This window comes from Bacillus sp. 179-C3.3 HS (genome assembly GCF_047229225.1).
Classification (GTDB): Bacteria; Bacillota; Bacilli; order Bacillales; family Bacillaceae; genus Bacillus.
Window position 1 is genome coordinate 1 of the sequence record NZ_JBFEFT010000010.1, and the last position, 101,767, is coordinate 101,767.

Consider the following 101,767-nt stretch of genomic DNA (forward strand, 5'->3'; position numbering starts at 1 on the left):
CCGGTAGTTCAGTTGGTTAGAATGCCTGCCTGTCACGCAGGAGGTCGCGGGTTCGAGTCCCGTCCGGACCGCCATTTTATTACATGCAAACGAAAACGTATAGTTTCGTTTTTTTTTATGTCTTTTTCTTTCAACAAATATGAAAATTTGGCGAAAAGGAAAAGAAAAAGAACGTTTAAAACAGCCTGGTTTGTTCATACCAGGCTTTCTTTATATCATTTTTAGTTGGAACTGAAGCTCGTATTCGCTAAACTAATAGTAACTGTGTCTTGAACAACATCAAGCTTACTCAATAGATTGAATGAAGGAGCTGTGTGTTATGGATGAATTTGATCTCATTCACCGAATTACACCAAAAGAATCTTATCAGCGTTCTTTGGTCAAGGGGATTGGTGATGATGCAAGTGTTTATCAACCTCATTCACATTGTGAAGAGGTCGTTTGTGTTGATACAATGGTAGAGCACGTTCATTTTCGTTTCGATTTTTCAACACCTTATGAGGTTGGTTTTAAAGCATTGGCAGTCAATATGAGTGATATTGCAGCAATGGGTGCAACGCCAAAGTATTATCTTGTGTCAATTGCTATTCCGCCTCATGGTGATGAGGATATAGTGACCGCCCTTTATCAGGGGATGAAAGATTTGGCTGATACATATCATGTAGACCTCATTGGTGGAGATACGGTTGCCACACGTAGTGACTTTGTGATTACAGTCACGGTTATTGGCGAGGTCCCAAGGGGAACGGCTTGTTATCGTGATAGTGCACAGGCTGGAGATATCGTTTTTGTCACAGGAGAGCTCGGCTCATCGGCTGCAGGGCTATCACTCTTGATGGAAGAGGCAGACCTTGTAAATCATATTGATACTGATTACTTCCTAAAGCGTCACAAAATGCCGCAGCCTCACATCACTGCCGGTCAAATTTGTTCAAGCTTTCCTAGGGTAACATTGAATGATGTAAGTGATGGGTTAGCTAGTGAGCTTAACGAGATTGCAGAAGCCAGTCAAGTGACGATACAGATTGAGGCTGACAAGCTTCCAATCCATCCTGATTTGCCGCTATTACGCAAAGAGTGGCTAGAATGGGTACTTTATGGTGGAGAGGACTTTGTGTTGACCGGTACAATTCCAAACGCAGATTGGGATCGTTTTGAGTCACAATGCAAGGAAAAGGCTATTCACATCACACGTATTGGAGAGGTACAGCACGATCAGGCAACCGGAGTGATGTTAAAAAAGGATGATCAGCATACAAGGTTAATGAAAAAAGGATATAATCATTTTAAGAAATGAGGTGACCATCATCTTGAAATTGTCTTGGACGACTAAAGGAGCAGATGAGACAAAACGGATTGCAGCTGCTCTAGCTAAACTTGTATTACCAGGGGATGTCTTGACATTAGAAGGCGATTTAGGCGCAGGGAAAACCACTTTTTCAAAAGGTTTTGCAGAAGGCTTAGGGATTACCCGTATCGTCAATAGCCCTACTTTTACGATTATTAAAGAGTATACCGATGGCAGACTGCCACTTTACCATATGGATGTGTATCGCATGGAAGATGCGGATGAAGATATTGGACTTGAGGAATATTTTGAGGGTGAAGGTGTATGCTTAGTTGAATGGGCACATCTGATTGAACCACAATTGCCTTCAGCTTATTTAAAAATTGAAATGCATAGGACAGAACGTGAAGAAGAACGTCATCTCACGTTTTATGCAAAAGGGGATCGCTACGACACCCTGTGTAAGGAGATGAAGGAATTTGACCATACTAGCCATTGATACCTCTAACCACACATTAGGCATTGCGATTGTCAGAGATGAGACAGTGATTGGGGAAAGTATAACTTATTTAAAAAAGAATCATTCCGTCCGAGCGATGCCGACTGTTGAAGCTTTAATGAACGAGTGTGGTGTGACGCCGAGCGATTTAAGCAAAATCGTCGTGGCAAAAGGACCAGGTTCTTATACTGGGGTTAGGATCGGGGTCACCATCGCAAAGACACTTGCGTGGACACTTTCCATTCCAATCACATCGATCTCTAGCTTAGAGACACTGGCAGCGAATGCACATTATTTTGATGGATGGATCTCACCATTATTTGATGCGCGAAGAGGACAAGTTTATACAGGATTGTATCAGTTTGAAGGCGGAAAGATCAAAGAAGTGAAGCCTGATCAAAATGTACCGATGACGGATTGGCTCCATGATCTAAAGACGGCAGAAAAGCCCGTATTATTTCTTGGTCATGATGTCCATCTTCATCAAGACAATATTCGCTCAATATTAGGAGAAACAGCTGTTTTGGCAGAGGGATCATTACATAATCCTAGACCTTCCATGTTGGCTTTTCTAGGAGCAGATCGGCCTGTTGAAGAAGTACATCAGCTTGTCCCTAACTATATTCGTTTGGCAGAAGCGGAAGTGAAATGGCTTGAAGGACAAAACTAATGTCAACACAGTAGACATCAGAAAAATGACGGTAGAGGATATTCCTGAGGTGTATACGATTGAAGTGCATTCGTTTACCGTTCCTTGGAAAAAGGAATCCTTTGTGTATGAGATTCTTCACAATCAATATAGCCATTATTTTCTCATTGAGGAAGAAAAGAAGCCTGTTGGCTATTGTGGTGTCTGGATTGTCATGGATGATGCACAGATTACCAACATTGCGATTCTACCTGAGCATAGAGGAAAGGGCTATGGTGAAGCATTGCTTCGGCATGTCATTGATTTTTGTAAAGAAAAAAAGACAGATCATCTTTCATTAGAAGTGCGGGTGTCCAATACACCAGCACAATCCCTTTATGAAAAGCTTGGTTTTAGACTTGCTTCTGTGAGAAAAAATTATTATACAGATAACGGGGAAGATGCATACGTCATGTGGGTGAATTTAAATGAGTGAACAAAAAGATCGATTCATATTAGGAATAGAAACGAGCTGTGACGAAACGGCTGCATCCATTGTGAAAAATGGAAAGGAAATCATTGCGAACGTTGTTGCCTCACAAATTGAAAGCCATAAACGATTTGGTGGTGTTGTGCCAGAGATTGCTTCCAGACATCATGTGGAACAAGTCACGATCGTATTAGAAGAAGTCATGGCACAGGCCAAGATGAGCTTTAAAGATTTAGATGCGATTGCTGTCACAGAAGGTCCAGGTTTAGTCGGTGCGCTTCTCATTGGTGTCAATGCAGCGAAAGCGTTAAGCTTTGCACATCAACTTCCGCTTGTCGGTGTTCATCATATTGCTGGGCATATTTATGCAAACCAGCTAGTCGGTGAATTGACATTTCCTTGTTTAGCCCTTGTGGTTTCTGGAGGACATACTGAGCTTGTGTACATGAGAGAGCATGGTTCTTTTGAAGTCATTGGAGAAACATTGGATGATGCAGCTGGAGAGGCTTATGACAAAGTAGCACGTACAATGGGTCTCTCATATCCGGGTGGACCTCATATTGACCGATTGGCACATGAAGGAAAGCCAACGATCAAGCTCCCTCGTGCATGGCTTGAAGAAGGATCTTATCATTTTAGCTTCAGTGGATTAAAATCAGCTGTGATCAACACGTTACACAATGCGGCGCAAAAGGGTGAAACGATTGCACGCGAGGATTTAGCAGCAAGCTTCCAAGAAAGTGTCATAGAGGTACTTGTAGGAAAGACGTTAAAAGCAGCTGAAGCCTACAACGTCAAACAGGTTGTTCTAGCTGGAGGGGTGGCAGCAAATAAAGGGCTGAGAGAAGCTTTAACCTCAGCATTTGCCGATCAACCCGATGTGAATCTAACCATACCTCCGCTTGCCCTATGTACAGATAATGCAGCAATGATTGCTGCTGCGGGCACGGTCGCTTTTGAGAAAGGAATTCGGGGAGATATGGCCATGAATGGTCAACCTGGATTACCACTTGTATCATATGAATGAGGCTCCTGTGGATATACAGGAGTTTTTTTATTGATTAAAATAAGATTATTCACAAAAAACCGTAATATATCCACAATTATTTGAAAATTTCACTTTCATTTGAAGAGGTTGTGTATAAAAACCTGTTTTCTTGTGGATATGTGATTAAAATACTGTGGATAAAGTGGATAAGTCTAATGTGGTTAAGAAACATAAAGAAAATTTTGTGGATATGTCTGTGGGTAAAATGTTTTCAAAAGAAAAAGAGCACCCATGTGGGTACTCTTTATGATTCCGATAGTTCTTCCCATTCGGCAAAAAGTGATTCAAGCTCTTGATTGAGTGAATCATTTTCAGTCTGGATGGCTTGGACCTTCTCGTGATCTTGAAAGATTTCAGGATCACATAACAATTGTTCATTGTCCGCAAGCTTTTCCTCCATCACCGCAATTCGCTCTTCGATGTCTTCAATTCTTCTTTGTTTTTGTCTTTCTTTCTTTTTTAATTCTTTTTCCTCTGCATAAGAAAGCTTAGTGGCTTCAGTGGGTGCTGCTGATTGTTTCTTTTGTACTTCGTGGTTTTGTAGTGCTTCAAGTTCTAATTGTTCGTTTTTCTTTTCAAGGTAATAGTCGTAGTCACCGAGGTATTCTTTCGTCTCGTTTGGCGATAGTTCAAGAACTTTTGTTGCCAATCGGTTAATAAAATATCGGTCATGCGAGACAAATAAAATCGTCCCAGGATAATCGATGAGAGCATTCTCTAAAATTTCCTTACTATCTAAGTCAAGATGGTTGGTTGGTTCATCGAGAATGAGAAAATTGGCTTTTTGTAGCATAAGCTTAGCCAAAGCAAGACGAGCTTTTTCTCCACCGCTCAAAGCGTGAACAGGCTTCAAGACGTCATCACCGGAGAATAAGAAATTTCCTAAGCAAGTACGAATTTCCTTTTCGGTCATATGCGGATAATCATCCCAAAGCTCATTTAAGACCTTTTTGGAGGATGTGAGTTTCGCTTGTTCTTGGTCATAATAACCGATGGTGACATGGGAGCCAAAGGTGATGTCTCCTTTTACTGGCTTTAATGTATCCGTTAAGGTCTTTAAGAGTGTTGATTTTCCGATACCGTTAGGACCAATCAGTGCCACGCTGTCTTCTCGCATGATATGGAACGAAAGGGAAGAAAGAAGCGGTGTCTTTTCATCATAACTAATCTTTAGATCATGTACCTTCAATACATCATTGCCACTTTGTCTTGTGATATCAAAACGAAAACTTGCCGATTTTTCATCACCTAATGGTTTATCTAAACGATCCATTCGTTCCAATTGTTTGCGCCGGCTCTGAGCTCTCTTTGTAGTGGATGCTCTTGCTAGGTTGCGATCGACGAAATCTTGGAGCTTGGCGATTTCCTCTTGCTGTTTTTCATATTGCTTCACTTCTCGTTCTAACTGCTCAGCCTTCAGTTCAAGGTACTTGCTATAGTTACCGGTAAACTTCTTCATCGCTGTTCTTGAGACTTCGTAGACATGGTTTACGACTTTGTCTAAGAAATAGCGGTCATGGGAGACGATGAGAATCGCACCTGTATAATTTTGCAAATATTGCTCAAGCCATGATAAAGTATCAATATCTAAATGGTTGGTAGGCTCGTCCAGAATTAACAGCTCTGGTTTCATTAATAAAAGCTTTCCGAGCGCTAGACGTGTTTTCTGACCACCACTTAAGGATTGAACGGTTGTGTCGTCTTCAAAATGACTAAAGCCAAGTCCATGAAGAATGGAGCGCACATCTGCTTCATATTGATAGCCACCTTGATCTTTAAAATCTTGTTGCAGCCTGTCATAGGTTTTCATAAGGGAATCAAGCGCCGCACCTGTGGAAGAAGCCATTTTTTCCTCAATGGTTCTCATCTCTTGTTCCATTTCTTTTAAATGATCAAAGACCGATAATAACTCATCTTTTAACGTACGGGTAGACGTCACATCGGTATGCTGTGCCAAATATCCAATTGTGAGGTCTTTTGGTCTGATAATGTCGCCTTGTTCATATGACATTTGTCCAGCAATGATTTTTAAAAGTGTGGATTTGCCTGCCCCGTTTCGACCTACAATGGCAATGCGATCCTTTGCTTTGACTTCTAATTTTATATTCGTTAAAACGGTATCAGCGCCAAACGATTTTGACAGCTGATTCACTTGTAGAATCATCATGTAACTTCACCTCTGCTATAATATGTTTAGTGTAGCTTATCAGCAGAGAACCGGCAAATCTTACATACGATCACGGTTGTCAAATGAAAGACAGATAGGAAAAAATAGTGTATGATTTGGATAAGGAGCGTTTAACATGAGTCAATTTAGCCATTTTAACGAACAAGGAAGAGCAAAGATGGTGGATATTAGCGATAAATCATCTACGGTCAGAACCGCAGTTGCTGCTTCAAGCGTTCGAATGATAGAAGAAGTATTTCAAAAAATACAACAACGTGAAATTGGAAAAGGGGATGTGCTCTCTGTCGCACAAGTTGCTGGTATTATGGCAGCAAAGCAAACATCTCAGATCATTCCTATGTGTCATCCGCTTGCACTAAAAGGTGTGGATATCTCCTTTGATTGGGAGGAAGACGGAAATGCGTACATTCTAAACATACGCGCAAAGGTCAAAACAAAAGGAAGTACGGGTGTGGAGATGGAAGCGCTCACTTCCGCTTCAGTATGTGCACTGACCGTCTACGATATGTGCAAAGCCATTGATAAGGGCATGATCATCGGTCCGACCTATTTAGTTGAAAAAACAGGCGGGAAAAATGGTGATTTTCACAGAGAACTTGATATTTAAGTTGGAGGATCTTATATGAATATAGACCAGTCAAAAATTCCACAAGCAACAGCCAAACGTTTGCCGCTTTATTACCGTTTTTTAAAAAATCTGCATGCCTCAGGAAAACAAAGGGTATCTTCTGCAGAGCTTAGTGATGCAGTCAAAGTGGATTCTGCAACGATTCGTCGAGATTTCTCATACTTTGGTGCACTTGGGAAGAAGGGGTACGGGTACAATGTTGATTACCTGCTTACTTTCTTCAGAAAAACCCTTGATCAAGATGAGATGACGAATGTCATGCTTATCGGGGTGGGGAACTTAGGGACTGCTTTTTTACACTATAATTTCATCAAGAATAATAACACAAAAATTTCAATGGCTTTTGACGTGAATGAGAGTAAAATAGGAAGTGAGATAGGCGGTGTGCCTGTCTATGATTTGGATAAGCTTGAAGAGCATGTTCAAGAGGTGGGAGATATTCCTGTTGCGATTTTAACAGTACCTGCCGTAGCAGCTCAGTCCATTACAGATCGTTTGATTGCCCTAGGCATCAAAGGAATCCTTAACTTTACGCCGGCTCGCTTGAATGTGCCGGAACACATTCGAATTCATCATATAGATTTGGCGGTTGAACTTCAGTCTCTTGTGTATTTCTTAAAGCACTATTCTGTTACACAGGAGGACTGACGAAAAGGGGTAAAGGGGGTGGAGCAAATGGGTCCAATCGGTCCTGGAAGTTTGATTCTGATTGCGATTGTTGCGCTCATTATTTTTGGGCCGAAAAAGCTTCCTGAATTAGGAAGAGCAGCAGGAGATACATTACGTGAATTTAAAAATGCCACAAAAGGTTTAGCTGATGATCAAGAAGAAAAAAAGAAAAAAGAAGATCAGTAGAATAGGATGAGCTTCATGAATGTCAAAGATATGCCGCTTATGGAGCATATTGTGGAACTGCGAAAACGTCTCGTGATCATTGCGATGTTTTTTATCATGTTTATGGTGGTGGGTTTTTTTCTCGCCAAGCCGGTAATTGTCTATTTGCAAAATACCGATGAAGCGGCATCGCTCACATTGAATGCGTTTAAACTCACTGATCCACTGTACGTGTTTATGCAGTTCGCATTCGTCATTGCGTTGATTTTGACGTGTCCCCTTATTTTATATCAGCTTTGGGCATTTGTGAGTCCAGGCTTGTATGAAAAAGAAAGAAAAGTGACACTTGCGTACATTCCAATTGCACTGCTTTTATTTTTGAGCGGTGTGGCTTTCTCTTATTTTATTTTGTTCCCATTTGTCGTTGATTTTATGACAAGCATGTCGAATGACTTACATGTGGAGCAAGTGATCGGGATTCATGAGTATTTTACATTTCTGATGCAGCTAACACTTCCATTTGGTTTTTTGTTTCAAATGCCGGTTGTGCTGATGTTTCTCACGAGACTTGGAATCATTACACCGATGTTTTTATCGAAAATTCGCAAGTATGCCTATTTTGTCCTCCTTGTCATTGCCGCACTCATTACACCGCCAGAGCTTGTTTCTCACCTCATGGTTACCTTGCCAATGCTTGTCTTATATGAAGTGAGTATTGTCATTTCTAGGGTGACCTACCGCAAAATGCAGCAAACAGATGAGAAGGAAGAAAATCATTATGTGTCATAAAAAAAGCATCGTGATCGAATGTGACCACGATGCTTTTTCTATTGAGAGAGGATTTGGTCGATAGCGTGGAAGAGTTTTTGGTAATAAGCGGCCTCATGTGGCACGACATCGTGCAGACCGATCCATCTCATTTGCTCATGTCGTTCTCCGGTTGCATCGATCTCAAAGCCTTCGATCTGAATACGATCGCAGTGACCCGTTAAAAGTCGATATGCATCTTGTACCTTTGTTCTGTAAAGACCAGCCACTTCTTCCTTCTGTAAATGAACGTTCAGGTGTGTTTCTTGACTGACATAAAGATACACGTGACAAAACTCACGATCGATCAGCTGAGGCGTGTGGATTTCATCCTGTATGATACCGGCAAAGGAAAGATCTTGAAAAGGGATTGAGAAACCGAGTTCTTCCTCGATTTCTCTTACCCCGTCAGAAGGCTTTTCATCTGAGAGAAGATGACCTGCTGCTGTGATATCAAACATAGAAGGGAAATCCTTTTTTGAGTGGCTTCTTAGCTGGAAATAGAGATACATGGTGTTTTGTTCTTTTTTGAGTAGCCAAAAATGAAACGTTTCATGCCATAGCCCCTGAGCATGGACATCTGATCGTGCGGCAACCCCGATGAGTTCTTGTTGCTTGTTTAAGATGTTGATTTTTTCATCTTCCATCAAGGATCTCCCCCATAAAAAAACCATTCTCCAAGCGGCGGAAAATGGTTTTTGATTTATTTTTGTTGTTGTTTTTTTAGTTTGACAGAAAAAGCGAACATTTTAAATGCGATGTTGATATTATAAGCCGCAAACACCATCAGCAGAATGCTGTAAAATGACCACATATTACCTGGGTTTTGAATGGCCATATAGGTAAAAGCCACACCAACGGCAAAGTAAATAACGCCCCATACAACAGGGTTTCTCATGAGAAAAAGCCTCCAATAATCATTTGCATTGTTTGAGATTGTTCTTCAATCATTTTTTTCACTGGCTCAATCTGTACAAGAACGACGAGCGAGTTCATCAGCATATGAGCACCAATCGGAACAATGATCCGTTTTGTTTTCACATATAAGAATGCGAAGGTAAAGCCCATCGCTGTATATAACAAGATGTGAGAGAAATCATTGTGCACAACAGCAAAAGTCACTGAACTGACAAGTGCGCCAATGAAGAAATTGGTCTTTTCATAAATCACACCAAAAATAATTTTTCGGAAGATGATTTCCTCTAATATAGGTCCAATGATTGCAATAACGATCACAAGCAACGGAATAGCTTCCATGATGGATAGTATAGCTTTTGTATTTTCTGATTCCCTGCCAATACCAAATGCATATTGCTCAATCAATCCTGCAAACGTCTGTGCAAAGATGGACAGAAAGAAACCGCCAATGATCCAGGCAATAGCAGAGCCGGTCGATACTGGTGCCTCATTCCGAAGTGTAGCTTTTGGTACTGTCCGAAGAATGAGCAAAATAATAATCAATCCAATACAGAAACTAATGATGGTCCAAGTACCTGACAGTTGTGATAGCTCCTCTTGAGTTATCGGTTTTTGAATGAACCCCAACCATTTCATGACAAACGCATATGGAATCACAGAAAACTGGACCAATATATAAGTTAAGATTATGTACCAATATTGTTTTTTCAAGTAACGAAAACCCCTTTACTAAAAGAACTAGATTTATTGTAACACAAGTCTTCTTCTTCGTTGAAAAGGAAAGAATTCTTTGATCCAAAAAGATCGTGAAAGCGTCAAAAAAATTTAAAGGTTTTTACTTGAAATTGCAGAAGACATTCTTTATTATAATAAATGTGTTAGCACTCGTTGATGATGAGTGCTAAAAAAGACTACATATGAAAATTGAGGAGGTTGTTTCTTATGTTAAAGCCATTAGGCGATCGCGTAATCATTGAACTCGTTGAATCTGAGGAAAAAACCGCTAGCGGTATTGTCTTACCGGATTCTGCAAAAGAAAAACCGCAAGAAGGTAAAATTGTGGCAGCAGGTTCAGGTCGTGTACTTGAAAATGGAGAGCGCGTTGCGTTAGAAGTCAATACAGGCGACCGCATTATCTTCTCAAAATATGCAGGTACTGAAGTGAAATATGAAGGAAAAGAATATCTAATCCTTCGTGAAAGCGACATTTTAGCTGTTATCGGTTAATCACATAAAAACTATTTCTAAAAAAACTGAGGAGGTTTCGTTATTATGGCAAAAGATATTAAGTTCAGTGAAGAAGCACGTCGTGCGATGTTACGTGGTGTAGATGCACTTGCAGATGCTGTAAAAGTAACTTTAGGACCTAAAGGACGTAACGTGGTTCTTGAGAAAAAGTTCGGTTCACCGCTCATCACAAATGATGGTGTAACGATTGCAAGAGAAATCGAATTAGAAGATGCATTTGAAAACATGGGTGCAAAACTTGTGGCTGAAGTCGCAAGCAAAACAAACGATGTAGCGGGTGACGGTACAACAACTGCTACGGTTCTAGCTCAAGCGATGATCCGTGAAGGCTTGAAAAACGTAACAGCTGGTGCAAACCCTGTTGGCGTACGTAAAGGGATTGAAGAAGCAGTCAAAGTAGCACTTGAAGGCCTACATGACATTTCAAAACCGATTGAAGGAAAAGAATCAATTGCACAAGTTGCTTCTATTTCTTCTGCAGATGAAGAAGTCGGTAGTCTTATCGCTGAAGCAATGGAGCGTGTAGGAAACGACGGTGTCATTACGATTGAAGAATCAAAAGGATTCACTACTGAGCTTGAAGTGGTTGAAGGAATGCAATTTGACCGCGGATATGCTTCACCATACATGGTGACTGACTCTGATAAGATGGAAGCTGTTCTTGAAAATCCTTACATCTTAATCACAGACAAGAAGATCACGAACATTCAAGAAATCCTTCCAGTACTTGAGCAAGTCGTACAACAAGGAAAACCATTATTGCTTATTGCTGAAGATGTAGAAGGCGAAGCACTTGCAACACTTGTTGTGAACAAACTTCGTGGAACATTCAACGCAGTGGCAGTGAAAGCACCTGGCTTCGGTGACCGTCGTAAAGCAATGCTTGAAGACATCTCTATCCTTACTGGCGGAGAATTAATCACGGAAGACTTAGGACTTGACCTTAAATCTACTGAAATCGGTCAACTTGGCCGCGCGTCTAAAGTTGTGGTCACAAAAGAAAACACAACAATCGTAGAAGGTTCAGGAGACTCTGCTCAAATCTCAGCACGTGTGAACCAAATCCGTGCACAAGTAGAAGAAACGACTTCTGAATTTGATAAAGAAAAATTACAAGAACGTCTTGCAAAACTAGCTGGCGGCGTCGCTGTCATCAAAGTTGGTGCTGCAACTGAAACAGAACTGAAAGAGCGTAAACTACGCATCGAGGACGCACTGAACTCAACTCGTGCAGCAGTTGAAGAAGGCATCGTATCCGGTGGTGGTACAGCACTTGTGAATGTATACAACAAAGTTGCTTCTATTAAAGCAGAAGGTGACGTTCAAACAGGTGTGAACATCGTTCTTCGTTCACTAGAAGAGCCAATCCGTCAAATCGCTCACAACGCAGGCCTTGAAGGATCTGTCATCGTTGAGCGCTTGAAAAACGAAGAAATTGGCGTAGGCTTCAACGCAGCAACAAACGAATGGGTAAACATGATCGAAAAAGGAATCGTTGACCCGACAAAAGTAACTCGCTCTGCACTTCAAAACGCAGCTTCTGTTGCAGCAATGCTTCTTACAACTGAAGCAGTCGTTGCTGACAAACCAGAAGAAGGCGGCTCAGGCGGCGGAATGCCAGACATGGGCGGCATGGGTGGAATGGGCGGCATGATGTAATTAAGGTTTTAAGACCTTGTGATATCTACGTTCTGTGATGTTTTATTAATTTCTTGTGTGCAGGTTTGTGTGCATCAACCCGAAATTTAATAAACCTAGACAAAAAAGAAGAGTCCATTATAGGAGAAGGTCTTTCATCAGTTTACTGAACTGTTGGGAGGCCTTTTCTTCCATATTTGCTGTCATATGAGCATAGATATTCATGGTTGTATTTATATCTGTATGTCCCGATCGCTGTTGTATCTCTTTAATACCTACCCCTGCTTCAATCAATAAAGATGTGTGAGTGTGTCGGAATGAATGGGGAGTAATATTTTTTTCTAGTTTAGCTTTTTTTAATAAGCGTTTAAGCCTAGTATCCACTACTTTTCTTAGTTGTGGATGCCCATCTTCACGGGCAAAAATAAATTCGTTATCTTGATAAGTAAGTCTGTTTTTTAATTTAATCTCATTCTGTTTAAGTCGATGCTTCTTTAACATATTAGTTATCATGTCATCAATCTTGATTGTACGGACAGAGCCCTTTGTCTTTGGAGTTAAAAGCTGATATTTTTTAAAATGATTGGTAGGATGGTAAAGTACCTAATGCTACTAAAAATAATGCAATAAAATTATATTTTGAAAAATACCCAACCTTGCCTGTTTACTTTACAACAAAAGATGATAAAAAAATAATGAAAGTTGGTCAAGCTAAAATTGAAATAGCAGTAGATGACGATACAATATATAATTACTTTATTGCAGAAAATGATAGAAAAATTGGAGAAATGGTAAATAAGGTTGCTGACAGAAATAATTATCAACTTTTTACTAAGCAAGAAATAAAGAACGGGTTAGATACTATTGTACTTGACCCTAATGATTTAAAACAAGAAATTGATGTATCATTAGTAGAAAAATATGAAATAGAAATGAAAAAGGCTTTCATTAAAATTGCCTTTGAGTTGGGTTATTATTGGATTGGCAAGGACTATTTAAAAGACCCAATTGCCAAATTAATCAGTGGAATTTTAGAAAATCCTATAAAGGCAAATAATGAAGAGCAAGTCAGTTGTCAAATAAATAATCTTTATCAAAAAGAAAGTTACTTTGAAGATACTTATGAAAATTACTATCATTTAGGAGCTTTGTTTAAGGATGATTATAATAATATTAGATGCATTATAAGAATTTTTGATTTATTTGACGCGAATATTGTTATTTGCAAACAGGCTACTAAATATAACATATCTAATAAGTTCTTGTCAGTAAATTCTATTACAGGTAAAGTAGAAGAAAAAGATTTCTAATCAACATTATTATTTAACATAGCGTAAATAATACAAACATAATTAAAAATTCGACCATAGGACGTTCTTCCTTGATAGGAAGGCGTCTTTTTTTTACATTCATTCAGCTTCTGAAGTAAGACACAATTTAAGGATGGTGTCATATAAAGATGTAGAAGCGATTGTGAAGGATTCTACTTTAATTTTGAATAGCGTTGATCCAAGAAGGATTAACTTAACGCTATTCTTGTTGAACTTATTCTAACGGAACAGACTGGTTTAAAAAAGAACAATTATTCCCTTTATTTATATTAGGGTTTACGAACTTTAGTTCCTATGGTATTATACTTTAATAGAAATATATTCTGCATATATAGAATTTTATTCTATTTTGACAGAAAGGGGAATTGTATGTCATTCTCGTATGATAAATTGTGGAAGTTGGCTTTAGATAAGAAGATAAATAAAACTACACTTAGAGACAAAGCAGGAATAACATCATCTTCTCTAGCTAGATTGAGCAAAAATAAGAACGTTAGTATGGATGTTCTTGATAGAATATGTAACTGTTTAGAATGCAATATTGAAGATATTGTTGAACATGTTCCGAAAAAGGAGAGCATCAAAATATGACATTATCTCAAACCAAAGCTGCTTTATTAGATAAGCATATGGATACTGAATCAAGAGTTGAACCAAGGGAACAACAATTGGCATTTCATTTTGATACTAATTTTCATGCTAATATTACTGCTAATGAAACCACTCAAAATTTAAGTACAACACTAAATACAATCTCTTTATTTAGTGGTGCAGGTGGATTAGATTTAGGTCTAATAAAAGCAGGATTCAATGTAGTCTGGGCAAATGATATTCTTAAACCTGCTATAGAAAATTATCGGCATAATATCGGTGAAATATATGAAGGAGATATTACTCAAGTTGATGCTAATGAATTACCAGAAGCAGATGTAGTTGTTGGTGGATTTCCTTGTCAACCATTTTCTAATGCGGGTAATCGTTTAGGTACAGTTGATGATCGTGGTAATTTATATTTAGAATGTATACGTATTATTGAAGCTAAACATCCGAAAATAGTGATTTTTGAAAATGTTCGTGGTTTACTTTCAATAAAAAACAAAGATGGGTCAAAATTAATTGACACTATAGTTGACTATCTTGAAAATGCAGGTCAAGGATATCGAGTTAACTATCAATTACTAAGAGCTAGCGATTATGGAGTACCACAAAATCGTTACCGTGTGGTAATTGTAGGAATAAGAAATGATTTAAATATCAATTATAGATTTCCTGATCCTATTAATGTTAATCCAGAGGCATTAACCGTAGGCTATGCTATTAGTAATATTCCTGAAGAAACCCCAAATCAAGATGAGGTATGGAGATTATCTCCACAAAGTCAAAGTTTGATTAAGTACATTCCAGAAGGTGGATCATGGAAAAGTATACCTTACGAGTTTTTGCCTGAACGTATGAAACGTATCCGTGATAATATGAAACGTTATCATTCACCTAATTTCTATCGCCGTTTTGCTCGTAATGAAATTAATGGAACAATTACGGCTGCAGCAACACCTGAAAATAGTGGGATCCTCCATCCTATTGAAAATAGAAGATATAGTGTGCGTGAAATTGCAAGAATTCAAAGCTTCCCAGATGATTATGAGTTTGTTGGAGAATCAATTTCATCTAAATATAAAATTATTGGCAACGCAGTTCCACCAAAGCTTGGTGAGGTAATTGGTCGTTCAATAATAGAACAACTAGTTCAAGTAGGATATAAAATAATTTAAGACAGCTCAATGAGCTGTCTATTTTCTTATAAACAATAAAAACGTGTTTATATTTAGTTTTTGTTATGTGATAATAGATTTAGTAATTATTAGCAATTGCTTATTATTGAATTATTATATTTGGAGGAACAAAATGACAGCTTATTATGTTTCAAAAGATGATGTATTACAGTCGATAGAATATTTCAAAAGCCTAGATATCGATAACGATGCTATGTTACCAGCATATTTATTAGCAAAGCACCTTGGTATATCTTTACGAAGACCAGTCAAATTCACCAATGTTACTCCTGAACAAAAAGAAGAAATATTAAGGGTAATATGGCAACTAGGTGGTTTACAAGGAAAAAATGAAACTGGAAAAAAGAAATCAGTTTTGTTTCCTAATGCATTTAAATTTGATGAAATTTCTTCAAGTGATTTCTACCAAGCAGGTACTGATTTTACTGGATTAGTTGGACGAGTTAAGGATACAGTTGAAAAGAAAAATATCAATGTATCGCTTTTTGTAGACAATAATAAACAATTGACACTATCAAGAAAGTACAAGGAGATTATCAATGAACATTATCTCAAAGATGAAAAAATTTCTTTAAAACATTTTGCATGCTGGGTTTTTCGCTTTGTTGATTTTGATTTCCAAAACACTCCTAATGAAAATGAATTTACTCGTGTTATAAGCAAAGCTATAAAAAATTTGTTTAAAATAAGTAGAAATGACTTCCTTTGGCTATTTGAAGATGACATTTTAAATGGTTCTATTACTCCGTCTTCAACAGTTATCCCAGCATCAGATATAAGAAGTACATTTACATTTAAAGCTGGTAATGAGCCTGAAATTGAACCTGCTCACACTGTTAATGCAATTCAAGCCATATCAGTAGATAAAGATCAAGTTGAAAAATATATCCAACTTACTGGAGATAATCCAACTGATGAACAAATATACAACACTTTGTTACAAACGAAACAAATTGTTTTAACTGGTGTGCCTGGAATTGGAAAATCGAGATTTTTAAATAAATTAAAAGAGAAATTTCATTGTTCAGAAATGATTCAGTTCCATGCAAACTATTCATATGAAGACTTTATTGGTGGAGATACGGTTGAGTCATCTTCGATTACATCTAAAAGAGGGAAATTCTTAGATTTTGTAGAAAAGGCTAAGTCAGATAAAATCAATGATTATCTATTTATTATTGATGAGTTAAACCGTGGCAATATCGCACAAATCTTTGGTGAAACTATACTGACTCTAGATCGTGGTTATACTGTTGACTTACCAAAAGAAATTGATGGGATTAAAGAAATTACAATACCTAACAATGTATATATCGCTTGTTCAATGAATTCGAGTGATAGAAACATCGCATTTCTTGATTTAGCAATTAGAAGGCGTTTTGCTTTTATAGAATTGCAAACAAATTATGAATTATTATCTTCTATAACCGAATATGGCGCTTTTGATTTAGGTGATACATTAAAAACCATAAATACTCGGGTATTGAATGCACTGGGAAAAGAAGAATTATTACTTGGACATTCATATTTTTTATCGGATTATGTGAATACAAACGGTAAATATGTATGGACAGATGAAACTTTTCATCGACAATTTAACTTTGTGATACTTCCAACATTAAGAGAATATACATTTTCAAATCAAAATGCCTTAATTACAATCTTAGGTGAACCATTAAGCAGTGGATTGATTGAATTAGAGGATTTCGTGGAAGCGTTTGGAGAGGAATTCGGAAAGAACTAAAGGGTTGATTATATGGAAGAAATTATTAATGCTGAAGGACAAAACTTAATTAATGTATTTCCAGACGAAATAGAATTTTTCACTAAATTTCTTGAAAAGAAAGGGATTACGTGGAGACAAGAGCAAAAAGAAGCCTCAGTCATTGCTTTAAGTAAATCTCTTACTGGTTACATAAAAACTCCAAGAAGAATAATTAATATAGAACCAAAATATAGAGAAATCAATATAGCTCATATTTTGAGATTGTATAATTATGTATATAGTTATCGAGATGTTCAAGATGATGAATTGTTAGATATAAACAAGAGCAATCAAAGTCAAAACATAGTTAATTCTTTTTTGAAAAAACTACAAGAAAACATATCGATAGGAATTTTACAAGATTATTTTCCATTTGAACAAAATACTAAATATCTTAAAGGTAACGTTGATTATGTATCAACGTATAAAAACATTATGAAATTGAGAAGATATCCTGTAAAAACTGAAGTATACACCTTATCACCAAATGTAGATATAAATCGATTAATAGTAGGAGCACTACAAATAATCTCAAAGTCAGGGCAAAATAGTTCCGAAGCGATAGAATTACTTGATTATTTTAATAACGTAGTACCTATTTCTGAAAATGCAAGTGAATTTCTTCAAAGTATTCACTTTAATTCTAAAAATATCAGATATAAAAAAGTTGCATCGGATGCTGCAATGATTATTGATTCTTTATATTATGATGGAGTAAGAGGAAATGTTGGAGGGGAGAGTTTTCTTATTAACTTCGACATCCTCTTTGAAAAATTCGTTAGAAAAATTCTCCTTGAAGAAACAAACGAAAGAAATTTTTCAGTCTGGAAAGAACCAAAGTTATTTGGTAAAGAATATCTCAATGGTTTAGTTTTGAGTAGTAGATTTTATCAACCAGATATATTATACAAATTTAATCCAGAAGATGAAGAAAGAGATTATAAACCTACTGCAGAAGCAGTGTTGGATGTTAAGAATAAGGCAAATGGTGTATTTAAGAATGCAGATATTTATCAAGTTATGTTATATAATCAACTGTTGTATGCGAAAAAGAGCATCTTAATTTATCCATCCTTCTTTTACAAGCCATCAACTATATTTATGATTGAAAATGATAGCTTACCTGTTCCAGAAATACATTCTGTATTTATTGATATTGCTAGCCCCGATGCTGAAACATTTAAGGGATCAATTAGTAATCTTATTGAAAATATTTATGAAATACTTGAGAATTGACTGGTGCTAGTAAAGAAACGTTCCGATAAAATATTTAAAGAAGTTTTTATGAAGAAATGATGGTGTACAAATTTTATAAACTGTTAAAAGCTTGGAGAGTATTTCCCCAAGCTTTTATAGTCATATTGTGGTTACGGAATATACATAACGATTTAATATTTCATTTTACTTTTTGATTATAAAAAACGACTAAACATAATATTATTAGAATTGTTTTATACCATGTTTCTTCATATTATATGTAACTAAAAATACGATCTTAATCGTGCTAGCACCTCAATACAAAAACATTAATTATTAACGTTTTCAGGCTTTCAACTAATCTGGTTGGAGGACTTTTTTATGCCTAAAAAATTTTCACCACGAAAAATAATTATTGACTGTGAACAAATATCTTCAGAGAGATGAGTGACTATTCTTCAAAAAAATGTATAAATACATTATTTTTTGAAAAAAACGTATGTTTAGGAGAGTCGATCTTTTTCTTTAGGATAACCATACTAATATATCGTATTGTATAATAGTGGTAAATATTTGTTTGGTTGAAGATGTAAGTTAAGGTGTGGGGATATAGTTATTTTTACTGAATATAGGATATTATCTCTATCATATAAAATATAAAATGGATTGGGAGAAGAGGGATATATAATTGAGTACATACTTTTGGAAGATGAAAAGCCTGCAGATATATTACCAGTACTATATACGTTTACCAGTACCTATTTGGTAGTACAACCTTTTTTGCACAGTAAGATTTATGAATTTCATCATGTAGGTAAAGTATTATTTTACCATGGTTCTGCAAATTTGACGGATGGTGGGATATCCCAAAATTCTGAATTCATGTCAAAAACTATTCATGAGAAGTCCCCTATTCCTGATTTTTGGGAGCACCTTGGAGAAAACTCCATAGCAGTCACAAAAGTTGTTATCTCCCTTTTTGAAACATATCAGAAAACTTTATTTCCGAGAATAAAAAAGAAAAATGAAACAATAAAAGTGAAACTTGAAAAGTTAAAACAAAATCAGTAAAAAATTATAGATTATCCAGATTTAACAGGATTTTATTTTGATGTTGAAGATTATATTACTGTATCAAAAGAATGGAACAGAGTTTCAAGCTCTGAAGCAACTAAAAGAAGAAAAATAATACAAGGTAAATTGTTAGCCCTTCATAAAGAAATTGAGCCAAAAGTAAAACAATGGGATTTGCACACCCCCATTATAATAAAGATTATATATCAAGTGGGATTACCCCTTCTGTCTTTAATCATGGGCGTGTGGGAGCAAAACTGGGGAATTGAAAAGGAACGATTTGCATGAAGAGAAATGGACTTATACCATTTGATTGAGTGAATTTTTAACGATCCTCTCGTTAAAAAAGCAATTGAAAGAACACTTTCCTAGATGAAGGTGTTTTTTGTTGTAATTACAATAAATATAAAATATAATGTTGTAAATGCAACAAAAGGGGTCGTGGTATGAGAGAGATTCTACGAGAAATCGGTGTGATTGCTAGGGCACTCGATTCCATTAGTAATATTGAATTTAAAGAGTACGATTTAACGAAGGGACAGTACTTGTATCTTGTGCGTATTTGTGAAGAGCCTGGCATCATTCAGGAAAAGCTAGCTGAAATGATTAAAGTTGACCGGACGACGGCTGCCAGAGCGATTCAGAAACTAGAGCTGAACGATTTTATTGAAAAGAAAAATGATACTGAGAATAAAAAAATCAAAAAGCTGTTTCCTACTGAGAAGGGCAAGGCGGTTTATCCGTTGATCAAACGAGAACATGATTATTCAAATCAAGTCGCATTGGATGGATTTTCTGAAGAGGAAGCAGAACAAATCTATGCGCTTCTTCTAAGAGTAAGGAAGAACATCGAATCAGATTGGGAATATGTGAAAAAGGGAAATAAGAGACATTACTAAATGATCAGGAGTGATGAATCAATGAACGTCACGTTTATTCCATGTGAAGAACAGCATGTAAGTGAGTTGCGAAGAATTGGGATCGATACGTTTAAAGACACCTTTCTGAAGCAAAACAAAGCTGAACTTATTGAAGATTACGTGGAGACAGCTTTTCATCCGGACCAGCTCCTGAAGGAATTGAACCATCCATCCTCACAGTTCTACTTTGTTTATGTGAATGATGAATTGGCTGGTTATTTGAAGGTGAATATGAACGATGCACAGTCAGAAGATATGGGAGATGATTCATTAGAAATTGAGAGGATTTATCTGAAGCAATCCTTTCAAAAGCAAGGGTTAGGTCGTTATGTAATGAACCAAGCATTTGATATAGCGAGGAAACATCAGAAGCGTGACGTTTGGCTTGGGGTGTGGGAACACAATAGTGGGGCTATCGCATTTTATCAAAGCCTTGGGTTTGTTCGAACGGGCGTTCATGCTTTCCATTTGGGGGATGAAGAGCAGATGGATTATGTGATGACCAAGTCGCTTAGCTAAGGAAAAATGACATCGCGCTGATGGATGAAAAAAGCACTCTTGTAAACAAGAGTGCTTTTTGTGTTTATCCTTTTACATTTAAATACTCTTCAAGGGTTTTTCCACTTTTCTTTACCTTTTGGATAGCGGATGATAAAGCCGAATTCATGGGCATGTTTGGCGAGCCATTTGGCTTCTTTTGTTTTGGCGAAGGAGTTCTTGGCCCAATGCTTCGAGTTGGCTCCACCAATATCAAAGGCGAGTCCTGTTTGGTGTTCGGAATGGCCTGGTCTTGCACTAAAGCGATCTGCTTGTTTTTTGCCGTGAGATGCGACGTAATTGTTGTATAAGACACGCTGACGATCATATGAACGGAAGGTGCTAAAAGCAGTGAGGCGAACATGATCTTTCTTGGCTTTTTTGATCATGGCATTGACAGCTTTTCTCGCTTGTTTATGTTCACCAGGGTTGTATGTAGCCGGTAACTTGTGCTTCTTGTTTACGACCAAGATCCCTTTTACATATGTACCTGGCGTTTTAGTAGATGGTGCAGCATATGTAGTTGGTGATGGTTTTTTGGCTTTTTTGAGATAGCGAGAACTGATGTAGCCTGTTTTCCCTTTATACTTTGTTTGAACCCACTTCCCTTGTTTTTTGAGATAGGGCACGTTTTTTCCTTTTGGAATGGTGAAGATCACCCGATGTTTTGTTCCAGGTCCTTTCCGTAGGTTGACATTGGCTGTTGTGATATATGTCGGTGCGGCAGCTTCTACGACGGACTTCTTATGTGGCACTTGTAAAAGTGGCAACTCTACTGAAAACATGCCAAGTCCAAGTACGAATATGATACTAACCATCTTGATTTTCAACCAAGGCCGTTTCATGTTCATTTCACTCTCCCTTTCGATCTATTAATATACATATATTGAGATAGTTTAAAAGAAAGTGCAATGTTTTTTTATCTGAAATCCTTATAGAGCAGTGAAAGCAAAATCATTTGATGACATTTTTTGTTTAAAATTACATAAAAACATCTTTTATTTCCATGAAAAACGAGATGTCTTCTTTATAATAGAAGTATCTTGAGAACAGGGAGTGAGCCGAGATGGATCAAAAGGTGCTACAAGTGAATCAAGAAGAAAGTGCAGAGAGTGCGTTATCAGAGTTGAATATTTCTCCTAACGATCTTGGTGCAGTATCAAAAGAAGTGGCGGAGCGCATTTTACATACGAAAGATACTAATTATATTCATCAAGTGATGTACGTTCCGATTGAAAAGAAAGAGGATTTGGAATGGTTGATTCGATGTGTGGGGGAGGCATTGGCTGACGGTGATGGAGATGAGTTTGTACTTGAAATAGCAGATTTGCTCTATTCTTTTGTTCTTCCATTTTATGCATATGATATTTTGGGTGATCATCACCTGCATGCACAGACTATGGGGATCATAGAACGATTAGCATTGAGGGATCATTCAGATATTCAGACTCTAATCCATGACATGAAAATCGAGTTGGCCGTGAGCAGCAATAAAAAAAGCTTGTAGAATGGAATCCTTTCTACAAGCTTTTTTGTGTCATTATTCAGCTGGAACTGCTTTGGCAGGTTCTTTTCTGAATACGCCCATGCAGCCTGCGATAACGATTAAGACGGCTGGAAGGATATAGAAAAACGAGATGGAAATGAGTCCTCCAACAGCAGATACTAACAATAATGCTCCGCCAAGCTTTGCTTTTTTCTTAACAACCACAGATGCTACAATGGCAAGGATAGAGAAAAGTATCGCTGACCAGCCTAAGCCAGTGAATTGGCTAGTGCCTGAATCATTAATAGCCTCGTCAATTCCACCGATAAAAAGGGCAGACGTTGCTCCGAAAAATCCGAAGATACCTCCAAGTAAACCTAAAACAAATTCTGTTGTTCTTTTCATCATATATTCCTCCGATATGTATTGATAATTATTGGCACTTTATAACCAGTACAATATTACTAATCGGCTTTCTTTTTACGAAGTTAATAGTTTTTCTAAAAAAAAACAAGAAAATCCAAAAAGAATTTTCTTGTGTTATTTGGCTCTATTCCAAGTAATCTTTGTTTCATTTGTAGATTTCTTTCCTTCGGCTAGCACTTTTCCATTTTCCTGTTTCACTGTAATACGTAAGTCATATAATGAGTAGAGTGCGCCGAGACTGTCATTTTCAGGTTTGTGAAGATTGTTATTTTTGTCAGTTGCAGCCCCGACCGCCAGTGTCTTGGCAAAGTTTAAACCGATTACTTCGGCGTAGTCACTATTTGTGTCACTAGAGGCGGTCACTGTTAATGTGATGGTTTTTTTCTTTTGATCGATGGTAATCGCTGTGTCTTTTACAAGCTTTGATTGCTCCAAGATCTCTTTTGATTCTGTTTGAATTTGTTTGCTAATCGTTGGGAGTGTGACAGATTCTGTTTTTTGTTCTTTGGTCGTATTTGTGCAAGCGGATAAAATTATGAGGCTCACAACTAGACTGAAGCATAGCAGTAGACTTTTTTTCACGTTCTTTCTCCTTTTTTTGTCGAAGTATGTATGTTTATGTTACCACGAATCTTTGTTTTGATTAAAAAAGAAGTATTGATAAGCTGTGAACAAAAAAAAGCACCCAAGTCTGGGCGCTTTTTTTATTGTGCTGATAGGCTTGTACTAAGCGGGATAGAAGAATGTACAGTGAATGTCGGAGCCGGAGCACCTGATTCTAGATTTTTTCGCAATAGAGATGATTTGATTGTGCCATCCCACTTTTTATAGACGCTTCCTGATGTATCCGCGCGGAGCTGCACATTCGAGAAGCTTGCTTGTGAGTAGCTATTTGCTCCATTATCCTGCACACCGTGAACCATTTTAACAACATCGAAGTTTTTCAGACGGCTAGGATTGGCAACAGGCTGCTTGTAGCGAAGCTTTCCATTCACGTATAGTGACACAGTGCCGTCTCCATTGTTGATCAGTTTTAAATTCACTCGCGCGCCATCCTTAATGCTTGGATCGTATTTGCTATTCCAATATTGACTGCCGCTTGATGAGCCAGTGCCAAGGAAGACCTTGTAGCCACTAGACGTTTTTGAGATGCCACTTTCTACTACAGCAGCACCAAGGCCTAGATACCAGTCAGTATATCCATTTTTAATGGTCGCTGTTTTCGGAAGGACAATATCAGCAGAAATTCCTGACCATTTGGCTTCATCTGTTTGTGTCACAACTGCACCGTGACGAGGTCCTGCCGCAGAAGCAGGAAGACTTGAAAGCATGAAAACACAGACTAAACTAAAACTAAAAATCGATAACCATTTTTTCATGAAAATTCCTCCTTATCATTTGATACACATTGATTATATAAAATGAATGAAAAGGTAGGATTACAATTTTATTACTTTTTTTGATTCGGTTTGGGGATAAAAACAGTCAAAAAGTGGCCAACTTGTATCCGAATTGTAATGTGACTGTAAAATAATTGGATGTATCTTCATGTATAATGAGTGCAGAAACCAAATACGGAGGATTTTTGAAATGAATAAAAAGCTGATCACGACAATCGTAACAGTAGCTAGTTTATTTTTAGCGTTTAGCTTTTCAAATGGAGCAAGTGCAAAAAAAGTAAGCGGCAATATTACTTGGTATAATGGTGTCGGTAAAAAAGGCGCAGATGGAAAAAAACTCGGTCATTGGGATGCAGCAACAAAAATGGGATTTGACGTACCGAAAAAAGGGACAAAATTAAGAGTGACAACAAAAGCGAAACCACATAAAGTGATTACAGTCTATAAATATGATGTTGGAAGAATGCCGAATGCCGTATTAGATGTGAGTCCGAAAGCATTTAAAGCACTTGGATATCCGACAAGTAAAGGTGTCGTAAAAGGTCATTACACTTATTAATACATGGGCATGAGAAGAAGCGGGAAAAGTTTATTTTCTGGCTTTTTTTCTTGTGGAGAGGATTTGAAAGACAATGAAAAAATCAACATGGTGGATTATTACGTTTATTGGCTTGGCAGTCATTGCAGTCGTTTTTTTCTTGATGAGGCCAAATCAAGACATGAAACATGCAGATGAAGTAAAAACGAACAACAATTTAAAAGATGAACTGCTAGTCTCATTTACGGACCAACAGTTAAATAATACGTATTACCTTCAAAATCGAGCGCTTCATACGGAGAAGCTGACAGCATATCCTTCCACTGTTTATGATACTTCAAAACAACTTTTATACTATACGTATACGAATGAAGACACACAAAAGGTAAGTATTCGTGCATTAAATGTAAAGAACAATCAAGAAAAGACGATCTTCACTAGTGAAGATTCGATCGATAGCATGAGGCTTTCTGGTGACGGTGAGCAGTTGTATTTAAGGTATAATAAGGATTCAGGTGAGCAGTTTTTTGTTGCTTCTTTAGATTTGAAAAAGAACAAAATGCAGATGTTATATCCAGAAAAAAGTGAAGACGATACAGTGAGTTCTTTTGCATATGATCCAGCTTCAAGTCTCTTGGCTATTCATCATTATTCTTTAAAAGAAGATTATGAGAAAACAGATGAAGCCAATGAAAAAGGAACCGATCCTGAACCAACGACGATGAAGATCACGCTTCAAAAAGGGAATGAAGAAACACGGATTGCAAATATCCCAAAAACAATCAATGATATTTCGTTTTCACCTGATCACCAGTCATTGCTGTATACAGAGGTGAATATTCAAAATGAGAAAGAAATATCCTCTATTAAGATGCTTGATATAGAGTCAGGAAAAACGAATACCCTCGTTAAAAACGGCCATGGTGTGCATATTTTAAGTGCGGCACAGCCTCAATTTTCGAAGGATGGGACATCTGTTTATTTCATAGGTGTTGCTAAGAATGCAAAGGAATTAAAAGATGATACTGGGCGAAAGGCAAAGGTAAGAACCATTTTTGAATATGATCTAAAGAAGAAAAAGGTCGAAACAGCTTGGGAGAAGGATGGTGGAATTATTAACAATTTCACTGTCAGCGAATGATGTGTACGTTCAGTTATGATTATAACTGAACGTTTTTTGATGATGTGATTTGTTTTTCTGCTGAAATAGGTTTCGTATGTGATGAAAATCATTTTTTAGAAGGAAAATATGTGATGTTTTCGTATTTCGATGATATGACAAACGATCAGAAAAGAAGTAAGATGTGTGGGAGTAAAAGACAAATAAAAAAAACGAGAGGACAAATGACTTCTCGCTTTCCTCTATTTATTTGGTATTCTCGTCTAGTAAGTTTTGAAAAATAAACAGTGCATTAATGGAATGCGGAAATCCAGCAACTTTCGTACAGTGCTTGATGATTTCCATGACCTCTATGATGGAGAGACCGATATGTAAAGCTTGTTCAAAATGAGTCTTTAATTCTTCTTCACAATTCCCTTTTGTGATGAGGGCTGATAATGTAGAGATTGCTTTTTGTTTTTCATCTAATATGAAGTGGCTGAATTCTTTTTGTTCACCGAGTTCAATTGTTAATTGTGCAATGTCAGATCGAATGCTCTCGTTGTCCTGAAGTGAAAGCTTCTCCATTTTACTTGCCGCTTCTTCACTGACTAGGCAAGTGTTCTTATCTTCATTCAAAGTGGACTCCTCCGTTTTTTCTCGCAATTTTCCTTTTATTCGATCGTTGTTTCTCATGTACCTTTTTTTAGAAGTACTGGGTATATAGTAGTATTATCGGATTGTCACGTCAACTATTTAATTGTTGATGAAGCAATGAAATGTCATCAGGCCTCAGGATTTAGTCATTTTATAACGACGCTACGACTGCTTAAGAAATCTATATGAATGTGAAAAAGGAAGAGCTAATCTGAAGGTCGGATTAGCTCTGTGAACAACCTGCATCGCAGTTTGAGTGTGTGAGAATTTGAACCATCTTCTTAGACTAGTGATGTTTCACTATTTAGTGGAATCATGGTTCCATTTTTCACGAATGATATCCATAGGTCGCATCATGTCATAATCTTCGTGTTCTAGAATGTGACAATGCCACACATATCTCCCGCTGTAGGGTACAAATCGAGCGATGATTCTAATGACTTCACCGGCGTGCGATTGAATCGTATCTTTATAGCCTTGTTCATGCAGAGGCGGTGACACATTTGGTCCTGTATACACAATTTCACCAGTAGATTGATAGAGGTCAGTGTCAAAAGGTCTTCGATCTATCACTCGGAACTGGACAAGGTGTAAATGGATGGGGTGTGTACCCCTAGTTGGATTGACGATGGACCAAACCTCTATACTGCCGAGACTCGGGTTTTCTGTCACCGGATCACTCCAAAATTGATTGTCTAATAATAAAATAGGGCGTCCATATTTATCTTGAGTGCCACTCAGTGTCAACGTGCGTTCTTTATCTGCCTGACTAGGTCGAAGTGAAGGAAGTGGTTTGTAGATCGGTCGTGATTTTTGAGGTGATCTTCCTTTTAACGGACGAGTGACTTGAAACTGCATAATGTTCGCATCTGTTTCTGGATCCACATCCTGCCCACAGCCTGCTTTATTTTTTAAAATGATCGTTTGATTTTCATAAGCTGAAAAGTCGATGATGACATCGAAGCGTTCAGCCGGTGCAATGCTAAAGGATTGATGAGCCACAGGCTTTGGCAAAAAGCCACCATCCGAGCCAATTTGCAAGATGGTTGCATCATTGTCTAAATGAAGCTCGTAAGTTCGTGTATTGGACGCATTTAACAGACGAAAACGATATTTTCGAGGTTCCACTTCTAAATAAGGCCAGATCTTTCCATTCACCATAATCGTTTCACCACAAAAAAATGGCACAATGGAAGGGTCTGGGATATCACTGTCTTCAGGTGTGTTATTTGGTCTGCTTGGGTAAAATAGTGCACCATCTTCTTGAAACGTCCGATCCATGATCATCAAAGGAATATCATAATCATCTTTCGGTAAGTTTAATGACTTTTCATACGCATCTGAAATCAAATAAAATCCAGCTAAGCCTGCGTACACGTTCAACCTTGTCAATGCCATTGCATGATCGTGATACCATAATGTGCATGCTTGCTGATGATTCGGATATTCGTAAATTTCTCTTTCAAAGAATGGGCCGGTTTCTTCAAAGTCTCTCGAAAACCACGCCTCTGGATAACCGTCACTGCTCGCTGGAGTGACACCTCCATGGAGGTGAACGACTGTTTTTACCTCTGGTTCATCATGATGACCCGCATGAATGGTGTGGTCGACAGGTAAAAAGTGTTTCAGAGGTAATTTGTTCATCCATTTCACTTTTACCTTTTCATTACGATTCGCCTTGATGGTTGGACCAGGTAAGGTGCCATTATAGGTCCATAGCTTAGTCGGGGGGAGATCCCTGTGTACTTTTTGGAACACTTCTTCCATGGTAATTTCATAATACGTTTGTTTTGGGTTCTTTTTTACGGGCTCCGCTATTTTTGGAATAGGCAGCTCGTCAACGAATTTCTCAAGGTTCATGTTTACTAATCCTCACTTTAATCCAATTTGATACATTATAAGTGCGGACTTCGAAATAGGTGAATAAAATAAAAAAACCCGCATAGCGGGAAGGGGATTAAGGGTGTTTATTGTCAAGCGTTGCACTTGCAGTCATTTTTTTATTACGTTTAAAAATAAAATAGGCAGCTAGAATGGCAACGGTGATGGTACCTGTCAAGATGAGCTGTGGTCTCATTGATTCGATAAATAACATAGAAATCAAAATCGTACAAATCACCAAAATGGTGAAATAGGTGAGGTACGGAAACAGCCACATTTTGATTTTGAGTTGTTCAGGATGTTCCTTTTCTAATTGACGTCGCATTCTTAATTGAGAAATGGCAATGACTAGGTAGACGAGAAGTGCAATTGCGCCTGATGCATTCACTAGGAACAAAAAGATGGTTTCGGGGTAGAAGTAGTTCATCATGACTGCAATATAGGAAAAGAAAGTACCTGCAACGGTAGCCGCTACAGGGACGCCACGTTTGTTGATTTTCATAAATCGTTTCGGCGCCTCGCCTCTTTCAGCTAAAGAATATAGCATTCTGGATGTCGTGTACAAACCGGAGTTTAAACAAGAGAGAACAGCAGTTAGTACAATGACATTCATGACCTGAGCGGCTGATGGAATGCCGATATACTCTAGCACAGCCACGAATGGGCTCGTTAAAATACTGGCTGAATCCCATGGAAGTAATGACACAACGACAGCGATTGATCCGACATAAAATACGATAATACGCCATACAACAGAGCGTGTAGCCGTTGTAACGGATTTGACTGGATCTGCCGATTCGCCGGCCGCAATTGCTACAATTTCTGTTCCCATAAAGGAAAAAATGACGACCACAATTCCGAGTAAAACGGAACCTAATCCATTTGGAAGGAAACCACCGTTACTCGTTAAATTTGAAAGACCTGAAGTATGATGTCCGCTAAAGCCAAAGATGAAGGCAAAACCGATGAGGAGAAATAATATAATACTGACGACTTTAATTAATGAAAACCAATATTCAAATTCACCAAACGATTTAACAGAAAAGATATTTGTCAACGTTAAGAGGATTGTGAGGATTAGGCTGGTTAGCCAAACGGGTGCATCTCCATACCAATATTGAATAATGGCGGCGCCGGCAATGGCTTCGATGGCAATGACGATGACCCAGAAAAACCAGTATAGCCAGCCAATGGCAAAGCCCGCCCATGGGCCGATGGCATCGCTGGCATATTGCGAGAAGGAACCACTTGTTGGATAGGCACATGCCATTTCTCCAAGCATTCTCATGATAAAAATAACCAAAAGTCCGGCAAACGAATAGGAAAGAATGGATCCAGGCCCTGCAGAATGAATGACAGCGCCACTTCCAACAAATAATCCTGCTCCAATGACCCCAGCAATGGAAATCATGGAAATATGTCTAGTCTTAAGATTTTTTTGAAGACCGTTTGTCGTGTCGGACATTGTGTTACCCCCAAACCTTTCTCTTAGTAGAGAATTTATTTTTAGAATATTTTAAATCTTATCACACTGAATGATCATTCATCATTGGACAGCCTATCAAACTGACATTTCAACACGCTTAACAAGATGTTAAAAAGTATAAAGATTTTGAGATATTATTTTGCCGCATCTTCCTTCGTCTACTTTTGAAAACGAGTATAAAGTGATAGAAAAAAGTTGTGTCATAAAATAAAAAGATTCTGACAAATTACAAAGGAAGGTCATTTCCTAGTATGTGTCTGTTTTGATGATTCCATCAAAAGCCGATAGGAATAGCTTTTGAGGTCTATTGACCTTATAAAAATAAGTTTGCTTCGCTCAACACATTTCTATTGATCCTATTTTGCTGACATAAGTGAATCATGTTGCTGTAGACCCACACGGGCTCTGCTATGTAAGATAAGGAATAGAAAAGTTATGTGTGAGGAGGCGCCGAACGACATGGAGCGCTATGACGAATTGAGGCAAGGTGAAACGGGTGCTTGGGTCAGCATCATTGCATATGTGATTTTATCTATCGTTAAACTCGTGATTGGGTATGTGTTTCATTCTGAAGCTCTTTCGGCAGATGGGTTGAATAACACGACAGATATTATTGCATCGCTTGCCGTGTTAATTGGGCTACGAATTTCTCAAAAGCCGCCTGATGAAAATCATCCATACGGTCACTTTAAAGCAGAAAATATTGCGTCACTTGTGGCCTCATTTATTATGATGCTTGTTGGGCTTCAAGTTTTGTTAAGTGCGGGGCAGTCGCTTTTCACTTCTCAACAACAGACGCCTGATTTGATTGCTGCGTGGACAGCGGCAGGAAGTGCTGTTGTGATGTACGGCGTGTATCTGTATAACCGCAAACTGTCTAAACGGGTTAACAGCCAGGCGCTTTATGCCGCGGCAGCTGACAATAAATCGGATGCGTATGTCAGTATCGGTACTTTCGTGGGAATTATTGCTTCTCAGTTTCAATTGGCATGGATTGATACGCTTGCTGCGTTTGTGATCGGTTTGATTATTTGTAAAACGGCGTGGGACATTTTCAGAGATGCGTCTCATTCGTTAACGGATGGTTTTCATATAAAAGATATGTCTAAGTATAAAAAAACGATTGAGGCAACGCCAGGTGTGGATGATATTAAAGATATTAAAGCCCGTTATCTTGGAAGTACCGTGCATGTCGATGTGGTGGTTGAGGTAGAGCCGCATTTGAACATTTCGGAAAGTCATGATATTGCCGATGAAATTGAACGTAGAATGAAAAAGGAACATGATATTTTCCATTCTCATGTACATATGGAGCCGGCGTGTGCATCAAAAGAAACGAAGAAGTCTTTTCCATCGTGAGAGGGCTTCTTTTTTATGATGTGTTGTTGTTTTATGAAAATGTGCGTTGTATGGTAAAGTTAGACTATATGAAAATGGATAGAGACGTGATAGGAGGATCAGGATGGCATTTGATGAACCGATGCATACAGATTTACAAAAAGTCGTAGAGAACATCAATAAAGTCATGGTTGGGAAAAAAGACATCGCCGTTTTAAGCCTTGTTGCGATTTTGGCAAAAGGGCATGTGTTACTAGAGGATGTGCCTGGTGTCGGCAAGACCATGATGGTTCGTGCTTTGGCAAAATCGATTGGCTGTGACTTTAAAAGAATTCAATTCACACCTGACCTGTTGCCATCAGATGTGACAGGTGTGTCGATATATAATAATAAAACAAATGAATTTGAGTTTAGGAAAGGGCCGATTATGGGACAGATTATCTTGGCTGATGAGATCAATCGGACATCTCCTAAAACGCAATCTGCTTTGCTTGAAGCGATGGAGGAAGGGAGTGTCACGGTCGATGGTGAAACAATGCCGCTTGAGAATCCTTTTTTTGTCATGGCAACGCAAAACCCTGTTGAATATGAAGGAACATACCCGCTGCCTGAAGCCCAAATGGACAGGTTTTTATTCAAGCTTCAAATGGGGTATCCGACCATGCTAGAAGAGCTAGAGGTGCTCAATTTGCAAGAGAAGCATTCTCCGATTGATACGCTTCATGCTGTGATGACGAAAGAACAAATCGATGATTTACAGCAAAACGTTCAGAAGGTACATGTGGATACATCGATTAAAGAGTATATCGTTGAAATTGCTCAAGCGACTCGCAAGCATCCATCTGTCTATTTAGGTGTGAGCCCAAGGGGATCTATTGCGCTGATGAAAGCGGCTCAGGCCTATGCGCTATTAAATGAACGAGATTACGTGATTCCAGATGATGTGCAGTATTTGGCGCCTTTTACACTGCCGCATCGCATGATTTTGACATCAGAAGCGACATATGAAGGGAAGAAGGCAGAGACACTGCTTCAACAGATGCTTGGGCATATTGGAGTACCTGTTCAAAAGTCGATGACTCGATGAAGTCACGTGGCCAAGTGGTTTCGTTATGGTTGCGTATTTTTATGCTCTTCCTTCTCACAACAGCGGCCTTTTGCTATGCCATGTTTCAAGGTGGTTTTGTCAGTTGGTTCTTATTTTATGCGTTTTTGCCATATGCCATCTATGCTTTGTTGTACGCCATGATTCCTCTTCGGGTGACGGCTGATAGAACATTACAGCGCACAAACATAAAGGCAGGGGATGTGTTGACTGTAGACTTAGAGATCAAGCGAACGAATCCATTTCCGTACTTTTACGCCATTATCGAAGATCTCCCTCCAGATACCTTCCAATTACAGGAGCAAGTTGAAATGAAACGAATGATATTTCCTTGGTTTCAAAAGACTTGGCGCATCTCTTACCAATTGAAAAGTGTGCGAGGGGAGCATCATCTAACAGCGATTAGGGTGAGGACTGGAGATTTGTTTGGTTTTGTTGAAAAAGAAGTCATTCTTCCTTTAGAAAAAAAGTTCATTGTTTATCCAAAAATGTTCGATCTTCCTGTTGAAGCAGCCGAATCAGCCAACGAAAATGGAGGCAAAGCGGTTCACTCTTGGTTAAATGAGTCAACCAATGTGACAACCGGTGTTCGTGAATATCAGCAAGGAGATCGTTTTGCATGGGTGGATTGGAAGACGACAGCAAGAAGAGGTCAGTTGATGACAAAAGAGTTTGAACAGAACCGTACGAAGGATCTCATGGTTTTTGCTGATTTTACGGATGAGACAGCCTTTGAAGCCGTCGTGTCGATGACAGCTTCTGTCCTTCAATCCGCAGTGGAAAAAGGAATTCCGGTTGGTCTTGTTTCTTTTGGACATCAGCAGGCATTTCGAGTCGATCAAGGAGAGTTACATCTCCAGACGATGCTTTCTTATTTAGCTAGAATATCGTTTCAGTCCTCTAAAGGATTCAGTGATCAACGGTTGACAAGCAATGAATTTCAACAAACAGGCAAATGTATGATCACGGGTCATTTGCACGATGAACTTGCTACTAGTCTCCTCCGAAACAGAAAGAACATCACTGTTTTTTTAGTGAAAAGAACGGCTGATCAATTAAGGACAAAAGAAAAACAACTTGTCGACCGATTGAAAGCCTCTGGGATGAGTATCACTCTTTTATTTGAAGATCAGCTACATGAAAGAATTGTGAGGTGACAAGCTCATGTTGCATACTCATCAGCGGCAAAGCCGTTTTGAATTGTTCATTTATTATTTTGTCGCATTTTTGCTTCTTTGGGAGTGGCTTCGTCCACTGCAAGATTTTACAGAGACAAGCCATACATCTTATTTCATTATTTTTATAGGTCTTACGTGTTTGTTTATTTTCTTTCGGTGGAAATGGTATGTGACGTTTCCACTCTGTGTTGGTCTTATTTTTCTAGCTTTATATTTGAACTTTTATCAATCAGAGCCAAGCTATATGGCTGCTTTATATGCCGATGTCATGGACAATGTCCAATTGATGAAGATGGGCATGTGGAGCGACATGTATCCGTCTTTCCGCACGTTATTGTTTTATATTTTGCTATGGCTGCTCGTCTACTTGCTTCATTATTGGGTCGTTTATCAGCAACGCATCCTTTTCTTTTTATTGATGACGATTGTGTATGTGACGATTCTTGATACGTTTACGCCATATGACGCAACGTTTGCAATTGTAAGAATTATGGTATTTGGTTTTTGTTTGCTTGGTTTACTCTTTTTCGTTCGACTCCGTGCGTCAGAAGGAGTGCGTGTGTCACAGAAAGCGCGATTGAAATTGATGCTGCCGATGCTCGCGCTTGTTCTCGTCTCAGCTTCACTCGGTGCCACATTGCCAAAGTCTGACCCGAAATGGCCAGATCCTGTTCCCTTTTTACAGGCGGTCACGAATCAAGATGGAACTGGCGGGCAGAATAAGGTGGGATATAGTGCAGACGATACTTCGCTTGGCGGGCCGTTTAGCGAGGATCGTACGCCGGTATTTAAATGGAGTGGAAAAGAGCCATCCTATTTTCGTGTCGAAACAAAGAGTATATACACAGGCAAAGGATGGGAAGATGCGTCAAATGAGTCAAAACCGACGCTTCTGCAAGATGATCAGGTTCAAAACCAATGGTTTACAGATCGTGTGAAAACAGCGGTTCATGAAGCGAGAGTGGATATGGAAAAGAATTATCCATTTAACCATGCGGTCTATCCGATTGGGACCATTTCACTGATGCCTACGGAAGACATTCCACTGCAAATGCTAGGGAAAACAGAGAAAATTGTGCCAGCACTTGAAAATCCGCCGAAGAATTTAAAGAACTATCAAATCAGCTTTTTATCACCTACATTTATTCTTGAAGATTTACAACAAATCAAAGTTCCTTCAAATCAGCGGGTCAATCAAGAGGTGGGGAGTGAATATTTACAGCTTCCGTCATCTCTACCTGAACGGGTCAAAACATTGGCAAATAGTTTGACGGAAACAAAGGATAATATGTATGACAAGGCCAATGCGATTGAGGATTACTTAGGGTCTGCGGCATTCTCATATGAAACAAAAAATGTCGCCGTACCTGGACGTAATGAAGATTATGTCGATCAATTCTTATTTGATACGATGATCGGCTATTGTGATAACTTTTCTACCTCTATGATTGTGATGCTGCGGTCAGTCGGTATACCTGCTAGATGGGTTAAAGGCTATACGTCGGGTCAAATATATGAAACGCACAGTGACCAAGACAATGTGTATGAAGTCACCAACAACAATGCCCATTCATGGGTAGAGGTGTACTTTCCAAATCGAGGGTGGGTCACCTTTGAACCGACAAAAGGATTTACAAACCCTGAAACCTTTACAAATGAAGCAGGATCCGGTAATCAAGCTGATGAACAAGAGAAAGAAGAAGATCAGCCTGAATCTGATGCAATAGAAGATCAACAGACAGAACAGCAACAGCAGGAAACAGAGCAACAAGAGCAAGCGGCTGAATCAAAGGAACAAGCAGCAGAAACAAAGACAGGTACAATGAAAATTGGTTCTGTTGTGAGATATATTGCAGGAGCTATTGTCTTACTTGCGTTGATCGGATGGATGATGTATCGAATCAGGGCGAGGTGGCTCCCGATCTTGATTGTTCGCAAGGTGAAGCGTCTGCCAGATGAGGATGCGTTCTTCTTTGCATATACAGCGTTGTTAAAACAGCTGAAGCGCAAGGGGATTGAAAAGAAGCCTGGCATGACATTAAGAGAATTTGCGACTTTGCTGGATGGAATGTATGGAGATGATCGCATGTCAGAGCTGACAAAGCTTTATGAGCGGGCACTTTACCGACAAGAAGATGCATCAACGCTTTGGCGGAAATCCGCAAAGTTATGGGAAAATTTAATAAACAGGAGATAGTCTTGACCGCGTACCTTCCTGTTGTTAGAATAGGTGAATATTAAAACCTTCTAAAATACATGAAATGAAGCGTTCGGATGTGTGTCTGGGCGCTTCAAAAGCGTGATTTCACACTGAGAGCAGGATTTCTCCTCTCATTTTTTCTGTGCGTTTATAAAATTAAATTGGACATAGAGGTGACACCATGACAAATTTAGTAAATGAAATGATTTTGGTTCTCGATTTCGGTAGTCAGTACAACCAGTTGATTACTCGCCGTATTCGTGAATTTGGTGTGTACAGTGAGCTTCATCCGCACACTATCACTGCTGAAGAAATTAAAGAAATTGCGCCAAAAGGAATTATCCTTTCTGGTGGACCAAACAGCGTTTATGATGAAGGATCTTTCCGCTGTGATGAAAAGATTTTTGATCTAGGCATTCCGGTTCTAGGCATTTGTTACGGAATGCAGCTCATGACGCACTATTTGGGCGGGAAAGTAGAAGCGGCAAGTCAGCGTGAATATGGGAAAGCAGATATCCAAATCAACGGAACACCTGCTTTATTTAAAGACCTTCCAAATGAACAAGTTGTTTGGATGAGCCATGGTGACCTTGTTGTTGAAGTACCAAAAGGCTTTACAGTGGACGCAACAAGTGAACATTGTCCAAACTCAGCGATAAGCTTAGAGGAGAAAAACTTCTATGGCGTTCAGTTCCACCCAGAAGTTCGTCACTCTGAGTACGGGAATGACGTATTGAAAAACTTTGTCTTTGGCGTATGTGAGTGTGAAGGCAAATGGTCAATGGAGAACTTCATTGAAATTGAAATGCAAAAAATCCGTGAAACAGTTGGCGACAAACAAGTATTGTGTGCATTAAGCGGTGGTGTTGATTCGTCCGTTGTAGCAGTACTAATTCACAAAGCGATCGGTGATCAGCTGACATGTATTTTCGTTGACCACGGTCTACTTCGCAAAGGCGAAGCAGAAGGGGTTATGAAGACATTTAGCGAAGGTTTCAACATGAACGTGATTAAAGTAGATGCAAAAGACCGTTTCTTAGACAAGCTAAAAGGTGTGTCTGATCCTGAGCAAAAACGCAAAATCATCGGAAACGAATTCATTTATGTATTCGACGATGAATCGGACAAGCTAAAAGGAATTGACTACTTAGCACAAGGAACACTTTACACAGACATCATTGAGAGCGGAACAGCAACAGCTCAAACCATCAAGTCTCACCACAACGTAGGCGGTCTTCCAGAAGACATGCAATTCGAATTGATTGAGCCATTGAATACACTATTCAAGGATGAAGTCCGTGCACTAGGATCAGAACTAGGTATTCCTGACGACATCGTCTGGAGACAGCCATTCCCAGGTCCAGGACTAGGCATCCGTGTATTAGGTGAAATTTCTGAAGAAAAACTAGAAATCGTCCGTGAATCTGATGCGATTCTCCGCGAAGAAATTGCCAATTTCGGCCTTGAGCGCGACATCTGGCAATACTTCACCGTTCTCCCAGACATCCGCAGCGTAGGTGTCATGGGTGACGCAAGAACATACGACTACACAATCGGCATCCGTGCTGTTACGTCTATTGACGGTATGACGAGTGACTGGGCAAGAATCCCTTGGGATGTACTTGAGAAGATCTCTACTCGTATTGTGAATGAAGTGAAGCATGTGAACCGTGTGGTGTATGATATTACGAGTAAGCCGCCTGCTACGATTGAGTGGGAGTAATAAAAAGAAAGCCTAGAATCCTTAGTAAAAGGTTCTAGGCTTTTTTTAATTCTGCGCTAATGATTATTGAATAAGGAAATTAACTAACCAATCTCTAATTACTGCATTTTCAACGAGAGCAGTTAGTAGTGAAGTCTGGGCTTTGTAGTGTCGCTCGATTAAATGAAATGTTGCACTATTCCTTAGACTTAAAAGAAACATCTTGTTCCACTGTTAATCCATAAGATAACATCTTTCATTTGATTTTAATAAATAAATAACTATAAAATAATAGAAATGAAAAAATAAAAATTTAAGTTGAGGAAAATTGACAATTTAATTATATCAGTTTTAAGATTTTAAAGGTAAGCATAAAATGAGTGCATTTACGCCATAATATAAACTTATTTTTTTCTTGATGTTTCTGAGTTTCAAATAATGAATAATTACATATTAGGAGGAATTAATTTAATGATGAATGAAGGTGTTAAAGAAGTACTTACTTCTAAGGAACCTTTAAAGGCATATAAGTATTTTAGTGCAATGTTAAGTGACTTTAGGTTTTTTATGTTTGATAATAATTCTAACAATATGCCAATTTTTGAAGATAAGCAATTTGGTCATTATCAAATTCAAGGGATAGCAGATTACAAAAATACAGTGGTTTTAGATGATACATTAGACTACTCAAAACTTAGAGTAAACCATTGCATAGATTTCGATTCAAATATTCTTGGGAATTTATATGCCCTCTTTTTTGGACATTTAAAAGAAAAGGATTTAGATCTATTAAAAATGCTTTGTTTTTTAAAAGAGAATAAAATTCAAATTAATTGTTCACCCTACTTACTAGAGTGTGTATTAAACAATTTTACAATCAATAAAGATATTGTTTATAATAATTTAAAAGCCTTTTCCATCACTGATCATTTAGATCTTAATTCGCTTAAAAGAGGAACTTTTGACACCTTTTTGAATGAGAATCTTGATATTATATTTAGGGAATCTGATGATCGTTGGAGAGAAATATATAATTTAGAAAATAAAATAGAAGGTAAGGAAATTTCCCAGTACTATTTAATATATTGTATGCTTTTAAAAGCTTTTTACATTAAGAACGAGAGTAAAAAAGGTGCAAATTACAAATTTAAAAAACTAATTGATAGTGTGAATTCTGAATTATGCGCTTATTTTGAAAATGAGTTACTTTTATGTTTTATGTATATTGATGGAATGAAAAGTATCGAAAGTTTTTTTGGTGGAATTCAAATTAATACCCAAAACTTATTTAGAAAAATTAAGGGCATGGCTTGGGATTTATTTCACCTTAGGGCTATGGAGAATCATATGGCTGAAAGGAATAAGGAAAGTAGAAGTATCGCCATACATTCCTTTGCTTCAGCTGACAAAGGCTTAAATAAAATAATATCACTTAATCCTATTGAAAGAATTGCTTTTTATAAAGGGAGAGCTATAGTCAAACATAAGGACAGTATTTTCACTAAATACCCCAAATTTTCATATGTTAATGAACTAGAGAAATATAAAGAACATAGAAGGGTACAATGTCTGAAAATCGATTATAAAGCATTATCAGTGGATTTAGAGGAAGAGATCACAAATTTAAAAAATAATAGAAAAATGTAATATTGTGTATATTGAATATTGTAGATGCGAAAATTATTGTATTTTAATTTTCTGATTGTCTAAAATTTTTTAAAAATAATTAGGATTAAAGTTGTTTCTATTGAATTCATATCTTATAAGATATGAATTCAATAGAACAGTTATTATTTCTTTAATATCGATAAAATTCCTAGAGATTCCCCATATCAGATGAAATATATATTCTCCTTCATAAGAAGACAATGTTAAGTATAATGACAAGGGGGTGCTGAGCTGCTGGAATTAAATAAGCTGAATTTTTTGTATTTCTAATTAAACGTTTTTATATAATACCTTAACGTAATATATTGTTTATATATGTAGATCTTCATGTAACTTAAATATATCTTTAACATTTGATAATAGCATTTTTTTGCTTCAAATAATAATATATTTATGATTAACTTGAGGGTATTTTCTAATTTTTAAGTAACCCAAAGATGTACACATCATCAAATCCCTTTTGACCTAATTCATACTCCCTCAATAAACCCTCTCGCACAAAATCAAACTTCTCCAATAATTGAACAGAAGACGTATTTTCTGGATCAATAACCGCTTCAATCCGATTCAAATTCATCTTCTGAAATCCATATCGCAACACCGCAGCAATCGCTTCACTCATAATGCCTTTTCTCCAATGATCATGATGCAATTCATAGCCAATCTCTGTACGACGATGTTGCTTTTTTAGATTGAGAAACCCACAGCTACCGATAATCGTTGAATCTCCTTTTAAGGAAATCCCCCATCTAATTCCTGTTTGTTCTTTGAAGATTTGGTTATACCAATCGATTTCTTCTTTCGTTTCTTCAATCGATTGATGGGCATCAATTCCCATGTAGCGGCACACAGTTTCATTGGATAAATAGATGTGCATATCCTCAGCGTCTTCGACCGTTGCTTGTTTTAAGATCAGTCTTTCGGTTTGTATCGTTGGAAATGAGTGTGGGAAGGTGATGTTGTTCATTCGTTTATCCTCCATGTGATGTCTTTTGTTCTGTACAAGTCTTGCAATAAAAAACGCCTTCATTCCTTAGCCAAGCTTTTACTTCTGTCATGCCCCGTCTTTTTGGATAAACGAGTTTGACGTACACTTCTTCGTTTCCTTCTATCTTTTTCTTACAGCTTGCACACGCGGGTTCTTCAAATAGAAACATTCAACATACTCCTTTTTATAGATATTTCTTCCATTATATCAAATGTTCCACTTGATCTATCGACCCAATTCCTTCACTTTTTCTATTTTTGTCCGACATATGTTGAGTAAAAGAAATTTCTGTTTGTTGAAACCGTTTGAGAGAAAGCGTGCTCTAACAGGTGTAGGAGGTGTGAATGAGATGAAGCAAGAACGTCTAATTAAAAAAGCACAAAAAGGAAACATACCAGCATTTGAGAAATTAATGCTACTTAATCAAGACCGTTTATATAAAACGGCTTTTCTCTACACAAGAAATAAAGAGGATTCGTTAGATGCTGTACAGGAGACTGTCTTGAAGGCCTTTAAACACATGGCGAATCTAAAGGAACCAGCTTATTTTACTAGTTGGTTGACTCGTATTTTGATTCATACAATTTTTGCGATGAAAAAAAAGCAACAAGATGTTATTCCTTTTGAGCAACAACATGAAAGTATTGAGAGTAACGATCGTTTGGAAGATAGGCTTGACCTAAACAGCGCACTTGAAGTATTAGATGAGCAATACCAGCTCGTGATTCAGCTATTTTATTTTCAAGATTATTCGATTTCTATGATTTCTGAACAGATTGATGTGCCTGAAGGAACGGTCAAAACACATTTGTATCGAGCAAGAAAGTTATTAAAGCAAACATTGGAAGAGGAGGAGAGTGTCAATGGAAACAAAAGAAATGAAAAAGCTTTATGATGAAATTGATGTACCCAAAATGGAAGTGACCTCTGCAATTCGTCAAGCCATTGATGATGTGAAAGCGGAAAAGAAAAGACGCTGGTTTACATGGAGTTGGAGAACGCCAATATACTCTGTCATCGTTCTCGTCGTCCTTTACTTTTCATCAGGTTTCCTTTTTCCTTCTCTTAATACAGCAATGGCACGTGTACCGATTGTTGGACAGTTTTATATGATGTTTCACGATAAAGTAGGAATGTCCCTTTTTCAGAGTGATTTGGTGAAGCATGTCAATGAGGGGGCTGAATCACGAGGGATCACCGTGAAAGTAAACAGTGTCTATTATGATGCCGGGCGGCTTGTTTATACGTTTACTGTGGAGAATTTCCATACAAAAGAAGATTTTGTATCATATAGAGTGAATGCAGAAAAAATCAATGGAAACTTTCAACCTAATTATGATGAAACAGAGTTGAAAAAATTAAAAGATGGTCGCTATGTTGGAAGAATGGAATTCTATACAAATGGACAGACGATTAAACAAGGTCAAAATGCGCCACTTGTGATTTCGAAAATTGGAGATGTTGTAGGGAATTGGCGCTTTGAGTTACCTGTGGTTAAGCAAAAAACCACTTTGTTATCTGGACAAAAAGATGTGTCTATTCTAAATGGACGTTACGAAATAAGGGATGTAAAGGTAGAAAATGGAGTGGAAAGCTCTGCTATTCAATATGCGATTGATTACAATGGTTTTGCCAAAGATGATATAGTCAGTATTGTTGGAATGAAGGATAATTTAGGGAATGAGTATCAGCTTGAGATTGGAACTGTTTTAAGGAAAAAACAACTGACTCCTGACAAAACTAGAAAAGATCATTTGACGATTTTGAATCAGCCGATCAATCCAAAGGCGACTGAATTGACATTTGACACATATGTGGATATCGAACGAGAATACAGCCACATCATTCCTCTCCAGACAAAGCTGCCTGTTCAGTTCAAAACAAAGCATAATGAAATAGGAATAAAGATCAATAACATAGAGCAAAAAGGGCGTTCTGTGACGGTTGATTATCAATTTACTGGAGTAAAAAAGGGAGAGTTAGATGAAGATATTTTGAAGAGTGTGAGTGAATTGATAGGATTAGGGGATATTGAGAAGATGAAATCATGGCCAGATCCTGAAGTGAATTATGAAAATGGATATTACTTGAAGGGGAATGATGCGAAGGTGACGAATTTGAAGACAGCTTCTATGCAATCTACCTTTAAATTTGATAATAAGGAGTTAGACACATTATCATTAAACAATTTTTCATTTAAGGATTATGGGATTTACCTTAATTTGTCATATCTGAATGATTTAGCACCACATAAAGCTATAACTGTAACCATTCCAGTCAAAAAAGAAACATCCAAAGCTAGTCGATAAATAAAAAAGGGAACAAGGTTATACAAGTTCCCTTTTTTTGTTGATTTATTCGAATGGAGTCTTTATTAACACTCGAGCTTGGCGGTTTTACTGCAACAGCTTGTACACATTTATGAGCTGAATAACTGTCTATCGAGAGGTTGTGCTCGCCGCTCTCTCTCAAGCCTTTTTCGCAGTGAAAGATCTTTTGATAAAGCCTAAATTGCAAAAGAGAAGGATTTGGAGAAGGATGCCTAAAGAACTACAAACTAATTTCCAAATTAGTGTAATAAGACGAATGAAGCGGACATTTTTTTGAAAAATGTTCGCTTTTCGTCTTGTTTTTTAAAAATGATGTTGGTACAATAGACACAGAAAATCAAATAGATAGATGTCGTATAATCGTGGGGATATGGCCCACAAGTTTCTACCGAGCTACCGTAAATGGCTTGACTACGTCAATTCACACTCGTTTGATATAAATCATGCATTGTTCTTGTTTTATGTCGCGTCCTGAATTCAATTGTAGTCAAGCGTCCCATATTGTTGGGGCGCTTTTTATTTGACTTGAATGAGGCAGACTAAGGCAAAAGGACATGAAGGGAGTCAGTTGGCTTTGAAACAGTTTTTTCAGTTTGATGAGTTAGGGACGAATTATCGCAGAGAGATCATCGGCGGTTTAACCACATTTTTGTCGATGGCTTACATTTTGTTTGTCAATCCGATGACACTTGCGCTTGTGGCAGTACCGGATTTTCCAGATAAATTACGTATTGATCAAGGAGCTGTCTTTACAGCCACGGCTTTAGCATCTGCAGCAGGGTGTTTCCTGATGGGGATAATCGCCAGGTATCCGATTGCGATTGCACCTGGAATGGGGCTGAATGCGTTCTTCGCTTTCTCGGTTGTTCTCGGTATGGGGATTTCTTGGGAAGCAGCGTTATCAGGTGTGTTTGTTTCAGGATTAATTTTCGTTGCACTTTCTTTAACAGGTTTTCGTGAAAAAATCATTAATGCCATTCCGGCTGAGTTGAAGCTAGCTGTTGGCGCTGGAATTGGGTTGTTCATTACGTTCGTCGGTCTTCAAGGTTCTGGTATTATCACCGGTAATGAAAATACACTCGTTTCTATTGGGAATGTTCATAGTGGTCCTGTTCTTTTAACTGTGTTTGGTATTATTGTGACGGTCATTTTAATGGTTCTTCGTGTGAATGCAGGTGTGTTCATTGGGATGCTCGTGACGGCGATCGCTGGAATGATCTTCAGTCTTGTGCCAGTACCGTCTCAAATTGTGGACAGTATTCCTAGTTTGGCTCCAACCTTTGGGCAAGCTTTGATTCACTTGCCAGACATTTTCTCTATTCAAATGCTTGTCGTCATTTTAACGTTCCTTTTTGTTGGGTTCTTTGATACGGCTGGGACACTTGTGGCGGTCGCGACACAAGCTGGTTTAATGAAAAATAATGAGTTGCCACGTGCAGGAAGAGCACTTCTTGCGGACTCTTCTTCGATCGTTGTTGGTTCCGTGCTAGGTACTTCTACGACAACGTCTTATGTTGAATCAAGTTCAGGTGTTGCAGCTGGTGCGCGTTCAGGTTTTGCGGCGGTCGTGACAGGTTTGTTCTTCCTGCTTGCCATGTTCTTCTCACCACTGTTATCTGTTGTCACGCCGAATGTGACGGCACCTGCTTTAATCATTGTAGGGGCATTGATGGTAGCGCCACTTGCGAAAATTGCATGGGATCGCTTTGAGATTGCTGTTCCAGCTTTCTTGACCATGATTATGATGCCACTGACGTATAGTATTGCTACAGGGATTGCAATTGGTTTTATTTTCTATCCAATTACGATGATTTTTAAAGGTAAAGCGAAAGAAGTACATCCGATTATGTACGGATTGTTTGTCATCTTTATTCTATACTTTGCATTCTTAAATCATTAAGAAGTGCACAAAACAGCAGCTCATATGGGCTGCTGTTTTTTTGTATCTTCCATGGTGCTACACTTTTATTCAAGCTGATGTGTTCATCAGCTTTTTTCCATGTTTTAAAACCTTTTCTACCCTTCATCCGTCTATACGTATGAAAGGCAAGAAGTCTTGACTGCATAAAGAGACTTCGCTATTTTGGTAGGAGTCAATCGGACAGTCACTTCGGTGAACTTGTACGATTGTGTTTAAGAGGAGTTGATACGAGTTGGTAGAGAGAGAGTCAGAGCAGGTTACATCTGAAATGAAAAATGAAGAGCCATCGATAGATCAGGAAACAAGACAATCTCGACGAAGCCGAAGCGCTGCAAAACGTGGGAGGAGCTCAAAAACAAATCATGAGCGTTCAGTCACTCAGCGCATGATGAGCGGTATAGGCGGCGCGTTTCAGCGCTATGGGTCATATGGACTTGCGATGTTAAAATCGCCGAGTCAAGCGATGAATCAAGTGCATACATTGCGGATGAAGTACGCATGGATCTCGATCGTGTTATTCAGTGTGTTTTTTGCATTAGGGAACTATGCACAATTAAAGGCGTCAAAGACCCGATTATTAGGCTTTGGCAATCATTATACTTTTGGTGACGCCTTTCTGAGGGTATCGGTCTTTACGCTCTTATTGTTGATGTTGATGATGCTCACGGTTTGGGTCATTGGAAAGTACATGCTGAAAGGAGACATTACGCTAAAAGAAGTGATCATGAAGTTTGGTGCGGCACTTGTACCCGTACTGGTTTTATCTATCTTTTGGCTTGTGTTTGCCATGCTGAATCTTCCATATATAACGGTCATTTTATCCGTGATGATGTTTTTCGGTCTCCAGTGTATAGCGATTGTGCTTTTTCGCTCAATTCAATTGGAGCAAGAAGCAGTTCGAGGAGATTTAATGTACGCTGCTTGGGTATTGTTATTGATTGAGCTGATTTTTATTACGTTGTTATGGGGAATTGTTGGGACTTATTTGATTCCCTCACTTATTCCTGTCCAATTTGGATAAGACATCATGAAGCCTCCTTTTTGAAAAAGGGAGGTTTTTGTGTTGAGAAGATAGAAAAACGGGTAAACTCTGGTAACGAAGATCATCCTAGTCGTCAGAAAAGGCATGTGTGATTCTGGCACAAATTTGATTGTATCAAGTTTTGTTCTCTAGTAGAATATGGGGTGCTTTATTTGATTTTAAGTGCAGGGGGTACTAAACGTGGTTCAACAACTTTTATCCAATGCGTTCATCATGGTTTTGATTATTTTAGTGATTAACATTGTGTATGTCTCTTTTTCTACGATGCGATTGATTTTAACAATGAAAGGTAGACGGTATGCAGCAGCATTTGCTGGAACAGTCGAAATGCTTATTTATGTGATTGGGTTAAGTATTGTACTGGATAACTTAGATCAAGTACAAAATGTCATTGCATACGCACTTGGTTATGGGATCGGGATCATTGTCGGCATGAAAATTGAAGAGAAGCTGGCACTTGGTTACATAACCGTGAATGTGATAACAAAGGAATTGGATCTTGATCTCCCGAGACAGTTGAGGGAAAAAGGATACGGTGTCACCAACTGGGTAGTAGGCGGTCTTGAAGGAGATCGGTCAGCAATGCAAATTTTAACACCGAGAAAATATGAACTACAACTATATGAAACGATTAAAACGCTTGATTCAAAAGCATTTATCATCTCATATGAGCCTAAAACGATTCATGGTGGCTTCTGGGTAAAGGCTGTGAAGAAAAGGAGAATTAAAGAATGACCGCAAAACCAAAGAAGAAAAAATTTTATGTAGAAGACGATATGACGATTGATCAAGTGTTGGCTCAGATGGAAGAAGAAGGGTATTCGCCCGTCCGCCGAATGGAGGAGCCGATTTTTCAGGAAAAGAAGGAAAATGGGTCGATTCAGATCATTCCATTTGGAAAAAAAATCGTATTCGAAGGAAGGTTAGTCTAAATCCGAACATTAAAACGACGACTTCATAGATTGTTCGATAAATCCGTTGACATCATGAACATCCGTTGTTAAGATAAACATGAAATCAAAACACGAGCCTCATATAATCTTGGGAATATGGCCCATAAGTTTCTACCCAGTTACCGTAAATGACTGGACTATGCAGGATAGTGAACAAAACTGACATGGCGTTATAAAAGCGAACAGCGCTTACCATGGCCCGGTTTGTGTTGCTTCCTAACAATGCAATACAAATCGGGTCTTTTTGTTCGGCGTTTGACAAGCTACTTAGGTTTGGGAAGCGTGTCAAACGATTCAAAATCGAATCTCAGTTTAAAAGTTTAAAGGTGGGGACAATATGAAGCCGCTTGTGGGTGTCATTATGGGAAGTACATCTGATTGGGAAACAATGAAAAATGCATGCGACATCTTAGAGGAACTAGACGTTCCGTATGAAAAACAGGTAGTATCCGCACATCGGACACCTGATTTGATGTTTGATTATGCGAGCACAGCAAGAGATAAAGGGCTAAAGGTCATTATTGCTGGCGCTGGAGGCGCAGCACATTTACCGGGGATGGTCGCAGCGAAAACGACACTTCCGGTCATTGGCGTGCCTGTTCAATCAAAGGCACTTAATGGACTTGATTCCTTATTATCAATCGTTCAAATGCCAGGCGGTGTACCTGTTGCCACAGTAGCAATAGGAAAGGCCGGTGCAACGAACGCAGGATTACTTGCAGCACAAATGATCTCAGCATTTGATGAAAAGCTCGCGACTCGTCTAGAGGAGAGAAGAGAGCAGACAAAACAGACTGTATTAGAAAGCAGTGATCAGCTTGACTAAAAAGACCATTTTTCCAAAGGCAACCATCGGTATCATCGGTGGAGGACAGCTAGGCAGATATATGGCCGTGAGCGCAAAGCAAATGGGGTATCAAGTCGCTGTCGTCGATCCAGTCACACAATCACCATGTGGACAGGTTGCCGATACGGAAATTACAGCAGCCTATAGTGACCTTGAGGCGATTCGGAAGCTAGCAGAACGAAGCGATGTTGTCACATATGAGTTTGAAAATATTGATTATGATGCGCTAAATCAGTTGAAGGAAGAGGCGTACTTGCCGCAAGGAAGTGAACTTCTTCTATTAACCCAAAATCGAGAAACAGAGAAAAAGGGAATTGTAGATGCTGGCTGTGAAGTAGCCCCTTATCGAATCATTCACGATCAAAAGGAGTTAATCGAGGCAGTTCATGAGCTTGGATTACCTGCTGTATTGAAAACATGTAGAGGCGGCTACGATGGAAAAGGACAGTACGTCATAAAAGAGCAAGGTCAGCTTGATGAAGCAGCTGCATTGCTCACACACGGTACGTGTATTTTAGAGAGCTGGGTGCCATTTCAAATGGAGCTTTCAGTCATCGTGACCCGATCTGTTCATGGGGAAATTGCCGTATTTCCAGTAGCAGAAAACATTCATAAAAACAATATTTTATTCCAAAGCATTGTGCCTGCTAGGGTGGATGCTGGCATTCAAGATAAAGCGAAGGAGCTGGCAACGACACTTGCTGAAAAGCTCGGATTAGTCGGCACGCTTGCTGTTGAATTGTTCCTGACAAATGAAGGAGAGCTGCTCGTCAATGAGCTTGCACCTCGCCCGCACAATTCGGGTCATTATACACTCGACTTATGTGAAACAAGTCAGTTTGAACAGCATATTCGCGCCATTTGCGGTTTACCGCTTGGTGGCACAGCCCTTTTATCAGAAGGAATGATGGTCAACTTATTAGGCGACGAATTGTTCATCCCAGAGGAGCAACCCGAACTTTTGAAGGAAGCGAAGCTTTATGTATACGGAAAGCATGAAGTGAAAGCTGGGCGCAAAATGGGTCATATGACGTTTATGAAAAAGCTCGACGATGAATGGATGACAAACATCACAAACATATGGACTGAAAGAGATGGAGGAAACGGGAAATGATCGAACGTTACGCACGACCAGAAATGTCAGCAATCTGGACAGAAGAAAACAAATTTAACGCATGGCTTGAAGTGGAAATTCTTGCTTGTGAGGCTTGGGCAGAGCTTGGCATCATCCCGAAAGAAGATGTGGTCACGATGCGAAAAAATGCAAGCTTTGATATTGATCGTATTTTGGAGATTGAACAAGACACACGTCACGACGTTGTTGCATTTACGCGTGCTGTATCTGAGTCTCTAGGAGACGAGAGAAAGTGGGTTCATTACGGCTTAACATCGACAGACGTGGTGGATACGGCGCTTTCATATCTATTAAAACAGGCGAACGATATCTTACTCAAGGATATTGAGAGATTTGTTGACATCCTAAAAGAAAAAGCAAAAGAGCACAAATATACTGTCATGATGGGCCGTACACACGGTGTACACGCTGAACCGACAACATTTGGGCTGAAGCTTGCTCTTTGGTACGAAGAAATGAAGCGTAACTTAGAACGTTTTAAACAAGCGAAAGCTGGCATCGAGTACGGGAAAATTTCTGGTGCTGTTGGAACGTATGCGAACATTGACCCGTTTGTTGAGCAATATGTCTGTGAGAAACTTGGCATCAAAGCTGCACCCATTTCAACCCAAACCTTGCAGCGTGATCGTCATGCAGACTACATGGCAACTCTTGCATTAGTGGCAACAAGCATTGAAAAATTCGCAGTGGAAATTCGTGGACTGCAAAAGAGTGAAACACGCGAAGTGGAAGAATTTTTCGCAAAGGGACAAAAAGGATCGTCCGCAATGCCGCATAAACGTAACCCAATCGGCTCTGAAAATATGACGGGGATTGCGCGTGTGATTCGAGGATATATGCTGACAGCCTATGAGAATGTACCGCTTTGGCATGAACGTGATATTTCTCATTCATCTGCTGAACGCATCATTTTACCAGATGCAACGATTGCCCTGAACTATATGCTAAATCGTTTTTCTAATATCGTGAAAAACTTGACGGTCTTCCCAGAGAATATGAAACGCAACATGGATCGCACACTCGGTCTGATTTACTCACAGCGTGTCCTTCTTGCGCTCATTGATACTGGTATGGCACGTGAAGAAGCGTATGATACGGTTCAGCCAAAGGCGATGGAAGCGTGGGAAAAGCAAGTCCCATTCCGTACATTAGTAGAAGCGGAAGAGAAAATTACATCACGCTTAACACCTGAACAAATCGCTGACTGCTTCGATTACAACTATCATCTGAAAAATGTCGATATGATTTTCGAACGTCTAGGTCTTGTGTAAGAACTGGGATGCCTGCTCGTCAGGCGCCCAATCCTGAAAATTGCCAACATTCAAACTAGGAGGCCAATCTGAATGACTGTGAAACAAGAACTTCTCTATGAAGGCAAAGCAAAAAGAATCTATCAGACCGATGACGAGCATATTGTATACGTCGAATATAAAGATTCAGCAACAGCATTTAATGGTGAAAAGAAAGCGGAAATTGAGGGGAAAGGCAGACTGAATAACGAAATTTCTAGCTTAATCTTTCAGTTGTTGCATGAAAAAGGGATCAATAATCACTTTGTGAAACGCATCTCAGAAACAGATCAACTGATTCAAAAGGTGCAAATCATTCCACTTGAAGTGGTTGTGCGTAACGTTGTAGCAGGCAGCATGTCGAAGCGTCTTGGCATTCCAGAGGGAACAAAGCTGGACACACCGCTGATCGAATTTTACTACAAGGATGATGCACTGGGTGACCCGCTTATTACAGAAGACCATATTCGCATATTAGATGCAGCAACCCCCGAGCAGGTGGAGGAAATCAAACAAATCACAAGACGAGTGAATGAAGAATTAAAGCAAATCTTTTCAGCATGTCATGTAAATTTAATTGATTTCAAACTTGAATTCGGAATAGATCACGAGAATCGTATTTTGCTAGCTGATGAGATTTCACCTGATACGTGCAGGCTATGGGATAAGGATACGAACGAAAAGCTTGATAAAGACGTGTTCAGACGAAACCTGGGCGGCTTAACAAATGCATACGAAGAAATTTTCAAAAGACTTGGAGGCCATAAACATGTATAAAGTGAAAATTTTTGTCAGCTTAAAAGAGAGTGTTCTTGATCCACAAGGAAGTGCCGTGCAACACGCTTTACACAGCATGTCTTATCAGGAAGTAAAGGATGTCCGAATCGGGAAATACATGGAGGTTGTGATTGAAAAATCAGAGCGTGATTTAGACACAGTTGTCAAAGAAATGTGTGAAAAACTACTTGCCAATACAGTCATTGAAGATTACCGCTATGAGGTGGAGGAGGTTGTCGCACAGTGAAGTTTGCAGTGATCGTCTTACCTGGTTCTAACTGTGATATCGATATGTATCATGCGATTCAAGATGAGCTAGGTGAACAAGTTGAATATGTATGGCACGAGGAAACAAGTCTTGACGGGTTTGACGGTGTACTTGTACCAGGCGGTTTCTCTTATGGAGATTACTTAAGATGCGGTGCGATTGCTCGCTTTTCAAATATCATGCCTGCTGTGAAGAAGGCAGCGAAGGAAGGAAAGCCTGTTCTTGGCGTTTGTAACGGGTTCCAAATCCTTCAGGAGCTTGGCATTCTACCAGGTGCGATGAGACGAAATAAAGACCTGAAATTTATCTGTCGTCCAGTTGAACTCATTGTGGAGAACAACGAAACGCAATTTACAAGCGGTTATCAAAAAGGCGAATCGATTACAATACCTGTCGCACATGGTGAAGGCAACTTCTACTGTGATGAAGAGACATTAGCAGAGCTGATTGCACATAACCAAATTGCCTTCACTTATGGAGACGATATTAACGGCAGTGTGAATCGGATCGCAGGTGTAACGAATGTGCAAGGTAACGTACTCGGCATGATGCCGCACCCTGAGCGCGCGGTTGATTCATTACTAGGCAGCGCAGACGGACTTAAATTGTTTCAATCTATCGTGAAAAATTGGAGGGACACTCATGTCACTACTGCTTGAACCAAGTCACAAGCAAATTAAAGAAGAGAAATTGTATGAGCAAATGGGATTGAGTGACGAAGAATTCGCTTTAATCGAATCCATTATTGGCAGGCTGCCGAACTACACAGAAACGGGAATCTTTTCCGTGATGTGGTCAGAACATTGTAGTTATAAAAATTCAAAGCCTGTTTTAAGCAAATTCCCGACAAAAGGAGAACATGTTCTTCAAGGACCTGGGGAAGGCGCTGGGATTGTTGATATTGGAGACAACCAAGCGGTTGTATTTAAAATCGAATCACATAACCATCCATCTGCAATTGAACCATATCAAGGAGCGGCAACAGGAGTCGGCGGGATTATCCGTGATGTGTTCTCCATGGGTGCGCGTCCAATTGCAGTATTAAACTCTCTTCGTTTTGGTGAACTGACTTCACCGCGTGTGAAGTACTTGTTTGAAGAAGTAGTGGCAGGGATTGCTGGCTATGGAAACTGTATTGGCATTCCAACTGTTGGCGGAGAGGTACACTTTGATAAAAGCTATGAAGGCAATCCGCTCGTCAACGCAATGTGTGTCGGCTTAATCAATCATGAGGACATTAAAAAGGGGCAGGCCAAGGGCGTCGGCAATACGGTGATGTACGTTGGTGCTAAAACAGGTCGTGACGGTATTCATGGTGCAACCTTTGCCTCTGAAGAATTTTCTGATGAATCTGAAGAAAAGCGTTCAGCGGTTCAAGTGGGCGATCCTTTTATGGAAAAACTATTGCTTGAAGCGTGCCTAGAAGTCATCAAAAATGATGCACTTGTTGGGATTCAAGATATGGGTGCGGCTGGCTTAACAAGCTCAAGTGCGGAAATGGCAAGTAAAGCAGGTTCAGGGATTGAGATGAATCTAGACCTCATCCCGCAGCGTGAAACAGGCATGTCAGCATACGAAATGATGCTATCTGAATCACAAGAAAGAATGCTGTTGGTCATTGAAAAAGGCCGTGAGCAAGAAATCATTGATATCTTTGAAAAATATGATCTTGAAGCTGTATCAGTCGGTCATGTAACAGACGATAAAATGCTTCGTTTAATCCATCAAGGTGAAGTGGTTTGTGAGCTTCCTGTTGATGCACTAGCAGAAGAAGCGCCAGTTTATCACAAGCCATCAAGTGAGCCTGCTTACTATCGTGAGTTCTTAGAAACGAAAGTAGAAGCACCTGAAATCACTGATGCAGCACATACGTTAAAGCAGCTTCTTCAACAACCAACGATTGCAAGTAAAGAATGGGTCTATGATCAATATGACTACATGGTTCGGACAAATACAGTCGTTGCACCAGGCTCTGATGCGGGTGTTTTGAGAATTCGCGGAACGAAAAAGGCTCTTGCGATGACAACAGATTGTAACGCACGCTATCTTTACCTTGATCCAGAGGTTGGTGGAAAAATTGCAGTCGCAGAAGCAGCACGTAACGTTGTCTGCTCAGGTGCTCGTCCACTTGCAGTAACAGATAACCTCAACTTTGGAAACCCGGAGAAACCAGAAATTTTCTGGCAAATTGAAAAGTCTGCTGATGGTATTAGCGAAGCTTGCCGCACATTAAGCACGCCGGTAATCGGTGGAAACGTCTCTTTATATAACGAATCAAATGGAACAGCGATTTACCCAACACCAGTCATTGGAATGGTTGGTTTGATTGAAGATACAGCTCATATTACGACGCAATCGTTCAAGCAGGCAGGCGATGTGATTTTCGTCATTGGTGAAACGAAGGAAGAATTTGCAGGTAGTGAGCTTCAAAAAATGACAGAAGGCCGTATTTACGGAAAAGCACCAGAAATTGATTTGGATGTAGAGCTCGCGCGTCAAGAAGCCCTTCTAGCCGCGATTCAAAACGGACTTGTTCAATCCGCACATGATGTATCTGAAGGCGGTCTTGGAGTAGCCCTAGCTGAGAGTACGTTTGGCACGGACGGTCTTGGTGCAGATATCCAGATCGATCTAAACAGCGAAGCGTCATTATTCAGTGAATCACAGTCACGTTTTGTCGTCACAGTGACACCGGAAAATCGCGAAGCATTTGCGGCGGCTGTGAAAGATGCGAAAGAAGTTGGAACGGTTACACATGATGGCGTATTTGCTGTCAAAAATCAAACTGGTCAACAATGGATTCAAGCATCGGTCAATGAGCTTGAAAGCGCATGGAAAGGGGCGATCCCATGCTTGCTGAAATCAGAGGCTTAAATGAAGAGTGTGGTGTCTTTGGGGTTTGGGGACACAATGAAGCCCCTCAAATCACCTATTACGGATTGCATAGCCTCCAGCACCGAGGGCAAGAAGGTGCGGGGATCATTGCAACAGACGGTGAAAACATGACATCACATAAAGGCCTTGGACTGGTGACGGAAGTCTTTCAAAACGGTGAGCTAAAGGATTTGAAGGGGAAAAGTGCCATCGGACACGTTCGTTATGCGACATCAGGCGGAGGCGGCTTTGAAAATGTGCAGCCCCTCTTCTTCCGTTCGCAAAATAACGGCAGTCTGGCGCTTGCCCACAACGGGAACTTAGTGAATGCCTCACAATTAAAGCAGCAGCTTGAAAACCAAGGAAGCATTTTTCAAACATCTTCTGACACAGAGGTGCTTGCCCACTTAATTAAGCGAAGCGGGTATCTTGATTTAAAGGATCAGATCAAAAATGCCCTTTCCATGCTCAAAGGTGCTTATGCCTTCTTGATTATGACGGAAAAAGAAATGATTGTGGCGCTTGACCCGAACGGCTTACGCCCACTTTCACTTGGTATGCTTGGTGACGCATATGTCATCGCATCAGAAACATGTGCATTTGACGTAGTAGGTGCAACGTACTTAAGAGATGTAGAGCCTGGTGAAATGCTGATTATTAATGACGAAGGGCTCAAATCTGAACGCTTCTCAATGAACATTAATCGTAGCATGTGTAGCATGGAATATATTTATTTCTCAAGACCAGATAGCAACATCAATGGCATCAATGTGCATAGTGCGAGAAAGAATCTTGGTAAAAAACTTGCAGAAGAAGCCCATGTAGAAGCTGATGTTGTCACAGGGGTACCAGATTCCAGTATTTCCGCAGCGATTGGGTATGCCGAAGCAACTGGTATTCCGTATGAGCTTGGTTTAATCAAAAACCGGTACGTCGGAAGGACATTTATTCAGCCGTCTCAATCGTTACGTGAGCAAGGCGTGCGAATGAAGCTGTCTGCTGTGCGCGGGGTAGTTGAAGGAAAACGTGTCGTGATGGTCGATGATTCGATCGTACGCGGGACAACGAGCCGCCGTATTGTCAAGATGCTCAGAGAAGCCGGTGCAACAGAAGTGCATGTCCGCATTAGTTCACCGCCAATCGCTCATCCGTGTTTTTATGGCATTGATACATCTACACACGAAGAGCTCATTGCTTCTTCTCATTCAGTAGAGGAAATTAGACAGGAAATCGGTGCAGACTCGATTGCATTTTTATCAGTAGATGGTTTAATGGACGGGATTGGCAGAAAGTACGATGATCCACAGCGTGGCCAATGCTTGGCATGCTTTACTGGAAAATATCCGACTGAAATTTATGAAGACACTGTCCTTCCACATGTAAAGGAAACAGTCATGACGAAATAACCGAATAACGGAGCAGCAGTCAAGATGGTTTGATGTGCTGCTCTTTCATTCTGTCTTAAATAAACGGACGAGAAGCAGACCAAAGGAGTGAAGAGGATGTCTGAAGCATATAAAAACGCCGGGGTTGACATCGAGGCAGGGTACGAAGCAGTCAAACGAATGAAAACACACGTGGAGCGTACAAAGAGAGCTGGAGTCATGGGTGCTCTCGGTGGATTTGGCGGGATGTTTGATTTATCTGAGCTGCCATACAAAAAGCCAGTTCTTATCTCAGGAACGGATGGGGTTGGCACGAAATTAAAGCTCGCTTTTTTAATGGATCAACACGATACAATCGGCGTAGATGCTGTCGCTATGTGTGTGAACGATGTGCTTGCACAAGGGGCAGAACCGCTCTTTTTCTTAGATTACTTAGCCGTTGGAAAAGCAGATCCTTTGAAAATCGAGTCGATCGTAAAAGGTGTGGCTGACGGATGCGAGCAATCCGGTTCGGCCCTTGTCGGCGGAGAGACAGCAGAAATGCCAGGGCTTTATACAGAAGAAGAATATGACATTGCTGGTTTTTCTGTAGGTGTTGTTGAAAAGGATGAAATCGTGACAGGAGAAAACATCCAAGAGGGACATTTGCTCATTGGACTTAGTTCAAGCGGGATACATAGCAATGGCTATTCACTTGTCCGCAAAGTATTGCTTGAAGACGCTGGTCTTGACCTTCATAAAACATATGAACCTTTTACAAGACCACTTGGAGAAGAGCTGCTAGAACCGACGAAAATTTATGTGAAGCCCGTTCTCAAACAAGTAAAAGCTGGTAAAGTTGATGGCATGGCACACGTGACAGGCGGCGGCTTCATTGAGAATTTACCGCGTATGCTTCCTGAAGGTCTTGGTGTTGAAATTGATAACGGCTCTTGGCCAGTACCGCCTATTTTCTCTTTCATTCAAGAAAAGGGACAATTGAAGGCAGAGGACATGTTTAATGTCTTTAATATGGGCATCGGCTTTGTTTTAGCAGTGAAAGAGGATCATTTAGTTGAAGTGATCAACGGACTTGAACAAGATGGTGAGAAAGCATTTCTCATTGGGCGTGTTCAAAAAGGAGAAGGCGTCACATTCGGCGGTGGCAGCCTCTCATGAAGAAGTTTGCGATCTTCGCCTCTGGAAGCGGGACGAATTTTCAAGCGATCATTGATACGTTAAAAGAAGAACAGTGGCAGGCACAGGCTGCCATTGTGATATGTGATAAGCCGGGTGCGAAGGTGCTGGAGCGTGCTGAGAAAGAGGGCATTCCCTCTTTTACATTTACACCGAAGGCTTTCTCGAGTAAAGCTGCTTTTGAACAAACCATCATAGAACAGCTTAGGCTGCATGAGGTGGAATGGATTTTCCTCGCTGGTTATATGAGACTCATTGGTCCAACATTACTTGACGCATTCAGAGGGAAAATCGTGAATATCCACCCATCCTTACTACCGGCATTTCCAGGGCTTGATGCCATTGGGCAAGCGTACCAAGCAGGTGTGAAAGTGGCCGGAATCACCGTCCACTTTGTCGATGAAGGGATGGATACCGGACCGATTATTGACCAAGCTGCGATTCAAATAGAACAAGGCGAAGACCTTGAATCGATTGAAAAAAGAATGCACGAACTAGAACATACACTATATCCAAAAGTGATCAAATCACTTTTAGAATTATCTTAATGAGGTGACAAAGGCATGACGATCAAACGCGCACTAATCAGTGTTTCCGATAAAACTAATATTGTACCTTTTGTGAAAGAATTGACAGAACTTGGCGTTGAAGTGATTTCAACTGGAGGTACACACAAGCTTCTTCAAGAGAACGGCATTGATGTCATTGGAATTTCAGAAGTGACTGGATTCCCTGAAATCATGGACGGACGACTCAAAACGCTTCATCCTAACATTCATGGTGGACTATTGGCAGTGAGAGAAAATGATGTGCATATGGCACAGATTGAAAAGCACGGTATTCAGCCAATTGATCTTGTTGTCGTGAATCTCTATCCATTCAAAGAGACGATCTCAAAAGATGATGTGACGTATGAAGAAGCGATTGAAAACATTGATATTGGCGGACCGGGGATGCTTCGTGCTGCATCGAAAAACCATCAAGACGTCACGGTGATTGTTGACCCGAGTGATTATGATGCAGTCATTCAGCAAATCAAAGAAGGCGGCGTGTCGCTAGAGAAGAAACGTGAGCTTGCAGCAAAGGTATTCCGTCACACAGCTGCTTATGATGCCCTCATCGCTGATTATCTAACAAACTATGTTGGCGAAACGGAGCCAGAACAGTTCACAGTGACATTTGAGAAAAAACAATCCCTTCGTTATGGAGAAAACCCGCATCAAGCGGCTACGTTCTATCAGAATGCACTGCCAAGTAAAGGCTCTTTGGCAACTGCTACACAATTACATGGGAAGGAACTTTCCTATAACAATATCAAAGATGCGGATGCCGCTCTTCAAATTGTGCGTGAATTTACTGAACCGGCTGCTGTTGCTGTGAAGCACATGAACCCATGTGGTGTTGGTACAGGCGCAACCATTGCAGAAGCATTTGATCGTGCATTTAAAGCAGATGAAACCTCTATTTTCGGCGGCATTGTTGCGCTAAACCGTGAAGTAGACAAAGCAACGGCAGACGTCCTCCATACGATTTTCTTAGAAATCGTCATTGCACCATCGTTTAGCCAAGAAGCACTTGATGTGCTTACAGCCAAAAAGAACCTTCGTCTCTTAACACTTGATGTCGATGCGGATCTTGAGAAAAAAGAAAAGCAGCTAACAAGTGTTCATGGCGGATTACTCGTACAGGATATTGACACATACGGCTTAGATGAAGCAACGATTTCTATCCCAACGAAAAGAGAGCCGTCAGAGGACGAATGGAAAGACTTAAAGCTCGCGTGGAAAGTCGTCAAGCATGTGAAATCAAATGCGATCGTTCTTGCAAAGGATGAAATGACAGTAGGTATCGGTGCTGGCCAGATGAACCGTGTTGGCTCGGCTAACATTGCCATTGAACAAGCGAGTGAAAAGGCGAAAGGCAGCGCGCTAGGCTCTGATGCTTTCTTCCCAATGGGCGATACAGTGGAAGCTGCGGCAAAGGCAGGCGTCACCGCGATCATTCAACCAGGCGGATCGATTCGTGATGAGGAATCGATTCAAAAGGCAGATGAATACGGCATTGCTATGGTCTTCACTGGCGTTAGACATTTCAAACATTAAGGGGATGACAGTGTGAACGTATTAATTATCGGCAGAGGCGGAAGAGAGCATACCATCGCATGGAAAGTGAATCAAAGTGAGCTTGTCAGCCAAGTATTTGTTGCACCCGGTAATGATGGAATGACAGGCGTCGCTCGTCTTGTACCTATCGATGAAGGCAATCATGCAGAACTGATTCGTTTTGCAAAAGAAAACGATATTGGCTTAACAATCGTTGGTCCTGAAGTTCCATTGATTGCAGGTGTTGTCGATGCTTTTGAAGAAGCAGGTCTAAAAGTCTTTGGACCAAATGCAAAGGCGGCGATCATCGAAGGGTCAAAGGAATTTGCAAAGGATTTAATGAAAAAATATGACATTCCTACAGCCGCTTATGCAAGCTTTACATCGTTTGCAGAAGCGAAGGCATATGTGGAAGAAAAGGGCGCTCCGATTGTCATTAAAGCAGATGGTCTCGCAGCAGGAAAAGGCGTGACAGTGGCAATGACACTTGAAGAAGCAGTTGATTGCTTGCATGACTTTTTAGAGGATGAAAAGTTTGGCGATGCGAGTGCATCTGTTGTCATCGAGGAATTTTTAACAGGGGAAGAATTTTCACTCATGGCCTTTGTGAATGGAGAAAAGGTATATCCAATGGTGATCGCTCAAGATCACAAACGAGCATTTGAAGATGATAAAGGGCCAAACACTGGCGGTATGGGCGCTTATTCTCCGGTTCCACACATCTCAGAAGAAGTGGTGCAAAAAGCGGTCGAAGAAGTCGTGAAGCCGGCAGCCCGTGCAATGGTGCAGGAAGGGCGCTCATTTACAGGCATTTTATATGCGGGCTTAATGCTGACACCAGAAGGCTCAAAGGTCATTGAGTTTAATGCACGCTTTGGCGATCCTGAAACGCAAGTGGTGCTTCCTCGTCTAGAATCGGATGTAGTTCAAGTCTTCCTCGACATGCTAGATGGACAAGATGTGGACTTACAGTGGAAAGATACAGCCGCTGTCAGTGTGGTTCTTGCATCAGAGGGATACCCAGAAGACTACGCAAAAGGCACGCCAATCGGTGATTTGCAAACAACGGTTTCTGATGTGGTGACATTCCATGCAGGAACAAAAAGAGAAAACGATCAATTCGTCACAAATGGCGGACGTGTTGCGAATGTGACCGCATTTGATGACACATTTGAAGCCGCAAGATCCCGAGTATATCAAGCGGTTGAAGAAATCATGCAACCAGGCTTATTTTATCGCCGCGACATTGGTGCCCGTGCGCTGAAGGCTGCGGAGAAATCGATTTAATCAAAACACCTTTCTATCTGATGAGATGGAAAGGTGTTTTTTTGCTTCTTTTGATCATGAGAAGGGATGCCGATCAAATATAAAGAAGTAGTATGTGATCACGAATAGATTGGGAGGAAACATGGAAATCACGGCATTTATGATCGATGCAATCTTTTATTTCTAGTCGTTTCAAATCAAATGATGCGTGTAGCAATCAAGCAAAACAAATTCAAAAAAGGTTCAGCCATTCGTTATAGGATCATTTCAACTTCTTCTGGTACATTTTCCTTTTGGACGTTCTTCATTAGCTGAATCATAGGAGAGGAATGAGTGTATGGTGCAATTGAAGGAACTTGCGAACGAGCGTTTTTCTGCCTTGATCTGTATAGATCCATTTAATCAGCGAATTCGTTTGGATGATTATAGTGGACATGTGCGAGGTGTCATTCAGTCAGTTCTTCAGGAAGCAGCCGACTGTAAGGCGACGAAGGTCATTGTGAAAGTAAGGCGAGAGCATATGCCTCTTTTTTTAGAAAAGGGGTTCCGGCTTGAAGGTGTGTTTTCTCATTATTTTTTAGGAAGTGATGCGTACGGAATGTCGCTTTTTCTCACAGAAGATCGGATGAACAGCCCGTACTGGTTAAAGGAAGATGAAATGGTTGCATCGATTCAAGCGAAGCCGATTAAAAAAGAGCCTGGTATGTGGCAGGATCATTATGTGATGAGGAAAGCTGATGGAAAGGATGTTCACAAGTTAGCGCAGCTCTATGATGCCGTCTTTGAGACGTATCCAACTCCTATGAACGAGGCGGATTATATCGAAAAGGTGATGGAGGAAGGGACTGTATTTTATGTCGTCGAACATGACAGTCATATCGTAAGTGCAGCATCTGCTGAGGTCAATGTGACGTATGGGAATGCAGAACTAACCGATTGTGCAACCCTTCCCTCTTATAGAAAACTAGGATTCATGCATCATTTAATTGTCGCACTTGAAAAAGAGCTTCAATCTATGCAGATCTATGTCTTTTATTCGCTTGCGCGAGCGTTGTCTTATGGGATGAATCAAGTATTCTATCAACTGGGCTATACGTATACAGGGCGTTTCCAAAACAACTGTTATATTTTTGACAAAATAGAAGATATGAATCTATGGGTGAAAACGCCGAATGAATCATGAGATGGTTCTCATCTGATCAAGGAGACCAGAGAGGCGGTAAGCCATGATACTTAGCTGTAGCTTCATCCGATCGTCAGTAGATTTGAGGCTGCAGCCTGTTCTCGTTTCAATTTGTTTCAGCCGATAGCTTAACGTATGCCGGTGGATAAACAACTCTCCGGCAGATTTTTGAATGTTTTCATTGTGGGCCAAATACACTTCGAGTGTATGGATGAGATCAGCCCCTTGTTTTTTTGTATAAAGTAACGGGCTTAACAGCTCTACGTAAAAATCGTGCAAATTCATGCCAGCCTCGTTCATTTCAAGAAGCATACCGTATAAGCCGAGCTTCTGATAATGTATGATGCTTTCATCTGTCTTTAGAAGAGGAAGAAGCCTTGCTGCATACTGGGCTTCTTTTGCACTTTTTGAAAATAGGCTGATCTGGTCATAGGCCTTGCCAATACCAATGATAATCGGGTGAAGGGGGAAAAAATAAGACCAAGTACTCCGGCACTCCTCTAATGCGTCATACCATGTTGTTTCTTGAAATGGTTTCTTCCCAGCCGGTGTCAGGACATAGATGGAATCGAGCCTTGCTTTGAGTAAGAAAGGAATCTGTCTCCGTTCAAATATTGATGTGAGTAATTGTGAAAGGCGTTGCACCATTTGATGATCGAGTTGTGTGTGCTGGTGTTGAAATTGAACATACATCACGACCTGCTCATCGCTTATATCATATTGGAGCTTTGTCGCTTGTTCGATGACATAGCTTTCTTCTGTATAATGCTGCTGCACAATGTCATCTAGCAGGTGCCCTTGTAGTTGATTTTCTGTCTCTTGGATGGCTTTTTGTTTCAGCCATTCAATCGCAAATACTGCCCCGGCGTGCTCGATGGCAATCGCGTCGAGATGATGCCATTCTTCTTTTTTCTTTAAAGACACAATAAACCCAAAAATATCACCCATTGCAATCACAGGACATGCCGCAAGTACAAACGCATCGCATGTATCATAGACGAGTCGCCCTTTTTCTTCCGCCTGTTTCAGAAGGGATGTCGTCTCAATCGGTTCACGATCCGTCAGAAAGCTTCCGGCAGGAGAATACGTCACATCATCATTCAAAAGACGAGCGGCTGTTTGATGTAGAAACACATCTAGAACCACGATATTTGCCGAAGTTAAAAGCGCCAGTTCATCCGTAATTTGTGTCACATTTTTATTGCTTACATTTAAATGGGTAAGTCTTTGATGAATGGCCGCTGAGTATTTCAGTTGGTGGAGTTGACTGCTGACGATTTGCTCTAATAAAGCTTTCGTAATGTCTGAGAAATTGACATGTGCAGGAATCTCGATGAGCGGAATGCCACTGTGATTGGCTGCCTGTATGAGGGACGGGGGAATCTCCGTTAAGTACACCCCTTTATAAATCGCAATCGCCGATAGACGATGAGATTGGATCAATTGCACAAGCCATTCTCGTCTATCCTCATCCTCGGCAAGCCCGAAACCCGTGGTGACAAGTAACTCACCTTCAGAAAGTCTAGATATGTCTTCAATAATTTCCACAATGGTTACCCACTGAATCAGTCGATCTAGTCCGTTTTCTCCAGCAAGCAGTTTTGTTTCCTTCATGGCATCGAGCGAGAGTGCCTCTTTCACGAGAATCGCCATAGACTCTTGACCTCCTTTTGAACACAGTTATACACGATGTATAAAAAATGCATGCGAAATTCGGGCATGTGGCGAATGGAGGATGACAGCCCTCTTGATTAAGCTAATCTTATACCAAGTATACAAAATTTTCTTGCGATTCATGTAAAAAGAAACGGACAGCTGCTGACGAGAGAGGGAGGAATGACAGAGTGGAGATCCGGGATTACTTAATCAAACCGATGTTGAATCATAATTATCCTGTGGCTGTGAAAGGAGAGGGGATTTACTTATATGATCGGGACGGAAAAAGATATATAGACGGTTCATCTGGTGCTGTTACCGCAAGTATTGGACATGGCATACAAGAGATTATTGATGCCATGACAGAGCAAGCGAAAAAGGTGAGCTTTACGTACAGGTCGCAATTTACAAATGAACCAGCAGAAGAACTTGCCTATGAATTAAGTACACTTTGTCCAGGGAATCTGAATTGGTCATTTTTTGTGGGAAGCGGGTCAGAGGCAACGGAGACTGCGATGAAAATAGCGATTCAGCATTGGCAGGAGCAAGGAAAGACCGAAAAGAATCACATCATCTCAAGGAGGATGAGTTATCATGGCATCACACTCGGGGCACTATCAATGTCAGGCCATATTGCAAGACGAGAGCGATTTGAACCATTGCTTGAAAAACACCCAGTCCTTTCTCCACCATATGTTTATCGCTCATGGTTGCCAAAAGAAGAGCACAAGCAGGTGGAATGGTATGTACAGGAATTAAAAACCGTTATACAGCGTATAGGAAAAGAGAGGATTGCTGCTTTTATTGCAGAGCCAATCGTCGGAGCGGCGGGGGCGGCACTTGTGCCACCAGACGGATATTTTGAAGCGATGAAACGTGTCTGTGAGGAAAATGACATTTTACTCATTGCAGATGAAGTTATGACAGGCTTTGGGCGAACTGGGAAAATGTTTGCCATGGAGCATTGGGGCGTTGTACCAGATATTATGGTTCTCGGAAAAGGCATGAGTGCTGGGTATTCACCGATCGCAGCCACGGTATCAGCAGATCACGTGATCGACCCTATTCTCAAGGGATCAGGCGTGGTCATGGCAGGTCATACGTACAGTGCGAATCCGCTCTCGGCAGCTGTCTCGCTGGCAGTGATTCGATATATGAAAAAACATCAGTTGCCTGACCGGGCTGATCTGTCAGGTCGATATTTAATGAATGCTTTAAAAGAAGTGCAAGCCAACAGCTCGATCATTGGAGATGTAAGAGGGAAGGGGCTGTTAATCGGCATCGAATTTGTGGCTGACCGATTATCTAAAACCCCATTCCCTGCCCATGCACAAATGACTCATTTGGTCGTTGAGACGGCAAAGCAAAATGGATTGCTCGTTTATCCAGCAAGCGCAGGAGAGGATGGAGTGGGAGGAGCCGCCGTGATGATTGCGCCACCGCTATCCATTACGCAGCAAGAAATGGATGAACTCATTGATTTATTCAGGCAGACGATGGCGCAGGTCGAACAAGAAATAATCAATCAAGGGTTTTTCCCATCTGCCATGTAGGGGAGGAGAGAGCATGAACAAAACAGCGAGCTTTGACGACGTGATCACGCGTTTGCAGGATGGGATGACCATCATGTTTGGCGGATTTGGCGGAGTGGGATCCCCACCATCTTTGATCGAAGCCATCCTAGAAGCAAATATCAAAGACCTGACATTAATCGGGAACGATGCAGGGTTCCCGCAAATTGGGGTGGGTCCTCTCATCACAGAAGGGCGAGTGAAGAAAATCATCGCTTCCCATATTGGCTCAAATCCGGTAGCAGGACAGAAAATGCAAGAAGGTACACTAGATGTTTGTTTTTACCCACAGGGCATTTTGGCAGAAAAAATAAGGGCTGGGGGAATGGGGCTAGCTGGGATTGTGACAGATGTTGGGATGGACAGTATCAATTTAGACGAAAAGCAATTGGTGACAATAAACGGACAGGAATATATCCTTGAACCTTCACTGACGGCAGATGTGTCTATCGTCAATGCACGAAAAGCGGACGAAGCAGGAAATCTTGTCTTTGATAAAAGCGCACGGAATACAAACCCCATTGTGGCGATGGCAGGAGATTGGACCATTGCAGAGGTAGAAGAGGTTGTGCCGATTGGTGGGCTTCATCCAGAAGAAATTGTGACACCTGGCGTATTTGTAAACCAAATCGTCCAATCAAAAGGAGTGAACTGGACATGGGCATGGGAGACATCGATGTAAGGCACCGCATTGCAAAAAGAGCGGCGCAGGAAATTGAAGATGGCATGATTGTGAACCTTGGAATCGGAATTCCGACACTTGCGGCAGAATATATCCCTGCCCATTACCATGTGTGGTTACACGCTGAAAATGGCATTATGGGAGCGGGCGCCTCTCCTAAACAAGGAGAGGAAGATCCGAATTTGTGCAATGCAGGCGGTTTTCCGATTACGCTAAAGAAGGGCGGCTCCTATATGGACAGCACCACTGCATTTGGTATCATTCGAAAAGGAATGCTGGATATGACCATTTTAGGCGCACTTGAAGTAAGCAGTCACGGTGACCTTGCGAACTGGATTGTGCCAGGCAAACGAGTACCCGGTATGGGTGGGGCGATTGAGTTAGCGCAAAAAGCCAAAAAAGTGGTGGTGGTGATGAGCCATCTCGATAAGCATGGACAGTCAAAGATAAAATCAGCGTGTACCTTACCATTAACAGCCCCATCATGTGTGGATCTCATTATTACGGATATGGCAGTCATTGAGGTGAAGTCTCAGTTGTTAATCTTGCGTGAAGTCATGCCTCCGTTTCAGCCGGAAGACGTCATAAGGGCGACAGACGCTCCGTTAATGTTAGCGCCTGATGTCAAATCTGTTGTATAGAAAGGATGACCAACATGCAGCACACTCGGATGAAAAAATGGATGAGGGAACATCAGGAGGAGGCCATTAAGCTTCTCCAACAAATGGTGCAATGTGAGAGCACACAAGGAAATGAAAAAGGTGTACAGCAACTTGTGGCGGATCAACTTTCTGCAATTGGGTTTGATATAGACGTATGGGATATCGGCGATGATGATTTGCTAGAGCACCCTTATTTTTACTCACCTCGGCGTTCGTTTAAGGAGAGTCCGAATGTTGCTGGAAGATTAAAAGGTACAGGGGGTGGCAAATCGATTTTATTAAATGGTCATGTCGATGTTGTACCTGCAGGAGATTTGAAGCAATGGACATATCCGCCCTATAGTGGGCATATCATCAATGGGAGACTATATGGACGCGGGGCAACAGATATGAAAGGTGGAAACGTCTCTTTACTCTTCGCACTGATGGCGATTCGTGCTCTTCAAATACCGCTGAAAGGAGATGTGGTGTTTCATAGTGTAGTCGAAGAGGAGAGCGGAGGAGCAGGGACGCTTGCGGCGATACTCAAGGGGTATACGGCTGATGCAGCGATCATTCCAGAACCAAGTCACATGAAAATCTTTCCGATTCAACAAGGATCAAAATGGTTTAGGCTGCATATAAAAGGGCGGGCTGCACATGGCGGAACAAGATACCACGGCGTATCCGCAATTGAAAAGAGCACATTGGTTCTTTCACATATCGCGGCACTTGAAGAGGAGCGAAATAGACGTGTCACAGACCCGCTTTTCAACAACATACCTATTCCGATTCCGATCAATATCGGGAAAATTCAGGGCGGTGATTGGCCATCCTCTGTAGCAGACCTTGTCACAATGGAAGGAAGACTTGGGGTGATGCCGGGTGAGACTGTGATGCAAGCAGAAAAAGAATTAGAGCAATGGATGTCAAAACTTGCTGAAAAGGATGAGTGGTTTAAAGACCATCCGGTGGAGGTCGAATGGTTTGGTGCGAGATGGCTGCCAGGTTCCATTGATTCTCATCACCCGCTTCTAGAAATATTAAAAGCACAATACGAAGACGTTTTACAAAAGAAACCAAAGGTTGAAGCCGCTCCTTGGGGGACAGATGGCGGTTTGCTATCTCAAGCAGCCAATATCCCGGTCATTGTATTTGGGCCTGGAACAACAGAGCTTGCCCATTACCCAAATGAATCCATTGACATAGCACATGTGATAGAAGCAGCCGAAATTATCGCAGGCACAATCGTGAAATGGTGCGAAGTGGCAACGTGATGACAAAAACAAGGCATAAAAAGAAGGCTTGCTCACTCAGCCTTCTCTTTCTGTGTGCTCTGCTGTTCGCACATATACGTCACTGGACAAAAACGAAGAATACCAGAAGCCATCTTCATTCCACCAAGCATGATGGAAAATAGCATCATTTTACACCACGGTTTTCTTGTATAAATAGATCCAGCCACAGTACATATCGTCATGCCACATGCAATTCTGATCAGCGCTTCCATTAAGCCTATATTAGGTTTCATCATCTTGCACCTCCTTTTTAAATTATTTAAAGTATAAATTCAATAAATTGTAACGATTGAGTAATGCGTAACAAGGTTCCTTATGTTACGATAGGGCTAATACAAATGAAGGAGAGTATGTGAATGTCCGAACGTACTTTTAATTGGAGAAACAATGACATCCGCACACAAATCGATGTAGTCGACTCAAAAATCGTGCCAACACTCCTTTTAACGAATGGACTTGTGCTAAACCCGTTTCTGAGGCAATGGGTGAAGGCAAATATTTGGATACATGATGATCGAATTGTTTATGTCGGAGCAGAGCTTCCTCAAAATAAATTAGCAAAACGTGTCATTGATTGTGAAGGAAAATACATTGTGCCTGGTTATATCGAACCTCATGCACATCCGTTCCATATTTATAATCCCCAATCACTTGCAGAATATGTGTCCCAATTTGGCACGACAACAATGGTCTGTGATAACTTATTTCTACTCTTGCAAAGCAACAAAAAGAAAGCGCTTTCGACTCTTTGTGAGCTTAAAAAGCAGCCATTTCAATATTTCTGGTGGTCACGGTATGACCTTCAAACAGAAGTGCGATATGAAGATGAGATGCTTCCAGTGAACTATCGAAAGGAATGGATTGATCACCCTGACGTTATTCAAGGCGGAGAATTAACAAGCTGGCCAAGGTTGATGGATGGTGATGATCTCATTTTATATTGCATGCAAGAAACGAAAAAGCAGAGAAAACGAATTGAAGGTCATTTCCCTGGCGCTTCTGAGAAAACGCTAACAAAAATGAAGCTGTTTGGAGCAGACAGTGATCATGAAGCAATGAATGCAGATGATGTGCTAAAACGCTTGTCACTTGGCTACTATGTGTCATTGCGTCATTCTTCCATTCGACCTGATTTGGTCACCATCTTAAGAGAACTGCATGAGCGTGACTTTAGGCAGTATGACCACTTTTTCTATACAACAGATGGAGCTGCTCCTCATTTTTATGAGGAAGGCATGATCAATCGTTTGATTTCACTTGCACTTGAAGAAGGTGTACCTATCATCGACGCGTATAATATGGCGACATTTAACATTGCGAAATACTATCAAATGGACGATTTATTAGGCGTAGTCGGACCTGGAAGACTCGCATCTGTGAACATTTTAGATGATCCGGCGAACCCAAATCCTGAGACGGTGATATCCAAAGGCGTTCTTTTGAAATTAGAAGGTGAACATCAGCATCAATTTCAAGAAACGAAATGGGAAAATGGTGGACTTGTGCCGTTAGACTTAGGCTACGATTTAACGATGAGCGATTTGCAATTCTCTATGCCACTTGGTGTTAAAATGAGAAATGCCGTGATTATGGAGCCTTATACAGTGGAGATTGATAACTCTGTGAACCAGCTATCGTGTGATCATGACCAAAGCTTCTTTAGCCTCATTGACAGAAAAGGCGAGTGGCGTGTGAATACGATGCTAAAAGGATTTGCTAACAAGGTGCAAGGCTTTGTGAGTTCTTTTTCAACAACTGGTGATATTCTAGTCATTGGAAAAAATAAAGAAGATATGATGCTGGCGCATAAGCGTATGAAAGAAATTGGTGGCGGAATTGTGCTTGCCGAAAACGGAAAAATTCTACATGAAATCCCACTCCAATTGGCTGGATGTGCATCGGCTGAACCGTTTGAAACAGTTCTAAGGCAGGAACAAACATTACGTGAATTGCTCATTGAGCGGGGTTATCCATTCGATTGTCCTATTGATACGCTCGTCTTTTTCCAAAGTACACACTTGCCGTATATTCGAGTGACACCAAGGGGAATATTTGATGTCATGAAAAAAACTGTACTCTTTCCGTCTATAATGCGTTAAAATATAACAGAGTGGGGTAGCACCTATCCTTTCTATTGTAATAGGTGAGGTGAGACCGTTTTCCACAGATGTTAATAGAGCAAAGGGCTTTGATATGACAAACGACGTGCCCTATTGTAAAATGAATCGGTCGGCCATGCTGACCAATCAAACATAAGTAAATGAATGATTGGCAAGACGGGGCATATGTGTGATGTCTCGTCTTGTTTTCAACACATACTGTATTTAGGGCAAATCCAACTCAAGCAGAAGTCTCCTGATATCGGAAGCAAACAAGTTTGTTAGATGATCGCACAAGGAATATGACAAAACTTGTCGAATTTGTTTACGATAAAGAAGCTTCGGCTTACGAAAGAACCTGACAACCTGTCAGGATTCATTCAAAGTTCATTGCTGAGATTGAAAAAATAGTCAGGAAAGATACCGCTTTCTTCAATGTGAGTTTTGAGCGGTGTGTGAATAGTAAAGGAGAAGATGAATAAAGATGCAAATTGATAAATTAAGGGGCAAAAGCTTAGATCAGTTATTCAACTCCATCTTATCCCTTAAAGACCTGGAAGAATGCTATCGTTTCTTTGATGACTTGTGCACCATCAATGAAATCCAATCTTTATCACAGCGTCTTGAAGTAGCTCGTATGCTACGCGAGGGAAATACGTATCATAAAATTGAAACGGAAACCGGTGCGAGTACTGCGACCATCTCCCGTGTCAAACGCTGCTTGAACTATGGAAATGATGCTTATACGATGGCACTTGACCGTGTAGCAGAACAACAGACAAACGACGAAACAAAATAAGTCAGCTTTCACTGTAAACACATCTGTTTGACAAAAATGGATGTGTTTACAGTTTTTTTATGTCATCGGATGCTTTCTATTCCTTTAGCTCGCCAATAAACCACCATTCATTTTCTTCCTGAAAGCCGTCTTCCTCCATGATGATTTGTTTGAAGCCTGTTGTTTCCCAACCTTGAGGGATAGATAACGACCATTCTGTTTGAAGGTTTCTGTGATCTGAGAGGGGAATCCATTTTTGATATTCATTGTTTCTATTGAAGAAATTTTTAAAATAAGAATCCCCTTTAAACACAATGATTTGTGACCACCATAATCCAGGAAGATCTACTGCGACCACGACACGATAACGATCTCCGTCCTTTGGCTTTAATTCAATGAGATGTTTGGCTCTATCTAAAAGTGTTTGAATACATAGTCGTTTGATCTTTTGGGGTGTATTGTGCGAACCAATAAAGTCTTGTGCAACTGGTAGAGGTAAGTGCCAATACCCATGATGGCATTCTTCCGGAAACGTCAGCGTCCGTGCTTCTATCCGTCTGATCATCTGATTCGTCTTTCGTTTCATACCTCGAACTTTTTTTTCACGCAAACTCGTTCTCCTCTTTTCTGTTCTTTCTTGATTCATGTGTAGAACATCCAACTGCCGTGCCGTGTTTATAAACGAAGAGGTGGGGGAACATACAAATAAGAACAAATGGGGAGGGAACATTGATGAATAAACGTCCAAGAAATGCGTATGTACTGGCAGGATTAGGTGTTGGAGGTGCGGTGTTTTTAGCCGTTAAAAATAAACAGCATCTTAAAAAATGGGCAAGCATGTTAAAATCAGAACCAAAAGTGTCCGAAAAAGCCGGTCACCCCGATCCGATGGATATTCAAGATAACAAGATGGTTGATGAAGGGGCAATGACATCAGTCCATTATTTTAACGAAGTGAGACAATAAACGCAAAAACCGTTTTGACATGTTCAAAACGGTTTTTACTTTAACAGGGCTTTATATTTCAATTGATCGACAATATCAAATCCGATAAAGCCTTCGTGATCTGGCTTTGAAAAGTGGAAGTCGACTCCTGAAAAATGATAGGTTGATAGAATGTTTTGCTCTGTAAAGCGCAAGGAATACATATCGTCTTGAACCGGAGTGTGATGAAGAACATCTGCTTCTTCTGCAAATAGCTCCAAGCCAACGATTCTATGATTATGATCGATGTCTACGTTGATGCATTCATTGGTGTCTAACTCAATCGTTTCGTTTATCTTCAACCGTTTTAAACCCGGAATGACATAGATGTATCCAATATCTATTTTTCTCTCATATGTAATGGTTCTTTTCATTAGGTCACCTGCTTGATAGAAGTATGGTGATCATTATAAGATGAAATGATTGACAATTCAAATGTAAGATAAGTATACATCAGCTGATCACGAAACCTTCGTCTTTTGGAAATGGAGAATCAAGCATGATCGATTTGTTTTTTAGCATCGTGGATCTTGTTTGTACTGAGGCATAAAAGGCTTGAGAATAAGCTGGATGTAAGTATCCTCATGTTGGTGGCAGCCACGATCTACTTTGTTGATATGAAATGGGTGTTGATCGTACTTCTCGTCTTCACATTTGGCTATTTCATAGTGAAATACGTGCTGAAATCTTCAAAGGAATAACAAACAAGACAACAGGATGGTGTTGTCTTGTTTTATTTTTGCGAAACCAAGCCCTATTTTCAAAAGAATGAAACTTTTAACTAAAGGATGATACCCATTTTTTGCAGTCACTGATTTTGGTATAATGTTTAAATGGAATGAAACGAATGGAGGAACGTTTTTCATGTATGATGTTACCGAGTGGAAGCATGTCTTTAAACTCGATCCAAATAAAGAGATAACTGATGAACAGTTAGAAGCGATTTGCGAATCTGGTACGGATGCCATTTTGATTGGCGGCAGTGACAATGTGACGGAGGATAACGTGTTGCACCTCATGTCAAAAGTGCGCCGATTCCTTGTGCCGTGTGTACTTGAAATCTCGACACATGAGATGATTGTGCCAGGGTTCGATTTGTATTTTATTCCGAGTGTGTTAAACAGCTCTCATCCAGATTGGATTGTGGGACTTCACAAGGATGCGATGAAGGAATACGGTGATCTCATGTCAATGGAAGAAATTGTGCCGGAAGGGTATGTCATTTTAAATAAAGATTGTAAAGCAGCCAAGCTGACAGACGCTCATACTGCGTTGGATATAGATGATGTTCGGGCATATGCAAGGGTGGCAGAGCATCTAATGAAACTCCCTGTTTTTTATCTGGAATATAGCGGGATGCTTGGAGATATAGAACTTGTCAAAGAAACAAAAGCGGTGCTTGAGGAAACGGTTCTATTTTATGGTGGTGGCATTCAGAACGCACAGCAGGCAAAAGAATTTGCACAGCATGCGGATGTGGTGGTTGTAGGAAATGTCATTTATGACAATTTTAAAGAAGCGCTCAAGACAGTTGATGCAGTCAAAAAAACATCATAGTCAAACAAGACGAAACGGGTTAGAATAGAACATAAGTTCGAATTGGCGGTGAATGAAATGAATGAAATATCGAATCATCTATTAGAAGGGCTAAATGATGCCCAAAAAGAAGCGGTGAAAGCAACAGACGGTCCGCTTTTATTAATGGCGGGCGCAGGAAGTGGTAAAACACGGGTCCTCACCCATCGTATTGCGTACTTAATGGCAGAAAAGCATGTGGCTCCATGGAACATTTTGGCGATCACGTTTACGAATAAAGCAGCACGAGAAATGCGTGAGCGTGTACAAGCCATTTTGGGACCTGGTGCAGATGAGATTTGGATTTCCACATTTCATAGCATGTGTGTCCGTATTTTAAGACGAGATATCGATCGAATTGGCGTGAACCGTAATTTCTCCATTTTAGATACATCTGATCAGCTGTCCGTGATTAAGAATATTTTAAAAGAACGAAACATCGATCCTAAAAAGTTTGACCCGCGCAGTATTTTAGGGTCTATTAGTAGCGCAAAAAACGAACTCATTGATGCAGAGGAATATGCCAAAACAGCAGGAGATTTTTACGATCAAGTTGTAAGTGATGTGTATTCAGATTATCAAAAACGATTACTGAAAAACCAGTCGCTTGATTTTGATGATTTGATTATGATGACGATTCGCTTATTTGAACGTGTTCCCGAAGTATTAGAGCATTATCAGCGGAAATTCCAATACATTCATGTGGATGAGTATCAGGATACAAACAGGGCGCAGTACATGCTTGTGAAACTACTCGCTCAGCGTTTTCAAAATATATGTGTAGTTGGAGATTCAGATCAGTCGATTTATCGCTGGCGTGGAGCGGATATTACAAACATTCTTTCCTTTGAAAAAGACTATCCATCCAGTGAAGTCATTCTTCTTGAGCAAAATTACAGATCTACAAAACGGATTTTACATGCTGCAAATACGGTCATTCAAAACAATGCAAACCGTAAACCAAAAAACCTTTGGACAGAAAATGATGAAGGAGCGAAGATAGCCTATTACCGAGCAGATAACGAATTCGGTGAGGGGCAATTTGTCGCTGGAAAGATTCGTGAGCTTCATCAAAATGGAAAGCGTACATTATCCGATTTTGCCATCCTCTACCGGACGAATGCCCAGTCTCGTGTGATTGAGGAAACATTACTGAAGGCAAACATTCAATACAACATTGTCGGCGGCACGAAGTTCTACGACAGAAAAGAAATCAAGGACATTTTGGCGTACCTGCGACTTGTCGCAAACCCTGATGATGATATTAGTTTTGCACGGATAGTTAACGTACCAAAGCGCGGTATCGGTGCGACATCTGTAGAAAAAATTGCAGCATATGCAGAGATGAACGATTTATCAATGTTTGAAGCACTTGGTCAAGTGGACTTCATTGGACTTGGTGCAAGGGCAGCGAATGCACTTGATGAGTTCAAACAGCTCATTGATCAAATGACGAACATGCAGGACTATTTATCTGTCACAGAATTAACAGAAGAAATTTTAGAAAAAACAGGCTACCGTGAAGCGCTGAAGGTTGAAAAGACCATTGAAGCACAAAGCCGATTAGAAAACATTGACGAGTTTCTATCTGTTACGAAGAACTTTGAAGAGCAAAATGAAGACAAATCACTAGTGACCTTCCTGACAGACCTCGCCCTTGTCGCAGATATTGATAAGCTGGATGAGAATGAGGAAGAAGATCAGGATGCCGTCATCTTAATGACTCTTCACGCCGCAAAAGGTCTAGAATTCCCTGTTGTGTTCTTAATGGGGATGGAGGAAGGTGTCTTCCCGCATAGTCGTTCTTTAATGGAAGATGCCGAGATGGAAGAAGAACGCCGTCTGGCTTATGTCGGTATTACTCGAGCCGAAGAAGAGCTTTACTTATCGAGCGCGAAGATGAGAACACTATTCGGCCGAACGAATATGAACCTTGAATCAAGATTCATTCGAGAAATACCAGCCGATTTATTGGACAACCTAAATGAGAAAAAAGAAACGAAAACACCGTTTGGCCAAACAAGAGAGAGACCACAAAGACGCGGACCTGTCTCAAGACCTCAAACACAAACGATTCAAAACACAGGTGCCGGCAGTATTGGCTGGGCTGTGGGCGATAAAGCAGCCCATAAAAAATGGGGCGTTGGGACGGTAGTGAGTGTGAAAGGTAGCGGAGATAGTACAGAGCTTGATATTGCCTTCCCAAGTCCAACAGGCATAAAGCGACTCCTCGCAGCATTTGCGCCAATTGAGAAGCAATAAGACATAACGATCATAAAATGGTTGAAAGGAAGAAGCAGATGGAAAAAGAAGCAGCGAAACGCCGGATCGAGGAACTTCACCATATCTTGAATCAATACAACTATGAATATCACACACTGGATCGTCCAAGTGTTCCTGACGCTGAATATGATGAGCGAATGCGTGAGCTGATCTCTCTTGAGGAGGAGCATCCTGATTTAAAATCGCCGGATTCACCTTCACAACGAGTAGGGGGCGCTGTTTTAGATGCCTTCCAAAAAGTACGTCACGGTACACCAATGCTAAGTCTTGGAAATGCGTTTAATGAACAAGACCTTCTTGATTTTGACCGCCGAGTACGACAAGCAGTAGGTGACCAAGTGGCATACAATGTCGAGCTCAAAATTGATGGACTAGCTGTTTCTCTCCGTTATGAAAATGGCATGTTTGTTCGTGGTGCCACACGTGGTGATGGGACAACTGGTGAGGATATTACGGAAAACCTCAAAACGATTCGTTCCATCCCGCTGAAAATTCAACGCCCTCTTTCTATTGAAGTAAGAGGCGAGGCATTTATGCCAAAACCTTCTTTTGAAGCATTAAATGAAAAAAGAATACAAAACGAAGAAGAACCGTTTGCAAACCCGCGTAATGCGGCTGCAGGTTCACTTCGTCAGCTTGATACGAAAATTGCAGCGAAACGAAATCTCGATATATTCGTCTACAGTATAGCGGAGCTTGATGAAATCGGTGTAGAAACGCAAAGCGCGGGACTTGATCTCCTCGATGAACTTGGCTTTAAAACAAACAAAGAAAGACGGCTATGTCAGTCGATTGAAGAAGTCATTGAACTGATCGAAACACTGAAAACAAAGCGCGCTGACTTTGCATATGAAATCGATGGCATTGTCATCAAAGTCGATTCACTCGTTCAGCAAGAGGAGCTTGGCTTTACAGCCAAAAGTCCTCGATGGGCAGTGGCGTACAAATTCCCAGCAGAAGAAGTTGTGACGAAGCTCATTGATATTGAATTAAGTGTTGGACGGACAGGTGTCATCACCCCAACAGCGATACTAGAACCGGTCAAAGTAGCAGGAACGACTGTGCAAAGAGCCTCACTTCATAATGAAGATTTGATTAAAGAGAAGGATATTCGTCTATATGATCAAGTCATTGTGAAAAAAGCTGGCGACATTATCCCAGAGGTGGCGGGTGTCCTTGTTGATCAGCGTACAGGTGAAGAAAAGCCATTTCATATGCCGAGTGAATGTCCAGAATGTCAAAGCGAACTTGTCAGAATCGAAGGCGAAGTCGCTTTAAGATGCATCAACCCGGAATGTCCTGCCCAAATTCGCGAAGGACTGATTCACTTTGTCTCTCGAAATGCGATGAACATTGATGGTCTAGGTGAGCGGGTCATTACCCAGCTTTTCAAAGAACAGCTTGTGTCACGAGTGTCAGATCTCTATCGATTAACGAAAGACCAGCTCATTCAGCTAGAACGGATGGGTGAGAAGTCAGTCGATAATTTACTGCGTTCCATTGAGCAGTCGAAGGACAATTCACTTGAGCGCCTATTATTTGGTCTTGGCATTCGCTTTATTGGCTCAAAAGCGGCCAAAACCTTGGCTACGCATTTTGAACACATCGATCAATTGAAACAAGCAACGAAAGAACAATTACTCGAAGTAGATGAAATTGGTGAGAAAATGGCAGACGCCGTCGTCACTTATTTTGAAAAAGAAGAAATACTCGATCTTCTGAATGAACTGAAAGAGCTTGGGGTGAACATGAGCTACACAGGACCAAAGCCGGTGAAAGCAGAAGAAAGTGATTCTTACTTTGCAGGAAAAACAATTGTTCTCACAGGGAAACTAGAGCATATGTCTCGAAACGAGGCAAAAGCCGCGATCGAAGCACTTGGCGGTAAATTAGCAGGTAGTGTCAGCAAAAAGACAGATTTGGTCATCGCCGGTGAAGCAGCTGGAAGTAAACGAACAAAAGCAGAAGAACTCAATATCGACATATGGGACGAAGCGAAGATGCTAGAGGAGCTAAAGAAATAAGAGGAGTGTTTTCTATTGAAAAAGTTGTTATTGCTGCTGACCATACTCACACTGGTATTGTCAGCGTGTGCACCTTTTGGGGGAAATGACGAAGAAGAGGTCACACAAAAGACGGAAGAGACGAAAGAAACAGCGATCATCCCTATGTACAATATCTCTGACTCCTACTACAAAATGGTGCTGCCATTTAAACAAGGTGCAGCAAGAGGATTAACAGCAGAGCGTCTCAATACGCGCTTAGATATTGATGAATTTGAAACAGGTCTTATGCGCTTGGCGACAGAATCATTTAATACAAATGACTACTTGTTCCAAGAAGGACAGCACTTAGATGAGGATACAGTTTTGAGCTGGCTGGCACGCAAAAAGACAGGCAATGATTTGAAAAAAGCTGAAAAAGAGGACGAAAACTTCAAAAACCTTGGCTTAAACCCAGCACTCCCAAGCTCCGGTTCAACCAAGGACAAAAATGAAAACAGTCCAATCTTTTTAGCATCCATGCTAGAACATAATTACTTGATTCGAAAAGATAAAAATAGTTTACAGCTTGGTGGAGTCGTGATTGGTCTTGCACTAAACTCTGTATACTACTATCGTGAAAACATTGGTGATCCACAGCAGGAAGTCACAATTGATTCATCGAAAGATTCAAAGAAACTGTTGGCAGAAGGTGAAAAAATCGCTGAACAAGTGATCAAACGAATTCGCCAAATGGACGGTTTGCAAAAAGTCCCTGTGATGATTGCCCTATATAAACAGGCACCGAAATCATCCATCGTTCCAGGGAACTTTATCGCAAAAACCGATGTGAAAGCAGGCTCATCTGATATCGGCAACTGGGATACGGTGGAAGAAGAAAATGTATTTTTCCCATCCGATAACGCCAAAAGTAACTACAAAGATGATTCAGAACGATTTGACCGCTTCAAAACAAAAGTAGAAGATTACTTCCCGAATTACACAGGAGTAGTAGGGAAAGGCTTCTATAAAAATGGAAACCTTCAAAAGATGAAGATTGAAATTCCAATGCAGTTTTATGGGAAAACAGAAGTAGTCGCGTTCACACAATATTTAACAGGTGAAGTGATGGATTACTATAAGAGCACAAATATAGAAATCAACATCACATCTTCTGATCAACAAGAAGCCTTGATCACCAAAAATGTGGAAGACAAAGAACCGACAATCCATATCTATGACTAATTAAAACCGCCTTTGGCGGTTTTTTTTATCAAAAGAAGGAATTTCCAATCGATTGTCAAAGTAAGTGAAGAAACCAATATGAAAGGCTGGTATGTTGATGCTCGTATAAATGCTGATCACCGTCATTCCTTATTTTAAAAAGACGAAAAAGGAGAATCAGCATGCATAAAGAAGTAAAAGCACGATATGAAGAACATCAAGTCTTAAAGAAGGCAGCTCAATTATATGATTTTCAGCCAGACCAAATCACACTTTTAGGTGATGCAGAAAACTATGTGTACGAATATCAGGCACAGAATGGCGAGTCTTATATCTTAAAGATTACCCATACAATTCGCCGTTCACGCACATACATTTTAGGCGAAATGGACTGGATTCAGTATTTGTCTCAACAAGGAGTCGCAGTGGCAAAACCTGTCCTATCAACAGATGGGAATATCGTTGAAGCCGTTCAAGATCAAAAAGGGGGCGCATTTTTGCTTCGGGTGTATGAAAAGGCACCAGGCAGAAAGGTGAACGAATCTGATTGGAATGGCACGTTGTTTCAAACGCTAGGCGAATATACAGGAAGAATGCATCGATTAACAAAGCAATACCATGTCAAGGATGCCCTTTATAAGCGTCAAGAGTGGTATGAAGAGGAGCAACTGAAGCTTGAACGATATATTCCTGCACAACAAACGGTCGTCCTGCAACGGAAAAATGAACTGATGCAAAAGCTTCTTACCCTTCCGACATCGAAGGATGACTATGGACTGGTGCATGCAGATCTGCATCATGGGAATTTCCATTATCATCAAGGAGAGATTATTGCATTTGATTTTGATGACATTGGCTATCACTGGTTTGTGAATGACATTAGTATATTGCTTTACAATGTCCTTTGGTATCCTGTGATTCCTTATGAGAATAAAGCTGAATTTACTGCTGAATTTATGAGTCATTTTCTAAAAGGCTATCGCAAGGAGAATGAGCTTGATGACGCATGGCTAACGGTGATCCCTGATTTCCTCATGCTGCGACATCTGCTTATTTACGGGCTTTTACATCAAGCATTTGATCTCCAAACGATGGATTCGAACGAAAAGGCCATGCTCTCGCAATTTCGAAAGGACATTGAACAGAATACACCCATTACTCCTTTTGATTTTGGACAATTGGCACGATAAATGAAAAAACCCCCTGCTGACGTGAAAAACAGCAGGGGGTTTTGTTTACATCGTATCACATTTTACGCCAATAACGCCTTCTAGCTCTTTAATATCAAAATACACATCAGTCGTATAACGGTCCTTATGTACCCGGACGCGTACTTCCATGATTGGATAATCTTTTTCCTTCAAATCATCAATTCGAACGGAATGAATGCGGATATTGAGTGCTTTCATCTCTTTCAAGATGTCTGTCATCCGGTTTCTATCAGAAAGAGACATTCTGACACGAATTTCCTTTTCCTGTAGGCGAATTGGTCCAATCCGTTGGAAAAGCCACGGGAGGAACTCGACGCTGACTAGAATAAAGAACAAACTGAGAAAGGCCTCCTTATAAAAACCTGCACCTGTCGCAACCCCAAGTCCTGCTGCGCCCCATATCATCGCGGACGTCGTGAGACCTGAGATGACGTCATTACTTTTTCGAAGAATCACACCTGCTCCAATAAAACCAACACCAGATATAATTTGCGCCGGTAACCTGAGTGGGTCCATTTGAAGCTTAGAGACTCTAGGGAAATTGTAGGCTGCATCAATGCTGATGATAGTTAATACGCAGGAGCTGACAGCAATGACAATACACGTTTTTAAACCAAGTGGCTTTTTCTTCAGCTCACGTTCAAGCCCGATGATTAAACCAATTAAGGTCGCCACGGCTAATTTTAAGACAGTATCCCATTCCATTGCCCCAAACATGCGTATCGCTCCTTTTCTTTTGATGTATGTACGTTTGACATCATGTATATGATCATCTCACAGCCCATATGGCTGCACAACTCTTATTTTATTCAGAATGGACGGAAAGAAAAGCTTTTTCTCTTAAATAAAAAAAGAGTCATCCGCATCATGCAGATGACTCTAAATATTTTGCTATTTTGTTCCTTTTTCAAGAAAGCCTTCCATTTTGTCAAATAGCTGTTTAGAAGCTGTGGAAGGTTTACTTGTCAGCAGGCTGACTAATATTGCAGTTAGACCGCTTAAAATAAATCCTGGAACCATTTCATATAAACCTGTTAGATCATTTAACCCAGTTGAAATCCAAGTTAAGACGACAACAGCCCCAACAATCATCCCTGCTAAAGCACCATGATGATTCATTCGTTTCCAATAGAGACATAATAAAATGACTGGACCAAATGAAGATCCAAATCCTGCCCACGCATAACCGACAAGATCAAGAATTGTATCACTTGGGTTCAGTGAGAGACAAAGGGCAATCACTGCAATGACCAAAACAGACATTCGACCAATCATAACAAGTTCTTTGTCTGATGCTTTCTTTCGATAAAATGTGTGGTACAAATCTTCTGTCAGTGCACTTGCTGTGACAAGTAGCTGAGAAGAGATCGAACTCATAATCGCAGCTAAAATGGCAGAAAGTAAAAATCCAGTAATATACGGATGGAACAGGACGTTAGAAAAGACAATAAAGATGGTTTCAGGGTCAGCAAGATTTGTACTTGTTTCATGTACATAAGCGACACCGACTAATCCGACAGAAAGTGAACCAATGATGGACACAATCATCCAGCTCATGCCAATACGACGAGCAGGTTTTAAATCTTTAACAGTTGTAATGGCCATAAATCGAACAATGATGTGCGGCTGTCCAAAGTAACCAAGTCCCCAAGCCAAGAAGGAAATAATGCCAATGACGCTCGTTCCTCTAAAAATATCAAGCAATTTTGGGTCAATTTGTTGAATATCCTGGAATGTGGCAACAGGTCCACCTAACTCAGTAAAGGCAACGATCGGCACGAGCACTAATGCTAAAAACATAATAGCTCCTTGAACGAAATCAGTTAAGCTAACTGCTAAAAAGCCGCCGAATAATGTATAGATCACAACGATACTAGATGTTAAGATTAAGCCGAACATATAATGGGCGCCAAACGCCGATTCAAATAAACGTCCGCCCGATACCATACCTGATGAGGTATAAAGTGTAAAGAAAATCAAAATAATGATAGCTGAGACTGATTTTAACAAGGTTGAGGACTCTTTAAACCGTTTGTCGAAAAAATCTGGAATCGTGATGGCATCATCTGCCACTTCTGTGTATGCACGCAAGCGAGGCGCCAAAAATAAATAATTTAAGTAAGCACCACTAATTAATCCAACCGCTAGCCATCCAGATGAAAGCCCTGTTGTATACATGGCACCAGGAAGTCCCATAAGCATCCAACCACTCATATCAGCAGCACCAGCAGATAGCGCGGTCACATAAGGACCTAATCCTCGTCCGCCTAACATATAATCAGTTAAATTATTGGTTCTTCTAAAAGCATACCAACCAATCGCAAGCATTCCGATAAAGTAAACAGTTAAAGAAATTCCCACTTCAATATTCATGTTTCCACATCACCTTTTTCTTATGAATTTGATGTCACACTCAAACAACATTGATCAAATCTGGCTGCTCACTGCTATGGTTACATAACCTACCAAAGTATTACCTAGTGATCAACCTACTTAAACCACATCTCAAGATAGAAAAAACGTGTGTAACGTTGATAAGTATGTATATGTAAGCGTTTGCAAAAATAAACAAAAGTAAAAATTTTCTGAAAATAAAACAAGCCCTTTTCAAGGATTTACACTTTTGATGTAAACAAATGGTGCACCAAGGGAAAAAGGCTTACACATACTACGGTAAATTTGCTTTAGAACAGTAAAATTTGATATGATAAAGTGTATATGACTTATGATCATGACCATCAACACGCATCATTTTTGGAGGTGAACCTGCATGTCAAGAATTTCAATAGAAGAAGTAAAGCACGTAGCGCACTTAGCGAGGCTTGCCATTACAGACGAAGAAGCTGAAATGTTTACAGAACAGCTTGATAGCATCATTACATTTGCAGAGCAATTAAACGAGGTTGATACGGAAAACGTTGAACCAACAACCCACGTATTAAAAATGAAAAACGTCATGAGAGAAGATGTTCCGAATAAAGGTCTTTCAATTGAGGCAGTCATGAAAAATGCGCCTGATCATAAAGACGGTTATATTCGTGTGCCATCTATTTTGGACTAAAGGAGGCCCGAGACATGTCACTATTTGATCACAAAATTTCTGAATTAAAAGAGCTTTTACATAAAAAGGAACTGTCTGTTTCTGATTTAGTAGACGAGTCTTATAAACGAATCAATGAAGTAGACGGAAAAGTACAAGCATTCCTTGCACTGGACGAAGAGAAAGCTCGTGCATATGCCAAGGAATTGGACGAGGCAGTAGGTGCAAAGGACGAGCTTGGCCTATTGTTCGGTATGCCGATCGGTGTAAAGGATAATATCGTTACAAAGGATTTACGTACAACAGCATCTAGTCAAATCTTGCAAAACTTCGATCCAATTTATGATGCAACCGTTGTGAACCGTTTAAGAGAAGCGGAAGCTGTCACAATCGGTAAATTAAACATGGATGAATTTGCAATGGGTTCTTCTACAGAGAACTCAAGCTATCAAGCAACGAAAAACCCATGGAATCTTAACACAGTCCCTGGGGGATCAAGTGGTGGTTCAGCAGCAGCGGTTGCAGCAGGTGAAGTACCATTCTCACTTGGATCTGATACAGGCGGTTCCATTCGTCAGCCAGCATCATTCTGTGGTGTCGTTGGTCTAAAACCGACGTATGGCCGTGTATCAAGATACGGTTTAATCGCATTTGCTTCATCATTGGATCAAATTGGACCAATTACTCGTAATGTAGAGGACAACGCCTATGTACTTCAAGCGATCTCTGGCGTTGACGAAATGGACGCAACGAGTGCAAATGTGGATGTGCCGAATTTCCTTTCTTCATTAACTGGCGACATCAAAGGTCTTAAGATTGCCGTGCCAAAAGAATATCTTGGCGAAGGTGTTGGAGAGGAAGCAAAAGAGTCTGTTCTTCAAGCATTAAAAGTATTAGAAGGACTTGGCGCGACATGGGAAGAGGTATCGCTCCCGCATTCTAAATATGCACTTGCGACTTATTACTTGCTATCTTCGTCAGAAGCATCAGCAAACCTATCTCGTTTTGACGGAATCCGCTATGGTTACCGTACAGAACAGGCAGACAATTTGCTTGATTTATACAAAAATACACGTTCTGAAGGCTTCGGTGACGAAGTGAAGCGTCGTATCATGTTAGGTACATTCGCTTTAAGTTCAGGATATTATGACGCGTACTATAAAAAAGCACAAAAAGTCCGTACGTTGATTAAACAAGATTTTGAACAAGTTTTTGAAAAGTATGATGTCATTATTGGACCAACAACACCAACTCCTGCATTTAAAATTGGGGAGAAAACAAGTGATCCTCTTACGATGTATGCAAACGACATTTTAACGATCCCTGTCAACCTTGCAGGTGTTCCAGGAATCAGTGTGCCTTGTGGATTTGCAAATGGTCTTCCGTTAGGACTACAAATCATCGGGAAGCACTTTGACGAAGGAACCGTTTATCGTGTGGCTCATGCATATGAACAAGCAACAGATCATCATAAAGCAAAACCTGAACTGTAAGGGGTGAAAACAATGAACTTTGAAACGGTAATTGGACTTGAAGTCCACGTAGAGCTAAAAACACAATCAAAAATTTTCTCAAGTGCGCCGACGCCATTTGGTGCACCTGTCAATACACAAACGAGTGTCATTGATCTTGGTTACCCAGGCGTACTGCCTGTCTTAAACAAAGAAGCAGTGAACTTCGCAATGAAGGCTGCAATGGCATTGAACTGTGAAATTGCAACAGACACAAAATTTGACCGTAAAAACTACTTCTATCCAGATAACCCAAAGGCATATCAGATTTCACAATTTGATAAGCCAATCGGTGAGAATGGCTGGATTGAAATTGAAGTAGACGGCAACACAAAACGTATCGGTATTACCCGTCTTCACTTAGAAGAGGATGCTGGAAAGCTAACGCATACGGGCGACGGCTATTCACTAGTGGATTACAACCGTCAAGGTACACCACTTGTTGAAATCGTATCTGAACCAGACATTCGCACACCTGAAGAGGCGTATGCTTACCTAGAGAAGCTAAAGTCTATTATTCAATATACAGGTGTATCTGATTGTAAAATGGAAGAAGGATCTCTTCGCTGTGATGCCAACATTTCTCTACGTCCAATCGGTCAAGAGAAGTTTGGAACAAAAACAGAACTCAAGAACTTGAACTCATTTGCGTTCGTACAGAAAGGTCTTGAATACGAAGAGAAGCGTCAAGAGCAAGTCTTGCTTTCTGGTGGTGTGATCGAGCAAGAAACACGCCGTTACGATGAAGCGACGAAAAAGACACTCTTAATGCGTATCAAAGAAGGATCTGACGATTATCGTTACTTCCCAGAACCAGATTTGGTTGAGTTATACATTGATGATGAGTGGAAAGAGCGTGTAAGAGCATCTATCCCAGAATTGCCAGATGAGCGCCGCAAACGCTATATCGATGAGCTTGGGCTACCTGCTTACGATGCCATGGTTCTGACGCTGACGAAAGAAATGTCCGATTTCTTTGAAGCCACCATTTCAGAAGGTGCAGAAGCGAAGCAAGCATCTAACTGGCTGATGGGAGAGGTATCTGCTTATCTCAACTCTGCCCAAAAAGAACTGGACGATACAAAGCTAACGCCTCAAGGGCTTGCTAGCATGATCAAACTCATCGAAAAAGGAACCATTTCCTCTAAGATTGCCAAAAAGGTATTCAAAGAGTTAATTGAAAATGGGGGAGATGCCGAAACGATCGTCAAAGAAAAAGGACTTGTCCAAATTTCTGACGAAGGGGCATTACTCAAATTTGTGACAGAAGCACTCGACAATAACCCTCAATCCATTGAAGACTTTAAAAATGGAAAAGACCGTGCGATTGGTTTCCTAGTGGGACAAATCATGAAAGCATCGAAGGGACAAGCCAACCCGCCGATGGTCAACAAGATCTTACTAGAAGAAATCAAAAAACGCTAAATATAAAAACCGCCTTGTCATCAGGCGGTTTTTTTTGTATTGACATCGGCACGGTCTTACCATAGATTCAGACCACCGCCGTATATCAATTCGAATATTCTTTTTTTATAATAAACATAAGCTGTAGGTCATGGTTTAAGAGAATAAGCGAAAATCGGTGAAATGTGAATCACTGGAGAAACAACTTTAACTGTTCAGCGACCCTTTGGACCGCTGGTTCCTCACATAAGTCTAAATTTGTGAGCATCCCTTGAATAACCGGTTTACGAGGCTCATCCTTCGCCAATTCCTCTTCAATGACTTCGATCGAGACGAGGGTGTCGTTAGATAGGAGATGCACCTGCTTTAGCTGGTGGAGCTCTTCGAGAAGAGAAACAGCATTAGGTGCTTCATCTTCCCATATGGACGGATTCAAAATGGGCTTACAATGAGAACGAAGAAGCCCTTGAACCAAATCATCAAAGCGATTGAGTATAAAGCAAGAGAGCGCGTCGAATGATAATGCCAACTGGTCGTGTAACAGCAGGATCTGTACATAGGATTGAATGATTCCTTGAATAATGACTGACAGGTCAGTCTTATATGGTTCAATGTCTTGTCCATAAGTGGCCAAAAGGGAGATTTGGATCTCATCATTCATTTGTTTTTTCACAGCGACAGAGTACTTTTTAATATGCTGGTTTTCCGGAATGGCATTCTCACTAAGGATTAAAATAATGAAATCCTTGTTCTCAGCAAAACGCTTAAATTGTTCTGCAATTTGTTTTTGTAAAATCTCTCTAGGGTCTAGATGCTGATTTTGTTTACGAACATTTTCAATCTCCTGCATAGACGTATCGATATAATATTCAAATGCACGATTGAATAGCTGGTCTTTTGATTTAAAATGCAAATAAAATGCGCCTTTAGATATGCCACATTCATCTGCGATTTCCTGAATGGTCGTAGAAGAAAAACCCTTTTTCGCAAACAATTGAATGCTTGTTTTTATGATTTTTTCTTTTTTTTCGTTCATGAAATAAGGCCCCTTCAGCTTTAGAATGTTACGTCAAACCCAAGTGAAATAGGTTGACGCCATTGTATATCTCCGTTTATTATGATATAGAATGACCAGTCAGTCAATACATGTAGGAAAATGGAGGACATAATGAATTCGATCATCAATTTTGTATTAAAGAATAAGTTCGCAGTATGGCTCATGACGATTATCGTAACAGTTGCTGGTCTATATGCCGGATTGAATATGAAACAAGAATCAATTCCGAATATCAATACGCCAGTCATTACGGTCTCAACAATGTATCCTGGTGCAACACCGGATGAAGTATCTGATAAGGTGACCGATCCCATTGAGAAGTCTATACAAAACCTCAGTGGAGTCAATGTGGTCACATCTAATTCTTTTGAAAATGCCTCTTCTATTCAAGTTGAATATGATTTCAACAAAGACATGGATGAAGCAAAGAAAGAAATTGAAGATGCCATTAGCAATATTACCTTTCCTGAAAATGCAGAAAAACCAAGAATCGCACGTTTTAGCATCAATGCAATTCCAATCTTAGCACTCAGTGTGTCGGGTGACAAAGAATCGTTAGAAGATCTAACGCAAAAAGTGGAAGATGTACTTGTTCCTTCACTTGAAGGATTAGACGGGGTTTCTTCTGTTGAAGCGTCAGGACAACAAATCAAAGAAGTTGAATTTTCATTTAAAGAAAAGAAAATGGAAGAATACGGACTAGATGAAGAAACAGTCCAAAACATGATCAAAGGGTCTGATGTGAATCTCCCACTAGGTTTATACACATTCGGCAATAAACAAAAATCAGTGGTCGTAGATGGCAACATTCTAAGTGTAAAAGATCTAAAGAACATGGAAATTCCTGTAGTGCCAAGTGCTGGAGCGACTCCTAATGCCTCAGCAAATACAGGAATGCAAGGACCAGAACAACAAGCAGCAGCGCAACAACAACCAGGGGCAGGAAGCGGCCAAGCTGTAGAACTACCAACAATTAAGCTTTCTGAGATTGCGGATATTAAAGTCGTCAAAGATGCTGAATCAATTTCTAGAACAAATGGAAAAGACAGCATTGGGCTTCAAATAGTGAAAGGTTCTGATGCCAACACAGTAAGTGTGGCAGAAGAAGTCACTAAAGAGCTTGAGAAGTTTAAGGAAGAACACAAAGGGATCAACATCAGCACAACATATGATCAAGCAGAACCGATCAAAGAGTCTGTTAGCACAATGCTTAACAAGGCAATCATCGGAGCGATTTTTGCGATCATTATCATTCTATTGTTCCTAAGAGATATTAAATCAACACTCATCTCTGTGATCTCGATCCCATTATCATTGCTGATTGCGGTTCTTATTTTAAATCAGCTAGATATCACATTAAATATTATGACGCTTGGTGCCATGACAGTCGCTATTGGGCGAGTGGTCGATGATTCAATTGTTGTCATAGAAAATATTTACCGAAGAATGGCATTGAAGGATGAACCTTTAAAAGGAAAAGCACTCGTCCGAGAAGCGACAAAAGAAATGTTTCTCCCAATCATGTCTTCGACAATTGTCACAATTGCGGTATTCCTACCGTTAGCACTTGTGGGTGGAATGATTGGTGAACTATTCATCCCGTTTGCGCTAACAATGGTATTTGCTTTACTTGCTTCACTACTAGTTGCCATTACGATTGTTCCAATGATGGCACACAGCTTATTTAAAAAGAACCTTTATGGAGCAACGAAAAAGGTCAAAGAACATAAACCAAGTAAGCTTGCTGGTGTTTATAGACGTATACTGAATTGGACACTTAACCATAAGTGGATTACATCAGGAATTGCCATTCTCATGTTAGTCGGAAGCTTATTCTTAGCACCACTTGTCGGTGTCAGCTTCTTACCACAAGAAGTAGAAAAGACAGCGATGGTGACATATTCACCTGAACCAGGACAAACGAGAGAACAAGCAATCGACGAAACGAAAAAAGCAGAAGAATACTTGATGAAACGAGACCATGTCAATACGGTTCAATATTCACTAGGTTCTTCTAATCCGTTAACAGCTACTGTAGGCGGTAACTCAAATGGTGCATTATTCTTCGTACAATATGATGAAGACACACCGAATTTTGAAAAAGAAAAAGAACGAGTGGTCAAAGCCTTACAAGACCGAGCATCTAAAGGAGAATGGAAGGCACAAGACTTCTCATCTGCTGGTGCGAGCAATACGGTGACGTACTATGTGTACGGTGACAAAGCAAGTGATATTGAAGGTACAGTGAAAGATGTAGAAAACATCTTAAAAGATGAGAAAAACTTGAAAAATGTCAGCACAAGTTTATCTGATAAATATGACGAGTATACGTTTCATGCAGACCAAGATAAACTGGCGAAGCTGGGCCTTACTGCTTCACAAATAGCACAGGCCATTGCGCCACAAAATAATGAAACGACACTTACAAAAGTGACCGAAGATGGCAAAGAAATTGATGTCAATCTTCAAACAGAAAAAGAAGAATATAAGAGCAAAAAAGATTTAGAAAATAAAAAGATCACAACACCGACAGGACAAGAAGTTCGAATTGGTGATGTGGTAAAAGTCAAAGAAGGTACAACAGCCAACACGGTCACAAAACGTGATGGAAAAATCTACGCAGAAGTATCTGGTGACATGACAACAGATAATGTAACAAGTGTCACGCAAGACGTCCAAAAAGAAGTCGATAAGCTCGACCTGAAATCTGGCGTAACCATTGACACTGGCGGCGTGAGTGCAGATATTGAAGAATCATTTACGCAGCTTGGACTTGCAATGCTTGCAGCCATTGCGATTGTCTATCTTATCCTTGTCATCACATTTGGCGGAGGTCTTGCACCGTTTGCCATTCTCTTCTCGCTACCATTTACAATCATTGGTGCACTTGTCGGGTTGTTTGTGGCAAAAGAAACAATTAGCTTAAATGCCATGATTGGATTGCTGATGTTGATAGGGATCGTTGTGACAAATGCGATTGTCCTCATTGACCGAGTGATTCGTAAAGAACAAGAAGGACTCTCAACAAGAGAAGCTTTACTCGAAGCAGGAACAACAAGATTACGTCCAATCTTAATGACGGCCCTTGCGACGATTGGTGCCCTTCTACCATTAGCATTAGGTTTCGAAGGTGGAAGCCAAATCGTATCAAAAGGATTAGGTGTAACCGTCATCGGTGGATTAACAAGTTCGACCCTTCTTACATTGGTTATTGTACCGATTGTGTATGAAATTTTAAGCAAATTTAGACGTAAGAAGAAATACGCAGAAGAAAAGTAAAAGAAGCGCCCCGTGAATGAACGGGGCGTTTTTCATTTGGAAATCTGACAAACTGCTTTTCTCATAAGATCCTCAAATGCTTGGAAAAATGCATCACGATCAACATGGTCAATCACTCGGATGGACTTTCCATCTGGGTGCTCTTCAGTTCGTCCTTGCTTTGGTGTTTCAGTGTAAACAATCGCATTCAATTCCTTCGAACGAGTAAAGGAAGTCGAAGCGAGTGTGATGGTTGTGAGAACATCCCATAAGTAATAAGTCGAGTTCGTTTCATGATGAATAAGCGGGGGACAAAAAGCATAGCACTGTCCAATAAAATCAATCCCGATATGAGAACGGAGAGATGCCCAGCGTTGTCGTACATCAAGTGTAAGCGGGACTTGATTGGTGCTTTCGAGTGCGACCATTTCAATGGGAAAGCGCTCTTGAAAGACGGTTTTGACAGCATATGGATCCCAAAAAGCATTCCACTCTGCTGTGCCATCATGCTCGGGTTCTTCTACATTGCCCTTTTCAAGGAATGTACCACCCATCCACACCAATTTCTCAATGTGGTTTGAAATGGAGGGATCTTCCTCTAATGCGCGTGCGAGGTCTGTAAGCGGACCGGTAAAAAGGAGTGTGACAGGTTCGGTTGATTTTTTAACTGCTTCAATGAGGTGAAGGTGTGCTGGAAGCTTGGACACGTTTGTCTCAACAGAGCCTTTTTCATTTAATATAGGGAGTGCATCCACATAAAAAGCGTGCATGCGCCATTCCTTTGGAAAGGGATTGACGGCTCTAGAATTTGAAGCAGCGACTTCGATGTCATACGGGCTAAATCGATCAATGATTTTTTGAGACGCACTTAGCGCAGGCTCTAGATAACAATCAGCTGGAATCACAGACATTCCAATGACCTTCAAGTGTTCCATTTGAAGCAAAAGAAATAATGAGACAAGATCATCAACACCGCCGTCATGATTGAAATAGACAGGCTTTTTCATGGCATATCATCCTTTTCACTGTTTTCATATATCTTATCAGAATGTTTCCTTTTTGAGGAAGATGTACCTTGAGATTTCAAATATGAGGTGGCTGTTCTGTTGCCATTTTTAAAACTCATAGTATAATTAAAGGTTGTTAGTGGTGAAAATAGATTGGATAATGAATATAGGATGATGATGAATGAAACGTGCTCGAATTATATACAATCCGACATCTGGGCGTGAACTTTTCAAGAAGAATTTGCCACAGGTTTTGCAAAAATTTGAACAAGCTGGCTATGAAACTTCTTGTCATGCGACGACATGTGCAGGAGATGCGACACAGGCAGCAGAAAAAGCCGCACAGAGAGAATTTGATTTAATTGTTGCAGCAGGAGGAGACGGCACGATCAATGAAGTCGTCAATGGACTAGCACCGCTTGAAAATAGACCGAAATTAGGCATCATTCCAGTTGGGACAACCAATGATTTTGCAAGAGCACTTGGGATTCCAAGAGAAGATATCTTAAAAGCGGCAGATGCCATTATTGATGGTGTTGCAAAGCCACTTGATATCGGGAAAGTGAATGGCCAATACTTTATTAATATTGCGGGTGGTGGCCGATTAACAGAGCTGACGTATGAGGTGCCAAGTAAACTGAAAACAATGCTAGGACAGCTTGCTTACTATTTGAAAGGCATGGAGATGCTACCTTCTATCCGTCCGACAGAAGTCGAAATTGAATATGACGGCAAACTGTTTCATGGAGAAATCATGCTGTTTCTAGTTTCACTCACGAACTCAGTAGGTGGCTTTGAAAAGCTAGCACCAGATTCTATTTTAGATGATGGCATGTTTGACTTACTTATTTTAAAAAAGGTCAATCTAGCTGAAGCCATTCGAGTGGTTAGCCTTGCACTTCGAGGTGAGCACATTCATGATAACAATGTCATCTATGCAAAAGCGAATCGCGTGAAAGTAGATGTAAAAGATAAAATGCAATTGAATTTAGATGGTGAATACGGCGGCATGCTGCCAGGTGAATTTGAAAACCTCTATCGCCATATTGAATTCATTGTGCCAAAAGCAACGGCTGAAAAAATAGGATAGAGATCGAACTTGGTTCCTTATGGCGACCAAGTTTTTCTTTGCAAATGAGGTGATAAAATTGGTGAAAATGAATCCACCTGTTCAAAAAAATGAATACTACAATGTCACGTTCGAAGACTTAACACACGAAGGTGCAGGTGTAGCGAAAATTGAGGGATTCCCTGTCTTTGTTCCGAATGCCCTCCCAGATGAACAAGGAACGATCAAAGTAACGCGTGTCAAAAAAGGATTTGCTTTTGGACGACTCATGGAGCTGACAAAGGAAAGTCAGCACAGGCAAGATGCGCCATGTCCAATTTACAAGCAGTGCGGGGGCTGCCAAATTCAGCATATGAGCTATGAAGGCCAGCTGCAATTTAAACAAAAACAAGTAAAGGACGTATTGGAGCGGATCGGTAAGCTCGATATGAGCCGTGTAAAAGTTCATCCTGTACTCGGCATGGAAGACCCGTGGAATTATCGAAACAAAGCACAAGTTCCAGTTGGAGAACGAGAAGGCGGACTAGTTGCAGGATTTTATCAGCAACGTACCCATGAAATCATTGATATGGAAAAATGCCTGATCCAGCAATCAGAAAACGATGAAGTCGTTCAAGCGGTCAAAGACATATGCCAAGCGTTCGGTATCAAAGCATATAACGAAGAACGTCACAAAGGCTGGCTTCGCCATGTCATGGTTCGCTACGGCATCGCAACAGGTGAGATGATGGTCGTTTTTGTCACAAGAACGGCTGATTTCCCACAAAAACAACAAGTGATTGAGCAGATTATAACACGCTTCCCACACGTTCGGTCAATTGTGCAAAACGTGAATTCGAAGAAGACAAATGTCATTTTCGGAGACGAAACGACCGTTTTATGGGGAGAAGAATACATTTATGACACGATTGGCGACATCAAATTTGCCATCTCAGCTCGTTCGTTTTATCAAGTGAACCCAACCCAAACAAAAGTGCTTTATGACAAAGCCCTTGAATATGCCGAATTGCAAGGCGAAGAAACCGTGATTGATGCATACTGCGGAATCGGGACAATCTCTTTATTTCTCGCACAAAAGGCCGGAAAAGTATATGGTGTTGAAATTGTGCCTGAAGCCATTGAAGACGCAAAACGAAACGCTGCATTAAATGGAATAACAAACGTTGAATTTGCAGTCGGCGAAGCAGAAGCGGTCATTCCGAATTGGTACAAAGAAGGCATCAAAGCTGATACATTAGTGGTTGACCCGCCCAGAAAGGGCTGTGACGAGGCGCTGCTTGACACGATCATCAAGATGAAACCAAAACGTGTTGTTTACGTGTCCTGTAACCCAGGAACGCTTGCCCGTGATTTGCGTATTCTTGAAGATGGTGGGTATGTGACGGAGGAAGTGCAGCCTGTGGATATGTTCCCGCATACGAGTCATGTTGAGTGCTGTGCGTTGCTTGAACTTGCTGACTAAATCCTTATTTAAGCGTGTTTTTTAAGGTATGCTTTATTCGAGGGAAGTTTAAAGGTATGCAAGGAACAATGAATGCTGACGGCTCCAAGACGGGCAAAGGGAAAAACTTCGTGTTTGAATTAGTTGAATCCGATCTAAACATAAAAGAGAAGGTATTATTTGAAGTCGCTGTATTAGACGATCAAGATAGTATGAACAAAGTGACTGTAAACATAATGGAATAAACAAACCATAAGAAGAAGTAAATAGGACTGTACCTACAATTCATTGCTTATGGTGTAAGAATATAAAGAATGATGTTGATTTACGGCTACATTGCATATAGTGTGTATATTTGTCGTCAAAACAGGGATTTACAAGATCAAGGAATCCTAAGCCCAATTTCTCAGTATTAAAATTGAGAAATTGGGCTTTTTTTGCGTCAGTACAAATAGGGAAAAGTAAAATCATTTTTCGTTAATACGTGTAATGAAAGATGCAATTATCTTTTGATTCCAGAATAGTCATTTAAAATTGATAGTAAAAATGCGACAAGGTGTCACTTTTTGATTGACTTGTGATATTTTGACCTCTATAATCAAATTGTTGCAGATGTGACACGTTGTCGCATGTTGGATTGGAGGACATATTGGATGCCAAAACAAACGTTTTTTAACTTACCTAAAGATAAGCAAGATCATATAATTCAAGCTGCTAAAAAGGAATTTTCGCGAGTTCCATTACATGAAGCGTCCGTTGCTAATATTATAAAAGAAGCGGATATCCCGAGAGGTAGTTTTTACCAGTATTTCGAGGAAAAAGAGGATCTATATTATTATTTGTTAAACGAGGTTTCAAAGAAAAATACTGAACGCTTTATTATGCTATTGGAGGAAAAAAATGGGGATATATTTGATGCGTTAATTGATTCATTTCAGTTAATGATTCAAAACCAAAGAAATCAAGAACACAAAAACTTTTTAAAAAATACGTTTTTAAATATGAATTATAAAATGGAAAATACATTAGCAAATAATATTTATGAAGAAAATCGGAAAGATCAACAATTATCTATCATTCGCCTAATAAATACTGAAAACTTAAATATAAAAGATGAGCGAGAGCTTCAGCATGTTTTAAAGATTTTTATATCGGTAACGTTTAGTAACTTAATTCAAGTTTTCGTAAAGGATTTATCGCATGAAGAGGCATTTAAAAATTATGTTGAGCAAATGGATCTATTAAAAAGAGGATTATACAAGGGTACGAATGAGTTCTCTTAAAAAAGTGAAAAATAAAAAGGATAATTTTAGTATAAGACTTTGAGAAAATAGTGTGGATGTACAGAAATGCAAACGGTCAAAAATAATCAAATGAACAGAGGAGAAAACGAATAGATGAATTCAACCTTAGAAGAAAGAAAACCACCGTATATCATGCTTGTGATTCTTTTTATCGGAGCATTTGTTTCTTTTTTAAATAACTCGCTTTTAAATGTAGCCTTGCCGTCTATGATGGTCGATTTAGGAATTAAAGATTACTCAACGATTCAGTGGCTTGCGACAGGCTATATGCTTGTCAGCGGTGTATTAGTTCCGGCATCAGCCTTTTTAATGACACGCTTTTCGAACCGTAGCTTATTTATAACTTCGATGGCGATCTTTACTTTAGGTACTGCATTAGCAGCTTTTGCCCCAAACTTTGGTGTATTACTGACGGGACGAATGGTTCAAGCAGCAGGTTCTTCCGTCATGGGACCATTATTAATGAACATTATGTTAGTCAGTTTTCCTCGTGAAAAACGTGGTACCGCAATGGGTATTTTCGGTTTAGTTATGATTACAGCACCGGCGATCGGACCTACATTATCAGGTTATATTGTAGAGTTTTATGATTGGCGTTTGCTATTCTTAATGATTTTACCGTTAGCTGTTATTAGTTTAGTATTGGCCATTTGGAAATCTGAAAATGTCATGGTACAAAACAAAGATGCAACCATTGATTACCTATCAGTTGTGTTATCTACTATCGGTTTTGGCGGATTGCTCTATGGCTTCAGTTCCGTAAGTTCTGACGGCTGGACAGACAAAGTTGTCTTAACCACTCTGATTGTTGGTACAATTTCTTTGGTTGTATTCATCGTAAGGCAATTAAAAATGGATGAACCTTTATTAAATTTACGTGTCTATAAGTATCCAATGTTTGCCCTTGCCTCAGTGATTGCAATTGTCAATGCTGTGGCGATGTTCTCAGGGATGATTTTAACACCAGCGTATGTACAGAATGTTAGAGGTATTTCACCACTTGATTCAGGTTTAATGATGTTGCCGGGGGCGATCGTTATGGGGATTATGTCGCCTATCACTGGTAAACTATTCGATAAATATGGACCAAGAATTCTTGGGATATTAGGTCTTACCATTACAGCAGTTTCAACTTACATGTTGGCAAAACTTCAAATCGACTCTAGTTACACATATATCATCCTTGTTTACACTTTGCGTATGCTTGGTATGGCAATGGTGATGATGCCGATTATGACAAATGGACTAAATCAGTTGCCGAATCGCTTAAATCCACACGGTACAGCTATTAACAATACAGCTCAACAAGTGTCCGGTTCGATTGGTACAGCCATTCTCATTACGATTATGAATTCTGTGACAAAAACAAAAGCGGAAAGTTTAATGACTGGTGTGGATCCAACAACGATTAATGAAGCTTCTAAAGCACTATTAACTCAGCAATCCCTATTAGCTGGAATTCAATATTCATTCTATGTAGCACTTGGTATTAATATTGTCGCATTATTATTAGTTTTCTTCGTTAAACGTGTGGATCCTAGTAAGGAACCAGATAGTTCGTTAAATATGCAGGAAAAAGCATAATTAGAAGGAATAAAGTCAAAACAATAGATAAGGGATCCGCACACTATCAATCTACATTTGCATTAAAGGGAAATGAAAACACAGAAAATTTCAAGATGAAAAATACAATATTATTATTTAACTTTTCAAATTTTGTTCCTGCGAAAGATTTAAAACCATTCACTGTTCAACTTCCGGTAGAAGATGAAGCAGTGAAATAGCAATAAATCCGTTAGATGTGGGTGGTGACTGTTTTGTGAGTCACCACCTTTTTTGCTAAATTTTATTTCATCGTTGTAAAGTAAGCTTCACCTAAAATGTCCTTCTTTTGATAACCCTCTGCTGAAATCTCTGTTTCAACAAAAGATTGAACATCCGCTTGCTTCACATCATACATGACTTCAATTTCTTTTGAAAATAGAAGCTTTTCCTTTTTTAGTAAACTTGATAAAGGTGGTTGTGGTTTTGGCTCGATATCATCTAGGTTGAGAACTTTCTTTAATCCGTCTACATAGGTTTCAAGCGGGCGTCCGCCAACAATTTTGATGCCTTTGTTTTCCTCATTGACCATCATAATCGTCGGAAAACCTCTGACCCCTAAGCTTCTAGTTAATTGAAAATCTTCGTTTAATAATTGTTGTCCGGTAGGTTGTTCTGCTTCAGTGACAATCGCTTCACCATCTAGTCCAAGCTGATTGACGATTTTAATTAAAATCGCTGAATCAGAAATGTTTTGATTAAATGCAAACAGTGCTTCTCTGGCGCGACGTAAATATTCAAATGCTAACGCATCGTGATGATGCTTTTGAATCACTTTAAATACACGAGAAGGTGGATAAGAAGATTGTACGGGATTGTCGATCATGAGTGAACCATCAATCGGCATTCTTGCATATTCTCCTACTTCTCTCCAGTGACCAGCCACATCGGCTGGTTTATAAATTCCGTTGGCAGGATCAATGGGGCCGTCATGCCATTTTTCCAGCAAGCCACCCATCACCGTATGAAATTGGAAATAATCCCCGTACTGCTCTGCAAAACGGCGAAGAACGGGTTCAATTGCCCAGCAATGAGAACAAATGGGGTCGGTCACATAATAAAGGTTGATTGATTTTTTAGGCTGATTCAAATCAATCATCTCCATATCCTCTTCTTCAGCTGGTCCGCATACACCTGTTTCTATATCACACATCATTTGGTTGTTTTTCAATTCCGTTTCCCTCATTTCTTTTGAAGTTGTCGCAAGGAATATACCTCGCTTTTTCAATGGATTTGTTTTCAAAAAACATGCCAGTTTCTCCACAATTGTGGTTGGAAATAGCGGAATGTCTTTAAAAACGTAAAGTCTTTTATTTGTTTACAATTTCATCTTAAGTCATAATGAGAATCATCAACACCAATAGTTCTGTGGATTTGTCGTATATGCGACACATGTCATCATTTGTTGAAAAAGTAGGAGTGGAAGCGAAATGACTCAATCAAAGACGGACCCGCGCGTTCTCCGTACTCGTAAATTAATTATGGATTCTTTCATAGAACTTTCAGGGGAAAAAGAGTTCAAAGATATTACCATAAAGGATCTAACGACAGAAGCCATGATTAATCGGGCAACTTTTTATTATCATTTTGAAGATATATATGACTTACTTGAGAAAGTGTTATCAGAAGTATTATTAGTGAATTTGAATTATGATTTTTACGAGAATGAAGAATTAAATGAAGAAGCCTTTGTTCGTATCTTTAAATCGATCACCGATTTTCAAAAGTCATTATCTAGTCGTTGTCATAGAGGATATGAAGAGACGATAGCGCGCATTATTAGAGATCAGCTCGAAGTTGTTTTTTACAAAATGTTGCTAAAACAGCGTAAAATAAAAGAGGATGAATCATTAAGAATGACTGCGGTCGTATTAAGCTGGGGGATCTATGGCGCTTCTGTAGAATGGAGTAGCAGGAGCCATCAAGTATCGCCAGAGGCATTTATTCAATCAGTCGTCCCGTATCTACTTTCTGGTATCAATCACTAACATATGAGAAGTGTATTCCATCATATCACCTTATATATGATTTGACATCCCAATGTCTTGGGGTGTTTTTTCATTATTGCTTGTCAGAGATTGCTAAATATTAATTTTCTCCTGCATCAATCTGTCTTTTCCACTCATCAACCATTATGAAATTTGCTTTTTTGCAATTTTGACTCGTTCATATTAAAGTATATAATGATGAAAATTGACGATCACTTAATGAGCTGATTTGCTTTTTAAGTGTGATGTCATGAGAGGAATTGGATGAAAGATGAGTAAAAACTTCTGGCGTGATTTACCACGACCATTTTTTATATTAGCACCGATGGAAGAAGTGACGGATGTCGTGTTCCGTCATGTTGTGAGTGAAGCGGCAAGACCGGATGTGTTTTTTACCGAGTTCACAAATAGTGAAAGCTATTGCCATCCGGATGGCATTCAAAGTGTGAAAGGACGTTTGACGTTTACGGAGGATGAACAGCCAATTGTTGCACACATTTGGGGAGACAAGCCAGAAAACTTTAGAAAAATGAGCATTGGAATGGCGGAATTAGGTTTTCAGGGGCTTGATATTAATATGGGTTGCCCTGTGCCAAATGTCACGCAAAACGGAAAGGGCAGTGGTTTGATTCTCCGCCCAGACGTTGCGGCAGAGCTCATACAAGCCGCAAAAGCAGGGGGATTACCTGTTAGTGTCAAAACAAGACTCGGGTTTACAGAAGTTGATGAATGGCGTGGATGGCTTCGACACATATTGGAGCAAGACATTGTGAATTTATCGATTCATCTTCGCACAAGAAAGGAAATGAGCCAAGTGGATGCACATTGGGAGCTCATTCCGGAAATTAAAAAATTGAGAGACGAAGTCGCACCTGATACTCTTTTGACCATCAATGGAGATATTCCTGATCGCCAAACGGGCTTAAAGCTGGCTGAACAATATGGCGTGGACGGGGTGATGATTGGGCGTGGTATTTTCCACAATCCATTCGCCTTTGAAAAGGAACCGAGAGAACATAGCAGTGAGGAATTGCTAGAGCTCTTAAGATTACATTTAGATCTACATGACCAATACTCATCGTTAGGTCTACGACCGTTCAAGGCGCTACATCGTTTCTTTAAAATTTATGTCAAAGGATTCAAGGGAGCCAGTCATTTAAGAAATCAACTAATGGGCACAGCGTCAACAGATGAAGTACGTGCGATGCTTGATGAATTTGATGCGAGAAATAAAGAAGAATCATGACAAGATAGAGGAGGGATATCCCTTCTCTATTTCTATTTATAGAAATAGAATGATTAAACTAGTTCTATAAAATGGTAAGATGGTATAGAAATAACAATTGGAGGTATTTCTATTGAAACCATTCTGGGATAGAGACCGAGAAAGTGACGAAACATTTAAGAAAATAAATGAAAGAAAGATTGCAAAGGCGGAAAAGAAGCTAGGCGTGGTACTGCCTGATACATATAAGAAACTCATTCTTGAACAAAATGGAGGATACACCATACATAATGCATTTCCAACAGATCAACCAAATGGATGGGCAGAGGATCATGTATCATTTGATCATCTAAGAGGAATTGCCAAAGGCGAAGGGATTATGGATAGTGATTATTTAATAGAAGAATGGGAGCTGCCAGAGGATCTTTTGCTTATTTGTGGGGATGGACATACATGGATTGCACTCGACTATAGAGAAACGAAAGAAAACCCACCAATTCATTACTTCGATCTAGAATATGAGACTGACTTCAAATTAGCCAATTCGTTTGATGAATTGATTGCCGGACATTACACGGCTGACGATGAATTGTCAGATGAAGAAGCTGAAGCGATGATGGCTGAATATGAAGAGCATCCACCAGTATCAAAAGAAGAAGTGAAAGACATATTCGCATCACGAAATGCTGAGCTAATCGAGAAAGTGGTTCATTTTCAAGTGGAACAAATTGAGGATGTAGAATGGATCTTGTCAGAGGTCGATACTTTCATGCAATCGACTCAGGATGAGGGTATGTTAGTGACGACTGGCTGGGCGATCAATACCATCTTTATCCTCAATGAGGAATTAATCAAGGAGAATGAACATGTTGTCCAAGCAGCTCGTCAATTTGCGGAACAGTTGAATCAATCAAAAATAGATGAAATGCATGATATCGCTTTTAATATATCACTAGCATTGGATTTTGATTTAGAGGGACAATGAGTCTCTCTTTTTTATATGACTGCAAAGTAGTGAGCTTTTAGAAAATAAAACGCATACTAAAAATAAAGGAAACTACCATATGAGGTAGTTAATGATTGGATTCATATTTGTTATGTCCAGGGTGTTTCTTGATAATATTCCAAGCTTCTATTGCTTCTTTCTGACTTTTTCCTTGATTTTTAGTATCTGCAAAAAAGTCACGAATGAATTGATTATATTCGAATTGCGGTGCTATGTCTTTCTTGTATGAAGGGTCTTTTTTGCGAGTTTCTTCTTCATACCAAGCGTTTACAGCATCAGCATATGTCCTTCCAACATTGTTTTTAAAGTAGTTTTGGATATAGGTTGAAAAGTGAAACTTTGGGATGACTGTTTTAAAAAATGCTCTAACATCTTGACTGCACCGATGATTCTCTGTAATGACTGTCTCCAAACTTAATTCTGTTTGTGGCGCTCTCTTGTTTACTCTTGGTCTGATAGGTTTCTTTATTTCCCCTGTTAGAAGAAATGTTTCAATTCTATCAGTCAAATCTATTTTAGAGCCAGAAGCGCTGATTCCATTTTCCCTACAAAATAATTGTAATTCCTCTTTTAACCAATAGTAATCTCTAAAGATTTCTACACTTAGCTCTTTAGTTAGTCTAGGTCTCAAGAAAGACACCTCCATTTATCGCGTCACTTCATTATAGAACAAATGTTCTTTCTTGTCGATTGCCCTTAAACATGAAATGACAAAAAGTCCCCTGTTCATTAACAAGGGACCGATGAAATCAATTTATTCCGCACTCTCCACAACCTCGCGGCTATCTTCTGTTTCTCCAATATAAATCGGGCCGTTTGCGTGGTCGATGCGAATTGGCCATTCGTATGGGACTTGTAGGCGTCTCGCGACATCTCTCCAGAATTTAGTGGAATCGAGTTCGAATTCTTGGAAGTCTTTCAATAGATCTTTATAAGAAGAGCCATCAAATTGAATATACATGTCTTGAAGGCGCATGAACGCGACATGCCTCACTTCGAGTGCGGCAGCAGCTTCCATTTCCTCTTCGGTAGCTTCTCCTATGATCGTGCCAGCGGGTGGAAGCATATCGTATACATTAAATTCCTCTTCTTCTTCGTGTGCTGCATTGTGCTGTTGATCCGACATTTTCTTCACTCCTTCAAGTCTTGGTAAACAATTTATTTGTGTACACTTCTATTATCGGAAGAAAATGTGAAATGTGGACTGGGTTTATGAAAGAATTGTCCGACATACTCATGAGGTTGAGAAAAAGTCGTTTTAAGAAATAGAAAAAACAACTCCTACGAAAAGAGATGTTTAACGATGAGCTATTTTTACGATGTCCATTCTAGCAGAGTGTTGATCACAAAGAAGATCACGATCCAGATCAAAACATCCACCAAAATATTCGTTACATGAATGATGTTCGTTTGATCAAGTCCAGCTTGTATCTACATGTGATTAACGCTGTGAGAAACACTTTAGAAAACCATTTCTGTTTTTTCAATAGATCACATTCCTATCTCTTTCCATCGTATATGAAATGACAGATCATTTCATATTGTTTTTTGTATGCAATCTTTCATGTAAAATAGAAAATAAAAGCATTGGAAGGACAGCAGATGAGCCAACAAATAAAGCCATTTTTAGATACTTATTTTTCGAATCTCTTACTAACACCACCTCTCTTTTATGAATGGCCCTATGGGCTTCGGTTTGAATTGGCAGATTGGTCAATTGAAAAGGAAGCGGAAGTGTTAGAAAAAGCAGGGGATCGTGCTTTTAATATTGTGAAGTATTCTTTTCATTCAGAAGACGATATGCTGCTTGTGACAGATGTGTATACAGAACATGCACATGAGTTAACAAAGCGTAAGCTGCTTGTCTATCAGAAATATGTGAACCGAAAAATGCGTTATCATTTACGGCATGAGCTTTTGCACGATTTGATTCCAGAGATAGACGAGGGGCTCAGGATCGAACGATTTTCAATCAATTGTCAACTGAAGGATATTCGGTTGCGCCCGCTTCTTCGAGCCATATGCCAAGAGGATTTTTATACACCAAATCAGATCATGAAAGGGAAACTGGGATATGAAATCTATTTGATCAATCTCTCGAAAAAGATGATTTTTCACTTATACGATGATCGAGGCTGTGATCTCATTGCTGCAGACCTTGAAAGTCTACGCCCAGTCTATGAAGGATTACAACATTGGCTATTAGACTACGATCGGCCTCAAATGGATCGGCTATTTCATACATAAAGATAAAAACCGCACTCTTAGACTGACATAGCAGAATGAGACACAAATAAAACACCCTTATTAGGCTGACATGCTACCAAATGTTTTTGGTGC

Annotated in this window: 97 protein-coding genes and 2 riboswitches; of the genes, 72 read left to right on the forward strand and 25 right to left on the reverse strand. The window is 40.1% G+C overall.

The window, feature by feature from the left end:
* Positions 1-319: 319 nt before the first annotated feature.
* The 5 genes from thiL to tsaD are packed head-to-tail and all read left to right on the forward strand — an operon-like array spanning position 320 to position 3,932.
* Entirely contained in the window at positions 320-1,297 is a 978-nt protein-coding gene (thiL, locus tag AB1K80_RS08230) for a thiamine-phosphate kinase (RefSeq protein WP_412856137.1), read from the forward strand.
* A 10-nt stretch (positions 1,298-1,307) separates the two neighbouring features.
* The gene (gene tsaE, locus AB1K80_RS08235) at positions 1,308-1,787 is read left to right on the forward strand and encodes a tRNA (adenosine(37)-N6)-threonylcarbamoyltransferase complex ATPase subunit type 1 TsaE (RefSeq protein WP_412856225.1); all 480 of its coding nucleotides are present in this window, start codon (positions 1,308-1,310) and stop codon (positions 1,785-1,787) included.
* On the forward strand, positions 1,768-2,457 hold the full coding sequence (tsaB, locus tag AB1K80_RS08240) for a tRNA (adenosine(37)-N6)-threonylcarbamoyltransferase complex dimerization subunit type 1 TsaB (RefSeq protein ID WP_412856138.1): 690 nt from the start codon (positions 1,768-1,770) through the stop codon (positions 2,455-2,457). The genes tsaE and tsaB overlap by 20 nt, the downstream gene beginning before the upstream one ends.
* A gap of 25 nt (positions 2,458-2,482) precedes the next feature.
* On the forward strand, positions 2,483-2,911 hold the full coding sequence (gene rimI / locus AB1K80_RS08245) for a ribosomal protein S18-alanine N-acetyltransferase (protein WP_412856226.1): 429 nt from the start codon (positions 2,483-2,485) through the stop codon (positions 2,909-2,911).
* The gene (tsaD, locus tag AB1K80_RS08250) at positions 2,904-3,932 is read left to right on the forward strand and encodes a tRNA (adenosine(37)-N6)-threonylcarbamoyltransferase complex transferase subunit TsaD (RefSeq protein ID WP_412856139.1); all 1,029 of its coding nucleotides are present in this window, start codon (positions 2,904-2,906) and stop codon (positions 3,930-3,932) included. The genes rimI and tsaD overlap by 8 nt, the downstream gene beginning before the upstream one ends.
* Positions 3,933-4,197: 265 nt before the next feature.
* Here tsaD and AB1K80_RS08255 read toward each other — a convergent pair whose 3' ends face one another.
* Positions 4,198-6,120, reverse strand: coding sequence for an ABC-F family ATP-binding cassette domain-containing protein (locus AB1K80_RS08255; RefSeq protein ID WP_412856140.1), 1,923 nt, complete (start codon positions 6,118-6,120; stop codon positions 4,198-4,200).
* Between the two features lie 136 nt (positions 6,121-6,256).
* On the opposite strand from AB1K80_RS08255, the gene moaC reads away from it, so the two are divergent.
* Genes moaC through tatC form a run of 4 tightly spaced genes read left to right on the forward strand, consistent with a single transcriptional unit; the run spans position 6,257 to position 8,392 of the window.
* The gene (gene moaC, locus AB1K80_RS08260) at positions 6,257-6,748 is read left to right on the forward strand and encodes a cyclic pyranopterin monophosphate synthase MoaC (RefSeq protein WP_412856141.1); all 492 of its coding nucleotides are present in this window, start codon (positions 6,257-6,259) and stop codon (positions 6,746-6,748) included.
* Between the two features lie 15 nt (positions 6,749-6,763).
* Complete coding sequence (locus AB1K80_RS08265) at positions 6,764-7,417, forward strand: redox-sensing transcriptional repressor Rex (RefSeq protein ID WP_008355687.1); 654 nt, start codon at positions 6,764-6,766, stop codon at positions 7,415-7,417.
* 27 nt (positions 7,418-7,444) lie between these two features.
* On the forward strand, positions 7,445-7,624 hold the full coding sequence (locus AB1K80_RS08270; protein ID WP_008355689.1) for a twin-arginine translocase TatA/TatE family subunit: 180 nt from the start codon (positions 7,445-7,447) through the stop codon (positions 7,622-7,624).
* 15 nt (positions 7,625-7,639) lie between these two features.
* A complete protein-coding gene (gene tatC / locus AB1K80_RS08275) occupies positions 7,640-8,392 on the forward strand; it encodes a twin-arginine translocase subunit TatC (RefSeq protein ID WP_412856142.1) in 753 nt (250 codons plus the stop codon).
* Positions 8,393-8,430: 38 nt separating this feature from the next.
* Here the strand turns inward: tatC and AB1K80_RS08280 are convergent, their stop codons facing one another.
* Genes AB1K80_RS08280 through AB1K80_RS08290 form a run of 3 tightly spaced genes read right to left on the reverse strand, consistent with a single transcriptional unit; the run spans position 8,431 to position 10,039 of the window.
* Positions 8,431-9,057, reverse strand: coding sequence for an NUDIX hydrolase (locus tag AB1K80_RS08280; RefSeq protein WP_412856143.1), 627 nt, complete (start codon positions 9,055-9,057; stop codon positions 8,431-8,433).
* Positions 9,058-9,113: 56 nt separating this feature from the next.
* Positions 9,114-9,308 (reverse strand): YdiK family protein, encoded by a 195-nt coding sequence (locus tag AB1K80_RS08285; protein ID WP_412856144.1) that lies wholly within the window; start codon positions 9,306-9,308, stop codon positions 9,114-9,116.
* Entirely contained in the window at positions 9,305-10,039 is a 735-nt protein-coding gene (locus tag AB1K80_RS08290) for a CPBP family intramembrane glutamic endopeptidase (protein WP_412856145.1), read from the reverse strand. Before AB1K80_RS08290 ends, AB1K80_RS08285 begins: the two co-directional genes overlap by 4 nt.
* A gap of 231 nt (positions 10,040-10,270) precedes the next feature.
* On the opposite strand from AB1K80_RS08290, the gene groES reads away from it, so the two are divergent.
* A complete protein-coding gene (groES, locus tag AB1K80_RS08295) occupies positions 10,271-10,555 on the forward strand; it encodes a co-chaperone GroES (RefSeq protein WP_289381566.1) in 285 nt (94 codons plus the stop codon).
* A 45-nt stretch (positions 10,556-10,600) separates the two neighbouring features.
* Positions 10,601-12,235, forward strand: a complete 1,635-nt coding sequence (gene groL / locus AB1K80_RS08300) for a chaperonin GroEL (protein ID WP_412856146.1) — start codon at positions 10,601-10,603, stop codon at positions 12,233-12,235.
* 117 nt (positions 12,236-12,352) lie between these two features.
* Here groL and AB1K80_RS08305 read toward each other — a convergent pair whose 3' ends face one another.
* The gene (locus AB1K80_RS08305) at positions 12,353-12,742 is read right to left on the reverse strand and encodes a tyrosine-type recombinase/integrase (protein WP_412856227.1); all 390 of its coding nucleotides are present in this window, start codon (positions 12,740-12,742) and stop codon (positions 12,353-12,355) included.
* Between the two features lie 167 nt (positions 12,743-12,909).
* Between AB1K80_RS08305 and AB1K80_RS08310 the strand changes: the two genes are divergently transcribed.
* The 8 genes from AB1K80_RS08310 (at position 12,910) to AB1K80_RS08345 (ending at position 20,813) form a co-directional block, all read left to right on the forward strand.
* Positions 12,910-13,524: a hypothetical protein gene (locus AB1K80_RS08310; RefSeq protein ID WP_412856147.1), complete on the forward strand. Its 615-nt coding sequence runs from the start codon at positions 12,910-12,912 to the stop codon at positions 13,522-13,524.
* A gap of 390 nt (positions 13,525-13,914) precedes the next feature.
* Positions 13,915-14,136, forward strand: a complete 222-nt coding sequence (locus tag AB1K80_RS08315) for a helix-turn-helix domain-containing protein (protein WP_412856148.1) — start codon at positions 13,915-13,917, stop codon at positions 14,134-14,136.
* Positions 14,133-15,317 (forward strand): DNA cytosine methyltransferase, encoded by a 1,185-nt coding sequence (locus AB1K80_RS08320; protein ID WP_412856149.1) that lies wholly within the window; start codon positions 14,133-14,135, stop codon positions 15,315-15,317. The genes AB1K80_RS08315 and AB1K80_RS08320 overlap by 4 nt, the downstream gene beginning before the upstream one ends.
* A gap of 133 nt (positions 15,318-15,450) precedes the next feature.
* On the forward strand, positions 15,451-17,082 hold the full coding sequence (locus AB1K80_RS08325; RefSeq protein ID WP_412856150.1) for an McrB family protein: 1,632 nt from the start codon (positions 15,451-15,453) through the stop codon (positions 17,080-17,082).
* Between the two features lie 12 nt (positions 17,083-17,094).
* Positions 17,095-18,339: a 5-methylcytosine restriction system specificity protein McrC gene (locus AB1K80_RS08330; protein ID WP_412856151.1), complete on the forward strand. Its 1,245-nt coding sequence runs from the start codon at positions 17,095-17,097 to the stop codon at positions 18,337-18,339.
* A 663-nt stretch (positions 18,340-19,002) separates the two neighbouring features.
* Complete coding sequence (locus AB1K80_RS08335) at positions 19,003-19,371, forward strand: restriction endonuclease PLD domain-containing protein (RefSeq protein ID WP_412856152.1); 369 nt, start codon at positions 19,003-19,005, stop codon at positions 19,369-19,371.
* 449 nt (positions 19,372-19,820) lie between these two features.
* Complete coding sequence (locus tag AB1K80_RS08340; protein WP_412856153.1) at positions 19,821-20,273, forward strand: MarR family winged helix-turn-helix transcriptional regulator; 453 nt, start codon at positions 19,821-19,823, stop codon at positions 20,271-20,273.
* Positions 20,274-20,294: 21 nt separating this feature from the next.
* A complete protein-coding gene (locus tag AB1K80_RS08345) occupies positions 20,295-20,813 on the forward strand; it encodes a GNAT family N-acetyltransferase (RefSeq protein WP_412856154.1) in 519 nt (172 codons plus the stop codon).
* 89 nt (positions 20,814-20,902) lie between these two features.
* Here AB1K80_RS08345 and AB1K80_RS08350 read toward each other — a convergent pair whose 3' ends face one another.
* On the reverse strand, positions 20,903-21,676 hold the full coding sequence (locus AB1K80_RS08350) for a D-alanyl-D-alanine carboxypeptidase family protein (protein ID WP_412856155.1): 774 nt from the start codon (positions 21,674-21,676) through the stop codon (positions 20,903-20,905).
* A 221-nt stretch (positions 21,677-21,897) separates the two neighbouring features.
* Between AB1K80_RS08350 and AB1K80_RS08355 the strand changes: the two genes are divergently transcribed.
* Complete coding sequence (locus AB1K80_RS08355) at positions 21,898-22,338, forward strand: hypothetical protein (protein ID WP_412856156.1); 441 nt, start codon at positions 21,898-21,900, stop codon at positions 22,336-22,338.
* A gap of 33 nt (positions 22,339-22,371) precedes the next feature.
* On the opposite strand, the gene AB1K80_RS08360 is transcribed toward AB1K80_RS08355, so the two are convergent.
* The 3 genes from AB1K80_RS08360 to AB1K80_RS08370 all read right to left on the reverse strand — a co-directional run bounded on the left by AB1K80_RS08360 (position 22,372) and on the right by AB1K80_RS08370 (position 24,122).
* Positions 22,372-22,722, reverse strand: a complete 351-nt coding sequence (locus AB1K80_RS08360; protein WP_412856157.1) for a DUF4064 domain-containing protein — start codon at positions 22,720-22,722, stop codon at positions 22,372-22,374.
* Positions 22,723-22,857: 135 nt separating this feature from the next.
* Complete coding sequence (locus AB1K80_RS08365) at positions 22,858-23,325, reverse strand: hypothetical protein (protein WP_412856158.1); 468 nt, start codon at positions 23,323-23,325, stop codon at positions 22,858-22,860.
* Positions 23,326-23,447: 122 nt separating this feature from the next.
* On the reverse strand, positions 23,448-24,122 hold the full coding sequence (locus tag AB1K80_RS08370) for a hypothetical protein (RefSeq protein WP_412856159.1): 675 nt from the start codon (positions 24,120-24,122) through the stop codon (positions 23,448-23,450).
* A 211-nt stretch (positions 24,123-24,333) separates the two neighbouring features.
* Here AB1K80_RS08370 and AB1K80_RS08375 point away from each other — a divergent pair, with 211 nt between their 5' ends.
* Together AB1K80_RS08375 and AB1K80_RS08380 are read left to right on the forward strand one after the other, a co-directional pair.
* Positions 24,334-24,702 carry an RlpA-like double-psi beta-barrel domain-containing protein gene (locus AB1K80_RS08375; protein WP_412856160.1) on the forward strand — a complete coding sequence of 123 codons (369 nt, stop codon included), beginning with the start codon at positions 24,334-24,336 and terminating at the stop codon, positions 24,700-24,702.
* A 73-nt stretch (positions 24,703-24,775) separates the two neighbouring features.
* Entirely contained in the window at positions 24,776-25,822 is a 1,047-nt protein-coding gene (locus AB1K80_RS08380; RefSeq protein ID WP_412856161.1) for a hypothetical protein, read from the forward strand.
* Between the two features lie 225 nt (positions 25,823-26,047).
* Here AB1K80_RS08380 and AB1K80_RS08385 read toward each other — a convergent pair whose 3' ends face one another.
* From AB1K80_RS08385 to gabP, 3 genes are all read right to left on the reverse strand, one after another.
* Positions 26,048-26,419 carry a carboxymuconolactone decarboxylase family protein gene (locus AB1K80_RS08385; RefSeq protein WP_412856162.1) on the reverse strand — a complete coding sequence of 124 codons (372 nt, stop codon included), beginning with the start codon at positions 26,417-26,419 and terminating at the stop codon, positions 26,048-26,050.
* A 318-nt stretch (positions 26,420-26,737) separates the two neighbouring features.
* Positions 26,738-28,297: a multicopper oxidase family protein gene (locus tag AB1K80_RS08390; RefSeq protein ID WP_412856163.1), complete on the reverse strand. Its 1,560-nt coding sequence runs from the start codon at positions 28,295-28,297 to the stop codon at positions 26,738-26,740.
* Positions 28,298-28,394: 97 nt separating this feature from the next.
* Positions 28,395-29,783 (reverse strand): GABA permease, encoded by a 1,389-nt coding sequence (gabP, locus tag AB1K80_RS08395; protein WP_412856164.1) that lies wholly within the window; start codon positions 29,781-29,783, stop codon positions 28,395-28,397.
* A 480-nt stretch (positions 29,784-30,263) separates the two neighbouring features.
* Here gabP and AB1K80_RS08400 point away from each other — a divergent pair, with 480 nt between their 5' ends.
* The 6 genes from AB1K80_RS08400 to AB1K80_RS08425 all read left to right on the forward strand — a co-directional run bounded on the left by AB1K80_RS08400 (position 30,264) and on the right by AB1K80_RS08425 (position 38,974).
* Complete coding sequence (locus AB1K80_RS08400) at positions 30,264-31,163, forward strand: cation diffusion facilitator family transporter (protein WP_412856165.1); 900 nt, start codon at positions 30,264-30,266, stop codon at positions 31,161-31,163.
* A gap of 103 nt (positions 31,164-31,266) precedes the next feature.
* The gene (locus AB1K80_RS08405) at positions 31,267-32,229 is read left to right on the forward strand and encodes an AAA family ATPase (RefSeq protein ID WP_412856166.1); all 963 of its coding nucleotides are present in this window, start codon (positions 31,267-31,269) and stop codon (positions 32,227-32,229) included.
* On the forward strand, positions 32,226-33,404 hold the full coding sequence (locus AB1K80_RS08410) for a DUF58 domain-containing protein (RefSeq protein ID WP_412856167.1): 1,179 nt from the start codon (positions 32,226-32,228) through the stop codon (positions 33,402-33,404). The genes AB1K80_RS08405 and AB1K80_RS08410 overlap by 4 nt, the downstream gene beginning before the upstream one ends.
* Positions 33,405-33,411: 7 nt before the next feature.
* Positions 33,412-35,622, forward strand: a complete 2,211-nt coding sequence (locus tag AB1K80_RS08415) for a DUF3488 and DUF4129 domain-containing transglutaminase family protein (protein WP_412856168.1) — start codon at positions 33,412-33,414, stop codon at positions 35,620-35,622.
* 184 nt (positions 35,623-35,806) lie between these two features.
* On the forward strand, positions 35,807-37,348 hold the full coding sequence (gene guaA, locus AB1K80_RS08420; RefSeq protein ID WP_412856169.1) for a glutamine-hydrolyzing GMP synthase: 1,542 nt from the start codon (positions 35,807-35,809) through the stop codon (positions 37,346-37,348).
* Positions 37,349-37,798: 450 nt separating this feature from the next.
* Positions 37,799-38,974 carry a hypothetical protein gene (locus AB1K80_RS08425; RefSeq protein ID WP_412856170.1) on the forward strand — a complete coding sequence of 392 codons (1,176 nt, stop codon included), beginning with the start codon at positions 37,799-37,801 and terminating at the stop codon, positions 38,972-38,974.
* 436 nt (positions 38,975-39,410) lie between these two features.
* Here AB1K80_RS08425 and AB1K80_RS08430 read toward each other — a convergent pair whose 3' ends face one another.
* Together AB1K80_RS08430 and AB1K80_RS08435 are read right to left on the reverse strand one after the other, a co-directional pair.
* On the reverse strand, positions 39,411-39,962 hold the full coding sequence (locus tag AB1K80_RS08430; RefSeq protein ID WP_412856171.1) for a GNAT family N-acetyltransferase: 552 nt from the start codon (positions 39,960-39,962) through the stop codon (positions 39,411-39,413).
* 4 nt (positions 39,963-39,966) lie between these two features.
* Positions 39,967-40,152 carry a Fe3+ hydroxamate ABC transporter substrate-binding protein gene (locus AB1K80_RS08435; RefSeq protein WP_412856172.1) on the reverse strand — a complete coding sequence of 62 codons (186 nt, stop codon included), beginning with the start codon at positions 40,150-40,152 and terminating at the stop codon, positions 39,967-39,969.
* Positions 40,153-40,332: 180 nt separating this feature from the next.
* Here AB1K80_RS08435 and AB1K80_RS08440 point away from each other — a divergent pair, with 180 nt between their 5' ends.
* The 19 genes from AB1K80_RS08440 (at position 40,333) to ablB (ending at position 60,531) form a co-directional block, all read left to right on the forward strand.
* Complete coding sequence (locus AB1K80_RS08440; RefSeq protein WP_412856173.1) at positions 40,333-40,878, forward strand: sigma-70 family RNA polymerase sigma factor; 546 nt, start codon at positions 40,333-40,335, stop codon at positions 40,876-40,878.
* Positions 40,847-42,292, forward strand: coding sequence for a DUF4179 domain-containing protein (locus AB1K80_RS08445; RefSeq protein WP_412856174.1), 1,446 nt, complete (start codon positions 40,847-40,849; stop codon positions 42,290-42,292). The genes AB1K80_RS08440 and AB1K80_RS08445 overlap by 32 nt, the downstream gene beginning before the upstream one ends.
* Before the next feature lie 353 nt (positions 42,293-42,645).
* Positions 42,646-42,747: riboswitch (purine riboswitch) on the forward strand.
* A gap of 140 nt (positions 42,748-42,887) precedes the next feature.
* Entirely contained in the window at positions 42,888-44,213 is a 1,326-nt protein-coding gene (locus AB1K80_RS08450) for an NCS2 family permease (RefSeq protein WP_412856175.1), read from the forward strand.
* A gap of 289 nt (positions 44,214-44,502) precedes the next feature.
* Positions 44,503-45,255 carry a hypothetical protein gene (locus AB1K80_RS08455; RefSeq protein ID WP_412856228.1) on the forward strand — a complete coding sequence of 251 codons (753 nt, stop codon included), beginning with the start codon at positions 44,503-44,505 and terminating at the stop codon, positions 45,253-45,255.
* A 201-nt stretch (positions 45,256-45,456) separates the two neighbouring features.
* Entirely contained in the window at positions 45,457-46,011 is a 555-nt protein-coding gene (locus AB1K80_RS08460) for a DUF2179 domain-containing protein (protein WP_412856176.1), read from the forward strand.
* On the forward strand, positions 46,008-46,208 hold the full coding sequence (locus AB1K80_RS08465) for an NETI motif-containing protein (protein WP_412856177.1): 201 nt from the start codon (positions 46,008-46,010) through the stop codon (positions 46,206-46,208). Before AB1K80_RS08460 ends, AB1K80_RS08465 begins: the two co-directional genes overlap by 4 nt.
* Positions 46,209-46,287: 79 nt before the next feature.
* Positions 46,288-46,389, forward strand: a riboswitch (purine riboswitch).
* Positions 46,390-46,566: 177 nt separating this feature from the next.
* Positions 46,567-47,055, forward strand: coding sequence for a 5-(carboxyamino)imidazole ribonucleotide mutase (purE, locus tag AB1K80_RS08470; RefSeq protein WP_412856178.1), 489 nt, complete (start codon positions 46,567-46,569; stop codon positions 47,053-47,055).
* Positions 47,048-48,190 (forward strand): 5-(carboxyamino)imidazole ribonucleotide synthase, encoded by a 1,143-nt coding sequence (gene purK / locus AB1K80_RS08475; protein WP_412856179.1) that lies wholly within the window; start codon positions 47,048-47,050, stop codon positions 48,188-48,190. Before purE ends, purK begins: the two co-directional genes overlap by 8 nt.
* Positions 48,187-49,482 (forward strand): adenylosuccinate lyase, encoded by a 1,296-nt coding sequence (gene purB, locus AB1K80_RS08480; protein ID WP_412856180.1) that lies wholly within the window; start codon positions 48,187-48,189, stop codon positions 49,480-49,482. The genes purK and purB overlap by 4 nt, the downstream gene beginning before the upstream one ends.
* Before the next feature lie 72 nt (positions 49,483-49,554).
* The gene (gene purC, locus AB1K80_RS08485) at positions 49,555-50,277 is read left to right on the forward strand and encodes a phosphoribosylaminoimidazolesuccinocarboxamide synthase (RefSeq protein WP_412856181.1); all 723 of its coding nucleotides are present in this window, start codon (positions 49,555-49,557) and stop codon (positions 50,275-50,277) included.
* Complete coding sequence (purS, locus tag AB1K80_RS08490) at positions 50,270-50,524, forward strand: phosphoribosylformylglycinamidine synthase subunit PurS (protein ID WP_412856182.1); 255 nt, start codon at positions 50,270-50,272, stop codon at positions 50,522-50,524. The genes purC and purS overlap by 8 nt, the downstream gene beginning before the upstream one ends.
* Positions 50,521-51,204, forward strand: a complete 684-nt coding sequence (purQ, locus tag AB1K80_RS08495; RefSeq protein WP_412856183.1) for a phosphoribosylformylglycinamidine synthase subunit PurQ — start codon at positions 50,521-50,523, stop codon at positions 51,202-51,204. The genes purS and purQ overlap by 4 nt, the downstream gene beginning before the upstream one ends.
* Positions 51,188-53,419: a phosphoribosylformylglycinamidine synthase subunit PurL gene (gene purL, locus AB1K80_RS08500; protein ID WP_412856184.1), complete on the forward strand. Its 2,232-nt coding sequence runs from the start codon at positions 51,188-51,190 to the stop codon at positions 53,417-53,419. The genes purQ and purL overlap by 17 nt, the downstream gene beginning before the upstream one ends.
* On the forward strand, positions 53,395-54,825 hold the full coding sequence (gene purF, locus AB1K80_RS08505) for an amidophosphoribosyltransferase (protein ID WP_412856185.1): 1,431 nt from the start codon (positions 53,395-53,397) through the stop codon (positions 54,823-54,825). Before purL ends, purF begins: the two co-directional genes overlap by 25 nt.
* Before the next feature lie 96 nt (positions 54,826-54,921).
* Positions 54,922-55,962 (forward strand): phosphoribosylformylglycinamidine cyclo-ligase, encoded by a 1,041-nt coding sequence (purM, locus tag AB1K80_RS08510; protein ID WP_412856186.1) that lies wholly within the window; start codon positions 54,922-54,924, stop codon positions 55,960-55,962.
* Complete coding sequence (purN, locus tag AB1K80_RS08515; RefSeq protein WP_412856187.1) at positions 55,959-56,528, forward strand: phosphoribosylglycinamide formyltransferase; 570 nt, start codon at positions 55,959-55,961, stop codon at positions 56,526-56,528. Before purM ends, purN begins: the two co-directional genes overlap by 4 nt.
* A gap of 15 nt (positions 56,529-56,543) precedes the next feature.
* Complete coding sequence (purH, locus tag AB1K80_RS08520; RefSeq protein WP_412856188.1) at positions 56,544-58,082, forward strand: bifunctional phosphoribosylaminoimidazolecarboxamide formyltransferase/IMP cyclohydrolase; 1,539 nt, start codon at positions 56,544-56,546, stop codon at positions 58,080-58,082.
* A gap of 12 nt (positions 58,083-58,094) precedes the next feature.
* The gene (gene purD, locus AB1K80_RS08525) at positions 58,095-59,369 is read left to right on the forward strand and encodes a phosphoribosylamine--glycine ligase (protein ID WP_412856189.1); all 1,275 of its coding nucleotides are present in this window, start codon (positions 58,095-58,097) and stop codon (positions 59,367-59,369) included.
* Between the two features lie 316 nt (positions 59,370-59,685).
* Positions 59,686-60,531 carry a putative beta-lysine N-acetyltransferase gene (gene ablB, locus AB1K80_RS08530; protein WP_412856190.1) on the forward strand — a complete coding sequence of 282 codons (846 nt, stop codon included), beginning with the start codon at positions 59,686-59,688 and terminating at the stop codon, positions 60,529-60,531.
* Here the strand turns inward: ablB and AB1K80_RS08535 are convergent.
* Positions 60,526-62,184 (reverse strand): PucR family transcriptional regulator, encoded by a 1,659-nt coding sequence (locus AB1K80_RS08535; RefSeq protein ID WP_412856191.1) that lies wholly within the window; start codon positions 62,182-62,184, stop codon positions 60,526-60,528. The two genes, ablB and AB1K80_RS08535, sit on opposite strands and share 6 nt — an antisense overlap.
* 191 nt (positions 62,185-62,375) lie before the next feature.
* Between AB1K80_RS08535 and AB1K80_RS08540 the strand changes: the two genes are divergently transcribed.
* The 4 genes from AB1K80_RS08540 to AB1K80_RS08555 are packed head-to-tail and all read left to right on the forward strand — an operon-like array spanning position 62,376 to position 66,358.
* Entirely contained in the window at positions 62,376-63,740 is a 1,365-nt protein-coding gene (locus tag AB1K80_RS08540; protein ID WP_412856192.1) for an aspartate aminotransferase family protein, read from the forward strand.
* Positions 63,741-63,753: 13 nt separating this feature from the next.
* Positions 63,754-64,440, forward strand: a complete 687-nt coding sequence (locus AB1K80_RS08545; protein WP_412856193.1) for a CoA transferase subunit A — start codon at positions 63,754-63,756, stop codon at positions 64,438-64,440.
* Positions 64,416-65,081: a 3-oxoacid CoA-transferase subunit B gene (locus tag AB1K80_RS08550; protein WP_412856194.1), complete on the forward strand. Its 666-nt coding sequence runs from the start codon at positions 64,416-64,418 to the stop codon at positions 65,079-65,081. Before AB1K80_RS08545 ends, AB1K80_RS08550 begins: the two co-directional genes overlap by 25 nt.
* 5 nt (positions 65,082-65,086) lie before the next feature.
* On the forward strand, positions 65,087-66,358 hold the full coding sequence (locus AB1K80_RS08555; protein WP_412856195.1) for a peptidase: 1,272 nt from the start codon (positions 65,087-65,089) through the stop codon (positions 66,356-66,358).
* 32 nt (positions 66,359-66,390) lie between these two features.
* Here the strand turns inward: AB1K80_RS08555 and AB1K80_RS08560 are convergent, their stop codons facing one another.
* Positions 66,391-66,612, reverse strand: coding sequence for a DUF2892 domain-containing protein (locus AB1K80_RS08560; protein ID WP_412856196.1), 222 nt, complete (start codon positions 66,610-66,612; stop codon positions 66,391-66,393).
* Between the two features lie 123 nt (positions 66,613-66,735).
* Between AB1K80_RS08560 and AB1K80_RS08565 the strand changes: the two genes are divergently transcribed.
* Both AB1K80_RS08565 and AB1K80_RS08570 read left to right on the forward strand, forming a co-directional pair.
* Positions 66,736-68,478 (forward strand): adenine deaminase C-terminal domain-containing protein, encoded by a 1,743-nt coding sequence (locus AB1K80_RS08565; protein ID WP_412856197.1) that lies wholly within the window; start codon positions 66,736-66,738, stop codon positions 68,476-68,478.
* Positions 68,479-68,962: 484 nt separating this feature from the next.
* Positions 68,963-69,277, forward strand: a complete 315-nt coding sequence (locus tag AB1K80_RS08570) for a YerC/YecD family TrpR-related protein (protein ID WP_058015515.1) — start codon at positions 68,963-68,965, stop codon at positions 69,275-69,277.
* A 76-nt stretch (positions 69,278-69,353) separates the two neighbouring features.
* On the opposite strand, the gene AB1K80_RS08575 is transcribed toward AB1K80_RS08570, so the two are convergent.
* The gene (locus AB1K80_RS08575; RefSeq protein ID WP_412856198.1) at positions 69,354-69,866 is read right to left on the reverse strand and encodes a DUF3916 domain-containing protein; all 513 of its coding nucleotides are present in this window, start codon (positions 69,864-69,866) and stop codon (positions 69,354-69,356) included.
* Between the two features lie 122 nt (positions 69,867-69,988).
* Between AB1K80_RS08575 and AB1K80_RS08580 the strand changes: the two genes are divergently transcribed.
* A complete protein-coding gene (locus AB1K80_RS08580; protein ID WP_412856199.1) occupies positions 69,989-70,222 on the forward strand; it encodes a hypothetical protein in 234 nt (77 codons plus the stop codon).
* A gap of 35 nt (positions 70,223-70,257) precedes the next feature.
* Here AB1K80_RS08580 and AB1K80_RS08585 read toward each other — a convergent pair whose 3' ends face one another.
* Entirely contained in the window at positions 70,258-70,614 is a 357-nt protein-coding gene (locus tag AB1K80_RS08585; RefSeq protein ID WP_412856200.1) for a DUF2283 domain-containing protein, read from the reverse strand.
* A gap of 490 nt (positions 70,615-71,104) precedes the next feature.
* Between AB1K80_RS08585 and AB1K80_RS08590 the strand changes: the two genes are divergently transcribed.
* From AB1K80_RS08590 to AB1K80_RS08610, 5 genes are all read left to right on the forward strand, one after another.
* Positions 71,105-71,797, forward strand: coding sequence for a heptaprenylglyceryl phosphate synthase (locus tag AB1K80_RS08590; protein WP_412856201.1), 693 nt, complete (start codon positions 71,105-71,107; stop codon positions 71,795-71,797).
* A 57-nt stretch (positions 71,798-71,854) separates the two neighbouring features.
* On the forward strand, positions 71,855-74,077 hold the full coding sequence (pcrA, locus tag AB1K80_RS08595) for a DNA helicase PcrA (RefSeq protein ID WP_412856202.1): 2,223 nt from the start codon (positions 71,855-71,857) through the stop codon (positions 74,075-74,077).
* Between the two features lie 38 nt (positions 74,078-74,115).
* A complete protein-coding gene (gene ligA / locus AB1K80_RS08600; protein ID WP_412856203.1) occupies positions 74,116-76,122 on the forward strand; it encodes an NAD-dependent DNA ligase LigA in 2,007 nt (668 codons plus the stop codon).
* A gap of 15 nt (positions 76,123-76,137) precedes the next feature.
* Positions 76,138-77,325, forward strand: a complete 1,188-nt coding sequence (locus AB1K80_RS08605; protein ID WP_412856204.1) for a CamS family sex pheromone protein — start codon at positions 76,138-76,140, stop codon at positions 77,323-77,325.
* 161 nt (positions 77,326-77,486) lie between these two features.
* Positions 77,487-78,494 (forward strand): phosphotransferase enzyme family protein, encoded by a 1,008-nt coding sequence (locus AB1K80_RS08610; RefSeq protein WP_412856205.1) that lies wholly within the window; start codon positions 77,487-77,489, stop codon positions 78,492-78,494.
* A 45-nt stretch (positions 78,495-78,539) separates the two neighbouring features.
* Here AB1K80_RS08610 and AB1K80_RS08615 read toward each other — a convergent pair whose 3' ends face one another.
* A complete protein-coding gene (locus AB1K80_RS08615; protein WP_412856206.1) occupies positions 78,540-79,232 on the reverse strand; it encodes an MgtC/SapB family protein in 693 nt (230 codons plus the stop codon).
* 174 nt (positions 79,233-79,406) lie between these two features.
* Complete coding sequence (gene putP, locus AB1K80_RS08620) at positions 79,407-80,888, reverse strand: sodium/proline symporter PutP (protein WP_412856207.1); 1,482 nt, start codon at positions 80,886-80,888, stop codon at positions 79,407-79,409.
* 397 nt (positions 80,889-81,285) lie between these two features.
* On the opposite strand from putP, the gene gatC reads away from it, so the two are divergent.
* From gatC to gatB, 3 genes are read left to right on the forward strand one after another with little or no spacing between them, the layout of a single operon-like run.
* Positions 81,286-81,576, forward strand: a complete 291-nt coding sequence (gene gatC, locus AB1K80_RS08625; RefSeq protein ID WP_412856208.1) for an Asp-tRNA(Asn)/Glu-tRNA(Gln) amidotransferase subunit GatC — start codon at positions 81,286-81,288, stop codon at positions 81,574-81,576.
* 14 nt (positions 81,577-81,590) lie between these two features.
* Positions 81,591-83,048: an Asp-tRNA(Asn)/Glu-tRNA(Gln) amidotransferase subunit GatA gene (gatA, locus tag AB1K80_RS08630; RefSeq protein WP_412856209.1), complete on the forward strand. Its 1,458-nt coding sequence runs from the start codon at positions 81,591-81,593 to the stop codon at positions 83,046-83,048.
* A 12-nt stretch (positions 83,049-83,060) separates the two neighbouring features.
* Positions 83,061-84,491, forward strand: coding sequence for an Asp-tRNA(Asn)/Glu-tRNA(Gln) amidotransferase subunit GatB (gene gatB / locus AB1K80_RS08635; RefSeq protein WP_412856210.1), 1,431 nt, complete (start codon positions 83,061-83,063; stop codon positions 84,489-84,491).
* Positions 84,492-84,660: 169 nt separating this feature from the next.
* Here gatB and AB1K80_RS08640 read toward each other — a convergent pair whose 3' ends face one another.
* A complete protein-coding gene (locus AB1K80_RS08640; RefSeq protein ID WP_412856211.1) occupies positions 84,661-85,506 on the reverse strand; it encodes a TetR/AcrR family transcriptional regulator in 846 nt (281 codons plus the stop codon).
* A gap of 132 nt (positions 85,507-85,638) precedes the next feature.
* On the opposite strand from AB1K80_RS08640, the gene AB1K80_RS08645 reads away from it, so the two are divergent.
* Positions 85,639-88,806 carry an efflux RND transporter permease subunit gene (locus AB1K80_RS08645; protein ID WP_412856212.1) on the forward strand — a complete coding sequence of 1,056 codons (3,168 nt, stop codon included), beginning with the start codon at positions 85,639-85,641 and terminating at the stop codon, positions 88,804-88,806.
* A gap of 32 nt (positions 88,807-88,838) precedes the next feature.
* On the opposite strand, the gene AB1K80_RS08650 is transcribed toward AB1K80_RS08645, so the two are convergent.
* Entirely contained in the window at positions 88,839-89,792 is a 954-nt protein-coding gene (locus tag AB1K80_RS08650) for a nucleoside hydrolase (protein WP_412856213.1), read from the reverse strand.
* 181 nt (positions 89,793-89,973) lie between these two features.
* Between AB1K80_RS08650 and AB1K80_RS08655 the strand changes: the two genes are divergently transcribed.
* The 5 genes from AB1K80_RS08655 to AB1K80_RS08675 all read left to right on the forward strand — a co-directional run bounded on the left by AB1K80_RS08655 (position 89,974) and on the right by AB1K80_RS08675 (position 95,190).
* Positions 89,974-90,882: a diacylglycerol kinase gene (locus tag AB1K80_RS08655; protein ID WP_412856214.1), complete on the forward strand. Its 909-nt coding sequence runs from the start codon at positions 89,974-89,976 to the stop codon at positions 90,880-90,882.
* A 61-nt stretch (positions 90,883-90,943) separates the two neighbouring features.
* Positions 90,944-92,323, forward strand: a complete 1,380-nt coding sequence (rlmD, locus tag AB1K80_RS08660) for a 23S rRNA (uracil(1939)-C(5))-methyltransferase RlmD (RefSeq protein WP_412856215.1) — start codon at positions 90,944-90,946, stop codon at positions 92,321-92,323.
* 56 nt (positions 92,324-92,379) lie between these two features.
* On the forward strand, positions 92,380-92,547 hold the full coding sequence (locus tag AB1K80_RS08665) for a hypothetical protein (protein WP_412856216.1): 168 nt from the start codon (positions 92,380-92,382) through the stop codon (positions 92,545-92,547).
* A gap of 408 nt (positions 92,548-92,955) precedes the next feature.
* The gene (locus AB1K80_RS08670) at positions 92,956-93,585 is read left to right on the forward strand and encodes a TetR/AcrR family transcriptional regulator (protein ID WP_412856217.1); all 630 of its coding nucleotides are present in this window, start codon (positions 92,956-92,958) and stop codon (positions 93,583-93,585) included.
* A 114-nt stretch (positions 93,586-93,699) separates the two neighbouring features.
* Positions 93,700-95,190 (forward strand): MDR family MFS transporter, encoded by a 1,491-nt coding sequence (locus tag AB1K80_RS08675; protein ID WP_412856218.1) that lies wholly within the window; start codon positions 93,700-93,702, stop codon positions 95,188-95,190.
* A 262-nt stretch (positions 95,191-95,452) separates the two neighbouring features.
* On the opposite strand, the gene AB1K80_RS08680 is transcribed toward AB1K80_RS08675, so the two are convergent.
* Positions 95,453-96,379 (reverse strand): DsbA family protein, encoded by a 927-nt coding sequence (locus tag AB1K80_RS08680; protein ID WP_412856229.1) that lies wholly within the window; start codon positions 96,377-96,379, stop codon positions 95,453-95,455.
* Positions 96,380-96,638: 259 nt separating this feature from the next.
* On the opposite strand from AB1K80_RS08680, the gene AB1K80_RS08685 reads away from it, so the two are divergent.
* The 3 genes from AB1K80_RS08685 to AB1K80_RS08695 all read left to right on the forward strand — a co-directional run bounded on the left by AB1K80_RS08685 (position 96,639) and on the right by AB1K80_RS08695 (position 99,406).
* Positions 96,639-97,196, forward strand: a complete 558-nt coding sequence (locus AB1K80_RS08685; RefSeq protein ID WP_412856219.1) for a TetR/AcrR family transcriptional regulator — start codon at positions 96,639-96,641, stop codon at positions 97,194-97,196.
* Positions 97,197-97,467: 271 nt separating this feature from the next.
* Positions 97,468-98,442 (forward strand): tRNA dihydrouridine synthase, encoded by a 975-nt coding sequence (locus AB1K80_RS08690; protein ID WP_412856220.1) that lies wholly within the window; start codon positions 97,468-97,470, stop codon positions 98,440-98,442.
* A gap of 112 nt (positions 98,443-98,554) precedes the next feature.
* Positions 98,555-99,406 (forward strand): SMI1/KNR4 family protein, encoded by an 852-nt coding sequence (locus AB1K80_RS08695; protein WP_412856221.1) that lies wholly within the window; start codon positions 98,555-98,557, stop codon positions 99,404-99,406.
* A gap of 88 nt (positions 99,407-99,494) precedes the next feature.
* On the opposite strand, the gene AB1K80_RS08700 is transcribed toward AB1K80_RS08695, so the two are convergent.
* The gene (locus tag AB1K80_RS08700) at positions 99,495-100,058 is read right to left on the reverse strand and encodes a DUF6434 domain-containing protein (RefSeq protein ID WP_412856222.1); all 564 of its coding nucleotides are present in this window, start codon (positions 100,056-100,058) and stop codon (positions 99,495-99,497) included.
* 123 nt (positions 100,059-100,181) lie between these two features.
* Positions 100,182-100,553 (reverse strand): hypothetical protein, encoded by a 372-nt coding sequence (locus AB1K80_RS08705; protein ID WP_412856223.1) that lies wholly within the window; start codon positions 100,551-100,553, stop codon positions 100,182-100,184.
* A 476-nt stretch (positions 100,554-101,029) separates the two neighbouring features.
* Between AB1K80_RS08705 and AB1K80_RS08710 the strand changes: the two genes are divergently transcribed.
* Complete coding sequence (locus AB1K80_RS08710) at positions 101,030-101,674, forward strand: DUF3885 domain-containing protein (protein ID WP_412856224.1); 645 nt, start codon at positions 101,030-101,032, stop codon at positions 101,672-101,674.
* The last annotated feature ends 93 nt before the right edge of the window (positions 101,675-101,767 follow it).

Coding starts and splice junctions, on each gene's coding strand:
- AB1K80_RS08645 (WP_412856212.1), top strand. CDS start 85,639: ATGAATTCGATCATCAATTTTGTATTAAAGAATAAGTTCGCAGTATGG.
- AB1K80_RS08640 (WP_412856211.1), bottom strand. CDS start 85,506: ATGAACGAAAAAAAAGAAAAAATCATAAAAACAAGCATTCAATTGTTT.
- AB1K80_RS08340 (WP_412856153.1), top strand. CDS start 19,821: ATGAGAGAGATTCTACGAGAAATCGGTGTGATTGCTAGGGCACTCGAT.
- AB1K80_RS08280 (WP_412856143.1), bottom strand. CDS start 9,057: ATGGAAGATGAAAAAATCAACATCTTAAACAAGCAACAAGAACTCATC.
- AB1K80_RS08555 (WP_412856195.1), top strand. CDS start 65,087: ATGACCAACATGCAGCACACTCGGATGAAAAAATGGATGAGGGAACAT.
- AB1K80_RS08705 (WP_412856223.1), bottom strand. CDS start 100,553: ATGTCGGATCAACAGCACAATGCAGCACACGAAGAAGAAGAGGAATTT.
- AB1K80_RS08675 (WP_412856218.1), top strand. CDS start 93,700: ATGAATTCAACCTTAGAAGAAAGAAAACCACCGTATATCATGCTTGTG.
- AB1K80_RS08285 (WP_412856144.1), bottom strand. CDS start 9,308: ATGAGAAACCCTGTTGTATGGGGCGTTATTTACTTTGCCGTTGGTGTG.
- AB1K80_RS08445 (WP_412856174.1), top strand. CDS start 40,847: ATGGAAACAAAAGAAATGAAAAAGCTTTATGATGAAATTGATGTACCC.
- purB (WP_412856180.1), top strand. CDS start 48,187: ATGATCGAACGTTACGCACGACCAGAAATGTCAGCAATCTGGACAGAA.
- AB1K80_RS08255 (WP_412856140.1), bottom strand. CDS start 6,120: ATGATGATTCTACAAGTGAATCAGCTGTCAAAATCGTTTGGCGCTGAT.
- guaA (WP_412856169.1), top strand. CDS start 35,807: ATGACAAATTTAGTAAATGAAATGATTTTGGTTCTCGATTTCGGTAGT.
- ligA (WP_412856203.1), top strand. CDS start 74,116: ATGGAAAAAGAAGCAGCGAAACGCCGGATCGAGGAACTTCACCATATC.
- AB1K80_RS08325 (WP_412856150.1), top strand. CDS start 15,451: ATGACAGCTTATTATGTTTCAAAAGATGATGTATTACAGTCGATAGAA.
- gatB (WP_412856210.1), top strand. CDS start 83,061: ATGAACTTTGAAACGGTAATTGGACTTGAAGTCCACGTAGAGCTAAAA.
- tatC (WP_412856142.1), top strand. CDS start 7,640: ATGAATGTCAAAGATATGCCGCTTATGGAGCATATTGTGGAACTGCGA.
- AB1K80_RS08440 (WP_412856173.1), top strand. CDS start 40,333: ATGAAGCAAGAACGTCTAATTAAAAAAGCACAAAAAGGAAACATACCA.
- AB1K80_RS08585 (WP_412856200.1), bottom strand. CDS start 70,614: ATGAAAAGAACCATTACATATGAGAGAAAAATAGATATTGGATACATC.
- AB1K80_RS08550 (WP_412856194.1), top strand. CDS start 64,416: ATGGGCATGGGAGACATCGATGTAAGGCACCGCATTGCAAAAAGAGCG.
- AB1K80_RS08610 (WP_412856205.1), top strand. CDS start 77,487: ATGCATAAAGAAGTAAAAGCACGATATGAAGAACATCAAGTCTTAAAG.
- AB1K80_RS08330 (WP_412856151.1), top strand. CDS start 17,095: ATGGAAGAAATTATTAATGCTGAAGGACAAAACTTAATTAATGTATTT.
- AB1K80_RS08710 (WP_412856224.1), top strand. CDS start 101,030: ATGAGCCAACAAATAAAGCCATTTTTAGATACTTATTTTTCGAATCTC.
- purE (WP_412856178.1), top strand. CDS start 46,567: ATGAAGCCGCTTGTGGGTGTCATTATGGGAAGTACATCTGATTGGGAA.
- AB1K80_RS08560 (WP_412856196.1), bottom strand. CDS start 66,612: ATGAAACCTAATATAGGCTTAATGGAAGCGCTGATCAGAATTGCATGT.
- AB1K80_RS08465 (WP_412856177.1), top strand. CDS start 46,008: ATGACCGCAAAACCAAAGAAGAAAAAATTTTATGTAGAAGACGATATG.
- AB1K80_RS08415 (WP_412856168.1), top strand. CDS start 33,412: ATGTTGCATACTCATCAGCGGCAAAGCCGTTTTGAATTGTTCATTTAT.
- purC (WP_412856181.1), top strand. CDS start 49,555: ATGACTGTGAAACAAGAACTTCTCTATGAAGGCAAAGCAAAAAGAATC.
- AB1K80_RS08435 (WP_412856172.1), bottom strand. CDS start 40,152: ATGTTTCTATTTGAAGAACCCGCGTGTGCAAGCTGTAAGAAAAAGATA.
- thiL (WP_412856137.1), top strand. CDS start 320: ATGGATGAATTTGATCTCATTCACCGAATTACACCAAAAGAATCTTAT.
- AB1K80_RS08310 (WP_412856147.1), top strand. CDS start 12,910: ATGAAAGTTGGTCAAGCTAAAATTGAAATAGCAGTAGATGACGATACA.
- AB1K80_RS08425 (WP_412856170.1), top strand. CDS start 37,799: ATGATGAATGAAGGTGTTAAAGAAGTACTTACTTCTAAGGAACCTTTA.
- AB1K80_RS08655 (WP_412856214.1), top strand. CDS start 89,974: ATGAAACGTGCTCGAATTATATACAATCCGACATCTGGGCGTGAACTT.
- AB1K80_RS08685 (WP_412856219.1), top strand. CDS start 96,639: ATGACTCAATCAAAGACGGACCCGCGCGTTCTCCGTACTCGTAAATTA.
- moaC (WP_412856141.1), top strand. CDS start 6,257: ATGAGTCAATTTAGCCATTTTAACGAACAAGGAAGAGCAAAGATGGTG.
- AB1K80_RS08615 (WP_412856206.1), bottom strand. CDS start 79,232: ATGTTTGGGGCAATGGAATGGGATACTGTCTTAAAATTAGCCGTGGCG.
- rimI (WP_412856226.1), top strand. CDS start 2,483: ATGACGGTAGAGGATATTCCTGAGGTGTATACGATTGAAGTGCATTCG.
- AB1K80_RS08315 (WP_412856148.1), top strand. CDS start 13,915: ATGTCATTCTCGTATGATAAATTGTGGAAGTTGGCTTTAGATAAGAAG.
- AB1K80_RS08370 (WP_412856159.1), bottom strand. CDS start 24,122: ATGAAAAAATGGTTATCGATTTTTAGTTTTAGTTTAGTCTGTGTTTTC.
- putP (WP_412856207.1), bottom strand. CDS start 80,888: ATGAATATTGAAGTGGGAATTTCTTTAACTGTTTACTTTATCGGAATG.
- AB1K80_RS08670 (WP_412856217.1), top strand. CDS start 92,956: ATGCCAAAACAAACGTTTTTTAACTTACCTAAAGATAAGCAAGATCAT.
- purN (WP_412856187.1), top strand. CDS start 55,959: ATGAAGAAGTTTGCGATCTTCGCCTCTGGAAGCGGGACGAATTTTCAA.
- AB1K80_RS08345 (WP_412856154.1), top strand. CDS start 20,295: ATGAACGTCACGTTTATTCCATGTGAAGAACAGCATGTAAGTGAGTTG.
- purH (WP_412856188.1), top strand. CDS start 56,544: ATGACGATCAAACGCGCACTAATCAGTGTTTCCGATAAAACTAATATT.
- AB1K80_RS08320 (WP_412856149.1), top strand. CDS start 14,133: ATGACATTATCTCAAACCAAAGCTGCTTTATTAGATAAGCATATGGAT.
- AB1K80_RS08360 (WP_412856157.1), bottom strand. CDS start 22,722: ATGAAAAGAACAACAGAATTTGTTTTAGGTTTACTTGGAGGTATCTTC.
- AB1K80_RS08665 (WP_412856216.1), top strand. CDS start 92,380: ATGCAAGGAACAATGAATGCTGACGGCTCCAAGACGGGCAAAGGGAAA.
- AB1K80_RS08270 (WP_008355689.1), top strand. CDS start 7,445: ATGGGTCCAATCGGTCCTGGAAGTTTGATTCTGATTGCGATTGTTGCG.
- gatC (WP_412856208.1), top strand. CDS start 81,286: ATGTCAAGAATTTCAATAGAAGAAGTAAAGCACGTAGCGCACTTAGCG.
- AB1K80_RS08350 (WP_412856155.1), bottom strand. CDS start 21,676: ATGAAACGGCCTTGGTTGAAAATCAAGATGGTTAGTATCATATTCGTA.
- pcrA (WP_412856202.1), top strand. CDS start 71,855: ATGAATGAAATATCGAATCATCTATTAGAAGGGCTAAATGATGCCCAA.
- AB1K80_RS08455 (WP_412856228.1), top strand. CDS start 44,503: ATGAAAAATGAAGAGCCATCGATAGATCAGGAAACAAGACAATCTCGA.
- purM (WP_412856186.1), top strand. CDS start 54,922: ATGTCTGAAGCATATAAAAACGCCGGGGTTGACATCGAGGCAGGGTAC.
- groL (WP_412856146.1), top strand. CDS start 10,601: ATGGCAAAAGATATTAAGTTCAGTGAAGAAGCACGTCGTGCGATGTTA.
- AB1K80_RS08580 (WP_412856199.1), top strand. CDS start 69,989: ATGAATAAACGTCCAAGAAATGCGTATGTACTGGCAGGATTAGGTGTT.
- AB1K80_RS08650 (WP_412856213.1), bottom strand. CDS start 89,792: ATGAAAAAGCCTGTCTATTTCAATCATGACGGCGGTGTTGATGATCTT.
- AB1K80_RS08375 (WP_412856160.1), top strand. CDS start 24,334: ATGAATAAAAAGCTGATCACGACAATCGTAACAGTAGCTAGTTTATTT.
- AB1K80_RS08390 (WP_412856163.1), bottom strand. CDS start 28,297: ATGAACCTTGAGAAATTCGTTGACGAGCTGCCTATTCCAAAAATAGCG.
- AB1K80_RS08545 (WP_412856193.1), top strand. CDS start 63,754: ATGAACAAAACAGCGAGCTTTGACGACGTGATCACGCGTTTGCAGGAT.
- purS (WP_412856182.1), top strand. CDS start 50,270: ATGTATAAAGTGAAAATTTTTGTCAGCTTAAAAGAGAGTGTTCTTGAT.
- AB1K80_RS08690 (WP_412856220.1), top strand. CDS start 97,468: ATGAGTAAAAACTTCTGGCGTGATTTACCACGACCATTTTTTATATTA.
- AB1K80_RS08380 (WP_412856161.1), top strand. CDS start 24,776: ATGAAAAAATCAACATGGTGGATTATTACGTTTATTGGCTTGGCAGTC.
- tsaD (WP_412856139.1), top strand. CDS start 2,904: ATGAGTGAACAAAAAGATCGATTCATATTAGGAATAGAAACGAGCTGT.
- gatA (WP_412856209.1), top strand. CDS start 81,591: ATGTCACTATTTGATCACAAAATTTCTGAATTAAAAGAGCTTTTACAT.
- AB1K80_RS08430 (WP_412856171.1), bottom strand. CDS start 39,962: ATGAACAACATCACCTTCCCACACTCATTTCCAACGATACAAACCGAA.
- AB1K80_RS08265 (WP_008355687.1), top strand. CDS start 6,764: ATGAATATAGACCAGTCAAAAATTCCACAAGCAACAGCCAAACGTTTG.
- AB1K80_RS08355 (WP_412856156.1), top strand. CDS start 21,898: ATGGATCAAAAGGTGCTACAAGTGAATCAAGAAGAAAGTGCAGAGAGT.
- purL (WP_412856184.1), top strand. CDS start 51,188: ATGTCACTACTGCTTGAACCAAGTCACAAGCAAATTAAAGAAGAGAAA.
- AB1K80_RS08535 (WP_412856191.1), bottom strand. CDS start 62,184: ATGGCGATTCTCGTGAAAGAGGCACTCTCGCTCGATGCCATGAAGGAA.
- gabP (WP_412856164.1), bottom strand. CDS start 29,783: ATGTCCGACACGACAAACGGTCTTCAAAAAAATCTTAAGACTAGACAT.
- ablB (WP_412856190.1), top strand. CDS start 59,686: ATGGTGCAATTGAAGGAACTTGCGAACGAGCGTTTTTCTGCCTTGATC.
- AB1K80_RS08410 (WP_412856167.1), top strand. CDS start 32,226: ATGAAGTCACGTGGCCAAGTGGTTTCGTTATGGTTGCGTATTTTTATG.
- AB1K80_RS08570 (WP_058015515.1), top strand. CDS start 68,963: ATGCAAATTGATAAATTAAGGGGCAAAAGCTTAGATCAGTTATTCAAC.
- AB1K80_RS08590 (WP_412856201.1), top strand. CDS start 71,105: ATGTATGATGTTACCGAGTGGAAGCATGTCTTTAAACTCGATCCAAAT.
- AB1K80_RS08400 (WP_412856165.1), top strand. CDS start 30,264: ATGGAGCGCTATGACGAATTGAGGCAAGGTGAAACGGGTGCTTGGGTC.
- AB1K80_RS08565 (WP_412856197.1), top strand. CDS start 66,736: ATGTCCGAACGTACTTTTAATTGGAGAAACAATGACATCCGCACACAA.
- groES (WP_289381566.1), top strand. CDS start 10,271: ATGTTAAAGCCATTAGGCGATCGCGTAATCATTGAACTCGTTGAATCT.
- AB1K80_RS08405 (WP_412856166.1), top strand. CDS start 31,267: ATGGCATTTGATGAACCGATGCATACAGATTTACAAAAAGTCGTAGAG.
- purF (WP_412856185.1), top strand. CDS start 53,395: ATGCTTGCTGAAATCAGAGGCTTAAATGAAGAGTGTGGTGTCTTTGGG.